Below are 108,800 nucleotides of genomic sequence, written 5' to 3' on the forward strand. Positions count from 1 at the left end.
ACGCCGCCATCAGCGACGCCATCGGCGCCGGCCTCTGCGGCCTCTCCGCCGCCCTGCCGGCCGCCGAGCCGGCCCACCGCCCCGCCGTCATCCTGCAGGCCGCCGAAGGCGCCCACACCGGCCGGGAGCGCGAGTTGGCGGCGCTGGGCTGGCGCACCGGCGCCGCCACCCTGGCCCTGACCGCCGAGGACGCCGCCGCCCTGTCGGCCCGCGCCGCCGGCCCCGTCGCCGCCCTCGACCTCATCGCCTTCCAGGACGGCCGCGCCTTCGACATGCCGGGCTTCGAGGCCGCCGCCCGCCTGCTGGCTGCCGCCGTCCGCCTCGACGCCGGCCCGGACGCACCGGCCACCGTCACCCTGGCCAACACCGCCGCCCTGATCGTCGCCCGGGGCCTGGCCTACGACAGCGACGAGGCCCGCGACCTCACCGCCGACCTCTGGAGCCGCGCCGCCTCCGCCGCCCGCGGCCTGGCCGACGTCGCCCCGTTGGAAGACGCCGCCCTGCAGCTGCGCCTGGGCGCCGCCGCCATGGCCGCCGCCCCCTGGTCCGGCCCGCTGACCCTGGCCGAGACGCAGGACGGCGAGACCGTCCGTGTCATCGCCGAACCGGCCCTCGACGCCCTGGCCTACCTGGGCGAAGACCCTGACGCCCTGCGCCTGGCCCTGCTCGGCCATCGCGACTTCGCCGAGGCGCCGCACATCAACACCGCCTCGCTGGCCGCCCTCGGCTTCACGGTGCTGGAGACCGAGTCCGTCCAGGCCGTCCTGCCGCTGGTCAGCGACCTGCGCGACGCCTTCAGCCCCCTGGTCGTCGGCGAAGGCTTCCTGCGCGACATCCTCGGCGCCGATCCCGAGGCCCTCAGCCAGTCCGGCTTCGACACCCTGGGCCTGGCCGGTTTCACCGACCGCCAGATCGCCGAGGCCAACGCCTATGTCCTCGGCTCAGCCAGCCTCGACCAAGCCACCGACCTCTCCCCCGCCGCCCGGGCCATCCTCGACCCCGACCAGCCCTTCGCCGCCCGCCTGGCCCTGCACGCCGCCATTGAGGACGCCTGCGGCCACGCCGGCCCGCTGCGCCTGCCGCTCAGCTTCACCGCCCTGCCGTCCGAGGCCGCCCTGCTGCAGGCCCAGGCCCTGGCCGCCGGCGTCCGCGCCCTGCGCCTGGACCGCGCATCAGCCCCGCTGGCCTTCCATCTCGCCATCCCCGAGGAAGCCGCCCCCGAAGCGCCCCGCGCCGCCCCGGCCCAGGAACGCATCATCGAGCGGGTCGTCGAGCGCGACCGCACCCGCCGCAAGCTGCCCGACCGCCGCAAGGGCTATATCCAGAAGGCGGCCGTCGGCGGCCACAAGGTCTACCTCCACACCGGCGAGTACGACGACGGCGAACTCGGTGAGATCTTCATCGACATGCACAAGGAGGGCGCCGCCTTCCGCAGTGTGATGAACAACTTCGCCATCGCCATCTCCATCGGCCTGCAATACGGCGTGCCGCTCGAGGAGTTCGTCGACGCCTTCGTCTTCACCCGCTTCGAGCCCGCCGGCCCGGTGACCGGCAACGACACCATCCGCAGCGCCACCTCCATCCTCGACTACGTCTTCCGCGAACTGGGCGTCAGCTACCTCGGCCGAAACGACCTCTCCAACGCCGATGGCGAGGAACTCAACGCCGACGGCCTGGGCCGCGGCAAGGCCGACGACGCGCTCGCCTATGAAGCCGAACCGCAACCGGCCAGCCGCTTCATCTCCAAGGGCTTCAGTCGCGGGGCCGCCCCCGACAACCTGGTCTTCCTGCCCTTCGGCAAACGCCCCGGCGAGCTGATGATCGACAACCCCCGCGCCGCCAGCGTCTGTCCCAGCTGCGGCGACCAGTCGGTGTTCAGCGGCGTCTGCGACACCTGCGGCGTGGTCGTCGAGCAGAACGCCTCGTCCTGAACAATTCTACCCAGGGAAAATTCCGACGGCTTTCGAGACCCTCGCGGCCCCGACGGCGGGCGGCGACGACTCACCCTGCTCCATCACCCATGCTTCCCCCATGGTTTCCCCATCCGACCACAACACTTCCATAACGCCATCCCGACCTTTTCCCGCCGCCACCACCACGTCTTTCCAATTGAATATATTGACGTTTTTCGCCTACCCAAACCTCGAAATGCTATAATGAACGTCCGCTTCGATAAGCCTTCCGCGCATTAACCGAACAAAGACCCCTGCCATGCCAGGTTTGCGGCCCATGAAACGCCTCGCCCTGCTCATCCTCGCGGCCGCCGCCCTCGCCGGCCCCGCGACCGCCCAGAACGCCGGCCAGATCGCGCGGGTGCGCGGCGGGGCCAGCTGCCCCGGCTGCAACCTGTTCCAGGCCGACCTGATGGGCATGGAGCGACCCGGCCTCAACTTCCGCAAGGCCCGCCTGCGCCAGGCCACCCTGACCGCCGTGGTCATGAACCGGGCCAGCTTCGCCGGGGCCGACCTGCGCGACGTCGACGCCTCGGCCGCCGTGTTCGGCGGGGCCAGCTTCGCCGGCGCCAACCTGACCAACGCCAACTTCGTCGGCAGCTACCTGCAGGGCGCCAACTTCAGCGGCGCCACCCTGACCGGGGCGGTGTTCTCCGGCGCCGAGATGGACCGTGCCGTCGGCTTGACCCAGCGTCAGCTCGATGGGGCCTGCGGCGATGAGGCAACCCAGCTCCCCAGGGGCCTGCGCATCCCCCGCTGCTGACCCAGAACGGGCAAAAGCCCAATCCTTACCGCGAATTAAGTGGCGCTGTTGCCGGGCGTGGGTCACACACTGACCCTCGATGAACAAGCTCGCAGTCGCCCTTTCCGCCTTCACCCTCATGGCCGCCGCCGCTGGCGTGGCCGAGGCCCGGGTCATTCCGGACGAGAAGGACATCCCCCGTCAGCTGTCGTTCGGCGGCGCCTGCCGCAACTGCGACCTGTCCGGCAAGAAGCTGGTCAACGCCCGCTTCACCGGCGCCGATTTCGGCGGCGCGGTGCTGATCCGGGCCGACATGCGCGGGGCCAGCTTCATCGGCTCCAACTTCCAGGGCGCCCACCTCGCCGATGCCGACCTGAGCGGCGCCGAGATGATGGGCTCCAACTTCTCCTACGCCGATTTCACCGGCGCCGAGCTCGACGGCGTCGAAGGCGCCGGGGCGGTGTTCCACAAGGCCAACTTCAACCGGGCCAGCCTCGAAGGGGCCGAGCTGCCGGGCGTCAACTTCACCGGCGCCAAGCTGGTGAACGCCAACTTCCGGGGCGCCGAGCTGCCCCACGCCATGCTGACCAAGGTCGACGCCAGCAACGCCAGCTTCCGCGACGCCGAAATGAATGGCGCCAGCCTGATCGGCAGCAATTTCAGCGGCGCCAACTTCCGGGACGCCGAGCTCAACGGCGCGGTGCTGACCCGGGCCACGTTCAACAACGCCGACTTCCGCGACGCCGACCTTCGAGGCGCGGTGCTCTACGGCGCCGACCTTTCCCGGGCCCGCAACCTGACCCAGCGCCAGGTCAGCGAAGCCTGCGGCGACAGCTCCACCCGCCTGCCCAGCGGCCTGACGCCGCGCCTCTGCAAGGGCCGCCGCATGATCGTGATCAACAACGCGGCCAGCCCGCCCAAGCCGCCGGCCCCGCCCGTCGAGCCCAAGCCGCCGCGTCGCTAGCGCCGCCTTTCCGCCCCGAACCACCGACGGCATGACCGGCTGAAGCTGGTCGGGTCGGCATAGCCCAGCGCTTCGGCGATGTCGGCCTGGGTCATGGTGCTGCGGCCGTCGATGACGGCTTGCCGCCTCCAGGTGCTCCTCCGCCCGCCATGGGTCCTCCGGTCCGCGCGGTGCGCGGCCGAAGGATGACGGGTGGTGAGGACTACGCCTTGAGCGGCGGGGCCAGGCGGATGTGCAGTTCTTTCAATTGCTTATCCGACACTTCCGACGGCGCGCTCATCAACAGATCCTGCCCCTGCTGGTTCAGCGGGAAGGCGATGACTTCGCGGATGGCCGTCTGGCCGGCCAGCAGCATGACGATCCGGTCGATGCCCGGCGCCAGGCCGCCGTGCGGCGGGGCCCCGTAGCGGAAGGCGTTCAGCATGCCGCCGAACTGCTCCTCGACCACCTCGGCGCCATAGCCGGCGATCTCGAAGGCCTTGAGCATGATCTCCGGCTTGTGGTTCCGGATCGCGCCCGAGCACAGCTCGTAGCCGTTGCAGACGATGTCGTACTGGTAGGCCAGGATGTCGAGCGGGCTCTTGGTCTCCAGCGCCTCCAGCTCGCCCTGCGGCATCGAGAAGGGGTTGTGGCTGAAGTCGACCTTCTTTTCCTCGTCCGACCATTCGAACATCGGGAAGTCGACGATCCAGCAGAACTCGAACCGGCCCTCGTCGATCAGCTTCAGCTCCGTGCCCACCCGCGTGCGGGCCGAGCCGGCGAACTTGTAGAAGACGCCCGGATCGCCGGCCACGAAGAAGGCCGCGTCGCCTTCACCGAGGCCAAGGCTGGTCATCAGCGCCTGGGTCTTGTCCTCGCCGAGGTTCTTGGCGATCGGCCCGCCCCAGGCGTTCTGGTCGGCGCTCCAGAAGATGTAGCCCAGGCCCGGCTGGCCTTCGCCCTGCGCCCAGCTGTTCATGCGGTCGCAGAAGGCTCTGGAGCCGCCGCCCGGCGCCGGCACGGCCCAGACGGCGTTCTTCTCGGTCTCCAGGATGCGGGCGAACAGGCCAAAGCCGCCGCCGCGGAAGCTTTCCGAGACGTCCGACATCTTGATCGGGTTGCGGGTGTCGGGCTTGTCGCTGCCATACCAGGCGATGGAGTCACGGTAGGGGATGCGCGGGAACGGGTAAGGCGTCACCGACTTGCCGTCGGCGAACTCCTCGAACACGCCGTGCATCACCGGCTCGATGGCCGCGAAGACGTCTTCCTGCGTCACGAAGCTCATCTCGACGTCGAGCTGGTAGAATTCCAGCGAGCGGTCGGCGCGCAGGTCCTCGTCGCGGAAGCAGGGCGCGATCTGGAAGTAGCGGTCGAAGCCCGAGACCATCAGCAGCTGCTTGAACTGCTGCGGCGCCTGCGGCAGCGCGTAGAACTTGCTGGGGTGCAGCCGCGAGGGCACCAGAAAGTCGCGCGCGCCTTCCGGCGACGAGGCGGTAAGGATCGGCGTCTGGTACTCCAGGAAGCCCTGGCCGACCATCCGCTTGCGGATGCTGTCGATGACCTTCGAGCGCAGGATGATGTTCTTGTGCAGCGTCTCGCGGCGCAGGTCGAGGTAGCGGTGCTTGAGGCGGATTTCCTCGGGATAGTCGGGCTCGCCGAACACCGGCAGCGGCAGTTCGGCCGCTTCCGACAGCACCTCGACGGCGGAGACCCGCACTTCCACTTCACCGGTGGCCAGGCCGGGGTTTACCGTCTCGGGCGAGCGGGCGACGACTTCGCCGTCGACCCGGATGACGCTCTCGGCTCGCAGCCGCTCGACCACGTCGAAACCGGGCGTGCCCGGGTGCAGGACCAGCTGGGTCAGGCCGTAATGGTCGCGCAGGTCGATGAACAGCAGGCCGCCATGGTCGCGCTTGCGATGGATCCAGCCAGACAGGCGCACCGCGGCGCCGGTGTCGGTGGCGCGCAGGGCGCCGCAGGTATGGGTGCGATAGGCGTGCATGAATCTTGGCTTTGGAGTCGGAATTTCGAGAGGCGCGGAAGGGCGCATGTGGGCCTGTGAAAGTCAAGGCAAACGGCGTCTCAGTCGAGGGTTTCGACCAGCGCCCAGACGATGTGCGGGACCGCGAAAGAGACCCCTTCCCCTCGGTTCCAGTGGGCCTCCGGGTTCCACACGAAGCACCCCCCGGCCTCAACCCAGTCGTCCGCCAACCGGCTCATGACCGCCTGAAGATCGATCTCGCTGAAGGAGGGGGTGACCTCGATCCAGCCCTCTTCCTTGTAGTAGGGCTCGACCTTCACCCTCTGCACGGTCGCCGCGGGCCCGATCACCGCCAGCAGTGCCCGCGCGACCGCCAGCGCCTCGTCCATCGTGGCGACTTTGGCGAAAGTGCGAAGGAATCCGGCCGGCATTCCGACTCTTGTGCCGTCCCGCCATGCCCGTTGTCCACAGCCCGCCGCCGGTTCTCCCCGCCCCTCCTGCGGCCCGGCCGTGACCATCCCCTCGCCGGTTGCTAGAACCCTTCAGTGACCGCCGCCCAGTTCCGTCTGCCGTTCGAGCCCGCGACCAGCTGGACGCGCGACGCCTTCGTGCTGTCCGACGCCAACCGTTCGGCGGTGCTGGCGCTCGACGACTGGGCGAGCCTGCCGCGCGGCGCCCTGGCCCTGATCGGGCCGGCCGGCAGCGGCAAGACCCACCTGGCCCAGGCCTGGGCCGACGCCGCCGGCGCCCAGCTGGTGTTCCCCGGCCGCGTCCCCAGCCTCGACGGCACGGGGCCGGTGCTGGTCGAGGACGCTGACCTGCTGGGCCAGGACGAGGCGCTGTTCCACCTCCTCAACCAGGCCCAGGCCGGGCGGGCGGTGCTGCTGACCGGGCGCGAGCGGCCCCTGGCCTGGCCGGCCGGCCTGCCGGACCTGCGCTCGCGGCTGAACGCCCTGGCCGTGGCCGAGATCGACCCGCCGGACGACGCCCAGCTGCGGGCGGTGCTGGAGGCCCTGTTCAAGGCCCGCCACATCAAGCCCGACGATGACCTCTATCCCTACCTGCTGACCCGCATGGAGCGGTCCGTGACGGCGGCCCGCATCCTGGCGGCCAGGATGGACGAGGCGGCGGCCTCGCGCGGCCGGGCCATCAACCGGGCGCTGGCGCGGGAGCTGCTGGAGGAAACCAGCGACCTGTTCGAGGAGGTCTAGGTTCAGCCGCTCAGCATGGCCACGCAGGCCTGACGCCCCGCCGGGGACATCCCGCGGGTCAGCGCGAACCGCTGGAACCGCACCTCACCCTCGCCGACCGGCAGATAGGTCACGGTCCGAAGCGTCGTCTTCGCATCGTCCACCACGCGATAGGTCAGCGGCGTCTGGCTGTCGCGGGAGGGAACCTCGCTGATCCGGATGCGGTCGCCCTCACGCAGGCCGGCCCGCTCGGCTGGGCCACTGGCGACCAGGCCCACGATCCGGCCCTTGTTGCGCAGCGTCCCAATCAGGTCGAAGCCGCGTTCGAAGGCCGGCTGGCGGACCTCGACGATGCGGCCGCAGTCGCCGAACAGATCGGCGGCCAGTTCGATGCGCTCGCCGTTGTCCACGCGCCGGCGGATGTCCGGCTGCAGATCGATGCCCGTCACTTGCTGGGCCGCCCACGGAAACAGCTCGTTGGCCGGAACGGTGTGGTCGCCGCCCTCATCGGCGGCGGCGAGACGGCGTTGCTCGGCGAGGACGGCATCGAGTCCCATCCTGCCATTCGTCGCCTTGCGGAACTGGCGGTCCCAGAGGATGGCCAGCAGGCGGCCGCGGTCGTAGGGCATCTTGCCCACGTCGAAGTCGCTGAACCGCTCGTCGGCCAGCCGCCGGTTGCTGGCCTCGACCGCCGGCGACAGGCCATAGCGCAGCAGGGATTCGTTGAGATCAGCCTCGAAGTCCTCCAGCGACCAGAGGCCCGAGCGCAGCAGGGCGCGGGCCGCCACCGCCTCGGTGAACCCCTCGTTGAACCAGGCCGAGAGATTGTCATCCTGCATCGGGAAGCCGCCGACCTGGCGGGAGATCCAGCTGTGGGTATGCTCATGGGCCACGATCCGGCGCAGGGTGCGCAGGTCGGCGTCCGGGCCCGCGAACAGGGAGAAGCCGCCGGCCAGTCCGCGCCCGCCGAAATCGCCGCCGGACACCTGGATGACGGGCACGGTCATATCGCGCGGCCGGTCGCCCCAATAGTCGAAGTCGGCCTTCAGAGTGGAGGCCAGCATGTCGGTCGCCAAGGCCGGCGAGACCTGCCAGCCCGCCTCGCGGAAATAGAGTGAGAGCCGGGCCGAGCCCATCGGCCGGGTCTCGCGCCGCCAGCCGGCGCCGCCAAAGAGCATGCTGTCGGCCACGGTGTCCGCCGTATCGACCGGTCTCAGGGTCGACCGGGCCAGCCATCCCTTGGGCATGCCGGACCAGGTCAGGCGGACGGGGGTGTCCGGACGTTCGCGGATGAGGACGAAGGCCGCCTCGCCATGGACGACAAACCAGTCGGGCCTGACGACCGGGCGGAACGGCTGGCCGGGCGGATCGCCGTCATAGCCGGTCATGAGACGGTAGCGGACCGTCAGCCGGGCCCCCGGCTCATGGGTGACGACCAGGACCGAGGCGCCGTGCGGACGGGCCTCGCCGCCGGTGACCTGCACCACGCCAAGGTAGGGCGCCGGCTCGCCGTCGGCGACTCCGCTGGAGGGCAGGATCAGCCGCGTCTCGCCGTCCTCGTCCCCGTCCGCCTCCATGACGACCGACAGGGCGGTCAGGCGGCCGCCCTCAAGCACCGGCGAGATCGTGTATCCAATGGGCGGGATAGCCGGGGCGGCGCCCAGACAGGCGATCACGGCAAGCATCAGCACGGCTCTGAAAAACACGTCAGTCCCCGGATCATTCATCGCGCGCGCACCGTTAAGCCGGCGATCACCGCCCCCGCCTATACCCGTTGAATCTGTCACGGGCATGCGCCAAAGGTGGCGCAGCCTTCTCACAGAGTCCCGATGCCCAAGTCCGCGACCGCCCGCTCTTCGCACCGAAGTCCGACGGCCCTTCGGGACCTCAGCCTCGACGAGACCCTGCTGGCCTCGCCGGAGCGGTTCTTCAACCGCGAACTCTCCTGGCTGGCCTTCAACAGGCGGGTGCTGGAAGAGGCCGAGAACCCCCGCCACCCACTGCTCGAGCGCCTGCGATTCCTGTCGATCAGCGCCAACAACCTCGACGAATTCTACATGGTCCGCGTCGCCGGCCTCAAAGGTCAGGTGCGCGAGGGCGTGCGCAAGGTCAGTCTGGATGGCCTAAACCCCCTCGAACAGCTGGACCGGCTGAACGCGGCCACTGCCGAGCTGATGAACGACCAGCAGCGCATCTGGCGGTCCCTGCGGGCCGAGCTGGGTCACGAGGGCCTGCGCCTGCTGGACGCCCGCGACGTGACCGCCGTCGACCGGCCGGGCTGCGAGGAGATTTTCCAGAACAAGCTGTTCCCGGTGCTCACCCCCCTGGCCATCGACCCGGCCCACCCCTTTCCCTTCATCCCCAACCTCGGCTTCTGCCTGGGGCTGAAGATGCGGCGGGCAGACGGCAAGCCGCTGTTCGCCCTGGTGCCGGTGCCCCAGCAGGTCAAGCGGTTCTGGGAGCTGCCGAGCCCGGCGCGGCGCAAGGAGCGCCGGTTCATCGCCCTGGAAAGCCTGATCATCCTGTTTCTCGACCAGCTGTTCCCCGGCTACACGGTCGAGGGCCGGGGCCTTTTCCGGGTGATCCGTGACAGCGACATCGAGATCGAGGAAGAGGCCGAGGACCTGGTCCTGGAGTTCGAGACCCAGCTGAAGCGCCGCCGCATGGGCGAGGTGGTGCGGGTCAAGGTCCAGACCACCATGCCCGACGACCTGCGCGAGTTCATCCTCGACGGCCTGGACGCGCGGCCCGACGACGTGGTGCTGATCGACGGCAAGCTGGGCCTGGCCGCCATGTCGGAGCTGATCCCCAAGGACCGCGCCGACCTGAAGTTCCCGCCCTTCGTCGCCCGCTTCCCCGAACGCATCCGCGACCACGCCGGCGACTGTTTCGCGGCCATCCGCGAGAAGGACATCCTGGTCCACCACCCGTTCGAGAGCTTCGACGTGGTCGTCCAGTTCCTCCGCCAGGCGGCCCGCGATCCGCAGGTGCTGGCCATCAAGCAGACCCTGTACCGCACCAGCCAGGACAGCCCGATCATCGCCGCCCTGATCGAGGCGGCCGAGAACGGCAAGAACGTCACCGCCCTGGTCGAGATCAAGGCCCGGTTCGACGAGGAGAACAACCTGCGCTGGGCCAAGGACCTGGAGAAGGTCGGGGTCCACGTCGTGTTCGGCTTCGTGGAGTACAAGACCCACGCCAAGCTCAGCCTGGTGGTGCGCCGCGAAGGCGAGACCCTGCGCACCTACTGCCACTTCGGGACCGGCAACTACCACCCGGTGACGGCCAAGGTTTACACCGACCTGTCGCTGTTCACGACCGACCCGGCGCTCGGCCGCGACAGCGCCCGGCTGTTCAACTACATCACCGGCTACGCCCGGCCCGAGCGGCTGGAGAAGCTGAGCTTCTCGCCCGAGACCATGAAGCCGGACCTGCTGGGCATGATTTCCGCCGAGGCCGACAACGCCCGGGCCGGCAAACCCTGCGGCATCTGGGCCAAACTGAATGCGCTCGTCGATCCGGAACTCATCGACGCCCTCTATCGGGCCAGCCAGGCCGGCGTGCCGATCGACCTGGTGATCCGCGGCATCTGCTGCCTGAAGCCGGGGGTGGCCGGGCTGTCGGAGAACATCCGCGTCAAGTCGATCGTCGGGCGGTTCCTGGAGCATTCGCGCATCGCCGCCTTCGCCAACGGCGAGGTGCTGCCCAGCAAGAAGGCGCGGGTGTTCATCTCTTCCGCCGACTGGATGCCCCGCAACCTCGACCGGCGCGTTGAAGCCCTGACGCCGGTCGATAATCCGACCGTGCACGAACAGGTGCTGAGCCAGATCATGGTCGCCAACCTCAACGACGAGGCCCAGAGCTGGGTCCTGGACAGCCAGGGCGGCTACGCCCGCGATCCGGCCTGGAACAAGCGCATGGCCTTCTCGGCCCACGACTATTTCATGACCAACCCCAGCCTGTCGGGCCGGGGCCACAACGTTCGCGACCTGCCCGGCGCCCTGGACCTCGACAATGAACGCTAGCCACGACGCGGCCGTCGTCGACGTCGGGTCCAACTCGGTGCGCCTGGTGCTGTACCGGGTCGAGGGCCGTTCGATGTGGACGGTGTTCAACGAAAAGGTGCTGGCCGGCCTCGGCCGCGATCTCAAGAAGACCGGCCGGCTCAGTGAAGACGGCGCGGCCAGCGCCCTCAGCGCCCTCAAGCGGTTCCGCATGGTCATCGAGCGGCTGCCGCCCGAGCGGGTGTTCACCGCCGCCACCGCCGCCATTCGCGAGGCCGCCGACGGGCCGACCTTCGCCGAGCGTGTGCAGGCCGAGACCGGCCTGACCCTGCGGGTGCTGAGCGGCGCCGAGGAGGCGCGCTACGCGGCGCTGGGCGTGCTGGCCGGCGCCCCGGCCGGCGACGGCGTGGTCGGCGACCTGGGCGGCGCCAGCCTGGAACTGACGCAGATCGGGCCGAAGGGAGCCGGCGAAGGGGTCACCCTGCCACTGGGCCCGTTTTCGTTTGGCGCCTTCCCCGACGATGATGCGGAAATCCGCCGGCGCGAGGTCGACGAGCGTATCGGCGGCCTGGAGCGGTTCCACACCACCACCTTCCACGCGGTCGGCGGGGCCTGGCGCAACCTGGCCCTCATCCACATGCATATGACCGGCTATCCGCTGCGGGTGGTGCATCAGTACGAGCTGAGCCGGGCCGAGGCGCTGAACGCCTGCCGCTTCGTCGCCAGCCAGTCGCGGCGCTCGCTGGAAGCTGTCGAAGGGGTCTCCAAGAAGCGGGCCGAGACCCTGCCCCACGCCGCCGTGGTGCTGGAACGGCTGATCCTGGCGTTGGACATCCAGACGGTGGTCCTGTCGGCCTACGGGGTTCGCGAGGGCATGCTGTTCGAGGCGATGGACGCCCCGACCCGGGCCCTCGACCCCCTGGTCGAGGGCTGCGCCGCCCTGTCGGTGCGCACCGGCGCCGACGCCACCCTGGGGCCGACCCTGGAGGCCTGGCTGGCCCCGGTGTTCGACGCCCTGGCGCCGATCTTCCCGGGCCGCGACGGTGTCCTGCTGTCGGCCGCCTGCCGGCTGGCCGATCTCGGCGCCCAGCTCCACCCCGACCACCGCGCCGACCTGGTCTTCGAGCAGGTGCTGCGCGCGCCCGTCGCCGGCCAGAACCACGCCGAGCGGGCCTTTCTGGCCATGGCCGCCTTCAGCCGCCACACCAGCTCCAACAACACCCCCGAGCAGGCAACCATCGCCCGCCTGCTGCCTGACGAGGCCCGCAAGCGCGCCCGGGCCCTGGGGGCGGCGATCCGGCTGGGCTGCGACCTGACGGCCCGGGACTCGGTGCTCCTGGCCCACACCCGCCTCAGCCTGAAGGGCGAACGCCTGCTGCTGACCACCGACGCCGAACGCGCCGACCTGCTGCTCGGCGAACAGACCGGCCGCCGGGCGGCGACCCTGGCCGGGCACCTGGATGCGAAGGTGGAGATCCGGGCGAACTAGTCGGCCGGCATCGTCCCCTCATGGATGGCGATGCGGCCGAGGATGCCCTTGACGATCAGGTCCAGCGCGCTGCCGTCGGTGTAGTTGGCGGCGGCGACGAAGTTGACCCGGTCCTCGGCGATCAGCCGGTGCAGCTTGGTCTGGTCGTTCGGCTCGGTGCGCGGGTCGTAGACGGCGATCGAGTGGCCGCCCTTGGTGTGCATCATCTTCATGGTCGGCACGTCGGTGTCGCCGTCGCCGACGAAGATCATCCGCTCGAACGGAACGGGGCGGTCCTCGTCGGGCATGAAGCGGTTGATCTTCTCGTGCTCCCAGTTGTTGTGCACGCCCTTGTTGATGCGGAACAGGTACTGGGTCTTGGTGGTGTAGTTGATGCCCACCGCCGGCCACTCGGCCTCGCCCTCGTCGTTGTAGACGTAGTGGCTGGCGAAGACGTGCTCGAAGGCCGGATAGATCGGGCAGCCCTCGACCATCTCCTGCAGGCCCGACGAGAGGATGTAGTGCTTGATGTCGAGGCCGTAGTTGGCCCCGAAGGCATTGATCCGCTCGAACCAGCTGTTGTCGCGCAGGCCATCGAACAGCAGGACGCCCTTACCGTGTTCCTGCAGCATCTCGCGGGTGACGGTCAGCCCGGCCTTGCGGGCCGTCTGCAGCATCAGCTGCATGTACATCAGGATGTCGTCGCCGTCGGACTTGATGGTCTGTGGCCGGACGGTGTCGTTCCAGAATTCCTTGGGCGTCATCCCCAGCGCCGGGATGAAACTGGTCTCCTGCATGTTGCCCCGGGCCAGGGTGCCGTCGAAGTCGTAGATGATGGCGGTCGTGCGGGGCTTGGACATGAAGCGCTCAAAAGGCGGTTGCTTGGAGGGACTGTGAATCACCTTTCCGGGGCGATTGGCAAGGTTTGCGGGAAATCGGGATCGGGATTAGGCTTCGCACATGGTCGACGGCGAACTGACACTGAAGCTGAGCGAGGACCTGGAACGGCGTCTGCGCGATATGGCCGCCGATGAGGGCGTGACACTCGAGGAACTTGCCGTGCGGATCATCGCTGAGCAACTTGCCAAGCGTCTTTCCGGCTTCTCTGAGGACATCACCACGGGCTGGATTGGTCCTGACCTGGAGGCGGATCGCGCAGCGCTCGATGAGTTCCAACGAACACGTATGGGCGTGCCGTGGGAAGAGGTCGAGGCGTGGATGATGTCTTGGGGAACCGAAAGCCCACTCCCGAGACCGCAGGTCCGAAAGCTTTGAGGATAGTCGTCACGCCTGAAGCGGCGGACGACATCGACAGGCTCGAAGCATGGCTTTTTGAGAAGAACCCTGACGCAGGTCACCGCGCCGTTGTAGCCATTGTCGGCGCGATCCGATCACTGGATCAGTTTCCGCACCGAGGCTACTTGGCCGGCCTCGGGATGAGGCATCTCCATGTCGCCTTCGGCAAACGCGGCTACGTCATCCGCTACGAAGTGAAAGAAGCGGATGTTCGGATCGTCCGCATCCTCCACGGCCTCGAAGACCGCTGAGACGGCAGACTACTCCGCCGCCGCCTGCTTCGGCGCCCTGCGCACCTCGACCACCCGCACCCGCGTGCCGTCCAGCACCAGGGCCAGCTCGCCGCGCTTGAGCTTCAGGGCGTCCGCCCCGAAGGCGTCCTTGCGCCAGCCGGTCAGGGCGCCGACGTCGGCCTTGTCGTCGTTGGCGATCTTCTCCAGATCGGAGACGGTGGCGATCAGCTTCGAGGCCACGCCGGCGTCCTCGGCCCGCGCCTTGAGCAGCACCTTCAGGAGCTCGACCACGGCGCCGGCGGCCGGGTTGTGGCTGGCCTTCTCCCGCTCGACGACCGGGGCGTAGGCTTCCGGATCGCGCAGAGCTTCCTTGATGGCGGCCATCAGGTCAGGGCCGAATTTCGACCCCGAGAAGCCCTTGGGCACACCGCGCAGCCGGTCCATTGCCGCCGCGTCGGTCGGGGCCTGGGCGGCCAGTTCGTCCATGGCGTCATCCTTGAGGATCCGGCCACGCGGCTGGTCGCGGCTCTGGGCCGTGCGTTCGCGCCAGGCGGCCACGGCCTTGAAGACGGCCATGTACTTGGCCGAGTGCTTGCGCGGGCGCAGGCGCTTCCAGGCGTTCTCGGGATTGACGTCATAGAGCTCCGGATCGGTCAGAGCCTCCATCTCCTCCTCGACCCAGGCCAGGCGGCCGGCCTTCTCCAGGCTGCCGCGCAGCATCGGATAGAGGCGCGCCAGATGGGTGACGTCGGCGATGGCGTAGGTCAGCTGGTTGTCGCTCAGCGGCCGGCGGCTCCAGTCGGTGAAGCGGCTCGACTTGTCGAGGTCGATCTTCAGCATCTGGCGGACCAGGGCGTCATAGGCGATCTGCTCGCCGAAGCCCGCGGCCATGCCGGCGATCTGGGTGTCGAACAACGGCCTCGGCATGGCGCCCAGGTTGTTGAAGATTTCCACGTCCTGGCGGGCGGCATGGAACACCTTCTGGATCGAGGTGTCGCGCAGCACGTCCAGGAAGGGGCTCAGGTCGATGCCCTCGGCCAGCGGATCGATGCAGGCTTCGGCCCCGTTGGGCGCGGCGGCCTGGATCAGGCACAACATCGGCCAGTAGGTCGTTTCGCGCATGAACTCGGTGTCCACGGCGACGAAAGGCTGGCCCTTGAGTTGATTGCAGAACGCCGCCAGGTCGGCGGTGGTTGTAATAGGCGTCATGCGGCAGCTATAGCCCCGCGCGCGGGCGAGTCTGCAAGTTTTTGAGCGCCCACCGTTTCGATTCTCGTTTTCTCGTGACCTGGATGGCGCCATGACCGACCGCAAGAACGGGCTGACCTATGCGCAGGCAGGGGTCGACATCGATGCCGGCGCCGCCCTGGTGGAAGCCATCAAGCCTTTGGCGAAAGCCACCAACCGCCCCGGCGTGTCCGGCGGCCTGGGCGGTTTCGGCGCTCTGTTCGACCTCAAGGCGGCCGGCTACGACGATCCGCTGCTGGTCAGCACCACCGACGGCGTCGGCACCAAGCTGAAGATCGCCATCGACACCGGCCTGCACGGCCAGGTCGGCATCGACCTGGTGGCCATGTGCGTCAACGACCTCTTGGCCCAGGGCGCCGAGCCCCTGCTGTTCCTCGACTACTACGCCACCGGCAAACTGGACGTGGCGACGGCGACCAGCGTGGTGGCCGGCATCGCCGAGGGCTGCAAGCTGGCCGGCTGCGCCCTGGTCGGCGGCGAGACGGCCGAGATGCCGGGCATGTACAGCGAGGGCGACTATGACCTGGCCGGGTTCACGGTCGGGGCCGTGAACCGCGACGGCGTCCTGCCGCGTCTCGACGAGCAACGGCCCGGCGACGTGCTGATCGGCCTCGGCTCCAGCGGCCCGCACAGCAATGGCTATTCGCTGGTGCGCAAGGTGGTCGAGCGTTCTGGCCTGTCGTGGGACGCGCCCTGCCCGTTTGGCGACGGCACCCTGGCCGAGGCCCTGATGGCCCCGACCCGCATCTATGTGAAGAGCGTCCACCCGCTGCTCAAGGCCGGCAAGGTCAAGGGCGTCGCCCACATCACCGGCGGTGGCCTGATCGAAAACCCGCCCCGCGCCATCGCCGAGGGTCTCGAAGCCAGGTTCGACTGGAACGCCTGGCCCCTGCCGCCGGTGTTCGACTGGCTGCAGCGCGAGGGCGGCATCGACGACCACGAACTGCGCCGCACCTTCAATTGCGGCATCGGCCTGCTGCTGATCGTCGCCAAGGACCAGGCGCCGGAGGTGCTGATGGCCCTGCTCGACGCCGGCGAGGACGCCTTCGTCTGCGGCGAGCTCGCCAAGGCATGACCAAAGCCCGTGTTGGCATCCTGATCTCCGGAACAGGCTCCAACATGGAAGCCCTGATCCAGGCGGCGCGGGCGCCGGGCTGCCCCTATGAGGTGGCGGTGGTGATTTCGAACAGGCCGCGGGCGGCAGGATTGGCCCGGGCGGAGGCGCTCGGGGTTCCCGTCGTGGCCGTCGATCAAACACCGTTCGGCAAGGACCGCGAGGCGCACGAGCATGCCCTCGACGCGGCGCTGCGCCGATTCGACTGCCAGTACGTGGCGCTGGCCGGCTACATGCGGATCATGACGCCGTTTCTGGTCGGGGCGTGGGAGGGCCGGATGCTGAACATCCACCCCTCACTGCTGCCGAAGTATCCGGGGCTGGACACCCACCGCCGGGCCATCGAAGCGGGCGACGCCGAAGCCGGCTGTTCAGTACATCTGGTCACGACCGGCGTCGACGAGGGACCTGTCCTCGCCCAGGCCAGCGTCCGCATCCTGCCGGCCGAAGATCCCGCCTCCCTGGCCGCTCGCGTTCTGGCCGAAGAGCACCGCCTCTACCCAGCGGCGCTCAGCGCCTTTATCGCGCGCCCCAAGCCCGAGCTTCGTGTCGGCCAAGGACCCCGTTCCGCGCCAGGGTGATCCGCGCCGCGCGCATGCGCGGCTGGTACTCGGCGCCGTACTGGGCCTGCAAGGCGACGGCCCAGGCCTCGCTCTCGGCCTGCATCACCTTGGCGACGCTCATCGCCGTCATGATGTCGCGCACGAGTTTGACGTTGCTCTGCTCGCTCTTGCAGACACGGATCGTCGCCGGGACCTCGCTCTCGGCAATGCCGCCCTTGCCGAGGCGCGTGAGATAGACATAGCGCGCCTCGGGCGACATCGAGACGACGGTCGGGTGATTGATGCGTTTGATGATGAAGGCCACCGCTGCCGCCTTCGAAGCTTTAATGCCCTGGTCGGTGCAGGGATCGTCGCCACCTTCCGCCGCCAGCTCCAGATCGGCCTGGGCTTCCGTGGACGCGGTCAGAGCGTTCAGCGCGGCGACGTCGCCCTGGCGATAGGCGGTGACCGCCAAGCGCAGATCGTCGGGCTTCCTGGCCAACTCGGCCATCTCGCAGCCCGCCAACGCCGCGGCCGCCAAGAAAATCGCTATCCAGCGCATGCCCGCCTCCGCCTGTCTTGAGCCGGCACACAACCACAGGGACTTTAGCGTCCGACTAACGCGCAAAGAAAAAGCCGGTGGGTCGCCCCACCGGCTCCATCCCTTGAACCGTCGACTGGCTTACCCGACGATCTCGTCGTCGGTGAAGAACTGCGCGATCTCGATCTTGGCGTTGTCCAGGCTGTCCGAACCATGCACCGAGTTCTCGCCGACGCTGTCGGCGTAGAGCTTGCGGATGGTGCCTTCGGCGGCCTGGGCCGGGTTGGTGGCACCCATGACTTCGCGGTAGCGGGCCACGGCGTTGTCACCTTCCAGGACCTGCACGACCACCGGGCCGCGGGTCATGAACTCGACCAGCTCGCCGAAGAACGGGCGTTCCTTGTGGATCTCGTAGAACTTTTCGGCCTGGGCCTGGCTCAGCTTGATGCGCTTCTGGGCGACGATGCGCAGGCCGGCGGCCTCGATGACGGCGTTCACGGCGCCGGTCAGGTTCTTCTCGGTCGCGTCCGGCTTGATGATGGAAAAGGTGCGTTCGGTCATGGCCTAGTTTTCTTTCAGCCTACAAAGAGGTGGGATTTGGGAGGTCGCGGGCTTATAGCGGCGACCCTCCCCTACGCCAACACCCCCAAAGCGTTTCATGCTCCAGATCAACGAACTCACATTCAACGCCTGGGGCAGACGCTTCTTCGACAAGGCGAGCGTCACCTTGCCGACCGGAGGGAAGATCGGTCTGGTCGGCCGCAACGGCATCGGCAAGTCGACCCTGTTCAAGCTGATCCTCGGCGAGCTGCACGGCGGCGAGGACGAGATCAAGATCCCCAAGCACGCCCGGATCGGCACCGTGGCCCAGGAACATCCGGCGACCCCGGTCTCCCTGCTCGATACGGTTCTGGAGGCCGACGAGGAACGCCACAGCCTGATGACCCGGCTGGAAACCGCCGATCCCGAGGAGATGGGCGACATCTGGACCCGGCTGATCGAGATCGACGCCGACTCCGCCCCCTCGCGCGCCTCGGAAATCCTGTCGGGCCTGGGCTTCAGCAACGAAGACCTGGCCCGCCCGATGGCCGAGTTTTCCGGCGGCTGGCGGATGCGCGTCGCCCTGGCCGCCGCCCTGTTCAGCCAGCCCGACTTGCTCCTCCTCGACGAACCGACCAACTACCTCGACCTGGAAGGCGCCCTGTGGCTCGAGGCGCGGCTGAAGAAGTATCCGCACACCGCCCTGATCATCAGCCACGACCGGGAATTGCTCAATAATTCCGTCGGTTACATCCTGCATGTTCGCGAGGGAAAGCTCGACCTTTATACGGGCGGGTACGACAGTTTCGAGGAACAGCGCGCCGAGAAGGCCCGCCTGGCCGAGGCCATGCGCGGCAAGATCGAAGCCAAGCGCGCCCATATGCAGGCCTTCGTCGACCGCTTCCGCGCCAAGGCCTCGAAGGCGACGCAGGCCCAGTCGCGCCTGAAGATGCTGCAGAAGCTGCCGCCGGTGACCATGACCCTGGAGGAGCGCACCGCCCCCTTCACCATCCCCTCCCCGACCCGGCCCCTGGCCCCGCCGCTGGTGCGGCTGGACAACGCCACCGTCGGCTACGGCGGCCCGCCGATCCTCAGGAACCTCAACCTGCGGATGGACGTCGACGACCGCATCGGCCTGCTCGGCGTCAATGGGGCCGGCAAGTCGACCTTCGCCAAGATGATCGCCGGCGCCCTGCCCATCCAGTCGGGCGACCTGCACCGCGACCGCCGCATCAAGGTCGGCTGGTTCCACCAGCACCAGATCGAGGCCCTCGACCCGGTCGACACCCCGATGGACATCATCCGCCGCGCCCTGCCCGAGAGCGGCGAGTCGCAGCGGCGCTCGAAACTGGCCCAGTGGGGCATCGGCTACGAAAAGGCCGAAACCACCGTCGCCAACCTGTCCGGCGGCGAGCGCGCCCGCCTGCTGCTCAACATGGTGGCGATGGAAGCGCCGCACCTGTTGATCCTCGACGAACCGACCAACCACCTCGACATCGACAGCCGCCGGGCCCTGCTCGACGCCCTCAACGACTACGAGGGCGCCGTCATCCTGATCACCCACGACCGCTCCTTGATGGAACTGGTCGCCGACCGGCTGTGGCTGGCCGCCGACGGCGGGGTGAAGCCCTTCGACGGCGACATGGACGACTATGCCAAGTTCGTCCTCGACCGCGCCCGTGTGGCCGCCCGCAGCCCGACGCAGGTGAAGGGCGAGGCGCCCAAGCCGGCGGTCAACAACAAGGGCCCGGTCTCGTCCAACCGTGACCCGGGCGCAGCCGCCGGCCCGCTGAAGCGCAAGCTGACGGCGGCGGAGGAAACCCTGGCGCGGGTGACCAAGCAGCTGGCGGAGATCGACGAGAAGCTGGGCGATCCCAACATCTACGTCCGCGATCCCACCGCTGCCGCCGACCTCGGCAAGCGCCGCGTGAAGATCCAGGCGCAGGTCGATGAAGCCGAAGCCACCTGGATGGCCGCCGCGGAAGCGCTCGAAGCGGTGAGCTAACCTCCCTCCCCGAATGGGGAGGGCAGGCGCGCGTTGCGCGCCGGGTGGGGAAGTCGGCCACAGACCGCGGCGGCAAGGCGTTAGGGGGCGGAGGCGGCGGTTGCCCACTGCCCCACCCGGCCTTCGGCCTGCCCTCCCCATTCGGGGAGGGACGGAGCTAGCCGCACTTCACTTCCTTGATGATGCCCGTGTCCACGTCGAAGACGATGTTCAGGCGCTCGGGGCTGTAATCCATCGTCACCGCGCAGGTCGTGCAGGTGACGCGGCGCTTAGTCGGGTCGACCGGCACCGGAATCTCGCTCTTCGGCTTGCCGACCAGGTATTGCAGCGGTTTGGCCCCGCAGCTGTCCTTCGGCTCCTCGGCCGGCATCGTCGGCGGCGCCTCGACCTTCGGGGCGGGCGGCGGCGGCGCGGGGGCCGGCTCCGGCTCCGGCGTGGCGCAGGCGAACAGGGCCATCAGGCCGAGAACCGAGACTGTTACGCGCAACGTCTTCATGCCTGCTTTTCCCAACCTTTGCGTTCGCCCTGGCGCCAGTACGAAGCCGGCAACCCCTGCGCCTTCACAGACTTCCACAGCCCCCGCGCCCCGGCCAGCGCTTCCTCGTCGCGACCGTCGAACAGGACGATACAGCGCTCATAAGGGGCAAGATCGCCCGGCTGGGCGCCGTCGATGAGGAACAACGCCTGGGCGCCGTTCGGGTTGTCCTCGCCGGTGGTCAGCAGCACCGGCTGATGATCCGCGAACGGCTCATTGCTCACGCCATGCGGCAGGAAGCCATCCTCCTGGAAGGTCCAGAGGAAGGTATCCATCTGATCCAGCCGCTCGGACTCGGTGCTGCGCACCAGCGCCCGCCAGCCGCGCTGCAGGGTCTTGGCCAACAGTTCAGGCAGCACCTGATCGAGCGTCGAACGCTCCAGGTGGTAGAACCAGACCTCGCAGGCGGTGGCGGTCAGCGGTCTAGCCCTCGTAGTTGTCGGCAATCATCTGGTTCAGCAGGCGCACGCCGAAACCCGTGGCGCCGTCCGGAATGGTCGGGTCCGTCGACGGCTTCTTCCAGGCGGTCCCGGCGATATCCAGGTGCGCCCAGGGCGTCTTGTTGACGAAGCGCTGCAGGAACAGGCCGGCGGTGATCGACCCGCCCGCGCGGCCGCCGGTGTTCTTCACGTCGGCGATCATGCTGTCGATCTGCTTTTCGTAGGCCGGCGGCAGCGGCATCCGCCACAGTTGCTCGCCCGTGGCCTTGGACGCGGCCAGCAGGTTCTCCGACAGCGCGTCGTTGTTGCTGAACAGGCCGCTGACGTCGTTGCCCAGCGAGATGATGATCGCCCCGGTCAGCGTGGCCAGGTCGACCATGAACTGCGGCTTGAAGCGGTCCTGGCAGTACCAGAGGGCGTCGGCCAGCACGAGGCGGCCTTCGGCGTCGGTGTTGATGATCTCGATGGTCTGACCCGACATCGAGGTGACCACGTCGCCCGGACGCTGGGCGTTGCCGTCGGGCATGTTCTCGACCAGGCCGAGGATACCGACGACGTTGGCCTTGGCCTTGCGGCCGGCGACGGCGTGCATCAGGCCGGCCACGGCGGCCGAGCCGCCCATGTCCCACTTCATGTCTTCCATGCCGTCGGCCGGCTTGATCGAGATGCCGCCGGTGTCGAAGGTCACGCCCTTGCCGACGAAGGCGATGGGCTGGGCGTCGCCGCCGCCCCTCCATTGGATGACGACCAGCTGGCTGTCGCGGATCGAGCCCTGGCCGACCCCGAGCAGGGAGCCCATGCCCAGCTTGGCCATCTCGGCCTCGCCGAGGATCTCGACCTCCAGGCCCATCGATTCCAGCGCCTTGATCCGCTGGGCGTAGCTTTCCGGGTGCAGCACGTTCGGTGGCTCGGAAACAAGATCCCGGCTGAAGAAGATGGCCTCGGCCAGGGTCTTCAGCTCACCCCAGGTGGCCTGCGCGGCGGCCGGATCGTCGACGGCGACCTTGACGGTCTCGATCGACGGCTTCTTGTCGGCCTTCTCGGTGGTCCGGTACTTGTCGAAGCGGTAGCTGGCCAGGGTGGCGCCGAAGGCGGCGCGAGCCCCCTCCTCGCCGCTGGCTTCCGGCAGCAGCAGGGTCAGGGTCGCGGCGCCGCTGGTTTTGACCGCGGCATAGGCCGAGGCGCCGAAGGTCTCGGCCGACTCGGCGTTCCATTGACCGTCGCCGACGCCCAGCAGGGTGATGCGGGCGTTCTCGCGGCCGGTCGGGGCAATCAGCTCCAGGCTAGCGCCCTTGGCGCCCTTGAAGCGGCCGGCGGCGACCGCGCGGGCCAGGGCCCCGCTGGTGGCCTTGTCCAGGTCGCCTGCCCCGGCCGACAGCTTGCCGCCGTCGATGATGGCGGTGGCGACGGCCCCTTCGGCCGGCGGATTGGCGCGGTCGACGGCAACGAACTCGATACGCATGAAGCGCTCCTCAAAATGTCTTGGGGGGCGAGATAGGCTTTTCCGTGCCATTGGGGAAGCAGGGAGGATTTCGCCCGTCAGGCCAAGGAATCGCGTTCGGCCGGGTTCCGTTCGGGGCCAACGCGCACTACTAACAACCCTCCGGCGGCCCGACAGAGGCCGAGTTCCAAAGTCCGCATGCGCCTGATCGAACGCTACCTCTTTGGCCAGCTGCTATGGCCCACGCTGCTGGCGACGGCGGCGCTCGCGGCCGTGGGCCTGCTCAGCCAGAGCCTGGGCCAGCTGGACATCATCATCGAGCAGCGCCAGAGCGCCTGGATCTATCTGCAGATCATCGTGCTGGCCATGCCGCAACTGGCCAACCTGATCATCCCGATCGCCGTGCTGGTCGCCGCCTTCGTGGCGTTGAACAAGCTGCAGGGCGACCAGGAGCTGATCGTCGCCTACGCCGGCGGCATGAGCCGCTGGCGGGTGATCAGCCCGGCGGTCAAGCTGGCGGTGCTGGCCACCCTGACCTGCCTGGTCATCAACCTGTGGGTCCAGCCGGCCGCCTATCGCGAGTACCGCAAGCTGATCTTCCAGGCCAAGACCGACCTGGCGGCCATGCTGGTGGTCGAGGGCCAGTTCACCGACCCGGCCCCGCGCCTGACCGTCTATGGCCAGACCGTCGACAGCAACGGCGCCATCCACAACCTCTTCATCCACCAGATGACCGAGGAGGGCCAGGCGACCACCTACACGGCCAAGGAAGGCCAGGTGCTGTTCAAGAACGGCGCGCCGCTGCTGCTCATGCGCCACGGCTCGACCCAGGAGTTTTCCGAGCGCGGCGTGCTCAACTACCTGACCTTCGACGAATACGCCCTGGACCTGAGACCCTACCTCAACAGCCGCGAATCGATCCGCTTCAAGGCCTCGGACCGCTACCTGCATGAGCTCTTCTATCCGGACCTCAGCCAGGACTACGAGAAGAAGAACCGCAAGCGGATGCTGGCCGAGGGCAACTCGCGGCTGGCCTCGCCGCTGTATGCCCTGGCCTTCATGGCCATGGCGCTGGCCGCCGTGGTCGGGGCCGGGTTCAACCGCATGGGCTATGGCAAGCGCATCGCCATGATCGGCGCCGCCGCCGCCCTGGTGCGGATCATCGGTTTCGCGGTGCAGGCCGCCTGCGAGGACAATGTGGCCTTCAACGTGCTGCAGTATTCGATCCCGATCGGGGCGATGATCTGGGGCTTCGACCAGGTGTTCCGCCCGGTCGAGAGCCGCCACGGCTGGCAGGCCTGGATCCCCTTCATGCGCATGCCCAGACCGCCGATTGGAGCCGCCGCATGAGACTGATGCCCGGCCGTCTCGAACGCTATGTGCTGAACCGCACCCTGACCTCGGTGGCCGGCGCCCTGGCGATCATCGCCGCGGTCATCCTGCTGATCGACTTCGTGGACGTGTCGCGCAACGTCGGCGGTCGGGCCGACGCCGGCTTTGTCGTCTTGCTGTGGCTGACCCTGCTGAAAGCGCCTTCGACCATCCTGACCCTGCTGCCGTTCGCCTTCCTGTTCGGCACCCTGGCGGCGTTCGTCGGCCTCAACCGGCGCAGCGAGCTGATCGCCATGCGCGCCGCCGGCGTCTCGGCCTGGCGCTTCATCCTGCCGGCCGCCGCCGCCGCCTTCGTGGTCGGGGCCCTGACCGTCGCCGTGCTCAACCCGATGGCCGCCTGGATGAACGTCAAGTTCGAGCAGGCCCGCACCTCGGTGATGGACGACTATCTGGCCAACGCCCCCAAGGAAACCTGGCTGCGCCAGACCGACGACAAGAGCCAGGTTGTCATCCGCGCCCGCAGCCACGACGAGGTCAATGGCGTGGTGCGGCTGAAGGTCGTGTCGATGTTTATCTACCGCATCGAGCCCGACGGCGGTCTGGCCTTCGCCCGCCGGGTGGAAGCGGCCGAGGCCCAGCTGATGCCCGGATACTGGCGGCTGACCGACGTGCGCGAGGCGACGCCGGGCGCCGGCTCAGTGCGCTCCGAAAGCCTGACCATCCCCTCGACCCTTGACGACCAGGCGGCCATCGAGCGGTTCACCACCCCCGAGGCCATCGCCTTCTGGCGCCTGCCGGCCACCATCGTCGGCACCGAGAAATCCGGCTTCTCGGCCCTGGCCTACCGGCTGCGGCTGCAGCAGCTGCTCGCCACGCCGATCCTGTTCTCGGCCATGTCGGTGCTCGCCGCCGCCTTTTCATTGCGGCTGATGCGCCTCGGCGGCCTGCCGGCGTTGGCCGGATCGGGGGTGGTCCTTGGTTTCGCCTTCTTCTTCTTCAACCAAATGTGCATAGCGCTCGGCAGGGCGGAGATCATACCGGCCATGCTGGCGGCCTGGGCGCCGCCGCTGCTGGCGCTTTTGTCGGGGCTGACCCTGCTTTGCTATACGGAAGACGGGTGACTCGCGGCCTGAGTAAGTCAGCGAGAGGGAACAGGGGTTTCATGAGGCTGGACAGCACCGATCCGCGCAACACTCGCGCCCGCCTGCTGGCCGGCGCGACGGCGCTCGTGTTCACGGCCCTCGCCCTGCCCGCCTTCGCGGACGAGGATGCGGCCATCACCACCGCCCTGCCGGCCATGGCGGCCGCGCCGGAGGCCGCGGCGCCGCGGCCTGACGACGGCCTGGGTGATCAGGGCTACTACCTGGAAGCCGACACCGTCATCCAGGACGACAAGGCCGGCACGGTCACCGCCGAGGGCCAGGTTCAGATCCGCAACCAGGGCCGCACCCTGCGGGCCGAGCGGGTGGTCTACAATCGCACGACCGGCGTGGTGGTCGCCACCGGCGAGGTGGTCATCGTCGAGCGCGACGGCACGACCGCCTTCGCCGACGAGGTGGTGCTGGACGACCAACTTAGGGCCGGCGTCGCCAAGGGCTTCTCCGCCCGGCTGCAGGACAACATCAAGATCGCCGGCGACACCCTGGTCCGCCGCGACGACAACACCGCCGAACTCAACAAGGGCATCTACACCCCCTGCGAGCTGTGCGCCGAGGACAAGACCAAGGACCCGACCTGGTCGATCCGCGCCGACAAGGTGGTGCAGGACGGCGAGAACAGCCTGATCTACTACAAGAACGCCGTGATCGAAATGTTCGGTGTTCCAGTGTTTTACGCGCCGATCTTCTGGCATGCCGACCCCGGCGCCGACCGCATGTCGGGCCTGCTGCCGCCGACCATCGTCGCCTCCGCGCGGCGCGGCCTCTCCTACGAGCAGCCCTATCTCTGGGTCATCAACCCCTACTCCGACCTGACGATCAGCCCGCAGCTGAACACCAAGGTCAATCCGTTCGTGAACCTCGACTACCGCCAGCGTTTCTACAGCGGCCAGATCGAGGCCCGCTTCGGCTACACCTACGAGAAGGACCTCGACAGCAACGGCAGCCGGATCGGCGACAACACCCACCGCTCCTACGTGCTGGCCAACGGCCTGTTCGACATCGACAAGAACTGGAAGTGGGGCTTCGCGGCCGAGCGGGCCAGCGACGACCTGATCTTCGACAAGTACGACATCAGCGACGTCTCCCGCCAGCGCGGCCTGGCCGCCAGCGACAACCGCCGCCTGACCAGCCAGCTGTTCGCCACCCGGCAGGACAACCTGTCCTGGTTCTCGGTCAACGCCATCAGCGTCCAGGGCCTGCGCCCGACCGACAACGACCGCACCTTCCCGATGATCGCCCCGCTGATCGAGGGCCGCTTCGAGCTGCCGATGCCGGTGCTGGGCGGCCGTTTCCGCATGCAGGGCTCGGGCGTCGTCCTGACCCGCGAGCAGTCGCAGTTCGTGGCCAGCGATCCGGGCGCCGATTCGCGCCGCGCCACCTTCCAGGCCGACTGGCGGACCAACTTCACCTTTACCAGCGGCCTGCGCGCCTCGCCCTTCCTGGAAGCCCGCGCCGACTACTATTCGATCGCCGACTATCCGGCCGCCGGCGACAGCTCCAGCTTCGGCCGCGCCCTGGGCGTGGTCGGGGTCGACCTGACCTATCCGCTGTTCCGCCGCGACGGCGACCGCACCATCGTCATCGAGCCCATCGCCCAGATCGCCCTGTCGCCCGACAGCGACCTGGACGCCCGCATCCCCAACGAGGACTCCGTCGTCCTGGAGTTCGACGAGACCAACCTGTTCCGGGCCAACAAGTCGCCGGGCTTCGACCTCTATGAGGGCGGCCTGCGGCTTAACGTCGGGGGCCGGGCGACGGTCTCCTTCGACGACGGCCGCTCCTTCAGCCTGCTGGTCGGCCGCAGCTTCCGAGACAACGACGACACTACGCTGCCCGCTCGCAGCGGCCTGCAGCGCAAGGCCAGCGACTGGATCGTGGCCGGCGACGCCAAGCCCTTCCAGCAGCTGACGATGTACGGCCGGGCCCGCTTCGATTCGGAGACGCTGGACCTGCGGCGCGTCGAGATCGGCGTCAACGCCAGCTTCGAGCGGGCCAACGGCTACGTCCGCTACCTGCACGACAACCAGGACATCACCGGCGTCGAACGCCAGGACGTCGACTTCGCCGCCGACGTCATGGTCACCAAGACCTTCGGCGTCACCGCCGCCGCCATCTGGGATATCGAGAACGACGTCTGGCGCCGCCAGGAACTGGGCGTCTTCTATCGCGACGACTGCCTCGACCTGGGGGTCGTCTGGATCCACGAGGAGACCTTCAACCGCTCCCTGGGACCATCCGACGCGGTGGTTCTGCGCCTAACGCTCGCCACATTGGGCGATAAAGGCTACAGGCGGTGACCTTCCCCGCCGAGCGCGCCAATGCGCCGGCGGACTTGCACTATGGGAACGACGAATTTGCATCCGACGCTTAAGGTAACGGGCAGGATCCTGGCCACGGTATCGGTCATCGCCCTGGTCACGGCCGGCATGACTCCGGCCGCCTTGGCGCAGGAGGCTCCGGTTCAGGAGGCGCCCCCGGCTCCGGCTCAGCCGGAGATCGCCGAGGGCGTCACCGCCATCGTCAACGACGACATCATCTCCAGCTACGACCTGGTCCAGCGGATGAAGCTGGTCATGCTGACCACCGGCTTCCAGCCCACCCAGGAAACCCTGCCCCAGCTGCAGGCCGAGGCCCAGCGCCAGCTCATCGAAGAGCGGCTGAAGCGGCAGGAGCTGCGCCGGGTCGAGAAGGAAAACAAGACCACCATCCTCGCCACCGACCAGGAGATCGACGAGGTCATCGCCGAGACCATCCAGGGCGAGTACAAGGTCACCCCCGAACAGTTCTACGCCCAGCTGGCGCAGCAGGGCATCGGCCGCGACACCTATCGCGAGCAGGCCCGCATCGAATTCAGCTGGCAGCAGTACATGCGCGGCCGCTATGGCAGCCGCCTGCGCGTCGGCCAGGATCAGATCAAGGCCGTCCAGAAGCGTCTGGCCGAAGCCGCCAGCAAGCCGCAATACCAGGTCAGTGAGATCTTCATCGACAACGCCCGGGTCGGCGGCCCGGACGTGGCCTTCAACGGCGCCCAGTCGCTGATCACCCAGATCCAGCAGGGCGCGCCCTTCCCGCAGGTGGCCCGCCAGTTCTCCTCCTCGCCCACCGCCGCCTCGGGCGGCGACGCGGGCTGGATCTCGCCTGGTGAGATGCCGCCCGAGGTCGACGCCGTGATCGCCGACGTTCGCCCCGGCCAGCTGTCGCCGCCGATTCCCACCCAGGACGGCGTCTACATCATCCTGGTGCGGGATAAGCGCGCCGGGGCCGAGTCCAACCTGGTCACCCTCAAGCAGGCCGCCGTCGCCCTCGACCCGGGCGCCGACCAGGCGGCCGTCGACACCGCCTCTCAGGCGCTGCTGAAGCTTCGCGGTCTGAACCCGACCTGCGCCGATCTCGAAGCCAAGGCCGGCCAGGCGCCCCCAGTCGTCGCCGGCGACATGGGCGAGATGGAACTGTCCAGCCTGACGGGCGGCTTCGCCGAGGCCGCCGCCAGCACCCCGGAAAACCAGCTGTCGGCGACGCCGATCCGCAGCGACGCCGGCCTCCACCTGGTCATGGTCTGCGGCAAGCGCTCGGCCGCCGGCGGCCTGCCGACCGCCGACCAGATCGAACGGCGGCTGTTCAGCCAGCAGCTGGATCTCGTCTCCAAGCGCGTGATGCGTGACCTGAAGATGCAGGCCACGATCGAAAACCGGTGACCGGCCGGCCTCTCGCCGTCACGCTGGGCGATCCGGCCGGCGTCGGCGCGGAGATCATCGTCAAGGCCTGGAACGCCCTGCGCGCCGAGGGCCAGCCCTTCCTGGTGGTCGGCGACGCCGGCTGCCTGCGCTCGGCCCCCGGCGGGCTCGGCACGCCGGTGCAGGCCATCTCCAGCCCGGCCGAGGCGGCCAGGGTGTTCACCACCGCCATCCCCGTGCTGCACCAGCCGATGTCGGCCCCGGTGGTCGCCGGCCAGCCTTCCCCCGGCCACGCCAAGGCGATCATCGGCTGGATCGAGACCGCCGTCGGCCTGGCCCTGACCGGCGCGGTCAGCGGCATCGTCACCGCCCCGATCGCCAAGGCCCCGCTGTACGCCGCCGGCTTCGGCTTTCCGGGCCACACCGAATTCCTCGCCGAACTGACCGCCGCCCGGAGCCAGGAGGGCCCGCGCGGCCCGGTGATGATGCTGGCGGCGCCGGATCATGGCCCCACGTCCGGCTCAGGGGGCGGCTTGCGCGTCTGCCTGGCCACCATCCACACGCCGCTGGCCCAGGTGGCCGGCAGCCTGACCATCGAGGGCCTGGTCAACGCCGGCCTGGTTACCGCCCAGGCCCTGCGCCAGGACTTCGGCATCGCCCAGCCCCGGCTGGCCGTGGCCGGCCTCAACCCGCATGCCGGCGAGGATGGCGGCATCGGCCGCGAGGAGATCGACATCATCGGTCCGGCGGTGCGGTCCCTGCGCGACCTCGGCGTCGAGGCGACCGGCCCCTCCCCGGCCGACACCCTGTTCCACCCGGAGGCCCGGCGGCGCTATGACGCGGTGCTCTGCATGTACCATGATCAGGGCCTCATCCCTTTGAAGATGCTGGATTTCTGGGGCGGCGTTAATGTGACGCTCGGCCTCTCCATCGTGCGCACCTCGCCTGACCACGGGACGGGCTTCGACATCGCCGGCCGCGGCCTGGCCCGGGCCGACAGCCTGATCAACGCCATCAAGCTGGCCGGCCAGATCGCCGGCCGCCGGGCCCTGGCCGCCGCATGAGTATCCCCCTGTCTTTGGGCGACCTCCCGCCCCTGCGCGAAAGCCTGGAACAGCACGACCTGCTGGCCAAGAAGGCCTTCGGCCAGCATTTCCTGCTCGACCTCAACATCACCCGCAAGATCGCCCGCCTGGCCGGCCCGCTGGAGGGCAAGACCGTCATCGAGGTCGGCCCCGGCCCCGGCGGCCTGACCCGCGCCCTGCTGGAAGCCGGCGCGAGGGTGGTGGCGGTCGAGAAGGACCCCCGCTTCGTCCCCCTGCTCACCGAACTGTCGGAAGCCTCCGGCGGCGTCCTGACCATCGTCCAGGCCGACGCCCTCAAGGTCGATGAGGCGGCCCTGGCCAAATCTTTTGGAGGGGCCGGTGAAGGCCTGGTCGTCGCCAACCTGCCCTACAACGTCGGCACCCCCCTGCTGATCAAATGGCTGACCGGGCCGTGGCGGCCTGTCTCGATGAGCCTGATGTTCCAGAAGGAGGTCGCCGACCGCATCGCCGCGCCGGTCGGCGCCGACGCCTACGGCCGGCTGGGCGTCATCAGCCAGGCCATCTGCCGCTGCCGGGTGGTCATGGACCTTCCGGCCAAAGCCTTCACCCCGCCGCCGAAGGTGGCCTCGGCCGTGGTCCGGCTCGATCCGCTGGAGAACGCGCCGTCGGCGCAGGTGATCGCCGCCCTGGAAAAGGTCACCGCCGCCGCCTTCGGCCAACGCCGCAAGATGCTGCGTTCCAGCCTGAAACAGCTGGGCGGCGCGGCGCTGTGCGAGAAAGCCGGCATCGACCCCGACGCCCGCGCCGAGACCATCGATGTCGCGGGGTTCCTGAGGCTGGCGGAGGCGCTGTAGGCGCTACGAGGTCAGCGAGATACGGGGAGGTGTTAGACCTATCTCGGGCAACCGGCGGTGACAAGTTTCGGGGACACTATACTTAATTCCGGCCCGGCTGGTGGCCGCCTCAAGGACGGGGAAGGGAATTAAGTATAGTGTCCCCGAAACTCGCCAACGGTCTCGGCTCCGAGATAGGTCTAACACCTCCCCGTATCTCCCGGCGCTAAACGTCCTCGTTCAGCAGCTCGTCCACGAACGGCGCGATCCACAGGTTCCGCCCGCGCTTCATCCGTTCGGCATGGTAGATGTGCGCCAAGTCCGAATAGGCCTTGTCGAAGTCCTCGTTGAGCAGGACGTAGTCGAACGTCTTCCACTGCTCGACCTCGTCCTTCGACCGGGCGATGCGCTGGGCGATCACCGCCTCACTGTCCTGCGAGCGCGCATGCAGCCGGCGGCTCATCTCGGCCAGCGACGGCGGCAGGATGTAGACCAGCACCGAATCCTCCGGCGCCTGGTCATGGATCGACATAGCCCCCTGGTAGTCGATGTCGAACAGCACGCTCTCGCCACGCTCCAGCGCCGCCATGATCGGTTTGCGCGGGCTGCCGTAGCGGTTGCCGTAGACCTCGGCCCATTCGAGGAACTCATTGCCGGCGATCATGGTGTCGAACTCGGCCCGATCGACGAAGTGGTAGTCGCGGCCCTCATGCTCGCCCGGCCGCGGGTCGCGCGTCGTCGCCGAGATGCTCAGCAGCAGGTCCGAATGGTCCGCCACCAGCCGGCGGGTCAGGGAGGTCTTGCCGACGCCGGACGGCGCCACGACCATCATCAACAGGCCGCGCGTCCGGGGCTTCTCACTCGACATTCTGCACCTGCTCGCGGAACTGCTCGATGGTGGCTTTCAACTCCAGGCCGGTCGCCGTCAAGGCGGGCGTGGCCGATTTCGAGCAAAGCGTGTTGGCCTCGCGCATGAATTCCTGCGTCAGGAAGTCCAGCCGCCGCCCGGCCGGCCCCTCGCCGGTCAGCAGCAGCCGGGCGGCGGTCACATGGCCACCCAGCCGGTCCAGCTCCTCGCGCACATCGGCCTTCACCGCCATGGCGGCGGCCTCCTGCAGGATGCGCTCCTCGCTGGCCGCCTCGCCGGCCAGTTCGGTCAGCCGCTTGCGGAAGCGGTCGCGAATCACCGGCGGCTGCTCGGCCGCCTGCGACGCAGCGCTGCTCGTCAGCGCCTCGATCCGGTCGACCAGGCCCGACAGCACCGGCAGCAGGGCCGCGCCCTCCTCCAGCCGCGCGGCTTTAAGGCCGTCCAGGGCCAGGGCCACCGAGGCCGCCATCGCCGCCTCCAGCGCGCCCCGGTCCTCTTCGCCGGTCTCCTCGGCGTCGGCCGTCTCGATCACTCCGCGAAGGCCCAGCAGGCCGTCGGCGCTCGGGGCGGTCGCCTGGCCGGACGCCACATAAGGCGCCACCGCCGCCAGGTAGCGCTCCAGCTGGGCGAGATTGACGCTGACCGCGCCAACGCCGGCCTCGCCCTTCTTGGCCTGCAGGGTCAGCGACACCTGGCCGCGCTGGAACCGCGCCTGCCCGGCCTCGCGCGCCCCGCGTTCCAGGGCATCGAAGCCCGGCGGTCCCTTGAAGCGGATCTCCAGATTGCGGCCGTTGACGCTCCGCGCCTCGACCGCCCAGCTCCAGGCTCCCTGCGCGCTCTCGGCCCGCCCGAAACCCGTCATGCCGGAAAGCGCCATCAGTTCCCCTTGGCTTTCGCAGCCGCCTTCTGCTGCTCGATCATACGCCAGTGCTCGACGTTACGGGCGTGCTCTTCCAAGGTCGAGGCGAAGGCGTGGCCGCCGCTGCCGTCGGCGACGAAGTAGAGCTCGTTGGTGTCCGGCGGATCGAGCACGGCGGCCAGGCTGGCCCGGCCGGGATTGGCGATCGGCCCCGGCGGCAGGCCGTCGATCTGGTAGGTGTTGTAGGGGTTGGGCGCGTCCAGCTCCGAGCGGCGGATGCCGCGGCCCAGCGGCCGGCCCTTGTTCAGGCCATAGATGATGGTCGGATCGCTCTGCAGCCGGATGCCCTGGTTCAGGCGGTTCATGAACACCGCCGCCACCCGCGGCCGCTCCGAGGCGACGCCGGTCTCCTTCTCGACGATGGAGGCCAGGGTGACGGCCTCCTCCGGCGTGCGGATCGGCAGGCCGCCCTTGCGCTTGTCCCACAGGGCGGCGAGCAGCCGGTCGCGGTCGTCCATCATCCGCTGCAGGACGGCGGCGCGTTCCTCGCCGCGTTCGTAGTCATAGGTTTCCGGCAGGATGGTCCCCTCGGCCGGTGTCGCCACCTCGCCGGTCAGGGCCGTCTCCTTCATCAGCGCCTCGACGACCATGTCGGAGGTCCAGCCCTCGGGAATGGTCACCTGATGGCGCACCACCTTGCCCTTGCGGATGTAGTCGAGCACCAGGCTCATCGGGGCCTTGGACGGAAACTCGTATTCCCCCGCCTTCAGCTCGCGGGCCGCGCCGGTGATCTGGGCCGCGGCCAGGAAGACCGGGGCCGAACGCACCGCCCCCGCCTTCTCCAGCGAGGCGGCGATCTCGTTGAGGCCCGCCCCCCGGCGCAGCATCACCACATGCACCGGACCACCCTTGGCGACCGGTCCCGGCCCCTGATAGGTCCACAGCGCCCAGATGCCGCCAAGCGCCGCCACCAGGGCCAGCGTCAGCAGGCCGCTGATGAGCATGATCATCAATCTACGCAAAGCTGGAAGGCCCCCGCCCCGACGCTCCGCCCGAGCCATTAGATCCGGCGGAAAATGACAGCGGCGTTGGTGCCGCCAAAGCCGAAGCTATTGCTCATTGCGATGTCGATCTTCATCGGCTTCGCCTTGTTGGCGACCAGATCGAGCGCGGTTTCCTGCTCCTGGTTGTCCAGGTTGATGGTCGGCGGCGCGATATTGTCGCGAATGGCCAGGATCGAGAAGATCGCCTCGATGGCCCCGGCCGCGCCCAAGAGGTGCCCGGTCATCGACTTGGTCGAGCTCATCGCCTTGCCCTTGGCGCGATCGCCCATCAGCCGTTCGACCGCCCCCAGCTCCAGGTAGTCGGCCATGGTCGAGGTGCCGTGGGCGTTGATGTAGTCGATGTCGCCCGCGTCGATGCCGGCGTCCTTCACGGCCGCCTTCATGGCGCGATAGCCGCCGTCGCCGTCCTCGGCCGGGGCGGTGATGTGGTAGGCGTCCCCGGCCAGGCCATAGCCGATCACCTCGGCATAGATCTTGGCGCCGCGCGCCTTGGCGTGCTCGTACTCCTCCAGCATCACCATGCCGGCGCCTTCGCCCATGATGAAGCCGGCGCGGTCCTTGTCGTAGGGCCGCGAGGCGGCAGTCGGATTGTCGTTGTAGTCGGTGTTCATGGCCCGGCAGGCCACGAAGCCGGCGATGCCGATCGGGCAGACGCTGGCTTCCGCCCCGCCCGCCAGCATGACGTCGGCGTCGCCGTACTTGATCAGCCGGCAGGCGTCGCCGATGGCGTGGGCGCCGGTGGCGCAGGCGGTGACCACGGCGTGGTTGGGGCCTTTGAAGCCGTAGCGGATCGACACCTGGCCCGAGACCAGGTTGATCAGGGCCGAGGTGATGAAGAAGGGGCTGACCCGGCGGGGGCCCTTTTCGGCCATCTCCAGCGAGGTCTTCTCGATGGTCGCCAGGCCGCCGATGCCGGAGCCGATGATCACACCGGTGCGTTCCTTCTCCTCATCGGTCTCCGGGACCCAGCCCGAATCACGCACGGCCTCGTCGGCCGCGGCCATGCCGTAGAGGATGAAGTCGTCGACCTTACGCTGTTCCTTGGGCGCCATGGTGCCCAGGGGGTCGAAGCTGCCGGGCACGTCCGGCCCGCCGCCGCCGCGTCCATCGACGCGCGGCACCTCGAAGGCGATCTCGCAGCCGAAGCCGGTCGGATCGAAGGTGGTGATCTTGCCGGCGCCGGACTTGCCGGCCTTGATGGCTTCCCAGCTGAGCTCCGCGCCCTGACCGAGCGGGGTGAGCAGGCCGATACCGGTGACAACAACACGACGCATTTCAAGAAAGCTCCGTAAAGCCCAGAAACTTTTAGATAAAAAGCCTAGCAGAAACGAAGACCGCCGCGCGCATCAGGTTTAAGCCCATGCGGCGCGGCGGCCAACGTAACAGAAACTGCCTGGGCGGAATTACCCGCCGGTCTTCTCCGAGATGAATTTCACGGCGTCGCCGACCGTCTGGATATGTTCGGCGGCGTCATCCGGGATTTCGATATCGAACTCTTCCTCAAACGCCATCACCAGCTCGACGTTGTCGAGGCTGTCGGCGCCCAGGTCGTCGATGAAGCTCGCCTTCTCGGTGACCTTCTCGGGATCGGCATCGAGATGTTCGATGACGATCTTACGCACACGCTCGAGAATGTCGGACATTCGCTATGGTCCCTCTTGGTCTTTTCAAAGGTCCGCGCCAACGCTGGCGGCGGAAATCGGGTGTCTCGCTAGCAGGTTTTATTCAGGCTTGCCAGCACGAGAAGGTTTCTCTCATACGCTAACATTTGCGTGTTCAGATCATCGCCATGCCGCCGTTCACATGCAAGGTCTGGCCGGTGACATAGGCCGCCTCCTGACTGGCCAGATAGACGCAGGCCGCCGCGACGTCCTCGCCGGCCCCCAGGCGACCGGCCGGAATCTTCACCATAAGCGCCGCCTTCTGGACCTCGTTCAGCTCGTCCGTCATCGGACTGGTGATGAAGCCGGGGGCGACGCAGTTGACCGTCACGTTGCGGCTGGCGACCTCCTGGGCGAGGGCCTTGGAGAAGCCGATCATGCCGGCCTTGGAGGCGGCGTAGTTGGCCTGGCCCGGGTTGCCGGTAACGCCGACGATGGAGGTGATGCCGATGATCCGGCCCCAGCGGCGCTTCATCATCCCCCGCAGAGCGGCGCGCGACAGCCGGAAGTAGGATTCCAGGTTCACCCGAATCACCTGCTCCCAGTCGTCGTCCTTCATCCGCAGCATCAGCCCGTCGCGGGTGATGCCGGCGTTGGCGACCAGGATGTCCAGCTCCTGGCCAGCGGCGGCCTCGGCGGCGGCGACCAGGCCATCGACGCTGGCCGGGTCGGACAGGTTGGCGGCGGCCACCGACACGCGCTCGCCAAAGCCGGCGGCCAGCTCGTCCAGCACCGCCTGGCGGGTGCCCGACAGCACCACATGGGCGCCGGCGTTGTGCAGGGCCTTGGCGATCTCGCCGCCGATGCCGCCGGTGGCGCCCGTGATGAGCGCGGTCTTGCCGGTGAGGTCGAACATTCAGGACTTCCCGTAGTTGGCGGAGCCTATCAGGCTCAGTTTATTGACGGCCTCATCGGCCAATGGTTCCGAAAGCACCAGTTCGATGGGCTCGCCAAAGAGGTCCGCCGCGCCTGATAGCGTGAATACCAGCGAGTCCTTGCCGACCTCCAGCCTCTTGATGCCGCCGTACTGCCCGTAGCGCTGATCGTTCACCTCAACGTAGTGATCCGCGTCGAACCAGTCCCCCTCGTCGCCTTCTCCCGGCAACTGCACCAGAAGATAGCCTGAGCCATCGGAGAACTCCGCTCCGACGATAACGAGACCCGGTATCGACTCATCGACCGTAAGCGGGCGACACCCGATCCGCATCACAACGACTTCGCAAACCCTTCCAGATCTGCCGGCGAATTCAACGGCGTCGCCGTCGCGTCCGGCACGCTGCGCTTGATCATCCCTGACAGCACCTTGCCGGCCCCGGCCTCGGCGAAGCGGGTCACCCCGCCCTCCCCGGCCAGCCAGTCCATGGTCTCGCGCCAGCGCACCCGGCCGGTGACCTGCTCGACCAGCTGGCGGCGGATGACCTCCGGGTCGTGCACCGGCCGCGCCGTCACATTGGCCACCAGCGGCGCGCGCGGCGCCAGAATGGTCGCGCCGGCCAGCGCCGCCGCCATCTCGTCAGCCGCCGGCTGCATCAGCGGGCAGTGGAACGGCGCCGAAACGTTCAGGCGGATGGCCCGGGCGCCCAGCTCCTCGGCCTTCTCGATGGCCCGCTCGACGGCCGCCTTGGCGCCGGAGATGACCACGTTGCCGGTGTTGTTGTCGTTGGCCACCACGCAGACCCCGACCTCGGCCCCCGCCGCCGCGGCCGCCTCGGCCAGCGCCACGTCGGTCTGCTTGCCGATCAAGGACGCCATCGAGCCCTCGCCCACCGGCACGGCCCGCTGCATCGCCTGGCCGCGCAGCTTCAGGAGCTTGGCGGTCTCGCCCAGCGCGATCGAGCCCGCCGCCGCCAGAGCGCTGTATTCGCCCAGGCTGTGGCCGGCCACGAAGGCGGCGCGATCGACGCCGACGCCGAACTCCTTCTCCAGGGTGCGCGTCACCGCCAGGCTGACGGCCATCAGCGCCGGCTGGGCGTTCTCGGTCAGGGTCAGCTCGTCCTCGGGCCCCTCCCACATCAGCTTGCTGAGCTTCTGGTTCAGGGCGTCGTCGACCTCCTGGAACACCTCACGCGCCGCCGCGAAGGCCTGCGCCAGATCGGCGCCCATGCCGACGGCCTGGCTGCCCTGGCCGGGGAAGACGAAGGCGAGAGACATGGTTGGGCTCCTTGAATTTGGGCGGGCAGGGTTAGGCCAATCGCCAAAAAGGGGCAAGCCACCCCCCAAACAGGCCGTGCGCGCGCCGGCCGGCCATGGCTAGATCGGCGCCAGATTGGGAGTTCCTCGATGCGCCTGCCGTTGATCGCCGCCCTGGCCCTGTTGCCCGCCTGCGCCGCCACGGCGGCGGCGCCGCCGGCCGCCATCGTCGAGGAGGCGCGCCGGGAGATCTACGCCAACGTCACCGAGGGCTCGACGCCGGAGGAGATCAAGGAACTCCCCGCCTGGATGCTGAAGACCGACCCCAAGATGTTCAGCAAGGTCGACATCAACGGCGACAAGCTGGCCGACTGGCGGGTCAACTACGAGTTCGCCCCCAACGCCTCCTACTTCTGCGGCACCGGCGGCTGCCGCAACGTCCTCTATGTCGGCGAGGCCGGTGGCGGGGTCCGCAAGGTCTATGTGAAGAGCGGCGGCGACTATCGCTTCACCGGCCCCAGCAGCGCCCGCAAGCTGGAGGTCAACCTGCACGGCAGCGCCTGCGGCAGCTTCGGGGCCGACGAATGCCTGCGGGCCTGGCGCTGGGACAGCGGCTCGAACGCCTATGTCGAGACCCCCAACAGCAAGGGCCTGGCCCTCCTCGTCGCCGGCTCCATCCCCGCCCTCGACCCGGAACTGAAGGACGCGCCCCCTGCGGTAAAGGCCGAGGTCGCCGCCCGCGAGGCCGCCTGCAAGGCGCTCGGGGCCGAGGACATCGACGCCATCGCCATCAGTACGATTCCCGACGTGAACGGCGACGGCCGGCGCGACTGGACCGTGGGCTCGCCCTACACCGACTGCGGCTACCAGCTCGAGAAGACGCCGCCCGGCAGGCTGGCCTTCTTCGTCTCCGACGGCGCCGGTTTCGTGAAGGCCTTCGAGCAGGAGGACGTCGCCTGGAACCTCGACATCGGCTCGGCCCCGGCGACGATCCAGCTGGTCCTCGCCAGCGAGGATTGCGGCCCCGGCGAAAAGCCCTGCCCCACCCGCCCGCTGGCCTGGGACCCGGCCAGCAAGCGGCTCAAATAATTTTACCCAGGCGAAATTCCGAACGCCCCGGCGGGGTCTTTCGCCGCCGCCAGTCCCGCGCCGGCGCCCCGACCCTACCTCCGTGCGACCCCCACACTTTACCTACGGCGCCCCCACGCCACCACCATGCTGGACCGACACAATCCGCACGCCATCCCGCTGATTTATCAAGACAATCACCAAGTCTCCGGGATTGCCGCCGCCAAAACCGCTATAATGGTCTCGCCGCTTCGATAGCCCGCTCTTGCCACAGCCCCGGCTGGCGCTAGCTTGCGCAGCCAGTCTGGAGCCTCGCCATGAACCGCCGCCTGCTGCTTTCCGCCATCGCCGCCCTGTCCGTCGCCGCAGTCGGGCTTCCCGCCTTCGCCGCGCTCAAGGTCGGAACCAAGGCCCCCGACTTCACCCTGCCCGGCTTCCAGGGCGGCAAGGCCCTGACCTACAGCCTGGCCGAGGCCCGCAAGAAGGGCCCAGTGGTGGTCTACTTCTTCCCGGCCGCCTTCACCGGCGGCTGCGACCTGGAGGCCCACCTGTTCGCCGAGGCCGCCGACGACTACGCCAAGGCCGGCGCCAGCATCATCGGCGTCACCGCCGGTTCGATCGAGCGGCTACAGGAGTTCTCCAGCGACAACGCCCGCTGCTCCGGCAAATTCCCGGTCGCCGCCGACAAGGGCGCCAAGGTGGCCAAGGCGTGGGACTCGACCCTGCCCGTCGGCATCTCCAACCGCACCAGCTACGTCATCGCCCCGGACGGCAAGGTGCTGTTCGTGCACAGCGAAATGAGCGCCCAGCACCACGTTTCGCTCACGCTGGAAGCGGTGAAGAAGTGGAAGGCCGGCAAGAAGGGCTAGGACTGGTCCTGATCCGCGAGGGCGGCGAAGCCTTCCTCGTCTTCGCAGCCCATCTGCTGGCAGTAGCGGTCCATGGCGTCGTCCATGATCCCCGGCAGCAGATCCTTCATCGCCTGGCTGCTGATGCCGCCGACATCGCGGGACTTGGCGACCACCGATTGGCCGACCGGGCTCTCGTAGAAGGCCACCAGCGCCGCCAGTTCCTCCTCGCTGTAGGCCGAGGCCAGCAGCGGGGTCATCTTCTCGATGTACTGCGGCATGGCGGCGTCCAGCGCCTGTTTGGTCGCCGAGCGCATGGCCTCGGCCTGCTCGGGATCTCCCTCGCCGCCGCCGGTCAGCAGGGCCGGGTCCAGGGTGTCGAGCGCCTTGCCCAGCGTCTCGTCCAGCCGCATGGCCTTGAAGTAGCGCTTGGACAGCTCCATCGCCTTGGCCGACGGCGACGCCGTGGCGACCTTCTGAGGCGCAATTGGGGCCTGGGCGAAGCCCGAGCCGGCGGACAACATCAGGGCGGCCGTCAGGCCGACGGTAAGGGCAAGGCGACGCAAGGTGGGGCTCCCCCGAAACGCGGTACGATTCGAGGCTCTCACAGGTCGGACTCGCCGACAATTGGACAGCGAGTCGCGGGGGCTGGGACTATGACGCCTGTTTGCGGAGCTTGCTCTCCAGCTCGTCCGAGCAGGCCGCCTTGGCGCAATAGCGGTCAAGAACGTCGGTCATGTAGCCGGGCATCAGCGACAGCATCAGCTTGGACGTCGGCTCCATCATCTGCGGCGATTTCTTGATCACGGACTGGCCAACCGGGCTTTCGTAGAAGGCCACCAGCGCCTCGAGTTCTTCCTCGGTGAACAGCTCCGCGACGATCGGAGTCATGCCCTCGATCAGCTTCGGCGTCAGGGCGACCATCGCATCGCGGGAGGCTTCGCGCATGGCCTGGCCATCCGCCCGTTCGGCCTCATCCTTGAACTCCTCGCCCAAGGCCATGAGCGGATCCATGCCCTCCAGCATTCCGGCCATGACCTCGTCGAAGTGCAGGGCTGTGAAATAGCGCCGCGACAGCTCCAGTTTGCGGGCTGACGCCGACTTGGCCTCCGCCACGGGCTTGGTTGCCGGCTGCGCCAGGCTGGCGACCGGCGAAAGCAACAGGCCCACCGACAGGCCGGCGGAAAGGATCAGGCGACGCATTCGGACTTGCCCCCCAAGGCAAAAGCTTGAACAGGGCCGAGCCTTCCCATGCCGGGCCGCTTCGATCAATCCGCCGGCCGGCGAAAAACCCCGCCGCGCTTGCGTTTCAGGCGCCTTGCCTGTATTAGCGCGCCCTCTCTTGGAAGGCGGTTCTGCGCGGACCCCTTTAATGATGGGGGGATACCTCCCCTGTCGACGCGCAGAATCCATCGGGACCGCCGGGCTTGCGCCGTCGCTTCCGCCGCCTTCCACATCGCAAGAAGGAAACCATGGCGCTTTACGAGCATGTGGTCATTGCGCGGCAGGATATCAGCCCGCAACAGGCCGAACAGATGAACGAGGACATGAAGGCCCTTATCGAAGGTCAAGGCGGTCACATCGCCAAGATCGAGTACTGGGGCCTCCGCAACCTCACCTTCCGCATCAAGAAGAACCGCAAGGGTCACTACTCCCTGCTGGCCATCGACGCCCCGGCGCCGGCCGTCAAGGAAATGGAACGCCAGCTGTCTCTCAACGAAGACGTGCTGCGTTACATGACCATCCGCGTCGAGGAACTCGACCTGGAACTCAGCCCGGTTCTCGCCCGTCGCGATCGTGATCGCGAACGTCGCGACGACTTCGGCGGCGACCGCCCCGATCGTGGCGACCGTCCCGACCGCGGCGACCGCCCGGATCGTGGCGACCGTCCGGAACGCGCCGAGCGCACCGGTGAGGAGGCTTAAGAATGACTGACGCTACCGAAACCAGCCCGGCCGCCTCGGCCGGCGCCGGCGCCCGCCGCCCGTTCTTCCGCCGCCGCAAGGTGTGCCCGTTCTCCGGCGCCAACGCTCCGAAGATCGACTACAAGGACGTCAAGCTCCTGCAACGCTACATCTCTGAGCGTGGCAAGATCGTTCCGAGCCGCATCACGGCCGTCTCGGCCAAGAAGCAGCGTGAACTGGCCCGCGCCATCAAGCGCGCCCGCTTCCTCGCCCTGCTCCCCTACGTCGTGAAGTAGGAGACAGCACGATGAAAGTCATTCTGCTCGAACGTGTCGAAGGCTGGGGCATCCTCGGCGACGTGGTCAACGTGAAGGACGGGTTCGCCCGCAACTTCCTGCTGCCGCGTTCCAAGGCCCTGCGCGCCACCGCCTCGAACCTGAAGACCTTTGAAGGTCAACGGGCCGAGATCGAAGCCCGCAACGCCAAGACCCGTGAACAGGCTGGAGCCGCCGGCGAGAAGCTGGACGGCACGAGCTACATCATGATCCGCCAGGCCGGTGAATCCGGTCAGCTGTACGGCTCGGTCTCCGGCCGCGACGTCGCTGACATGGTCAACGCCGAAGGCGGCAAGATCGACCGGTCGATGGTCATCCTCGACAAGCCGATCAAGACCCTGGGCGTCCACCCCGTGAAGGTGAAGCTGCATGCTGAAGTGACCATCACGGTCAACATCAACATCGCCCGCAGCCAGGACGAAGCCGAGCGCCAGGCGCGCGGCGAAGACGTCGTGGCCAGCCGCTTCGAGGAAGAGGCCCGCCTCGACGCCGAAGCGGCCGCCGACCTTCTCGAAGGCGGCGCCGGCCAGCAGGAGCGCTTTGGCGAAGAAGCCTAAAGCCTTCTACTGATTGACAAAATCGAGCGGCGCGGGGGCTTCCTTCGCGCCGCTCTTTTTTTGTCCGGGCACGATCTAAAAAGGACGGTCTCGGACATCCACAGGCGAGGTGATTCGATTCACAGCCAATCGCTCGCTCCGGCGTTAACACCCCTGACCGTTAGTCTATCGGTAACCCATGGCCATCGTCCCCGCCCTAGATCTCCGTCCGGTCCCTTCCGACCCGGCGCCGCAGCATCTGCCCGCCAACATCGAGGCCGAACAGGCGCTGCTCGGGGTCCTGCTGTACGACAACGCCGCCTACGAGCGGCTCAGCGACAAGCTGGGCGGCAGCCACTTCTTCGAACCCTTCCATCAGCGCCTGTTCAGCGCGATGGAGAACCACATCCGCAAGGGTCAGCTGGCCGAGCCGATCCTGCTGGCCGACGAGTTCCGCAACGACCCGGCCTTCCAGGAGCTGGGCGGCCTGCGCTACCTGGCCGACCTCGTCGACCGCGCCCCGCCGGCCGCCAACGTCGCCGACTACGCCCGGGTGGTCTACGAACTGGCCATCCGTCGCGAGCTCATAAGGATCGGCGGCGAGATCGCCGTCGACGCCGGCACGCCCGACGCCGAGCGCGACAGCCGCGACCAGATCGAGCTGGCCGAACAGAAGCTCTACAACCTGGCCGAATCCGGCACCGCCTCGACCGGCTTCATCGGCTTCGCCGACGCCCTGCGCGGCGCCGTCGAGATGGCCGCCGAGGCCTACAGCCGCGACGGCGGCCTGGCCGGCACCTCGACCGGCCTGATGGACCTCGACCAGAAGATGGGCGGCCTGCACCCCTCCGACCTTCTGATCCTCGCCGGAAGACCCTCGATGGGGAAGACCGCGCTCGCCACCAACATCGCCTTCAACGTGGCCAAGGCCTACGCCTGGGAGCCGCAGCCGGACGGCAGCAAGAAGACCGTCAGCGGCGGCGTCGTCGCCTTCTTCTCCCTGGAAATGAGCGCCGAACAGCTGGCCCTGCGTCTGCTGGCCGACGCCTCGGGCGTCTCCGGCGACCGTCTCCGCAAGGGCGAGATCGACGCCAGCGAGTTCGGCCGGGTCCGCGACGCGGCCATGGAGATCCAGGAGGCCCCCCTCTACATCGACGCCACCGGCGGCCTGGCCATCGCCAAGCTGGTGGCCCGCTCGCGCCGCCTCAAGCGCTCGGTCGGCCTCGACCTGATCGTCGTCGACTACCTGCAGCTGCTGACCGGCGGCGAGGGCAAGAGCGACAACCGGGTGCAGGAGGTCTCGATGATCACCCAAGGCCTGAAAGCCCTGGCCAAGGAACTCAGCGTCCCGGTCCTGGCCCTGTCGCAGCTCAGCCGTCAGGTCGAGAACCGCGAGGACAAGCGGCCGCAGCTGTCCGACCTTCGCGAGTCCGGCTCGATCGAGCAGGACGCCGACATGGTCATGTTCGTCTACCGGGAAAGCTACTACCTGGGCCGCGCCGAGCCGGACACCGCCGACAGCGCCAAGCACCTGGAGTGGCAGGAAAAGATGGACCGCGTCGCCGGCATGGCCGAGGTCATCATCGGCAAGCAGCGTCACGGCCCGATCGGTACGGTGAAGCTGCACTTCAACGAAGACCTGACCAAGTTCGGCAACCTTGCCCGCGAAGGCCGCTTCGAAGTCAGATAGACCCCGACTGGGCCGCCATTTCGCTTGACCCATATCGTGGACGCAGGCGACATCCTGTCGCACCCAAGTCCAGGCGTTCCTCTTGCAGTCTTACCAGTCCCTCGCTCCCGCCCTGCGCCAGGCCATCGGCCCCAGTGTGCGCAGCCGGCTGGTTCTGATGGCGCTCAGCCTGATCGTGCCGGCGGTGATCCTGATGGTCATCCTGACCGTCAACACCTACCGCGAGAGCCAGGCCCGCTACGAACAGCAGCTGATCGCCACCACCCGCGCCCTGGCCGTCGCCACCGACCGCCAGATCGCCCAGAGCCTGGCCACCCTCGAGACCCTGGCCCTGTCGCCGGACCTGCTGGCCGGCGACTTCGCCGCCTTCGAAACCCAGGCCCGCGAGACGCTGCAGGGGCGGCCGGAGTGGATCGTGCTGACCGACCCGGAGCGCCAGCGCATCAACACCCGCGCCCCGCCCGGCGCCCCCCTGCCCCTCCAGCGCCGCCCGGCCTCGGCGTGGAAGGCCCTGCGCGAGGGCCGCACGACCGTCTCCAACCTTGGGACCGGCCAGGTGGTCCCCCGGCCGATCATTGCCATCGACATGCCGGTCATCATCGGCGGCAAGCTCTACAGCCTCTCCCACATCCAGGAACCCAAGGCCTTCGAGAGCATCTTCCGCTCGCAAAACCTGCCGAAGACCTGGACGGGCAGCATCATCGACCGGCAGGCCAAGGTGATCGCCCGTTCCCGCGACGGCGACCGCATGCGCGGCCGCACGGCCAGCAAGGACATGCGGGCGGCCATGGCCAAGGCCGGCGAGGGCGTGGTGCTGACCCACACCCTGGACGGCGTGCCCACCCTGTCGGCCTTCAGCCGCTCGCCCAACTATGGCTGGACCTTCATCGTCGGCGTGCCGCGGAGGGAGGTCTATGCCTCGATCACCCAGTCGGTCATCGGCCTGTCGGCGGCGACGGGTCTGCTGCTGGTCCTCGGCCTGCTGCTGGCCACCGGCTTCTCGGTACAGATCTCACGGCAGGTGCGCAGTCTGGCCGCCGACGCCACCCTGATCGCCGAGAACCGCATCGTCGAGACCCGGCCCGACGACCTGACCGAGACCGCCCAGGTGCGCGAGGCGCTGCACCAGGCCTCGCTGGCCCTGCGGGTGCGGGAGGAGGAGCAGACCGCCGCCGCCACCCGCCAGGAGGCCATGATCAACGAGCTGAACCACCGGGTGAAGAACACGCTGGCGATGATCCAGTCCCTGGCCCGCCAGAGCTTCAGCACCGCCAACCCGGCCGCCCTGGAGACCTTCACCGAACGTCTGGTCGCCCTGTCGCGGGCCCATGACCTGCTGACCGAACGGACCTGGCTCAACGCCGACCTGGCCGAGATCGTCGACCGCACCTTGAGCCCCTACGGCGAACGGGCCCGGTCCAGCGGCCCGCCGCTCAGCCTGGCCCCCAATTCGGCGGTGACCATGAGCATGGTGCTGCATGAGCTGGCCACCAACGCCGTGAAGTACGGCGCCCTGCTGACGCCGGAGGGGGTGGTCGAGGTGATCTGGACCCTCGACGGCGACCACAGCCTGACCCTGATCTGGCGCGAGCGCGGCGGCCCCGAGGTCGGCCAGCCCGCGCGCGACGGCTTCGGCTCCCGCCTGATCGCCGCCAGCGTGCAGCACGAGTTCGGCGGCCAGGTGCAGATGGAGCACCTGCCGCAGGGGCTGGTCTGCACCATCGTCATCCCGCTGAGCGCCCGGCTGACGGGTTGACGCGCTCCCTCCCCTTTATGGGGAGGGTGTCGCGCGCAGCGCGACGGGTGGGGTAGTCGGATGCAGCGCGCCCTGTCCCTCGGGTTCCCCACCCTGCGAGGCTTCGCCTCGCTGTCCCTCCCCATAAAGGGGAGGGATTAAAGCGGATGGATCCTCCCCCGCCACCGCCCGCGCCACGCTGGCCATGAACCGCTGCCGCTCCGGCAGCGGCCGGCGGGTCGCCGCGACCATCACCGCCACCGCATAGACCCGCCCGTCGGGCGCGGTGATCAGGCCGACGTCGTTGTACCCCGTCGCCAGCGACCCCATCACCTGCCCAGTGCCGGTCTTATGAGCGATCTTCCAGCCGGCCGGCAGGCCGGCCCGCAGCCGGCCCCCGCCGGTCAGACTGCCGCCCATCTCGCCGAGCATCAGGGCCGTCGACTCCGGCGACAGCAGCTCGCCCCGCTGCAGCCGACTGAGCGCCTCGACCACGCCCAGCGGCGTGGCGGCGTCCGGCGGATCGGCCAGGTAGGCGTCCAGCGCCGCCTTGCGTTTCGCGGCGGGCAACGCCTCGCGCTCCTCCCAGAAGGTGCGCTCGAAACTGTATTCCGGCTTCCAGCTCAGGCCCGCCGCCGCCGTCTGCATCTCCCGTTCGCCAGGCCCGTAGCGGATGCCGTCGAGGTTGCGGCCGACGATGGCCACCTGCACGGCGAAGGCGCCGCCCAGGCGCCGCACCAGGGCGTCGTTGGCGGCGTTGTCGCTCTGCTGCAGCGCCCCTTCCATCAGGCTGCGCAGCGAGGCGCTGTAGCCGGCCTCGCCGACATACTTGCGGATCGGCTGGTGGAAGATGCTGAGGTCGTCCTTGCGGATCGTCACCCGCTCGTCGAGCGACAGCTCGCCCCGGTCGGCCGCCGCCAGGATGGCCATCGACACCCACAGCTTGCTGACGCTCTGCTGCGGCATCGGCCGGTCGCCATTGACGCTGACCGTCCAGCCGGCGTCGAGCCGCCGCACGGCGATGCCGACATCGCCCGGAAAGGCGATCGCCAGCGCTTTCAGCCGCTGTTCGAGGATGTCCTGCTCGGTCGGCGGCCGGACCGGCGGCCGCCGCACCGACGGCGGCGGCAGGATGACCCGTCCTTCGGTGATCGGCAGCGCCCAGGCGCCGGTGAGCAGCGCCGCCCCCAGCGCCAACCGTCCCGCCCATCCTGACCCGCGCCGCGCCATGGGACCTATATGACGCCAGTCCGGCTAACGGACCACTGCGATCAACCGCCGCGAAACCTGGCCGGTCAGGCGGCTGTCCTCATGCTCCGGGACGACGCACCCGCGCCAGCGGACCGATCTTCGACCTTGAAGCGGCCGACCAGCTCGGTGAGCTGGTTGGCCTCGCCGCGCAGGGTGTGGGTGGCCGCCGTCGATTCTTCGACCATGGCGGCGTTCTGCTGCACCACCTGGTCCATCTGGTTGACGGCCGTGTTGACCTGTTGAAGCCCGGTGGCCTGCTCCTGGGCCGAGGCGTTGATGCCGCTCACCTCACTGTCGATCGAGGTCACCTGCGCGGCGATGCGCTGCAGGGCGGCGCCGGTCTGGGCGACCAGATTGACGCCCCGGCCGACATGCTCGGCCGAGGTGTTGATCAGCGCCTTGATCTCCTTGGCGGCATTGGCCGAGCGTTCGGCCAGGCTGCGCACCTCGGTGGCGACCACCGCGAAGCCGCGGCCGGACTCACCGGCCCGGGCGGCCTCGACGCCGGCGTTGAGCGCCAGCAGGTTGGTCTGGAAGGCGATTTCGTCGATCACGCCGATGATCTCGCCGATCTGCACCGAGGAGGCGGCGATGGCGTCCATGGCGGTCACGGTCTGGGCGACGATCTCGGTGGAGGAGGCGGCGTCGTTGCGGGCTGTCGCCACCACCTTGGCCATGTCCGAGGCTCCCGTGGCCGTGCGGCGGACGGTCGCCGTGATCTGGTCGAGCGCCGCCGCCGTTTCTTCGAGGCTCGCGGCCTGATGTTCGGTGCGCCGCGACAGGTCGTCGGCCGCCGCCGCGATCTGCTGCGTTCCGGCCCCGATGCCCGAGGCCGAATGGCCGATGGTCAGGATCGCCTGCTCCAGGCTGGACACCGCGCCGTTGAAGTCGCGTTTGAGGGCCGCGTAATCGGCCGCCACCTCGGCGTTGAGCCGCACGGTCAGGTCGCCGGCCGCCAGGGCCGAAAGCTGGGTGGCCATGGCCTCGACGAGCTTGCTCTGTTCGCGGCCCGCCGCCTCGAACGCTGCTTCGGTCTCCTTGAGCTTGGCGTCGAGGTGCTGCTGGAACACGGCCGCCTCGGCCTCCAGCTTGGCTCGCTCGATGCCGTTCTCGCGGAACACCTCGGCCGACCGGGCGATGTCGCCGATCTCGTCAGGCCGCCCGGTTCCGAACACCTGGATGTCGAAGCGGCCGTGGGCCATCTGCAGCAGCACGGCGTTCAGGCGGGTCAGCGGCTGGACGATGGCGCGGGTGGTCAGCCAGGCCACGACGCAGGCCAGCACCACCAGGCCGGCGAGGCTGAGCATGATCTGCAGCTCGCTGGCCTTCATATGACCAAGGGTCGCCTCCATGTCGCTGGTCAGAAGGGCGCTCTGGCGTCCGGCCAGCCCACTGTTGCCGTCTTTCCCGACCAGCAGGGCCTGCGACTGGTTGAACAGGGGCAGGACCCGCGCCTTCAGAGTTTCGGCCGCGGCGGCCTTGTCGCCGCTGTCCGCAACGTCCAGCGCCGCCGCCTGGGCGGCCTTCAGCTGCGGAAGGGTCTGGGTCAGGTCGGCCCAGGCCTGCCGGTTCTCGGCGCTGGTGAACTTCGGCGCCAGGCCGTTCATCACCACCGTCAGTTCATTGACGCGTGTCCATTGCTGCGACCAGACGGTGCGCAGGGCCGGATCGCCGGTGATGATGTAGCCGCGCAGGGCGTTGGCCGAGCTGACGGTGGCGATGGACAGCTTGAGGCTGGTCATCGCCGCCGGGCCGCGCACATCCTCCGCCAGGTTCACCCGGCGGACGGAATCCTGGATCTGGGGAATGACCGTTCCAAGCGTGATCACCATGACGACGATGATCGCCAGGAACCCGAGGGCCATGCGGCCACCCGTCTTCAGCTTGAACTTCATAGCGTTTCCCCAATCCGCGTTCGGATTTGGACCCAGTTCGCGCAATTAGGATTAATTAAGGATGATGATGAGGAACCGGGTTCACCGAATAGGGTAGCGTATATTGTCGCACCCCCGCTGTAATCGCGAAGTATTCGGCCAATCAACGTCAAGTTGGGGGAATTGGAGCGGCCGGGGGGAATCGAACCCCCGACATTCAGCTTGGGAAGCTGACGTTCTACCTCTGAACTACGGCCGCGTCCTCGGCATCGCCGGGGCGCGCAACATAGCCAATTCGCCCTGCGCCGCAAGGGACCCGCAGTCCCAAAGTTGACGCCCGCCCTCCCCTCACGCACCATGGGTCAAACGAGCGTTTGGAGGCGCGACCATGGCTGACGGCGAACACGGGCACGAGGCGCGGGCCAAGTTCCACGCCATGACCGAGGGCACCCAGGAGGACTGGCTGGCCATCGCCCAGGCCTCGGCCGAGTTCGGGCGCGGTCTGCCGGACCGGCTGATCGCCCATATGAAGCTGCTGGAAGGCGACTGCGGCGGCTTCGCCGTCGATCGGCTGGAGCACAGCCTGCAGACCGCCACCCGCGCCCACCAGGCCGGCATGGACGAGGAATATGTCGTCTGCGCCCTGCTGCACGACATCGGCGACACCCTTGGCCCGCGCAATCACGCCGACGTCGCCGCCGCCATCGTCCAGCCCTTCGTCTCGGAGCGGAACCACTGGATGGTCGCCAACCACGCCATCTTCCAGGGCTACTACTTCTTCCACCACCTGGGCCTGGACCGGAACATGCGTGACCAGTATCGCGGCCATCCGGACTTCGAATACACCGCCCAGTTCTGCCATCTGTTCGACCAGGAAGCGTTTGATCCAAGTTTCAAGTCGATGCCGCTGGAAGCCTTCGAGCCGATGCTGCAGCGCGTGATGATCACGCCGAAGCGCTCGATCTACCTGCGCGAAAAGGTGGCCTGACCTCACATACCCATGTTAGGCATGCCCCGAGGGACGTGTCGGGGAAAGTTTGCGTCGTGTTCGATAGCGTAGAGACCACGCCCGGGCTGCTGGACCGGCTCGCCACGGGCGATGTCAGCATGGCGACCATCGACAGCTGGCAACTGCTGCACACCACGGCCGACCGCGACCCGGAAGCCCTGGCCGAGGCCCTGCAGATGGCAGCGGTGATCAACGCCTCGGCCTTCACCAGCCTGGCTCCGCGGGCCGGCTTCGGCCTCGCGGTGGTCGGGCTGGACCATCGCTGCCACTACGCCGACAGCCGCTTCCGCGCCTGGTTCGGCAATCCCGGCGACAGCCCCGCCCTGCGCCGCCTGACCCAGCAGGCCGCCCGTCAGGGCCAGGCCTCGGGCCTCGTCGACGACCTGCGGGGGGCGGCCATGGCCGCCTGCGCCGCCGGTCCGCAGGCCAGCGAAAACTGGCCGCTGCCGCAGGAGGTGCGCGACATCGCCGCCGCCGGATCGCGGCGCATCGTGCTGATCTGCTTCGCCCCCTCGCGCGACAAGTCGCTAGCCCTGGAAGCAGCCGGCATGCTGGGCCTGACCCCGCTGGAATCGCGGCTGGCCGAGGCCATGCTGGACGCGCCGACCGTGCAGGTCGCCGCCGAGCGCATCGGGGTCGGCTACGAAACCGCCCGCGAGGCGCTGGGCAAGATCAAGAAGCGGCTTGGGGTCAAGCGGACCAGCGATATCGTCCGCCGGCTGATGACCCTGATGTGCGGCGACATCTTCCTGGAACCCGACCTCAAGCCGCTGATGAGCAAGGTGCTGGGCGCCACGCCGGCCGAGGCCCGGGTCGGGGCCCTGACCGCCGAGGGGCTGAGCGCGCCGGAGATCGCGACCCGGCTGGGGGTGCGCGAGGCGACCATCCGCGGCCAGCTGAAGGCCCTGTACGCCAAGGCCGGCGTCGGCCGGGCCCGCGACCTGGTGCGCATCGTCACAGAGGCCGGCGCCCTGGTGACCATGACCCATGGGGCCGAGACCGCCCTGCAGCCCGAAAGCCTGTCGGGCCGGCTGCGGGTCATCCAGACCAAGGACGGCCGCCAGGCCGCCTTCTGGGACTATGGCCCGCGCGGCTCGCGGCCGATCCTGATCCTGCACGGCTCGATCACCGGCCGCACCCTGCCGCCCGCCTTCGTGGCCCTGATGCACGCCAAGGGCTGGCGGCCGATCGTGCCGCAGCGGCCGGGGTTCGGGCTGACCGACGAGCACAGCGGCGACTACCTGACAGCCTGCGCCGAGGACATGGCCGCCGTCCTCGATGCCCTGCGGCTGAGCCAGGTGCGGATCGCCGCCCGAGACGACGGCGTCGGCCCTGCCCTGGCCTTCGCGTCCCGCTATCCGGACCGGGTCACCGACGGCGTCCTGCTGCGGCCCAACGCCTCGGGCACGGACCGGGTGCGGGCGGCCAATACCGTGACCGGGGCGGTCAAGCGCCTGTTCTTCACCCAGCCGGACCTGATCAACCTGATCACCGAACTGATGCGCCGCCAGAACAGCACCAACCTGCTGCGCGAGACCATCCTGCGTTCGGCCCATCACATCGCCGCGGACCGGCGCATCGTCGAGGAGCCCACCGTCCTGACCAGCCTGATCCGCGACTGCCAGGCGATGTCGGCCCGCAGCGCCCGCGGCTTCGCGGTCGAGCAGGCGCTCTATGCCCGCGGCTGGACGGCGCCGACGGCGGTCGGCGGCGCCAGCTGGCGGGTGATCGAGTTTCCGGAAATGCCGATGCCGGGCATCGAGGCGGTGTTCGACTACCTGCCCGGCGTCAGCTTCGGGGAACTGCCCGAGGCCGGCCTGTTCCCCTACTACTCCCATCCCGAGCAGGTGGCGGGCCTGCTGACGCTCTAGTAGCGGGTGGCCTTGATGCCCTTCCTGGCCAGGAAGCTCTGCACGCTGTCGTCACCGACCAGATGGGCCGAGCCGACCGCGACGAAGCTGACGCCCTTGCCTTCCAGACGCTTGGCCAGGACGTCCGCCCAGGCGGTGTTCCGGTCGACCATCAGCACCTTGTAGAGCTCCGGGTATTTGTCCTTCATCTCGGCGACCAGTTCGGTCTCCAACCCCTTGGTGTCGCCGACGGCCCAGAAGTCGACCAGGGCGTCGAGCATCTTGGCGCTCTCGTCCAGCTCATCGACGCTGCTCATCAGCAACTCGACCTGGATCTCGTTCGGCAGGCTGTCGAAGAAGCGCAGCTGCTGTTCGGCGCTCTCGAAGGCGCGGATCGGCTTGGCGGCGTCCTTGCCGCTGGCCTTGATGATGCTGTCGACGCCGGCGTTGGGATCGTAGCCGGCCTTCATCATCGGCACGAAGGACAGGGTGATGGCCGCCATCCAGGGCTTCATCGGGTCGAGAGCCTGGGCCGGCAGGCCGGATTTGTCGGCCGCCGCCTTGAAGCGGGCGTACTCGTCGGTGGTCAGGCGCTTGGACAGCGGGTTGGCGGCGTCCATGCCGAGCTGCATGACCAGGGCCTGCATGGCGGCCGGATCCTCACCCTCGTTGATCTCAAGCCAAACCTCCTCGGCCGAGTTGAAGGCGGCGTCGAACTTCGGCGTGCGCCATTGCCGGCCGGGCTTCATCAGGTGGACGGTGCCGAACAGGTAGATGGTCGAGTCGTGGTCCTTGATGACCCACATGGCCGGAGCCGGCGCCTCGGCGGCGGCGGCGGCGACGGGCGGCGCAGAGCTCGGGTTGGCGCAGGCGGCGCCGAGCAGGGCGACCGTGCTGACGGCGAGAACAGCGAAGGTCCGCAGGGACTTGAACATGAAACGCTCCACTCAGGGGCTTTGAGGTTATTTCAGGAAGGTTTCGACTTCGCGGAGGAAAACCGCCGGCTGGTCGAGCATGATGAAGTGCAGGGAATTGTCGACCAGGATGACCTTGGCGCCGGGAAGGCTGGCGTAGTTGTCCTTGTACAGACCGCCGACGAAGTTGCCGAGGAAGCCCATGGCGGCGTCCTTGGCGTAAAGGACGGTGACCGGCGTCCTGATGGCGGACAGTTCGCCGCGCAGGTCGGAAGTCATGATCTCATAGGTCACCTGGCCCACCACCTGGCGGTCGCTGGCCATCGACCAGGCGACGGCGTCCTTGCGGCCCTGCTCGTCCTTGACCAGGTTCTTCATCGTCCGGGTCTGCACCGACAACATGTCGGCGTCGCTCATGGTGGCGAAGTTCTTGCGGATCTCGGCCGCCGTCGGCTCGGCCGCCTTGGCGTCCGCCGCATTGATCAGCACACTGAAGAACGGCAGGGCGTCGACGACCATCAACCGCCCGACGCTCTCGGGATGGCGCCGCGCCAGGGCCAGGCCGGTGAAGCCGCCCATCGAATGGCCGATGACGGCCGGATGGTCCAGCTTGCGGTCGGCGACATAGGCGGCCAGTTCCTCGACGAGGCCGTCGACGACCGGGCCCTGGGCGTTGGCCCCGGCCGGGGCGCCGGCGAAGCCGTTCACCTGCACGATGTGGAGCCGGTAGCGGCCCTCAAGGGCCCTGGCGGTCGGTTCCCAGACGGCGCGGCTGGAGGCCAGGCCGGGGATGAGGATGACATCGGGCCCCTGCCCCCGCACCTCGACAGTGAAGCGACTCGGCTCGGCGGCGTGCGCCAGCGTGGGGGCCAGGAAGCCCAGGATGAGGGCGAGGAGACGCATGAACTTCGGAAGCATCTTGGGGTCGTATCCTTGTAACAGCCCGGGCGCCACGGTCAGGTGACGGTCCCATCGTCGAAGATGGTTTCGATCGGTTGCCCGAACAGGCGGCCGATCTTGAAGGCCAGGGGCAGGCTGGGGTCGTATTTGCCTGTCTCGATGGCGTTGACGGTCTGGCGCGAGACCTCCAGCCGGTCGGCGAGATCGGCCTGGCTCCAGTCGCGCTCGGCGCGCAGGACCTTCAGGCGGTTCTTCACCGGTACCGCCTCCAGATGAAGGGCTGGGCCAGGCCCATGGCGGCGCAGAAGATCGGGAAGATCAGGAAGCTGGAGACGTGCGGCACCAGGTCGGCGTTCTCCAGGAAGCCCCAGACGGTGGCCGCCGCCAGGGTGATGCCGATGCCCCAGAGCATGGCCTGGACCGCCATCATCCGCAGGAATTCGTCGGTCTCCTCGACCACATAGCGGCCCATCACGGCGATCACCGCCAGGATCGGCAGCGCCGGCGCCACGGCCAGGACCCAGAGCAGCGGCCCTTCCGGATGCAGCCGCTTGATGGCCAGGATGGAGCCCATCAGCACAGCCACATAGAGCAGCATGCTGGGGATGAAGCGCTTCATGTAGCGCTTCACGGCGGGGCTCATCGGGGTTTTGCCGGTCATGGACGCCTCCCTCTAGCGATTGCGCAGCCACCAGACCGCCCAGGCGACCGTGTATCCGGCGAAGGCCAGCACGATCGCGATCAGCAGGCCCGTGGCCACCAAGCCGGCCTCTCCGGGGAACACCGCGAACTGGCGGAGCGAGACGTCCGTGTCCAGGGAGAACAACACGGCCACCAAGCCGCCGGCCACGGACAGTCCGGCCCCGCCGCCCCAGTACCAGCCGCTCTTGTGGGCTTCCTTGACCGCCTCGTCGGCGGCCTTCCACCAACGCAGGCTGGCCTGCAGGGAGACCATCGCGAGGAGGACCCCAGAGACGGCGAGGGCCAGGGTCAGCAGCGATGACTCCATCCGGATGGACACCAGCGCCAGCGCCAGCCCGGCGGCGGCGCCAAACAGCGCCAACATCACCAGGAGCCGGCTGCGGTCGGCGCGCGCCTTGCCGTCGAAAGCCTTGATCATGATTGTCTCCAGTCCGGATGGAATTTCGCGGATCAGCGGCCGCGCCACAGCCACAGGGCCGCCCAGGCGATCCCGTAGCCGACGAGTTGAGCGAACATCACCAGGAGCAGGCCGGTCAGGATCAGTCCGGCGTCGCCCGGGATCGTGGCCGCCACGCTGAGGTCCTCTTCCGGACCGACAGTATACAGCGCCACCACCAGGGCGAGGATGGCCAGAAGGCCGGCGGTACTGCCCCAGAACCAGCTGGTCTTGTGGACGTCGCGGACGGCCTCGTCGACGGTGCGCCACCAGGCCATGCCCGCCCAGAGCGCGCCCGCCACGCCCAGGACGCCGATCGCCCCGATCACGGTCGCCACGATGGGGGCAGGAAGCTTGGTCCCAATCACCGCCGCCGCGCCCAGCATGCCGCCCGCCACCACGGAGCCGCCCACCGCCAGGAGCAGGAGCCGTCGAATTCGGCGCTCCCGGCTGGTCGCGGGTTCAAGAGTCATGTCGCTGTTCCTTGTCGTTGTGACAAGGGTGCTTGTCTCATCGCGCCAAACGCGTGTCAAGTGTCCTAGACATTAAGTCCAGCTCACCCGACTAAGCGCTACTTCCAGACCTTGAAGTGCTTCGACAGCTTCAGCCCCTGGCGCAGGTAGTGCGAGCCGTCCTCGCCGTAGAGGCGGGTCGGGCGGGCGGTGAGCGGCTCGTAGACCAGCCGGGCGACGGTCTGGCCGTCCTCCAGCAGGAAGGGGGTCTCGTGGCTGCGCACTTCCAGCACGCCCTTGGAGCCGACCGAGTCGGTCTCGGCCGTGCCGAAGCCGGGGTCGAAGAAGCCCGCGTAGTGGACGCGGAACTCGCCGACGGCCGGGTCGATGGGGGTCATCTCGGCCGCCTGCAGGACGGGGATCTCGATGTCGTCCTTGGAGGCCAGGATGTAGAACTCGTTGGGGTCGAGCAGCAGCTCGCCCTTGCGCGGCTCCAGCGGCTCCCAGAAGTCGCGCGGGTCGTGGCCGTCCTCGTGGTCCAGGTCGATGACCCCGGCGTGCCGGCGGCCTCGGAAGCCGGCCATGCCGGCCGACAGGTCGACGCCGACGCTGCGGGTCTCCAGGATCTGCGGCTTGCCGCGCTTGAGACGCAGCTGGTTGAGGCGGGTGCCCGGCCGGACCAGCACCGAAAAGGTCTGCGGCGCGATCTCCAGGTAGAGCGGGCCATGATAACCCTCGACCACGTCGTCGAAGGCGTGGCCGTGGTCGGTCAGCAGGCGGACGAAGACGTCGACCCGACCGGACGAGCTCTTGGGATTGCCGCGCGCCGAAATGCCCGGCGGCAGCGCCAGCCGCTCCTGGATCTCGGCGATGTAGACGCAGCCGCGCTCGAGCACGGCGCCGCCGCGCGTCAGGTCCAGCTCGTGCATGGCCACGTCCGGCAACCGGTCGGACACCTTGCGGCGACCCGGCAGGAAGGAGGCGCGCACCCGCCAGACCCGAAGGCCCAGGCGCAGGTCGAGACTGGCCGGCTGGACCTGGTCGTCGTCGAAGGCGGTAAGCGAGGTGATGGCGCCTTGCGCGACCAGATCCTCGATGGATTGGCAGGGAAGAATCCCCGCGGACGGTGTTTCTGTCATCGTCGAACCACATTCGCCGCGCGCAGGCCCGCTGGCAAGGAAATCTTGGAAGGCCCGCTTTGCGACGAGCAGCCCGGGGGCCGCGGCGTCCATTGCCTTGCCGCGCTCCCCGCCTATCGAAGCGGCGCAACCATTATACCGCCCGCGACCCGACCAACGGAAATTGTCGGCGTCGCTCGAATGCGGCGAGAAACCCGGTCCCAGCCCAGCATCCGTTGGCTTTGGCGTGGGCCCGGGCCGCGAGACGGTAGCCTGAGGCGTAGGTCGGTGCGTTGGTCGGGGCGCGGGGTCGGTTGGTCGAAATCGCGCCGCCGCGACCAACGCCTCCCTCGGCCCCCTCCGAACGGGCTGAAAACGGCGATGAATATGTCTAGACATATTGCCGAAAGCCCCGCCGGGCGGGGTTTTCAGCGTCCCGGATGGCCACCGCGCGGGCCTAGTGGTGGGATTTATGCCCTCCGCCCCCCTGTCCCAGGACCCAGACGCCGGCGCCGACGCCGAACAGCAGGATGGCGTCGGTCAGGCTGGTGGTGGCGCCGATGCTGATCGGCGAAAACCGCCCGATCGGGTCGGCCAGCACCAGCAGGACGAAGTTGAGGATTCCAAACAGGGCCAGAATGGCGGCGAACACACGGAAGATCGTCGTCAGGGGCAAGGCGTCATGTCTCCGGCAAGGGGGAATGGCATACGCTACGTTAACCTCAACGCAGCCTCGCCGAACAGGGTTCCTTGTGAAATGTCGGGCGGCCGACCAAGCCGGCCGCCCGACCGCCTCACTCCGCCGCCAGCAGCGCGGCGCGGGCCGCGGCCTGCTCACGGGCGTTGGCCCGCTCGGCCAGCAAGGCCGTCTCCAGCGCGGCGTCACCGCCGCGCCGGGCCGCCTCGATCAGGGTCAGGTCGATGAGGTCGCGCTGGGCGTGGCTGCCGCCGAAGCGGGCCGAACCGCTGCGCACGCCCCGCAGCAGGTCGGCGCAGTCGCGGTACTTGCCGTCGCCGAAGGCGACGATGGCCCGCGCCACCGGCAGCCCGACCTCACGCACGAACATGGCGTTGTCGCCAGGGCCAGCGAGCGCCGCATGCTGGGCGGCAATCACGGCGTCGGCCTGGCCTCGCCGGCAGGCGCCGGTGAAGGCCAGCATGGCGTGGGTGTCATCGAAGGCGTACTGGCCATGCGGCTGGGTCTCGTAGAGGTCGGCGACGGCGGCCCAGCGGGCTCCGACGTCAATGCCCATCAGTTCCAGCCGCCACAGCATCGCCGCCGCGTCGACCATGTCGAGCGCCAGGTTCGACCGGCTGCTGAAGATCGGCCCGTCGAACAGGTCCAGCACCGTATCGACCTCGCCCAGGCCCAGGTGGAAAAGGCCCAGGTGCCACCAGTTGTGGATGGCGAAGAAGCTGTTCTCGGTCCAGTTCGGGATATCGCCCCGCATGAAGGCGACGCCCTCGGCCCGGCGATCCTGCATCTCCAGCACGTGGGCGACGGCGTGCTTGGCCCAGCCGTTGCGCGGCTCCAGGTCGAGCGCCAGCCGGCCGGCGGCCTCGGCGCGGTCATAGAGGCCGGTCTCCTCAAGCCCGAAGGCCAGGCAGCCCTGCACCGCATGATACCCCGGCATCTCGGCCGACCAGGCCGGCAGGGCCCGGCCGATGCGGTCGCGCAGCATGCGGGAGTCGCCGAGCAGGAAGTCGATCGTCTGGCCCACCTGCAGGGCCAGGACATCGCGCGGGTGGGCGATGCTGACGTCCTCCAGGAAGCGCTGGGCGGCCCGCAGCTCGCCGGCGATCAGGCTGCCGACGGCGGCCACGTGGCCCCGCTCGCGATCGGTGGCCGGCAGGTGGCGCACGGTCTCGAAGGCCTGGACGCCCACCGCAAAGGCCTCGGCGTTGGAGCCGATCAGATGCAGGTAGGCCTTCAGCACATGGGCCATGACGAAGGCCGGGCTGTCGGCGATGGCGGTTTCCAGCGGCGTGACCGGGTCGCCGGCATAGCACTGGTAGGCGGCGACGGACTGTTCGTAGAGGTCGGCCGTCGTCCGGCTGGCGCCGGTCAGGATCAGGCCGTGGGTGTCGGTGGTGGACATGGGGTACTCCTCGTTTCGGGGCGAAGAGGGGTAGGGTTTTGGCCGTTCAGCCTCTAGCGGCTGCGTGGTTGGTTTTGCGCACGGACTGATTGCGCTGTGTTATCATGGACTTGAGCGACAGGATCAGGGCTGGCGGGGACAATGGCAAGCGGCGAGGCGGCGAAAACCGTACCGGAGGTACAGTCCCCTGCCCTCACCAAGGGCGCGCGGACCCGCGAACGGCTGCTCGACCTCACCTATGAGGCGGTGATCCGCAAGGGCTTCGCCGCCACCTCGATCGAGGAGCTGGTCGAGGCCGCGGGCATCACCAAGAGCGGTTTCTTCTATCACTTCAAGGACAAGGTCGACCTGGCCCGCCAGGTCGTCGATCGCTACCGGGCCGAGAACCAGTCCTTCCTGGACAGCATGCGTGACCGCGCCCGCGAGCTGAGCGACGATCCGCTGCACAGCTTCCTGATCTTCCTGAAATTCTACGCCGAGGCCATGGAAGCTGGCCTCGACAACCACCCGGGCTGCTTTGTCGCCTCGGTCACCTTCCAGGACCTGGCCTTCGACCGGGAAACCCGCAGGCTGAACAGCGAGAACGTCAGGGCCTGGCGGGACTTCTTCATCGGCTGGCTGGGAGAAATCGCGGCCGTCTATCCCCCGCGCGGCAAGGCCTCCATCGAGGACCTGGCTGACTCCATCCTGGCCTTTACCTATGGCGGCATGACCATCGCCAAGGCGCTGAATGACGACCAGGCGATCAGTCGTCAGGCCCTGATCTTCCGCGAGACGGTGCGGCTCCATTTCCAGCCCGGCTGACAAGACCCTCAACAGAAGTTTGGCCCCCACAGGGTTGCCCCTCCGCCCTTGATGCGGTTCAAGCGCCGCAGCACGAAGGAGCCCCCATGGCCGAAGATCCCAAATCCTGGCAGCCGGCCACCAAGCTGATCCGTGGCGGCCTGAACCGCAGCCCGTTCGGCGAGACCTCCGAGCCCATCTACCTGACCCAGAGCTTCGTCTATGAAAGCGCCGGCGCCGCCGACGCCCGCTTCGCCGGCGACGATCCGGGCTTCGTCTACAGCCGCTACGCCAACCCCACGACCCAGATGTTCGAGGAGCGGCTGGCCCTGCTGGAGGGCGCCGAATTCTGCCGCGCCGTGGCCAGCGGCATGGCCGCCGTCCATGTGGCCCTCACCGGGCTGTTGAAGGCCGGCGACCACCTGGTGGCGGGCCGGGCGCTGTTTGGCAGCTGCAACTGGATCGTCAGCCAGTGGCTGCCGCGCTTCGGGGTCGAGACCACCTTCGTCGACGCCACCGACCTTGCGGCCTGGGAAGCGGCCATGCGGCCCAACACCAAGTGCGTGCTGGTCGAGAGCCCGGCCAACCCGCTGCTGGAAATCACCGACATCGCCGCGGTCTGCAGAATCGCCCACGCGGCCGGCGCCAAGGTGGTGGTCGACAACGTCTTCGCCACCCCGATCTTCCAGCAGCCGCTGCAGCTGGGCGCCGACATCGTCGTCTACTCCGCCACCAAACATATCGACGGCCAGGGCCGGGTGCTGGGCGGGGCCATCCTCGGCGACTTCGCCCTGATGGACGAAAGCTACCGCGACATCCTGCGCCACACCGGCCCGGCGATCAGCCCGTTCAACGCCTGGGTGCTGCTCAAGGGCCTGGAAACCCTGGATCTGCGCGTGCGCCGTCAGACCGAGACCGCCGCCGTGCTGGCCGACGTCATCGGCGACCACCGCGCCACGAAGTCTGTGCGCTATCCGGGCCGAGCTGATCATCCTCAATCTGAGGTTGCCAGAAGTCAGATGAGCGGCTTTGGCAACCTGCTGGCCTTCGACCTGGGTTCGCGTGAGGCGGCATGGCGATTCCTCGACCGGTTGAACCTGGTCGACATCAGCAACAATCTGGGCGACGCCAAGTCCATGGCGACGCATCCCTCCACCACCACCCACCGCGCCATGCCCGAGGAAAAGCGGCTCGAAATCGGGCTGACCGAAGGTTTCGTGCGGATGAGCGTGGGCCTGGAGGATGTCGTCGACCTGACGAGGGACGTGGTTCAGGCGTTGGATGCTGCATGAGACCCATACGGAAACGCGGAACGACCGACAGCCCTGTGTACGAAGCCCGCACCCGCGACGTCGTCGTCCGGGTGAAGGCCTCGTATGAGCCGGCCCATTCCGACCCGATCGAGAACAAATACTTCTGGAACTACACCGTCGAGATCGAGAATCACGGCCAGGAGACGGTGCAGCTGGTTTCCCGCCGCTGGGTGATCACCGACGCCCGCAACCGGCAGGAAGAGGTGCGCGGCCGCGGCGTGGTCGGCGAGCAGCCGATCCTCAAAGGCCGCGAGGCGTTCCGCTATGTCTCCGGTTGCCCGCTGGATACGCCGTCGGGCCTGATGAGCGGCGCCTACCAGATGGTCACCGACGACGGCGAAGCCTTCGAGGCGGCGATCCCGGAGTTCTCGCTGCACCTGCCGGGGGCTTCGAGGAAGCTGAACTGAAGCCGCTGGCGACTATTCGGGCCCGACGTTCCACAGGTCAAAAAAAGCCCGCGTAGAAGGCCCCATTAGGCTGCGGCTTGCATGGCCTGATGGCTCCGAAGCGATGTTCTCCAGAAAGCAGGTGCAAACTGCGTTCACGAGCGGATCGCGATCATTCGGATCCGACACAACGAAGACCTCGATTAGATCGAACAGCGCGATAACTTCCGGCGACCCGAAATCTACGACGTGCTCGCGGTAAAAGCCTGTGAACTCGAGCCACAGTCCATGGGCCGTGAACTCTCCGCCATCGTCCGAGTAGAGCGAGCCGGGGAGTTCGTGAGCAAAGGCTGGAAAGAGCGCCAACAGCCGGGCGCGCAGTTCGTCCGGGCTTGTCGGCGCGACTGGCATGTCGGGAGGGCCTAACTTTCTACTGTCGCTGGATCGATCGCATAGACCCGGCTGCAGTATTCGCAGGTCACCCGGATCTTGCCGTCGTCCTCGATCATCTCGGCCTTCTCCTCGGGCGTGAAGCTCTCGATCACCGTGGCGATCCGCGCCTCCGAGCAGCGGCAGAAGGCCTTCAGGGCCATCGGTTCGAACACCCGCACGCCGTCCTCGTTGAACAGCCGCCACAGCAGGGTCTCGGAGGGCAGGGTCGGGTCGACCAGTTCGTCCTCGCCGGTGGTCTGGAACAGGGCCTCGGCCCGGGTCCAGACGTCCTCGGTCGAGCCGCGGGCGTCGTCGGAGGCGATGTTCTGGATCATCAGCCCGCCGGCCCGCCAGGTCGGCCCATCCCCGGTGTCGACCTGGCCGACGGCCAGGCGGATGCGGGTCGGAACCTGTTCGGACTGGGCGAAATACTGCTCGGCGCAGAGGGCCAGGGTCTCGCCCTCGATCTGGGTGATGCCCTGGTAGCGCTCCATGTCCTCGCCCTGGTCCACCGTCATGATGAACAGGCCATCGCCCAGCAGGGTGCGGGCCCCGGGGCGGATGAAGCCCTTGCTGACCTCGGCCACGCGATCGGCGTCGAAGCGGCAGTAGCCCCGGAACTGTCCGGTGGTGTCGTAGTCGCAAACCACGTAGGACACCGGCCCGTCGCCCTGGGCCTGGACGATCAGCCGGCCGTCGAACTTCAGGCTGGAGCCGACCAGGGCGGCCAGGGCGCAGGCCTCTCCGAGCAGGTTGGCCACCGGCTCGGGATAGTCATGGCGGGTCAGCACCTCGTGGACCGTGGCGCCCAGACGGGTGATGCGGCCGCGGACCGGCCAGCCTTCGATCTGGAACGAGGCGACGAGGTCGTCGGAAAGGGGAGATTGGGTCATGAGCGCGCTTAAATAGGCGACGCGCCGAAAATTGCGACCCCTGCCCTACCCTAACGCCCCTTCCACTGCGGCGGCCGCTTCTGGGCGAAGGCCATCGGCCCCTCGACGAAGTCCTCGGACTTGAACAGCGCCGCCACGGCCGGGTGCTTGAACTGTTCCTTGATCGCCGCTTCCAGCGACGGCGCGTCCAGCCCCTGCATCACCGTCTCCTTGGAGGCGCGGATCGACATCGGGCTGCACTCGGCGATCAATCCGGCCCATTTCAGGGCCTCGGCCATCAGCTCATGAGGCGGCACGACGGCGTTGACGAAGCCCAGCTGCAGACCCTCGGCGGCCGGCACGCGGCGGGCGGTGAGGATCATGCCCATGGCCCGCTTCAGCCCGATCTGGCGCGGCAGGCGGTGCAGGCCGCCGGCCAGGGCGGCCAGGCCGACCTTCGGCTCCGGCAGGGCGAAGACGGCGGTGTCGGCGGCCAGGATGATGTCGCAGGCCAGGGCGATCTCGAAGCCGCCGCCCATGGCGACGCCGTTGACCGCGGCGATCAGCGGCTTGTTGAGGTCGAAGCGGGCGGTGATGCCGCCAAAGCCAGACGGCGGGTTGCCCATCTTGCCGCCGCCCGCCTGGTGCTTCAGGTCATTGCCGGCCGAGAAGGCCCGCTCGCCGGCCCCGGTGACGATGCCCACCCACTGCTCCGGATCGGCGGCGAAGGCGTCGAAGGCCTCATGCAGCTCGAAATGCATCGGCGAATGGAGGGCGTTCATCACCTCCGGCCGGTTGAGCGTGATGATGGTGACCGGCCCCTCGCGGTCGACCTTGATGAACTCGTAGGCCATGGCGTGCTCCCTTGTTGGGACCAGAGAGCCGACCTTCCGTGACGTCCGTCAATCGATGACGGCCAGCTCGCGGACGTAGCGCTTCCAGTTCTCGACATAATGCAGGGCCGATGCCTCGAGGATGCGGGCGCGGTCGGCGTCGATCTCGCGGATCACCTTGCCGGGGGCGCCGACCACCATGCTGTTGTCCGGGATCTCCTTGCCCTCGGTGATCAGGCAATTGGCGCCGATCAGGCAGTTGCGACCGATCTTCGCGCCATTGAGGATGATCGAGCCGATGCCGACCAATGTGCCGTCGCCGATCGTGCAGCCGTGCAGCATCACCATATGGCCGACGGTAACGTTGGCCCCGATGTTCAGCGGCACGCCGAAGTCGGCATGAAGAACAGAGCCGTCCTGGATGTTCGAATTCTCACCGATGGTGATGGTGTCGGTGTCGCCCCGGCACGTGGCGCCCCACCAGACGCTGGCGTTCTTCTTGAGCACCACCTCGCCCATCACCGAAGCACTTGGGGCGATCCAGTATTCGCCGTTGGCGGGCAGAGTCGGACGTCGATCGCCCAAAGCATAAACAGTCATCCGTCCACCCCGTATATTGCGCGAAGGCGCTTGCTTAACGGCTCATAAACCAAGTTACCCTCATTCTAGTCGGGCGATTCGAGGGGACCAACCATCTCCTCGAACCTGTCGCGGTCGGCTCTTCGGCCGCGTGCTCCTGACGACGGAGACCTGGGTGTCGTGTTATGAGTTCCGGCGGTTTCCACCGCCCACGCACAGCAGCGAAAGCGGCCCACCCGGCCGTGGACGTGTCTCCTTCATCACCATCCCGACCCGAGGGCGCGCCGTTGTGGCGACGCCCTTTTTTCTTGCCCCTGTGGAGGCCTGATTCATGACCAAGCGAGCCCTCAAGCGTGTTGCCCGCGAAGGCGCCTTTGATGCCGGTCAGTTCGGAGAGGACAGCAAGATTCGCCGTCTTCCCGTCGGCGCCGGCTGGTCGCCGCTGGGAGGACATGGCCAGGAGGACCGGGATCAGGGGTACCTCAAGACAATAAAACCCAAATCCGAAGGCCAGAAGGCCCTGATGGAGGCCATCGACAACAAGAACCTGGTGATGGCGCTGGGCCCGGCCGGCACCGGCAAGACCTATCTGGCCATCGCCAAGGCCGTCGAGGCGCTGGAGGCCGGCAAGGTCGGCCGCATCGTGCTCAGCCGCCCGGCGGTCGAGGCCGGCGAATCCATCGGCTACCTACCCGGCGACATGGAGGACAAGCTCGCCCCCTACCTGCGGCCGCTGTACGACGCCCTGTCGGACCGCCTGTCCATGAAGCGGGTCAAGGCGCTGATCGCCGAGGGCCTGATCGAGATCGCGCCGGTCGGCTACATGCGCGGCCGCACGCTCAACAACGCCTTCGTGGTCATCGACGAGGCCCAGAACTGCACCTACGGCCAGCTGAAGATGCTGCTGACGCGGCTGGGCTGGCACTCGACCATGGTGGTCACCGGCGACCCCAACCAGTCGGACCTGCTGCCGACCCTCTCGGGCCTGGCCGACATTTCCGAAAAGCTGGAGGCGGTCGGCAACATCTCGGTCATCCGCCTTGAGGACCGCGACATCGTCCGTCACCCGCTGGTGGCGGAAATGCTGAGCGTGATCTGACGCGGCACCCGGCCGCCTTGCAGGGCGGCCGGCAGAAATCGTAAGCATCCCTCCGGGCCCTTTGGAGTCGGCCCGGGGGGATTTTTCATGCGTACCGCTCTTGCCGCCGCCTGCGCCATCGGCGCGCTCGTTCTCGCGCCCGCCGTCCAGGCCAAGCCTAAACCGCTGGACGCCAAGGCGATCGCCGCCATGAGCGGCCAGACCATCGCGGCGACGGAGCGTCCGTTGCCGGACTTCGCGGCCATGACCGCCACCAAGGCGGGGCTGGGCATGGCGGGCGCCTTCATGATGATCGGCTACGGCAACGCCGTGGTGCGCGACAACCACATCGAGGATCCGGCGGTCGCCATGGGCGCCGATCTCGTCGCCTCACTTGCGACGGCGCGCGGGGCCACGGCCATCGAATCCCGGGTGGCCGTGAAGGGCCATTCGGCCGGCGAGATCGCCGGCGCGGCCGGTGATGCGCGCTACGTCGTCGACGTGTCCACGACCTACTGGGGCTACATGTACAAGTCGGCCGACTGGGGCCACTACTATGTGCTGTACATGGTCCGGCTGCAGGTGATCGATACCGCGACCAAGAAGGTGGTCGCCGAAGGCAAGTGCAAGTGGAAGCCCGCCAAGGACGCCAAACTTCCCAATGGCGAGGAAATCCTCGCCAACCAAGCCGCCGAGGTGAAGGCCCAGCTGAACCAGGCGCGGGAGGCCTGCACGGCGGAGTTCAAGCGGGACGTGCTCGGCGGCATCTGAGGCGTTGTTTTCAAAAGCAACCCGCCCCATCTAGTCGCCAGCGCGACAGGGCCGTCGCCTTCTCATCGACGCGACAGGTCCCGCCATGAAACGCCCCTTCGGCCAGCGTTACGCCTTCGTCGCCCTCGGCGTCGTCTTCCTCTCGCTGATGGCCGCCGCCGGCCTGCGCTCGGCGCCGGGGGTGCTGATCCAGCCGTTGGAGCAGGCCTTCGGCTGGAACCGCGGGATCATCTCTCTGGGCGCCGCCGTCGGCATCTTCCTCTATGGCCTGACCGGGCCGTTCGCGGCGGCCCTGATGCAGTCGTTTGGTGTCCGGCGCACCCTGACCCTGGCCCTGCTGCTGATGAGCGGCTCGGTGGCCCTCAGCCTGCTGATGACCGAGCCCTGGCAGTTCATCGCCACCTGGGGCGTCATGGCGGGTCTGGGCAGCGGGGCGGTGGCCATGGTGCTGGGGGCGACGGTGGTGAACCGCTGGTTCGTCAGCCATCGCGGCCTGATGATGGGCCTGCTCAGCGCCTCGGCGGCGACCGGCAGCCTGGTGTTCCTGCCGGCCATGGCGGCCCTGGCCCAGACCGGCGGCTGGCAGCCGGTGGCCATCGTCATCGCCCTGGCCACGGGCGCGCTTGCCCCGGTCGCCTGGCTGCTGCTGCCCGAGCGCCCCTCTGACATTGGCCAGGCCCGCTACGGGGCCGGCCCCGACGACGCGCCGCCCCAGAACCTGCCCGCCCGCCAGGCCCTGACCGGCGCCTTCACGGCGCTCGGCCGGGCGGCGAAGACCCAGACCTTCTGGCTGCTGTTCGGCTCCTTCTTCGTCTGCGGCCTGACCACCAACGGCCTGGTCGGGGTGCATATGATCTCGCTGTGCCTCGACAACGGCATGCCGGAGGTGCGCGCCGCCGGGCTGCTGGCGCTGATGGGCATCTTCGACCTGGTAGGGACCACCGCCTCGGGCTGGCTGACCGACCGCTACGATCCGCGCAAGCTGCTCTTCGTCTACTACGGCCTGCGCGGGCTCTCGCTGATGGCCCTGCCCTTCCTGCAGTTCGATCTGTTCAGCCTGACCCTGTTCGCCGTCTTCTACGGCCTCGACTGGATCGCCACCGTGCCGCCGACGGTGAAACTGGCCAACGAGGCCTTCGGCGACCAGGACGGGCCTATCGTCTTCGGCTGGATCGCCGCCGGCCACCAGCTGGGCGCAGCCAGCGCCGCTTTCGGGGCTGGGGCCTGGCGGGCGGCGCAGGGGCGCTACCTCGAGGCCTTCGTCATCGCCGGCGTCGCCGCCCTGACGGCGGCCGCCGCCTCGCTGCTGGTCAAGCGGATGCAGGCCAGGCCTTTGCAGGCTTGAGGTAGCGGACGTTAACGGCCACTCTCCGCGCCCAAAGCAGTGGGGATCAAGCCTGTGACCGACCAGACCGCCGCCGTTGATCACCGGATCGAACTGACGATCCGGGGCCTGATCCTCGGCGTCCTCATCACCCTCGTGTTCACGGCGGCCAACGTCTACCTGGGCCTGAGGGTCGGCCTGACCTTCGCCTCCTCGATCCCGGCGGCGGTGATTTCGATGGCGGTGCTGCGGGACTTCAAGTCGGCGACCATCTGGGAAAACAACATCGTCCAGACGGTGGCCAGCTCGGCCGGCACCCTGTCTTCGATCATCTTCGTCCTGCCCGGACTGGTGATGATCGGCTGGTGGAGCGGCTTTCCGTTCTGGACCTCGTTCGCGGTCTGCGCCATCGGCGGCGTCCTGGGGGTGATGTATTCCATCCCGCTGCGCCGGGCCCTGGTGACCACCTCCGACCTGCCCTACCCCGAAGGCGTCGCCGCAGCTGAGGTGCTCAAAGTCGGCTCTGGCTCACGCGGCTCTGAAAAGGCCGCCGCCGCCGAGGGCAAGGCCGGGCTGATGGTGGTCATCGTCTCCTCCATCGTCTCGGCCGCCTTCGCCGCCCTGACCGCCACGCAGCTGGCGGCGACCGAGTTCACCAAGTTCTTCAAGGTCGGCGCCGGGGCCGGCGCGGCCGGAACCTCCTTCTCCCTGGCCCTGTTCGGGGCCGGCCATCTGGTCGGCATCTCCGTCGGCCTGGCCATGTTCGCCGGGCTGGTCATCGCCTGGGGCGTCGCCACGCCGATCATGACCGCCGGCCTGGTCGGCACGGGCGACATCGCCGAGATCGCCACCACCGTCTGGCGCACCAAGGTCCGTTTCATGGGAGCCGGCGCCATCGGCGTCGCCGCCCTCTGGACCCTGGGCCGGCTGGCCGCGCCGCTGTGGACCGGCCTGATGAGCGCCCTGGCGGCGCAGGCCAAGCGCAGCGCCGGCCAGGCCGCCAGCCTCGACATCACCGAGCGCGACATCCCCATCGGCATCGTCGCCACGGTCAGCGTCCTGGCGCTCGTCCCCCTCGCCTGGCTGCTGTGGACCTTCCTCCATGCCGGCGGCATCGGCGGCATCGGGGCTGTCGGCCTGATCGCCGGCTCGCTGGTCTACATCGTCGTCGTCGGCTTTCTGGTTGCGGCCATCTGCGGCTACATGGCCGGGCTGATCGGCAGCTCCAACAGCCCGCTGTCGGGCATCGGCATCCTGGCGGTGCTGGGCGCGGCCCTGCTGCTGGTGCTGGCCCGAACGACCCTGGCGCCCGACGCCGGGCCGGTGCTGGTCGCCTTCGCCCTGTTCGCCACGGCCGTGGTCTTCGCCGTCGCCACCATCGCCAACGACAACCTGCAGGACCTCAAGACCGGCCAGCTGGTCGGCGCCACGCCCTGGAAGCAGCAGGTGGCGCTGGTGGTCGGCGTCATCGCCGGGGCCCTGGTCATTCCGCCAATCCTCGACCTGTTGAACCACGCCTACGGCTTCGCCGGCGCGGCCAACGCCACGCCCGACGCCCTGCCCGCGCCGCAGGCGACGCTGATCTCGGCTCTGGCCAAGGGGGTGCTGGAAGGCGGCCTCGATTGGGGGCTGATCGGTATCGGCGGCCTAGTCGGTCTTGGCATCGTGGCAGTCGACGAGGTGCTGCGGATGACCGGCCGCTTCCGCCTGCCGCCGCTGGCCGTCGGCATCGGCATCTACCTGCCGATGACCACCACGGCGGCGGTCGTGCTGGGCGCCGTCAGCGGCTGGGCCTTCGACCGCTGGGCCGACGGCAAGCCGGCCGGCGAGGCGATCAAGCGGATGGGCGTGCTGCTGGCCTCGGGCCTGATCGTCGGCGAGAGCCTGTTCGGCGTGGCCCTGGCCGGCCTCATCGTCGCCACCGGCAACCAGAACCCGCTGGCCCTGGCCGGCGAGGCCTTCGAAGGCCCCGGCATCCTGATCGGCTTCGGCGGGTTCGTGGCCGTGCTGGCCCTGCTCTATGCCTACAGCGCCGGACAGGGGAAGAAGGGGGCGGCTTAGGCGTCCCAGGGATTCAGGACTTCACCGTTCCAACCGGCGAAGTCCCTGACGTTGCGGGTGACCAAGGTCAGACCGTGCGCCTCGGCCGTCGCGGCCAGGAACAGATCCATGGCCGGCATGGTCCGACGGGCGACCTCGGATTGGCGGCGTAACCGGCCCCAGGTTTCCGAGATTTCCCGGTCGATATGGAGCGTACGCCCCTCGAAGCTCCCAACGACCCCAGGATACCAGGCTTCGAGCCGGCGACGGTATGCGCTCTCGGGTAGAGCCTCTATGCCGTAGCGAATCTCCGCCAGGCTGACGACACTGAGAAACAGCCCATCCGAGAGGTGCGCGTCGATCCAGGCGGTGACGTTCGGATTTGGCGCCGCCTTGATGCCCTCGGACACGACGTTGGTGTCCAGCAGGAACATCAGAGATCGACCGGCCGCGGCAGTTCCTTGCTTCGACCGAAGGCCTGTTCGTGCTCTTCTTCGCTCATGCCTCGGATGGCCGGATCGAAGAGAACCTCGGTCAGGCTCTTGCCCTGCCAGCCGACCGGGCGACCGCTGAGTTCCTGGTAGGCCTCCGCCGACAGGACGACGACCGCCTCGCGGCCGTTGCGGGTAACGCGCTGCGGGCCATCCGAGCGCGCCCGGTCGATCACCTCACCGAAGCGCGCCTTGGCGTCGGCCGCTGTCCAGGTTCCATCAGCCATGGGCCTGCCTCCAGTGAACAGATTACCCATTTTGTCCAATTTGGACAAGCCAGCCGCGATAGAGCACGATCGGCCCGGTTAGCGGGTGCGAGATGTCGACGTGGAAGCGGAAGCGGCCGGCTTCGTCGGCTTCCCAGGCCTCGATGCGCGGGAACAGCCAGGCCGGCAGGCCGAGGCCGAAGAGCATCCAGCGACGGGGGATGAGCAGCAGGCGGTCGCCGTCCAGCACCGGGGCCATGCCGCAGCCCATGGGACCGAAGGCCTCGACCGCCAGCATCGCCGCACGGCCCTGACCGGCGAACTGGCGGCTGGTGAAGCTCTGGTTGCCGAAGGTGCGGGTCCAGGTCTCGACGCCAGCCTTGCGCTCGAAGTCGACGCGGACGTGGCCGTCCTTCTGGGCGCCGGGGAAGCCGATGATGGCCGCCGCCAGCTGGGCCAGCGGGCTCCTGCCCCGGTCGACGTCGACCCGGCCCTCGGCGGTCATCCGGCCGCCCTCCGGCAGGTCGTGCATCGCGCGGACAGCCGGCGGTAGGTCCGGCCAGGCGTTGGCGGTGACCTGCTGGTAGACGGGGGCGGAGGTGGGCAGCTCGTCGCGGACGCCGGTGACGATGCGGCGGGCGGCGAACAGGGGCTGGTAGTCGGCCAGGGTGACGGAGCCGGCGGCCGTGCGGGCGCCGCTGCGCGGGCGGCGGCCGTCCAGCAGGTTCAGGACGATGGCAGCGGCGGCCATGGCCGGGATGAAGGGGCCGTCGTCGCCCTCGGCGATCAGGTTCCAGGAACGGGCGGCCGGCCTGCCCTCGCCGTCCAGGCCGGCGACGCGGACGAACATGCCGCCGCGGTCCTCGCCCCACTTCAGCCGGGTCTTGGCGGCGTGGAACAGGCCCGACAGCTTCACCAGCGGCAGCGGGACGCCAAGGCTGACGATCCGCGCCAGGGCGTTCAGCATCCGGTGCAGCAGCTCAGGGCGCGGGCCGGCGCCGAGCCAGATGTCGCGGACGCTGGGCCAGAGCTTGGGCAGGGCCGTCAGATCGGGCACGTCGACCAGGGAGAAACGGGTGCTGAACAGCGGCAGCCGGCCCGGCGGGGCGATGGTGACGTTGCGGGCCTCGACCAGGCCCAGGCCGGTGGCCGGCCGGGCATTGCGCAGCAACGGCACGGGCTTGCCGGCGTAGCTGGTGATGGCCTGCAGGACGCTGACGCCGACGTCGGCATGGGGCGACGGGGCGATGCCGGCGCTGATGTCGTGGACGGCAGCCCAGCTGTCGGTCAGCTCGCCGATGGCGGCGGCGGTCAGGGCCGGACAGGTGCTGGTCCCGCTGATGGCGAAGGCGCCCTTGTCCTTGGCGAGGGCGTCGAAGCGCTCGACGCCGAGCACGAAGTCGCTGGCGTCGGCCAGGTCGAGGTAGTCGCAGCCGCGCGCCAGACAGGCCTCGACCAGGCGGAACGGGGCCTCGCCGTAGGCCTGAAAGGGCCCGCTGCCGTCGACCACGAGGTCGGGGGTGAGGGTCGCCAGCTGTTGGACCACGTCGCCGTTCCGGTCAAACAGGGTCGGCTCGAGGATGGCGCCGCCGGACTGGGCCCAGCGGGCGCAGAAGGCGCCGGCCTTGTCGGCCGAGCGGCCTGCGATCAGCAGGCGCAGGCGCGGCTCGTGGGCCAGCAGGCGGGCGAGCCGCGCCCCGAACACGCCGTAGCCGCCGACGATGAGGACGGTGAGGCTCACCCCAGCACCCGGTCGGCATAGGCGGGATCGGGGCGGTAGCAGACGGGGCTGCGGCCGAAGATCTTCATGCGGTTACGGGCCACCAGCTCGTAGAGGGCGTCGGCCCAGCGGCGGGGCAGCAGGCGACCCAGGCAGGCCAGCTTCCATGGCCAGCCGAGGCGTTCGGCCATCCGCATGGCGCCGTCGGCCTTGAAACGGGCGACGCCATCCTCGATCAGGATGTTGCTCTCATAGTCGTTCGGATCGAGGCCATAGTGCTTGTAGAGCGCCTCGCCGAGCGGGGTCTGGGCCGGCAGCAGGCGGAACTGGCCCGCCTTGTCCAGCGCCAGGATGGCGCGCATGCCGCGGCTGCAGAAGACGCAATGGCCATCGAAGACGATGATCGGCCTGTCGTCCGGAAACGACGGCACGGAGGGGTCCCGGCGATAGCTGTATGTATCGCGCGGGTCCAAGCGGAGGATTACTCCAGGTCTTCCGCCAGGATGGCCATCTCGAACATGTAGGAGCCGGCCTCATCCTCGTCTTCGTAGATGACGCCGATGAACTCGCCCTTCAGCTCGACCTCGGCCGAATCCTTCTGCTTGCGGGCCTTCACCGCCACGTGCGGGTTGCCGAAGGTCCGCTTGAGGTGGGCTTCGACTTTCTTGATGGCGACGTCGTCCACGGGCGGGCTCCGATGCAGAGGTACTGATTTCGCGCGGAAACTAGCCACGAACGGGCCGGGCGCAAGCCCAAACTCAGATCACGTAGTCGTAGACGATGTCGGCGAGGGTGTGGTCCATGGTCCGGGCCGGCTCCTCGCAGGTCGGGCAGTTGACCAGGCGGGCCGGCACGCCGGCGGCGGTGCAGCCGGCCGGCACCGGCTTCAGCACCACCGAACCGGAGGCCACCTTGGCGTAGTCGCCGATCTTGATGTTGCCCAGCACCTTGGCCCCGGCGCCCAACAGGACGCCCTTGCCGATCTTGGGGTGGCGGTCGCCGCGTTCGGCCCCGGTGCCGCCCAGCGTCACGCCATGCAGCATGGAGACGTCGTCGCCGATGACGGCGGTCTCGCCGATGACGATGCCGGTGCCGTGGTCGAGGAAGATGCCGGAGCCGACCTTGGCGGCCGGATGGATGTCGACCTGGAAGATCTCGCTGGCCCGGCTCTGCAGGTAGTGGGCGAGCGTCTCGCGCCCATGGGTCCACATCCAGTGGGAGACGCGATGGGTCTGCAGGGCCATGAAGCCCTTGAAGAACAGGAACGGCTGCACGTAACCCTTGCAGGCCGGATCGCGCTCGAAGACGGCGCGCAGGTCGGCCTCGGCGGCGGCGATGATGCCGGGGTCAGCCTCATAGGCTTCCTGGGCGAACTCGCGGGCGCTCATGGCCCGCAGCTCCTGGTCGGCGATCTTGCGGGCCAGCTGGAAGCTCAGCGCGTCGGCCAGGCGGTCGTGCGCCAGGATGACGGAATTCAGGAGGCTGGCCAGGGCCGGCTCGTCCCTTGAGGCGCGCTCGGCCTCGTTGCGCAACGAGGCCCAGACCGGCGGCGCGACGGCCGGCTCGACCACTTCAAGATGCTTGGCCATGCGCGGCCTCCCTCAAACCTGGCGCCAATCCTAGCACGAAACGCGCAAGATCACCCGCCAGCCTGCCCTTTAGGGGCATATGGTAAGCCATCTCGCCCGTCGCCACTGTTAACGCGACATCTCAGCCCAACAGGTTTTCCCCGGGGGCGTTGCGTCAGCGGGGTGGCGGCCTTATCCCTTGTCGGTCGCGATGGGAAGAACCCTGCTCATGAAGACCATCCTGCTGACGCTGGCGGCGCTTGCCAGCCTGTCGATCGCGCCCGCCGCCCTGGCCGGTGAGGCGCCGCTGGACCGCGAGGCCCTGCGCGGCTTGGCCCAGAGCGGCAATCCGCTGTGCGGCGGCTGGCGCGACCGCGACGACAGCTGCGAAGACGTCGGCTTCATGGAACTGCTGCCGCAGGACCAGGTGCTGCACACCTACCGCTTCCGCATCAGCTTCGAACCCGACTACGAGGTGGTCATGCAGGAGACGGCCACCATCGAGGACGGCGCCCTGTGCAGCACCTATTCGACGGCCAGCCTGACGCTTCGGGTGCTGGCCGACGGCGAGCCCGCCCCGATGGAACAGGCGCTGTCGATCAGCGCCCTGTTCCAGGAGTCGCTGTCGGAATACGAGGGCAAGCGGGTCTGCGAGTCCTTTTTCCGCGACGCCGGCACCGGCGAGCTGACGACCGTGGTGACCATCGACGGCGAGCGCAGCCCGGACCTGGAATCGAAGTACCGGGTGCTGGCGCCGCAGGAACGCATCCACCTGCGGCAGCTGGACGAATCCATCGACCCCAAGCGGCAGGACGTCTGATCCCCCCTGTGCCAACAGTTCCCCCCTCCCCCGCGTTCGGCGAAAGCCTGCCCCAATCCACTTCCCAGCCCGTACTGGACTTCCTGGCCCGCCGCCGCTCGGCCTCGGCCCTGACCCTGGCGGCGCCGGGTCCGAGCGAGACCCAGCTGGCTGACCTGCTGCGGCTGGCCGCCCGGGTTCCCGACCATGGCAAGCTGGCCCCCTGGCGGTTCATCGTCCTGACCGGCGAGGGCAAGGCCGCCTTCGCCGCCGGCCTGGAGGCCATCGCCGCCAAGCGGAATGACGCGGCCAAGCTGCTGGCCAAGCTCGGCAAGCTGAAGGCCCCGCCAATGGGCGTCGCCGTGGTCTCCAGCCCCAAGGCGGGCGACATCCCGGAGTGGGAACAGCTGCTGTCGGCCGGGGCCGTCTGCGCCAACCTGCTGCAGGCCGCCGCCGCCATGGGCTACGGCGCCAACTGGATCACCGACTGGTACGCCTACGACGACGAGGCCCGGGCCCTGCTGGGTCTGACGGCCGAGGAGCGGGTGGCCGGCTATGTGTGGATCGGCACGCCCTCCGAGGCGCCGGCCGAGCGGGTGCGGCCTGAGGTGGCGGCGCTGACCAGCGTCTGGCGCCAAACGCCCTGATTGGCGCCATGACAGGGGTTTAACTGGCGGGCCCGCCCGGGCCTCGTTAGGTTTCCCCGACTTTTTCGGGATTGGGATTTCGACATGCGCCTCCTCGCCATCGCCGCGCCGCTGACCGCGCTAGCCCTCTGCCTGCCGGCCGCCGCCTCCCAGCCGCTGCCGACCTACGACAAGGTCGGGCTGAAGTGGAAGAACCCGCCGACCGTCGTCGACATGGCCCGCCACTATCCGGTCCGCGCCAAGGCCAAGCAGATCGGCCGCGGCATGGCCGAGGTGGCCTGCTCGGCCCGCAACACCAGCGGCGACCTCAGCTGCAAGGTGGTCTCCGAGTCGCCCGAACGGGCCGGCTTCGGGGCCTCGGCGCTGGCGGTGATGAGCCGCGCCCGGGTCGAGGCCGTCGACGGCGGCGATCCGCGCGGCCGTACCTTCGGCTTCCGCCTCAAGTTCGGGACCTGGGGCGGGGCCGACCTGCCGGCCAGCTTCCAACCGGGTCCGGGCCTGAACTGGTCGCGCTTCCCGACCATGGGCAAGTGGTCGATGAGCGGCCAGGACCGCTACGAAACCTTCAGCGCCAACTTCGACTGCACAGCCCGCGCCAACGGCCGGCTGACCTGCACCTCGACCGGCGGCACGCCCGACGTCCCGCAGTTCCAGGAGGCCGCCAGCGCGGCGATGGCCAAGGCCCGGGTGATGAGCGCCGACGGCGCCCCCGTCGAAGGCGCGCGGTTCAGCTGGACGGTCTCGGTCCAGCGCCAGAACTGGTGCTCGCCGGGCCAGGAGGAGGTCTTCCAGGACTCCGAAACCCCCGGCCAGATCGGTCGCTGCTTCCCCAGCCTGGTGCAGGTGCGGTAGCGGCGCTTATCGAAGCGGCCAACCATTGTAACCTGAGCGCGGGCGGTCGAGGGCGCTGGTTTCAGTTAAGTCATTGAAATAGCGTGCCCGGCGCGTGGATCGGCTGTTGGCGAATGTGGGCCGAGGCGTAGGTCGGTCCGCAGGTCGAGGGTTGCCAGATGTCGCCCGGTTCGTGACCTCGCCAACCTACATATCAGTGGGGCCGGCAATCGGCCCGTCTTGGGCCATTTTGAATATGTCTAGACATATTCATGTTACGAGCTGGGAACCGGTGACGGGGCGTCACAGGGCACGCGAACTTCCCTACCGATCGGCGGGCTTTGGAGAACCCAGGATGTCGGAGGCCATGCGCCGCTTCATCGCGCTCATCTGAACGTGGCCGCGATTGACCTCACGCGGCGCCAGGTAGAGAGCCGTCAGATAGGACCTGTCCCAAGGGGTGAGCTCGAGCACCGGCGGCTTTCCGGCGTCGCGGTCCAGAAACAGGTTCAGGATCGAGGGAACCGGCGAGCCGCTGAATTCCGGATCGACCTGCGCGACGCTGACGTAGGCAATGTAGTCACAGAGAGCGCCAAACTCGATCTTTCCGACCCTTGTCGTATCGACCACGACAATGGCCCTGGAGAAGTCTTCCCGGGTCGTCGGCTTGTTTCGCAACACGCCATCGGCGCTGATGAAGACCGGCGGATTGCCGCCAGGTTCTCGAATGAAAATCTTGCCATCCACGGTCACCCTCGCCGATACGAACCACCAGCGGACCGGCGCCGTGGTCGCATTGAATTTCTTGAACGCCGTCTTTCCCGCCGTCATCTCCAGGTCATTCGTTGAGAAGGCAAAGGCGTCCTTCTTGACCGCGGCCTTCACGAAGGCGTCGGAGTCCGAGGTGAAACTCACATAGAGATTTGCGGAACAACCCGGCGGACCGACGGTCAGGCCCGCCACCCGCGCCGCCTTTTCGATTCTTTCGCGCACCAGACCGCCGTACTCTGGCTTTATGCCGTCGATGAAGGGGCAGATGGACTTGTCCCAGCGGCCAAGTCTTCGGTTGGCGGTATTGACCGACACGCCATCGACATAGGCCTCGATATTCTGCTGGTCGGTTTTGCGTTTCTGCGCCCGGATCTCGACGCCCTCGACCGTCGTCGCCCTCTCCTGAGCGCTCACCGAACAGGCCAGCAGCCCGACACCCATCCACAGCCAGCCCAGGCGTCGAGTCATGAAAACCTCGTTCGCCGAACGATATTTTTCGGTCGAACGCTCGTCAAGCCAAGCCGGCGACGGCCTATCCCCGTCCGCGATACGGGGCCACGCCCTGATCCGGCAGCCAGAGGCCCTCCGGCGGGGCGCCGCTCTGCCAGAAGACATCGATGGGGATGCCGCCGCGGGGGTACCAGTAGCCGCCGATGCGCAGCCACTTCGCCTCCGCCGTCTCGAAGAAGCGGCGGCCGATGGCGACGGTGCAGTCCTCGTGGAAGGCGCCGTGGTTGCGGAAGCTGGCCAGGTAGAGCTTCAGGGACTTGCTCTCGATCAGCCAGTCGCCCGGCACATAGTCGATGACCAGGTGGGCGAAGTCGGGCTGGCCGGTGACCGGGCACAGGGAGGTGAACTCCGGGGCCACGAAGCGGGTCAGATACTGGACCCCGGCCTGGGGATTGGGCACGCGTTCCAGCACCGCGTCCTCGGGACGTTGCGGGGCTTCGACGTGCTGCCCAAGCTGGGTGAGATGGGTCTCTTGCATCGGCGCGATGTAGACCCCGCCTCAGCTAGGGACAAGGGCGGCGGGTCACGCTATCAAACCGTCAAACATCTGTTGGGAGCGAGATCATGGCGGGCAAAGACTTCGACGGCTTCGTGGTGGTGGTGACGGGCGGCTCGACCGGACTGGGCCGGGCCATCGCGGTGGAGGTGGCCCAGCGCGGCGCCCGGGCGGTGATCGTCAACTATGCCTCCAGCAAGGACGAGGCGGCCGAGACGGTGCGGCTGGTCGAGGCCGAAGGCGCGCAAGGCATCCTGGCCCAGGGCGATGTCGCCGACGACGCGGCCTGCAAGGCCATCGTCGCTCTGGCCGAGCCGTTCGGGAAGATCGACGCCCTGTTCAATAACGCCGGCATGACCAAGTTCGCCCCCAACCACAGCGACCTGGACGCCCTGCAGGCGGAAGACTTCACCCGGCTCTATTCGGTCAACGTCGTCGGCGCCTTCCAGATGGTGCGGGCGGCCCGGGCGCTGCTGGAATCGGCGCCGCAGCCCGGCGCGGTGGTCAACACCAGCTCGATCGCGGCGGTGACCGGCATCGGCAGTTCGGTGGCTTATGCCGCCTCCAAGGGAGCGATGACGACCATGACCCTGTCGCTGGCCAGGGCGCTGGCCCCGAAGATTCGCGTCAATGCGGTCTGCCCCGGCTTCATCGACACCCCCTGGTTCGGCAAGTCGATGCCCGACGCGACCGTCGAGCGCCTGCGCGAGGGGGTGATCAAGTCGACGCCGCTGCAGGCCGCCTCGACGGCCGAGGACATCGCCGCCTCGACGGTGTTCCTGGCCTCCCCCGCCTCACGGCATGTGACGGGCGAGACCCTGCTGGTCGACGCCGGCGCGCACCTGGGCTTCGCCTCGCTGTCCATGCGCTAGGGCGGCGGCGTGAGACCGCCCGTCACAGGCCCGCTGCGCCGCGCGATCCCGGCGGACGGCGCGGGTATGCTGACGGGCTTTGGCCTGCTGTTCGCGGGATACCTGTTCGCCTTCACGACGACCCTCGACCAGCCCCTCCCGCGCTCGGTCACCTTCGCGGCGATCAACACCCTGGGGGCCGTCGTCGCCAGCCTCCTCTTCCATCCCCTGGTCACGCGTTTCGTGGTCGGCCGACCCGCGCCCTGGCCGGCGTTGCTGCACCCCGTGCTGGCGGTGGCCTTCGCGGTCGTCTGGTATTTCTGCTCCCTGGCCGGCTTCGCGATCACACCCAACTGGATGAACCAGGGCCTGCGGGTGGCGCCCTTCGGGGCCGTCGCCCTGAGCTGGCAGATGTTCCAGGGCGTCACCGTCTATGCAGTCCTGGCGCTGTTCATCCATTGGCGCCGGGCGCTTGGCGACCTCCAGCGACAGCGACAGTCCCCGCCGGAGGCCGCCGCCAGGCCGCCGGTGACCGCCCGGCCCGAATCGCTGCTGATCCGTTGCGACAAGGAGGTGGTTCCGGTTGCGGCGAGCGACCTGGTCCGCATCGCCGGAGCGGACGGCTATTCGGAGGTGTTCACACGGACCCGCAAGATCCTGTCGACGACCTCGCTGGCGCGGTTCGAGGAAATCCTGCCAAGCGACCAGTTCGTCAGGGCGCACCGCTCGCATATCGTTCGCCTGGCGTCGGTGGAGCATGCCGAGCCGGCCGGAAACGCTCGGCTGCTGCTCCACCTTGAGGACGGCGCCAGGATCATGACCAGCCGGGCCGGCGCCAAACGCCTGCGCGAGCTCACCGTTTAGCCGGCTCGCCATGTCGGTTGGCGCAGGTTTCGCGTCGGTTCACGGGTTTTTTCTCCGACCCGGGTCGCGGTCGCCAGACTGACCAGGACGAACAGCGGCGCGGCCGCCAGGAGGATCTGTGAAGTCGAAATTTCGAAGCGCCATCGGGCGCTTGGCGGCGTGCGGCCTGCTGGTGGTCATCGCCGGGTGCGGCGCGACGTTCAGATCGGCAGACGCCGCCTCGCCGCCGCTTCCGTCCGCCAACACCGAAAGCGCCATCGCCGACGTCCTGACGCGCCACGGCATCGTCACTGCAGGGATCGGCGTCATCCGGAACGGCGAGCTGGTCTGGGATCGCTACTACGGCGAACAGTCTCCCGGCGTTCCGACCACGGCGCAGACCCGCTTCAACGTGGCGTCGATCACCAAGACAGTCACCGCCGAGACCATCCTGCGCCTGGCGGATCAGGGGCGTCTGTCGCTGGACGAACCGATGGCGCCCTATTGGGTCGACCCCGACATCGCCGCCGATCCGCGCCACCTTCTGCTGACTCCGCGCATGGCGCTCAACCACACGACCGGCTTTCCGAACTGGCGGTTCTTCCTGCCCGGCGGCAAGCTGGCCTTCCAGCACCCGCCGGGCGAACGCTTCGGCTATTCGGGCGAGGGCATCGAATACGTCGCCCGGTTCGCGGAGCGAAAGCTGGGCAAGCCCTTTCCAGAGCTCGTCGCCGAAACTGTGTTCCAGCCGGTCCGCATGACGGGCAGCAGCATCGTCGTGCGCCGCGCCGACACGGCGGCCATCGCCCGTCCGGTCGATGAGGCGGGCAAGTTCCACGGCTTCTTCTGCCGTCCAGAAGGCGCCGGCTGGTGCCGTCCCGAGGGCGGGTATTCGGCCGCCGACGACATGGTCACGACGGTTCGCGACTATGCGGCGTTCCTGAAATCAGTGGCCGGCGCGCAGGGTTATGGCCCGGCCATCGCCGCCGACCGGGATCGCGTGCAGACCGACAAGGGCGACCAGCGCGTTGTCGACTGCGGCGCAGTCCCGGCTGTCCCCTGCCCCGACGCCCAGGGCTATGGGCTGGGGTTCAACGTGCTCAAATACGGCGGGACCACCGTGCTGGGCCATGGCGGCGCGGACTGGTCGGAGCAGACGGTCGCCTATGTCGCCAAGCCGTCGGGGTCGGGGGTGGTGCTGTTCCTCAACGCGCCCAACCGGCGCGCGCTCGCCGCTATGCCTGAGCTGCTGGAGCTGGTGGATCCGGCGTCGCCGTTCCTGCAGGAGTATCGCCGGTGGCTGGCGCAGGCGCAGGCCCGCGAGGCGGCGGCGCCCTGAAACCCATCAGCATTCGGCGGCTGTCACGACTCGCCTCCCCGTCGCCGGCGATGCGCCAAAGCCACGCGTTCCGTCTTTATGCGGACCGGCCGCATCGTTAATGGCCTGTCAAAACGAGTCGTGACACAAGCCGCGCTGCCTAAAAGTTAGGCGAAGGGGGTCGAGCATCGCTCAAAAGGGCGACAGGCCGCGACAGTGCGCCTTGTAGCTGCTGCCGAGGTTAGCCGCCCGGGAACCCTTCGCCCATCTTGCGCGGGACTTCCGATCGAAGAGACGGGGGCGACGCATAGGCGCTTCGGCGTTTCTTGCGCCAATCATAAAGGGGATAGCTATGAAATTCTGGAAACTGGCCCTGGTCGGCGCTGCCGCCTCCCTGGCCCTCGGCGGCGCGGCCTTCGCGCAGGACGACGCGGCGGCTGACGAGTTCTCGTTCAGCTACAACGCTGGCATCTCGTCCGATTACATCTTCCGCGGCGTCAGCCAGACGGACGGCCCGCAGGTGTTCGGCGGCGTCGATATCGCCAACGGCCCGCTGTACGCCGGCGCTTGGCTGTCGAACGTCGACTTCGGCGACGACACCGACGCCGAGCTCGACCTCTACGTCGGCGTGAAGCCGGCACTGGGCCCGGTGACCCTGGACCTGGCCGCCATCTACTACGCCTACATCGGCGACTCGAGCGCTTCGGACTACGAGTTCTTCGAAGCCAAGGTCGCGGCCTCGATGCCGGTCGGCCCGGTGACCCTGGGCACCGCCTGGTACTACTCGCCGGAATTCTTCGGCAACACCGGCGAAGCCCTGTACGGCGAAGTCAACGCCGCCTACGCGATCAACGACAAGTGGTCGGTCGGCGGCGCCTTCGGCAGCCAGGACGTCCAGAACGCCGGCAACTACAACACCTGGAACCTCGGTGTTGGCTGGGCCCCGATCGATCATCTGGCGCTCGACCTGCGCTACCACGACAGCGACCTGGACTGCGTCACCTACTGCGGTGAGAAGGTCGTCCTGACGCTGAAGACCACCCTGCCGTAGGGCTTGGGACGGGACGGGCCGGTCCCGTCCTCCCTGGGACCGGTCAGATGAGGCCGTCGCAGCCCTCGCGGGGTGCGGCGGCCTTTTCCTTTCGAGGCGCCCCGGCTATCGAGGGGCATGGACAGTTTCGCCGACCTCCTGGCGCCGATCACGCCGCAGCAGTTCTTCGCCGAGGTCCGGGGCAAGGCCCCGCTGCACATTCCCGCCAGGACCGGCTCGCGCCAGGGTCTTCTGACCTGGGATCGTTGGAACGAGATCCTGTCGGTGTCCAGCAGCTGGACCGAGCCTCGGCTCAAACTCTACATCGAAGGCCGCCGGATTGCCGCCGAGCACTATTGCGACAGCATCAACACCCTGGATGGCCAGCAGCTGCGGGTGAACCCGCGCAAGGTGCGGGTTTTCCTGTCGATGGGCGCCAGCCTGGTGGCCAACGCCGTCGAGACCATGACCCCGGAGCTGCGCGGCGTCGCCCGGACCCTGGAGAAGGCCCTGCTGGGGCTGACCAGCGCCAACGTCTACAGCTCGTTCGGCGGCCGGCGGGCCTTCAACAGCCATTTCGACACCCATGAGGTGTTCGCCTTCCACACCGAGGGCGAGAAGGTCTGGCGCATCTATGAGGGCCGGGCCGACAATCCCGTCGTCGGGCCGCCGGACCACCCGGAGGTGCAGGCCCAGCTGGACCGCCAGAAGGGCCGGCTGCTGCGCGAGGTGACCATGCGGCCGGGGGACCTGCTCTACATCCCGCGCGGCCAATTCCATGACGCCCTGGCCAGTTCCGAGGCCTCGCTGCATGTGACCTTCTCGGTCGAGCCGCGGACGGCGCGGATCCTGTTCCGGGTGCTGGAGCAGGAGGCGATGAAGGACAGCCTGTTCCGCGATTGGCTGCCCTCGCCTGAGCAGGACGGTGGGGCGGCGTTGAAGGCGCGCTTAAGCGAGCTGGCCGACCGGCTGAAGACGATTGCGAGCAGCGACGCGGTGCTGGGCGAGGTCGCCGACCTGCAACGGTCGATCTTCGGAGAGCTGTCGGAATACAGCCTGCCGGCCGTCGGCCCGCTGGAGGCCTATGAGACGGCGCCAAGGCCGGCCGAGGTGCTGCGCACCGCCGAAGGTTGGGTGCTGCGCACCCAGGGACCGCCGATTCCGCTGGAAGGGCTGCACAAGCCGATGACCTGGATCCTGGGCCGGCCGGCGTTCACCGTGCAGGAACTGGCCGCCTGGCACCCGCATGCCGACGAGGCGGCGCTGCGGCGGCTGGTCGAGCGGCTGGCGGCGGCGGGAATGATCCGGCCGCGGCGGTAGCCATTCGTATCTCGGCTTGGCCTATCTCGGCTTGGCGTCGCCGGTCGTCCGGCCGGAGTCCATGATCTGCTGGGCCTGATCCTGGCGTTTCCGCCAGCCGTCCTTGGTGTCGCAGATCTTGGTCTTGCGGCGCGACCCGACGACGGCCTCGCGCTTGCAGGACAGGCGGTCAGGGTCGGCGACGCCGATGGCGCCGACCGGGAAGCTGGCGCGGACCGGCTCGCGCACCTCGATCGGGGCGACGGGGGTGACGGGCGCCGCTTCGGCGGCCATCAGGGCGAGGGCGGAAATCAGGACCAACACGGGGTGCGCCTCATGCTTGCAACGGCCAGGAAGCAACCACCCGACCGTGGCGAGGTCAAGGCGCCTCGATGGGCTTGACCCGCTGCGCCGGCTTGACCACACACAACCCCCAACTGGGCCTCCAACAGGCGCAAGCGCATGCAGATCACCGACAAACTGACCCTCGACGACACCCTCCACGCCTTCGTGGAGACTGAGCTCCTGCCCGGGACAGGCGTGACGCCGGCCGCCTTCTGGGCCGGGCTGGAGCGCATCCTGGCGGACTTCATGCCGCGCAACGCCGCCCTGCTGGCCAGGCGGGACGAGCTGCAGGCGCGGATCGACGGCTGGTGGCGGGAGCATCGCGGCAAGGCCGTCGACGTCGCCGGGCAGCGGGCCTTCCTGACGGACATCGGCTACCTGGCCCCCGAACCGCCGGCCTTCGAGATCACCACCGGCAACGTCGATCCGGAGATCGCCCGGCTGGCCGGGCCGCAGCTGGTGGTTCCGGTGTCCAACGCCCGCTATGCCCTCAACGCCGCCAATGCCCGCTGGGGTAGCCTGTACGACGCCCTGTACGGCACCGACGCCCTGGCCCCGCCGCTGGCGGCCAAAGGCTATGACGCGACGCGCGGCGCGGCGGTGATCGTCTATGCCCGCCAACTGCTGGACCGCACCGCGCCGCTGGCCGAGGGGTCGCACGCGGACGCCGTCGGCTACCGGGTCGAGGATGGCCGGCTGGTGGTGGCGCTGGCCACGGGCGTGACGGGGCTGAAGGACGCGGCGCAGTTCGCCGGCCATCGCGGCGAGGCCGGGGCGCCGGCCGGGGTGCTGCTGATCCACAACGGGCTGCACCTGGAGATCGTCGTCGACCGGGACCACCCGATCGGGCGGGACGACCCGGCCGGGGTGGCGGACCTGGTGCTGGAATCGGCGCTGACCGCCATCCAGGACTGCGAGGACAGCGTCGCGGCCGTCGACGCCGAGGAAAAGGTTCAGGTCTGGCGCAACTGGCTGGGGCTGATGAAGGGCGACCTCACTGCCAGCTTCGCCAAGGGCGGGCGGACCGAGACGCGGGCCCTGGAGGCCGACCGGGTCTTCACCGGGCCGGACGGCGCGGCGCTGACCCTGCGCGGCCGCAGCCTGATGCTGGTGCGCAACGTCGGCCACCATATGACCAGCGACGCAGTCCAGTTCGAAGGCGTGGCGGTCTATGAGACGGTGCTGGACGCGCTGATCACCGTGGCGGCGGCGATGCACGACCTGAACGGTGGCCGGCGCAACAGTCCGGCCGGGTCGGTCTATGTGGTCAAACCCAAGCTGCACGGCCCGGAGGAGACGGCCCTGGCGGTCCGGCTGTTCAATCAGGTCGAAGAGGTGCTGGGGCTGCCCCGCAACACCGTCAAGATCGGGGTGATGGACGAGGAGCGGCGGACCAGCGCAAACCTCGCCGCCTGTATCCACGCCGCCCGCGAGCGGATCGTCTTCATCAACACCGGCTTCCTCGACCGCACCGGCGACGAGATTCACACGGCCATGGAAGCGGGGGCCATGATCCGCAAGGAGGCGATGAAGGGCGAGCCGTGGCTGGCGGCCTATGAAAAGCGCAATGTCGAGATCGGCCTGAGCACCGGTTTCACCGGCCGGGCGCAGATCGGCAAAGGCATGTGGGCGGCGCCCGACATGATGAAGGCCATGCTGGAGGCCAAGGTCGCTCATCCCAAGACCGGGGCCAGCACCGCCTGGGTGCCCTCCCCGACCGCCGCGACGCTGCATGCGCTGCACTACCACGCCGTGGACGTGGCGGCGGTGCGGGCCAGCATGGACGTGTCGTCGCCGACCGGCGCGGACGATCTGCTGACGCCGCCGCTGGCCAAGTCGAACTGGAATGAGGCCGACATCCAGCAGGAGCTGGATAACAACATCCAGGGCCTGCTCGGCTATGTGGTCCGCTGGATCGACCAGGGCGTCGGCTGCTCCAAGGTGCCGGACATCCACGACGTCGGGCTGATGGAGGACCGCGCCACCCTGCGCATCTCCAGCCAGCACCTGGCCAACTGGCTGCATCACGGCGTCTGCGGCGAGGCCCAGGTGCGCGAGACCTTCGCCCGCATGGCCGGGGTGGTCGACGCCCAGAACGCCGGCGATCCGCTGTACGAGCCGATGGCTGGGCACCCAGAGAGCATCGCCTGGCAGGCGGCGCTGGAGCTGGTGTTCGCCGGGCGTGAGCAGCCGAACGGCTATACCGAACACATCCTGCACAGGCGGCGGCGGGAGCGGAAAGCGCGGGGCTAGGCCGCCGAACCGCGACAACGCACCGCACACACCGTGGGGTGTGGTTTCCGGGCTTTAACCCGGTGGCAGTCCGCGAGGCGTAAACCAGCCTCATGCGAAGCGCCATTCCCATCCTCACGGCCCGCGCCCGGACTCCGGGACGTTCGGCGGCGCTGTTGATCGGGCTGGCCCTGTGCACCTGCCTGCTGTCGGTCGCCTGCCTGGCCTTCACCCGCGAGGTCGGGCGGGTCGCCGCCGTCTGGCCCATCAACGCCTTCATCGTCGCGGCGCTGCTGAGCGCCCCGCGACGCGCCTGGCCGGGGCTGATCGGGGCGGGCATCGTGGGCATCATCGTCGGCGACCTGTTGAGCGGCGATCCCTGGTTCGCCGCCATCGCGCTCAGCTCCTGCAACATCGTCGAGGTGGTCATCTGCGCCGGCCTGGTCGGCTGGCGCGCCGAGCGGCCAATCGACCTCAGCGAACGCAAGACCCTGGTCACCTTCCTGCTCGCGGCCGGCGTCCTGGCGCCGCTCGGCAGCGCTGCGTTCGCGGCCAGCTTCCTGGCCGGCATGCGCGGCGCGCCCTTCTTCGAGAGCCTGTTCCGCTGGTACGCCGCCGACGCCCTGGGGCTGTTGACGGTGACGCCGGCGCTGCTGGCCCTGACCTCGGGCGCCATCCTGCGACTGGGCCGGACGCTGCGCCAGGGCAAGGGCTGGCTGTCCATCGCCATCCTGGCGGCCAGCGTCGCCGCGGTATTCGCCCAGAGCAGCTATCCCCTGCTGTTCCTGATCCCGCCTGCCCTGATTCTGATCGCCTTCGAGCTGGAGCTGGCCGGGGCCGCCCTGGCCCTGCTGCTCACCAGCCTCGTCGCCATCGTCGCCACCCTTACCGGCCATGGACCGGCCAACCTGATCCAGGGCGGCATCACCGAGCGGCTGGCCATCCTGCAGCTCTTCCTGACCACCCTGACGATCTCCGTGCTGCCCGTGGCGGTCGCCCTGATCAAGCAACGGCGGCTGCGCGTGCGGTTGACCGAGACTCTCGAGGCGGCGAAGGCGGCCGAACGGCGGGTAAGCGAACTGCACCGCCGCAGCGCCCTGTCCGAACAGATCGCCGGCGTCGGCCACTGGCGGCTGGACCTGACCACCAAGGTCAGCACCTGGTCTGACATTACCTACGACATCCACGGCCTGCCGCGCGACGCCTCGCCCGAGACCGTCAACGCGGCCGTAGAACTCTACCTACCGACCGACCGCGCCCATATCCGGCGGATCGTCCGCGAGGTAGCCGCCACCGGCGCGGACTTCGACCTGGAGGTGCGGCTCAACCCCGCCGATGGCGGCGAGCAGCGCCTGGTCGTCTTCAAGGGCGGGGCCGAGCACGACGCCGACGGGCGGGTGACGGCGGTGTTCGGCGTCATGTGGGACATCACTGAACAGCGGGCTGCGGCGGCGACCATCGCGGCAAGCGAGGCGCGCTATCGCCTGCTGACCGACAACGCCACCGACGTCATCGCCTGCTACACGCTCGATGGCGTCTTGACCTTCCTGTCGCCCTCGCTGCTGGCGGTGACGGGCTACGAGCCCGCCGAGCTGATCGGCAAGCGCTCCAACCACCTCGTCTTTCCCGCCGACCTCAAGCCGACACTGCGCCGGTTCCGCGACTACATCGCCGCCGGCGCCCGCGGCCCGATGCGCTTCGAATACCGCGCCATCCGCAAGGACGGCGCGGTCATCTGGCTGGAAACCCAGGTCAAGGCCATCTTCGCCGCGGACGGCGAGACCATCGTCGAGTTCCAGGACGTCATCCGCGACATCACCGCCCGCAAGGCCATGGAGCTGGCCCTGGAAGCCAGCGAGCTGCGCTACCGGGTGATCGCCCAGAACGCCTCCGACATCGTCTCGCGCACGCGGATCGACGGCGTGGTGCTGGAGCTGTCCGCCTCCATCGAGCCAATCACCGGCTATCCGAAGGACGAGGTGGTCGGCCACAACTGGATGAGCTTCCTGCATCCCGATGACGTAGCGCCGACCCTGGCCGCCTACCGCGAGGTGATCACCGGAGCGCGGACCGGCGTCGAGCCCATCAGTTACCGCGTGCGGGGCCGGGACGGCCACTGGATCTGGATGGAGGGCAACCCAACGCCCGTGCGCGACGGCGACGGCCGGGTGATCGAGTTCATCGACGTCTCCCGCGACGTCAGCGCCCGAATGCGGCTGCAGGCCGACCTGCAGGCGGCCCGCGACAATGCCGAGGCGGCAGCCAGCGCCAAATCGGACTTCATGGCCAACGTCAGTCACGAGATCCGCACGCCGCTGACGGCCATCCTCGGCTTCACCAGCTTGCTGGCCGACGACGAGAGCCTGAACGAGACGGCCAGGGAACGGGTCGGCCGTGTCGGCACGGCCGGCCAGGCGCTGCTCACACTGGTCAACGATGTGCTCGACTTCTCCAAGCTGGAAGCGGGCCAGTTCGACATCATGCCGGCCCCCGCCGACGCCCGCGAGACGCTGTCGGACGCGCTGCTGATGTTCGGCCCGCAGGCGCAGGCCAAGGGGCTGGCGCTGGTCCTCGACATCGATGCGGCGATGCCGGACACGCTCGCCCTGGATCGCCATCGCGTCCAGCAGGTGCTGCACAACCTCATCGGCAACGCGCTCAAGTTCACCGAGTCCGGAGCCGTCACCCTGGTCGCGGCCTATGACGGCGCGGCGGAGCAGCTTCAGATCGAGGTTCGCGACACCGGGGCCGGCATGACCGCCGCCCAGCAGGACAAGCTGTTCCAGCGCTTCTCCCAGGTCGACGCCTCCTTGACCCGGCGCCACGGCGGCACGGGCCTGGGCCTGGCCATCTGCAAGGGCCTGATCGAGGCCATGGGCGGCGAGATCGGCGTGCGCAGCGCGCCGGGCCAGGGGGCGACCTTCCACTTCGCCATTCCGGCGGCGATCGCCCAGGCCCGGGCGCCAGCCGAGGCGGCGGCGGCGGGGGTTTCCCTGCAGGGCGTGCGTATCCTGGTCGCCGACGACAACCCGACCAACCGCGAACTGGCGCGGGCCGTGCTGACCGCGCTCGACGCCGAGGTGACCGACGCCGTCGACGGCGAAACCGCGCTCGAGATCGCCATGGCCTGGCCGTTCGACATCCTGCTGCTGGACGTGCGGATGCCGGGGCTGTCCGGCGATCAGGTGGCCGAGCTGATCCGCGCCAGGCCGGGCCCCAACGCCGGGGTTCCCATCCTGGCCTTCACGGCCGACAGCCCGGCCGACGTTCTGATCCCGGGCACGGCGTTCGACGGCATCGTTCGCAAGCCGATGGCGCCGCTCGACCTGGTCGCCGAACTTATCCGGCAGCTGGGATCGGCGGACGAGCCCCCGACCGTGGCGGCGGCGTCCTGAGCAGCAGCGCTAGGCCCTCGCCACCCAGCGCTTCACCCGCGTCTCCAGCACCGGCAGCGGCAGCGAGCCGGCCGAGATGACCAGGTCGTGGAAAGCGCGCTGGTCGAACTTCGCGCCCATCGCCTTTCGGGCCTCGTCACGGAGGCTGAGAATCCTGACCATGCCGACCTTGTAGGAGGTGGCCTGGCCGGGGCTGACGAAGTAGCGGCGGATTTCGGATTTGATCTTTGCGGCCGGCTGCGGCGAGTTGGCGGTGTAGAAGGCCGTCGCCTGGGCCTCGCTCCAGCCCTTGGCGTGGATGCCGGTGTCGACCACCAGCCGGATGGCCCGCCAGATCTCGCGGCCCAGGCGGCCGAAGTCGCTGTAGGGGTCCTGGTAGAAGTCCATCTCCTTGGCCAGCCGCTCGACGTAGAGGCCCCAGCCCTCGGCATAGGCGCCATAGCCGTACTGGGTGCGGAAGACCGGCAGGCCGGTCAGTTCCTGGGCGATGGAAATCTGCATGTGATGGCCCGGCCAGCCCTCATGATAGGCGGTGCCCTCGATCTCGTAGAGCGGCGTGGCGCGGGTGTCGGCCAGGTGGACATAGAAGACCCCCGGCCGCGCGCCGTCGACGGAACCGGAGTTGTAGTGGGCGGCGCCGCCCGGTTCCTCGCGGTAGGGCTCCACGCGCTTGACCACCAGCGGCGACCTCGGCAGGCGGCCGAACTGCTCGGGCAGCCGGGCCTTCATGCCAGCCAGGTAGTCGTCGGCCAGCTTCAGGTAGCGGGCCCGGCCGGCGTCGTCATTCGACACGTAGAAGCGGTCGTCCGACTTCAGGAAGGCGAAGAAGTCCTCCAGCTTGCCGGTGAAGCCGATCCTGGCCTTCAGCGTCTCCATCTCGGCGCGGATGCGGGCGACCTCGGCCAGGCCCAGGTCATGGATCTCGTCGGCCGTCATGTCGGTGGTCGTCTGCAGGCGCAGCATGGCGTTGTAGTAGGCGGCGCCGTCCGGCAGGGTGCCGGCCCCTTTTGGGTCGGCCGCCGAGTGGTCGCGGTCTTCTGCCAGCCAGGCGCCGAGGCGGTCATAGGCGGGCTTCATCCTTGCGGTCATGGCCTCGGCGACGGCCTGGGTCAGCCGCGCGGCGCCGGCCTCGTCGATGGTTCCCTTGGCCCTCAGCGCAGCGAACTTGCCCTTGGCGTCGGCGAACAGGGCGCAGTCGGGGCCGGAGTCGAACGGCGCGCCGGTCGTCACCCGCTTCACCTCGACGATCGACTGGTCGTAGGAGAAGCGCGGCATCCGCACGCCCTTGGCGGCGGCCCGTCTGGCCTGGTCAAGCTGGATCTCCAGGGTCGGGCCGATGGCGATGACCCGGGCGACGTAGGCGTCGGCGTCAGCGGCGGTGTCGACCGGATGCATGTTGATCATGAAGTTGGGCAGGCTGGTGTGCGCCCCGCCCCTGGCGAAGGTGTAGCCATGATCGCGCCAGCGCCACGACTCCTCGGCGCGGTCGAGCTCCAGCAGCCACATGTCGTAGGAGGTACGGGCGTCCTCGCCCAGTTTCGCCGGGTCGAACTGGCGCTTCATCGCCGCGACGCTGGCCCGGCGCCAGGCGAGACGCTTTTTCTGGGCCGCCTCCGAGCGGTCGGTAAGCTTGTCGTACTGCGCCTTGCGGCCGAGCTGGGCCAGCCACTCGGGATCCATGGCCAGCTCTTCCTCGAAGGCCTTGTCGAGGAAGGCGGTGAGCCGCGCATCGAGGCCGCCGGTGGCCTGGCGGGCCAGCAAGGGGGTGGGGACGAGGGCGGCCACAGCCGCGCCCATGCCGAAATCGCGCCGCGAAAGCCGCATCCGATGTCCTCTTGGAAGAAACGCCATGACGGCCCGGACCCTAGGATGGTTCGGGGCGGGGTGTCAGCCTGTCATGCGAGAGACGGCGCTCCGGGAGGGCCCCGCACGCCAGATCGTAGGGACGGTGGGACTCGAACCCACACGCCTTGCGGCTGCGGCTTTTAAGGCCGCTGCGTCTACCATTCCGCCACGTCCCCGCGAGGCCCCTGTTTAGAGGCCGGGCGGGGGATGGCAAGCGGCCCCGGTGTTACTGCCGTTGGAGCATCGGCGGCTTGATGGCGCCCTGGCCCCAGAGGGTGGTGTCCATCGTGCGCTGGGCGGCGTCCTCGCGCTCGGCCCAGGCGAAGGCCGTCAGGCAGACCTTGCGCGGGCGGATGGCCCCGAGCACCTGCGTCTTGCGGCAGACGATGCGGTCGGCGTCCAGTCGGCCCGGCGCGCCGATCGGCACACTGGCCCTGTCGCCGGTGGACACCCTCATGGAATTGATGTCGCCGGGGGCGCCCAGCATCGCAGCGACCAACGCGGGAACAAGAAGACTCATCGCGGCCTCCCTTTACCTTTGGATCAGGCAAGGGAGCTTACGCCGAACGGCGATCTTTCGAAACCCTTACTGTCGCTCTTGAAGAGCTGCCCCCCGGGCCGTTGGCTAGTTGCCGTTTTCAGCCGCCGAGGCGCGCAGGGTCGCCTCGTCGGCAGCCGTGCGGTTGCCCGGATCGGTCAGGCGATCGGCGTCGTCCTTCAGGCGCTGGCGCTGGGCGACGGTCATGCAAACCTTCTGCGGGCGGTTGGAGCCGACCACGTGTTCACGCTTGCAGACGATGCGGTTGGGATCGTCGATGGGCTTCTTGGCCGGGTCCTGCGGCGAGGCGGCGCCGCCGACTTGGGCCAGGGCCGGGGACGCAAGGAAGACCGCGGTGGCGGCAATGAGCGCGAGGCGCATAAGGTTACTCTCGAGGATGCTTAAAATGTCGGCGGCCAAGGTGCCGGTCAGTCGCCCGTGCTGTCAAGAAACGTAATGTTGCCGATCCCTTCCGCCGTAAGGGCTGCCTGCAGATCGCGCCGCGCCGCCTCGACCTGCGCAAGGTCGCGGCCTCGGATGACAAGTTGGCTGCCGTAGCCGGCCGGCGAGAAGAAGGGATAGCTGCCCAGGGAGAGGTCCGGCCAGGCCTTGGCGACCGCTTCGAGCGGGGCGGCCATGGCCCCCTCCCCCGTGCCCTCGACCCGCAGGGTCTGGGAAATCACCACCGCCCCGACCCGCAGGCGGGGACCGACATCCTCCAGCATGCCGCGCATGATGGCGGGCACCCCGGCCAGCACGAAGACGTTGCCGATCTGGAATCCGGGCGGACCCTGGACGGGATTCTTCACCAGCGTGCCGCCCTCCGGCACGCGGGCCATGCGACGACGCGCCGCGTTCAGCTCACCACCCCAGCGGGCGGTCATCATCTCGATGATCTCGGGATGTTCGTGGAGGGCGACGCCGAAGGCCTTGGCCACGCAGTCGGCGGTGATGTCGTCGTGAGTCGGGCCGATGCCGCCGGTGGTGATCAGGTAGTCGTAGCGCTGGCGGAGGTGATTCACCGCCGCGACGATCTCCTCCTCGATGTCGCCGACCACCCGCGCCTCGGCCAGGTCGACGCCGTACTGGGCGATGTAGCGGGCGATGGCGTTGAGGTTGGTGTCCTGGGTGCGACCCGACAGGATCTCGTCGCCGATGATCAGCACGGCGGCCGTCACCCGTTCCTGGCTCGCCATCGGCCGCGTCCTTCCCTAGATCGTCCTGGTCTCCTCCGATCTAGAGCGCCCATGGACCTGCCTCAACCCTTAAGCCGCGGCCGGCTGGTCAGCCGCTACAAACGCTTCTTCGCCGACGTCATCCTGGACGATGGCAGGGCGGTGACGGCGCACGTGCCAAACCCCGGCGCGATGCTCGGACTGAGGGAGCCCGGGCTGGGCGTCTGGCTGTCCTGGTCAGGCGATCCCAAGCGCAAGCTGCCCTGGACCTTGCAGCTGGTGGAGAGCGACGGTGGGCTGGTCGGGGTCAACACCATGAACCCCAATAGGCTGGTCGCCGAGGCCCTGGCGAAAGGCTTGATCGCCGAGCTGACCGGCTACGCCAGTGTGCGGCCGGAGGTGAAGTATGGAGAGGCCAGCCGGATCGATTTCCTGCTGACGGACCCGGACCGGCCGGCCTGCTGGCTGGAGGTCAAGAACTGCCACTACCGGCGCGAGGGGCCGCTGGCGGAGTTTCCTGACTGTGTGGCGGCCCGCAGCGCCAAGCACCTGCGGGAGCTGGAGGCGATGGTCGCCAAGGGGGACCGGGCGGTGGTGCTGTTCGTGGTCCAGCGCACCGACTGCGACGCCTTCAGCGCCTGCCACGACCTCGACCCGGTGTTCGCCAAGGCGCTGGACCATGCCGCCGACGCCGGGGTCGAGGTCCTGGTCTATGCCTGCGAGATGGGAACCGACCGCATCGAGATCGCCCGCCGGATCGCCTGGCGGCGCTAATCGGCCTTGGCGAAATGGGCCATCTGGTCGTCGTAGGCCTTGCGGAAGGCGGGACGGGCCGTGGCGCGATCCACATAAGCCTTGCAGGCCGGATAGGTCGCCAGGCCCTCCATCCGGTCGACGATGCGCAGCACGTCGGCCATCAGGATGTCGGCGACCGAGAAGCTCCCGGCCAGCCATTCGCGCGACGCCAGCACGGGCTCCAGCCGCTGCAGCCGCGCGTTGGCGAAGCTTTCGATGAAATCCCAGACCGGAGTGTCCTCCTTGCGCCCCATGAGCAGCAGGAGGGTCCAATGCTGGGTCGCCGCCTCGACCGAGTTGAGCGCCGCGAACAGCCATTCCTTGACCTCGCTGCGCCGTTGAGGGTCGGCGGGCATCAGGATGTCGCTCTTCTCGCCCAGGTGCAGCAGCATGGCGCCGCTCTCGAAGATCGACAGTTCGCCGTCGACCAGCCAGGGCGTCTGGCCGAAGGGCTGGTGCGACAGATGCTCAGGCCCGCGATCCTTGAAGGAGGTGCTCTCGACCCGGTAGGGCAGCCCCGCCTCCTCCAGCGCCCAACGGGCCCGGATATCGCGGACATGGCCGCGAGGCAGTTCGGGCACCCAGTCGTAGGTGACCAGGACGATGTCGCTCATGAGGCGTCTCCCAGGAAGGTCGTCAGTTTGCCCAGCCAGCCGAGCCAGCCGTCTTCGTGGCTCCGGCGCGCCGGCTCGTCGGGCAGCTGTTCATGGATCAGGGTCAGTTCGGTTCCGCCGTCGATCGGCGTCAGCCGGAAGGTGACGAGCGACTCGCGCTCCGGATGGCCCGCCCATTCCCAGGTGAAGACCAGCGTCTCGTTCGGAACCACCTCGCGGTAGACCCCCGTCGGGGTGTGATCGTCGCCGTTCAACAGCCGAAAGGTGACGCTGAACCGGCCGCCGGGCCGCACATCGGCCTCGGCGTTGAGCGTCGGCCCGGCGTCGGGACCCCACCACTGCACCATCTGTTCGGGCCGGGTGATCGCCGCCCAGACCCGCGCGGGCGTGGCCTTGATGCGGCGGACGAGGGTCAGGCTCGGGCGGGTCATTGGCCCTCCTCCGCCTCGACGAAAGCCACCAGGCGGTCGAGACTGGCGGTCCAGAAGCGCTCATACTGATTGAGCCAGGCCATGGCCTCCCGCATCGGTTCGGCGGCCAGGGTCACCGACACGGTCCGGCCGGCCTTGCTGCGGGTGATCAGGCCGGCGTCCGACAGCACGTCCAGGTGCTTCATCATCCCGGGCAGCTTCAGCGACACGGGCCGGGCGAGCTCGCTGACCGACAGGCCGGGCTCGTCCTTCAGCCGCTGCAGGACATAGCGCCGCGTCGGATCGGCCAGCGCCGAGAAGGTGCGGTCAATGGCGGAGGTTTGATAGTTCACCATGTAGCGAAGTGTTCGGGGTTTCGGTCGCGGAGTCAACATGGACCGCTACCGCGAACGTCTGGTTCAGCCCGGCCGCGCGGGCGTTCACAGCCCGGCGTGGCTGTGCTATCGACCGCCTCGGTCGGCAGTTCACCAAGGCGTCGCTGTCCCATCCGGGAAGCTAAACCTGCCACTTCGAACTCCTTCGTCACCCGCTTGTCCCGTGCCGAAGTCGTAAGTCAGCGACCACGACCGATCCCTTCGGATCGCCCTCGGCACGACGAGGATGAGTGATGAGAAACGATCCCCTGCCCTTCGCCGCGCCCGACATATCGGCGCTGGCCAAGACCCTGAGCCGCGAGATCCGCGCGCTTGAGACGCCGCCTGGCCATGTCCAGCTGCTGAACATCCTGGCCCGCGCCGCAGGCCATCGGAACTACCAGGCGCTGAAGGCCCAGCATGACGCCGGCGAGCGATTGGCCGCGCCGGCGCTCAGCCCCGAGCCGGTCGACCATCTGATGGTCGAACGGACGGCCCGCTACTTCGACGCCGCCGGCAAGCTGGCCAGTTGGCCGTCGAAGGTCAGCCAGCAACAGCTGTGCCTGTGGGTGCTGTGGTCGCGCCTGCCGGCCGAGGTCGAGCTGAACGAGCGTCAGGTCAGCGAGCGGCTGAAGGCCGAGCACCTGTTCGGCGACCATGCCCTGCTGCGGCGGGACATGGTCGACATGGGCCTGCTCGGCCGCACGCGCGATGGGCAGGTCTATCGCCGCGCCGAGCGTCCGCCACCGGCCGAGGCGTTGGCGCTGATCCGGCGGACCAGCGCCCTAAAGCCCTAGCGGGTCGGGATCGGCAGGCACTCCATCACCTCGACGCCTTCGCCGGGGAAGATGGAGAAGTGCGGGTGGCCTTCGAACAACTTGGCCGCGGCCTCATGGTCAGCAGCCTGGACGACGATGAAGCCGGCGATCAGGTTGCGGATGTCCTGGATGCCGGCCTTTGACACCTTCTTGGTCTTGCCGACCGGGCCGCCCTGGACGACCACGTCGGCGGCGTGGTCTTGCATCCACTTGCCCCAGGCGTCCATGCCACGGCCGATCTCGGCCGGATCCATGTCGCCCGGTCCCATCTGGTTGTCGGGGGAGCCGGTGTAGACGGCGAGGAAGGTTTTCATGGTCTCTCTCCTGTGGCTCAGGCCGGCTCATGCTGGCGGAAGACGGCCATCTGGGCGTCCATCGCCCGCTTGAAGGCCGGTCGGGCGGTGCATCGCGCCAGGTAGGCGTCGAGGTTCGGGAACTTGGACAGCAGCTCGGTGCGGTCGACCTCGCGCAGGACGGTGGCCATCATCAGGTCGCCGGCCGTGAAGCGGCCCTCCAGGTAGTCCTTGTCGCCGAGCCAGACGCTGAGCTGCTGCAGCCGGCTCTTGAGCATCTCGACCACCTGCGGCCGGCGCTCCTTGGTCCAGGCTTCGCCGGCGTGGAAGATGTCGATGGCGCCCAGCTGTCCGGTGTGAATCTCGATGGAATTCAGCGCCGCCAGCACCCAGGTGATGACCCGCGCCCGGCCCGCGTCGTCTCGGGGGGCCAACGCCTCGTACTTCTCGGCCAGGTAGATGACGATAGCGCCGGACTCGAACATCTCGACCTCGCCGTCGCGGTAGGCCGGCACCTGGGAGAAGGGCTGCCAGTGGCTGTAGCTGGCGGCCTTGTCCTGCACGTCGATGAGGCTGGCTTCATAGGGCACGCCGGCCTCCTCCAGGGCCCAGCGCACGCGAAGGTCCCGCACGAAGCCCTGGGCGAAATCGGGCACCCATTTGAAGGCGCTTACCTGGACGGTCATTGGGCCTACTCCTCTTGCTCACAAACGGGCGGGGCCGGCGCCGCCAGGGCGTTCAGCCCCCGGCGCAGCTGAGCGGGTTGGTCGGCCTCGAGCTCGGCTTCGAGGCAGGCGTGCAGGGCGGTCCACAGCGGCAGGGCGGCGACGAGGCGCGCGTGGCCGGCGGGGGTCAGGGCGATGCGGCGGGCGCGCTGGTCTGCCGGGTCGGCCTGGGTGCGGGTCAGGCCTTCGCGCTCCAGGACCTTGAGCGCTGCGGTGAGGGTGGTGCGGTCGGCGCCGAGCAGGCGGGCCACCTCCCCCATCGTCGCCGGGGCCGGCCGGTTCAGGGCGTTGAGCAACGAAAACTGGCTGTTGGTCAGGCCGACCGGCCGCAACGCCTCATCGAACCGCCGGGCCAGGGCCCGCGCCGCACGCTGGGCATGCAGGCACAGGCAGCTGTCGCGGATGTGGTGGGTGTCGGCGAAGGAGATGGCGGCGGCGGTCACGGCCGCTATTTACGTTGATATCAACCTGTCGGTCAAGCCGATGACGCCCTTCTGAACTTTTCGTGCGCGGCCCACTCTTGCTTCAATTTGAAGTTATTGAGGAAATGCGTTGAAACATGACGGCCTGTGCAGCCTGGCGAGTCGCCAGGTCCCAGGTCGCTGATCCGGGTTTCCGGGAGGGGTCCGAGTTGATCGAACTGATGTCGTCGGCCTTGGCCATTTCGCTGCTGCTGAATCTCGCCGGCGGCCAGGAGCCGCCGGTTCCGGCCGTGGCGCCGCCGGCAGCCACCGCGCCGATGCCGGTTCCCTATGTCTCGACCGCCTCCCCGGCCCAGACGCTGTCGTCGGCGTTGGAAGCGGTACGGCGGAGGGACATGAACAGCGCCCGCTCGCTGCAGTCGATGCTGAGCGATTCGGTGGCCCGGCGGATCATCGACTGGGCCATCATCGACATCTACGGCAAGGACCTGGGAGAGGCGGAACTGTCGCGCGCCGTGACCGACTTCGCCGGCTGGCCTCGGCCGGAGGGCCGGCTGGCCGCCTTGCAGGCCGCGCAGACCGCCGCACTGCCCCCGGGGCCTGTGCCCTACAGCGCCGTGGCCGGCGGCGCCGCCGGTGGCGGTGGCGGCTTCACCGGCCTGCGGCTGCGGATGAACGACGCGCTGCGGACGGGCAACACGGCCGCCGCCTATCGGGCGATCAGCAGCCACAGCCTGCGGCCCGGCAGCGTCGACTATGCCGAGGCGGAGTCCTACGCGGGCTGGCTGGCGCTGAACAAGCTGCGCGACGCCAGGCTGGCCGACATGCATTTCGAGCGGCTGGAGCGGGCGGTGAAGAGCCCGGTCAGCAAGGCGCGCGCCGCCTACTGGCGCGGCAGGGCCGCCGAGGCGATGGGCGACAGCGCCCGGGCGCGGGCCTTCTATGAGCAGGGCGCCCAGCACACCACCACCTTCTATGGCCAGCTGTCCGCCGAGAAGGCCGGCCGCAAGACCCTGGTCCTGACCCCCGACCCGCAGCCGACGGCGGCGGACGTGGCCGATTTCGAGACCGGCGAACTGACCCGCGCCCTGCGGCTGCTGGCGGCGGCCGGCGAGCGCAACCTGGTGCGCGTGTTCGGCCTCTACATGGGCGAGACGGTCGAGACGCCGGTGGAACTGGCCGTGCTGGTCGACACCCTGCGGGGTCTCGGCGAGCAGGAGGTGTCGCTGATCGCCTATCGCCGGGGGGCCCAGCGGGGCCTGATCCTGCATGAGCGGGGCTACCCCCTGTTGACCCCGCCCGCCGTCAGCGGCGGCGCCGAAGACGCCTTCGTGCTGGCCATCGTACGCCAGGAAAGCCAGTTCGATCCCCGCGTCCGCAGCCACGCCGACGCCCGCGGCATGATGCAGCTGCTGCCCAGCACCGCCCGCTCCACCGCCAACCTCAGCGGCATCTCCTGGGACCCCAGCCGCCTGTGGGAACCGGACTACAACATGCGCCTGGGCTCGCGGTACCTGGGCCAGCTGACCAACAATCTGGGCGGCAGCTATGTGATGGCGGCGGCCGGCTACAACGCCGGGCCCGGCCGGCCGGTGCAGTGGGTGCAGTTCTGCGGCGACCCGCGCGATCCGAACGGCGACCCGCTGGACTTCCTCGAATGCATCCCGTTCGCCGAGACCCGCAACTACGTGATGAACGTGCTGTCCAACGTCGAGGTCTACCGCGCCCGGCTGAACCACGGCCAGGCGGCGCTGACCCTCTCCAGCGACATCCGGCGCGGGGTGATGCCTTCGCCCCTGCTGCCGGACGGGCCGCAGCCCTACATCTCCGGCGGCCCTCAGCCCTATGTGGCCGATCCCACCGCCAGTCGTTGAACTTCCGTGCTAGGATTGCGACATAGGGCGGAGCGCCCGCCCTTCCTGTCGCCCACGCGGCGGCCCTGGACCTGACTGCAATGACCTATTCCGCCGACGAAGACATCGAATTCGAGACCCGCACGGGCGAGATCAAGATCCACGGAGCCGACGGCTTCGCGGGCATGCGCAAGGCTGGCCTGCTGGCCGCCGAATGCCTGGACATGCTGATCCCGCATGTGAAGCCGGGCGTGCTGACCTCGCACCTGGACGACCTGGCCCGCGAATTCATTCTCGAGCGCGGCGCCCTGCCCGCCTGCCTGTTCTACAAGGGCTATGGCCACACCGTCTGCATCTCGCGCAACCATGTGGTCTGCCACGGCATCCCGGGTGACTGGGCGCTGCGCGACGGCGACATCGTCAACATCGACGTCACCGTCATCGTCGACGGCTGGCATGGCGACACCAGCCGCATGTACGGCGTCGGCAATGTGCCGGCCCGGGCCCGGCGGCTGGTCGACATCACCTACCAGGGGCTGGAACTGGGCCTTGCGGCCATCAAGCCCGGCGCGACGCTCGGCGACGTCGGCCACGCCATCCAGAAGCATGTCGAGGCCCAGCGCTGCTCGGTGGTGCGGGACTTCTGCGGCCATGGCCTGGGCCGGGTGTTCCACGACTCGCCCAACGTCCTGCACTTCGGCCGGCCGGGCACGGGACCGGTGCTGAAGCCCGGCATGTTCTTCACCGTCGAGCCGATGGTGAATCTCGGCAAGCCGCAGGTGAAGGTGCTGAGCGATGGCTGGACGGCGGTAACCCGCGACAAGTCCCTGTCGGCCCAGTGCGAGCACAGCTGCGGTGTCAAGGACGACGGCACGATCGAAATCTTCACCGCCTCGCCGACCGGACAGTTCAAGCCGCCGATCCTGGGCGACTGATCCAACCACACCCAAGGGTTGCCAAGACGGAACAATTGCGGAACATTGTTTCGCATGCGCCAGTCCTTCGACGACATCGCGACCGCGCCGTTGCTGTGGGCCGAGCCGGCCAGACCGCCGGAGCCCAGCCCTAACGCCGGCCACCGCGAACGCCTGCGCGAGCGGGCCCGCCTGGGCGGCCTGACCGCCCTGCCCGACTACGAGCTGCTGGAGCTGTTTCTGTTCCGCTCGATTCCCCAGGGCGACGTCAAGCCGCGCGCCAAGGCGCTGCTGACCCGGTTCGGCAGTCTGGCGGCGGTGCTGGCCGCCTCGGTCGAGGATCTCTGCACGGTCAAGGGCATCGGCGCGGCCGTCGCCCTCGACCTCGCCGCCCTGCATGAGGTTACCCTGCGCGTGCATCGCGAGCCGATGGCCAGGCGGACGGTGATCTCGTCCTGGACGGCGTTGCTGGCCTACGTGAAGCTGGCCCTGGCCCATGAGCCGCGCGAGCAGTTCCGGGTGCTGTTCCTCGACAAGAAGAACCAGCTGATCGCCGACGAGGTGCAGAACCACGGCACCGTCGACCATGCGCCAGTCTACCCCCGCGAGGTCATGCGCCGGGCCCTGGAGCTGTCGGCCAGCAACGTCATCCTGGTCCACAACCACCCGAGCGGCGATCCGACGCCAAGCCACGCCGACATCGACATGACCCGCCAGATTGTCGAGGCGGGGCGGACCTTGCGGGTCGGCGTGCACGATCATCTGGTGGTCGGCCGGGAAGGTGTGGCGAGCTTCCGGTCGCTCGGACTGATGTGAGCCGCTTCACGCCGCCACAGCGGCCATCCCCAGCCAGGTCTCCAGCCGCGTCCTGCCCAGGCGCGCCCCCGGCCCCGGCGTCAGGGCGTGATCGTCGAGCAACGCCCCAAAGAAGGGTGTGCCGGGATCGCCGACCACCCGCCGACCGTCCCCGTGAGCCCGCAGATACAGCTCGGCGAATCGGTCCAGGCCGATGGCTTCGGGCCCGGCCATCTCGATCATCCGGTTGGCCGGCGGGCCCAGGGCGATCTCGACCAGGACGTCGGCCACCTCCTCCGTCGCGACCGGCTGGACCAGGGCCGAGGACAGATGCACCTCGCCGCCGACCGCCCCGGCCTGGATGACGCCGGCGATGAAGGGAAAGAACTGGGTCGAGCGCAGGATGCTGTAGGGCGCGGGCGACGCTTCGATCACCGCTTCCTGCGCCAGCTTGCCCCTGAAATAGCCGCTCGCCTGCAGCCGCTCGGTCCCGACGATGCCCAGGGTGACGTGATGGCCGACCCCGGCTGCCCGCTCTGCGGCCAGGATGTTGCGGCCGGCGGTCTGGAAGAAGTTCAGCGCCGCCTCGTCCTCAAAGGAGGGCGAATTGGACGTATCGATCACGGCCTGGGCCCCGGCCATCGCCGCCGCCAGCCCCTTCCCCGTGAACGTGTCGACCCCGGTGCTGGGCGCTGCGGCCACGGCCTTGTGGCCAAGGCTCCGCAGCCGTTCGACGACCTTGGAGCCGATCAGCCCGGTTCCGCCGATGACAACGACCTTCATACGTCTCTCCATGGGTCCCACCGGCGGCTTCGCGGATCGAAGGGCAAGGCGGGCATTCGATGTAAGGACGAGACGGCGCCGGCCGTTGTGACACCCGAGGCAGCGAAAGGGCCGCCGCGATCGCTCGCGACGGCCCCCTGCCGATCCTCAGGAACGCGAGGATCAGAACTTGAAGTTGACCTCGGCGCCGAAGGTGCGCGGCTCGTTGAAGTTGGCATAGTCGCCGATGGCGTTGGTGCCCGAGCGGTTCTCGGCCGAGCGCCGGTACATGTGCTCTTCGTCGAGCAGGTTGCGCGACCACAGCGACAGGGTGACCTGCTTGCCTTCCTCGACCTGCCAGTCGGCCAGCGCGATGCGGCCGTTGACGATGAAGGAGTCGTCGGTCTTCTGCTCGAACTGCTCGAAGCTCTGGGTGCCCTCGGCGTAGGCGAAGTCGATGTGGAACTTGATGTCGGCGAACGACAGCGGGTGGATGTAGTCCACCGCCAGGCTCGCCGCGTGCGGCGGGGTGTAGATGATGTAGACCGGCTGAACCGTGCCGCAGGCCGGGCAGGCCGGCGAGGCCGGGAAGGGGTTCTGGGCGTCCGGCACGCTGGTGTCGGTGTAGGCGTAGCCCAGGGTCAGACGCAGGTTGTCGGTGACGTCGATGGTGCTTTCGATCTCGAGGCCGCGGATTTCCGTGGTCCCCGGAGCGTTAACGGTCTCGACGGTGTTGCGGTTGTTGCCCGACACCGGGTCCGGGGCCACCAGGGTGAACTCGATCTGGCTGTTGGTCCGGTCCATGCTGAAGGCGGCGACGTTGAGGGTCACCCGGTCGAGGAACCGGGCCTTCATGCCCAGCTCGTAGCTCTTGACCTCTTCCGATTCGAAGGGCGCGAAGGTCAGCGAGCGGGAGTTGGCGCCGCCGGCGCGGTAGCCGGTCGAGTAGGTGGCGTAGAAGTTGATGTCGTCGGTGACGTCATAGGCGACGGTCACGGTCGGATCGAAGCGCTCTTCCTTCAGCTCGAAGGTGAAGTTCCGCGCCTGGTTGCTGACCTTGTAGAGCTTGCCGTCCTTCTCATCCTGGGTGAAGCGGCCGCCCAGGGTGATCTTCAGGTTCTCATCGAGGATCGGCGGGGTCCAGACAGTGTGGACGTACAGGCCCTTGCTCTCGGCGTGGGCGAAGCTGCCGCGGTCGATGGAGCGGAAGCCGCGGGTGATGCCGGCCGTCTTCGGATCCCGCACGACGTAGTCGCCGTTCGAGCCGACATAGGCCAGCGAGCTCGGCGTCGCCGCCTCTTCCCAGGCCTTTTCGTTGAAGTAGTAGAGGCCGACCACATAGTCGAAGGTCTCGCCGATGTTGCCGACCAGCTGGAACTCCTGGCTGCGCTGCAGCTGTTCCATGTCCGACAGGCTGTAGCGCGCGAAATTGCGGCTCGAGCTACCGACCGGGGCGTTCGGCTGGAACACCGGGGCGCGGGCGGGACCGCCGGCGTTGTCGTATTGCTGGACCGCGACCTCGCGGTAGGCGGTGATCGAGCGCAGCAGCAGGTTCTCGGTGATGTCCCAGGTCATGTTGAGCGAGTGACCGGAGATCTCGTCGATGCTCGGCTGCTGCGGCACGCCGAGGTCGGCGCGGTCCTGGCGCTCGGTATGGACCGAAACGCCGGGAGCCAGCGGCGAGATGGTCCCGGCCGGACGCGGGAACAGCGTCGAGACCGGCAGGTTCAGCGGGTTGTAGCTCACCAGTTGGCTGAGGAACGGCGTGGTTTCGCTGTGGCCGGTGTCGTAGCTGTAGGTCGCCTCGAAGACGTCGATCGGGCTCCAGAGCACGGTGGCCTTGAAGCCGTGGCGGTCCAGGTAGTTCCAGCCGGTCTGGCCCGACATCGGGTTTTCGGTGGTGGCGTCGTGGTACTGCAGGGCGGCGTCGAGCTTGACGCTGAAGCCGGCGACTTCCGGGAAGTCCAGGTGGCCCTCGACGTTATAGCCGTTGTAGTTGCTGAGGCCGGCCGTGCCGCGGAAGCCGAACTCGCCCTTCGGCTTGCGGGTGACCATGCTGACCGCGCCGCCCTCGGTGTTGCGGCCGAACAGGGTGCCCTGCGGGCCACGCAGCACTTCGACGCGCTCGAGGTCGAGCATCGAGGCGTTCAGGCCCTGCTGTTTGCCCAGGTAGACGCCGTCGAGGTAGATGCCGACGCCCTGTTCACGGGCCGGCTGGTTGGCGTCGCCGGGGACGATGCCGCGGATGCCGACGGTCAGGGCGCTCTGGCGGGACTCGAAGGTCGAAACGCGCAGGCTCGGGAGCTGGCCGGCGATGTCGAGGAACGAGGTGACGTGGGCGGCTTCCAGCTGCTGCACGCCGACGACCGAGACGGCGATCGGGGTGTCCTGCAGATTGGTTTCGCGCTTGGTGGCGGTGATGATCACCGACTCCACTTCGCCCTCGGCGTTGGCGTCCGCATCGGCGTGAGCGGTCGCGGCCTGGTCCTGAGCGAAGGACGGCGCGCCCAGCACCATCGCGATCGAGAATGCAGCGCCAGCAAGCAGCTGCGTACGGAATTTCGTCATGGCTATCCCCATCTCCCCGGTTTTCGGCGGATGGCAGCCGGTACGTCTGCTTGATGACAGTTTGGCCTGTGACTCGATGACAGTTTTGTCGCAAAGCCCCGATGTCGCCGCGACGTTGCCCCCATGCAGCAACGAGGGCGCAACGCCTGGATGAACGGCCTGTTTTACCCGTCTCGCCAAGCCGGCCGGGCCGTGTGCATGATCGGGAACGACCGCCTGGAGACCGCGAATGATCCTCGCCCTGATCGCCGCCGCCCTGCTGTCCGGCCAGGACGCCGCCGCCGACGCCCCCCTGCCGACGTGCGACGTCAACCTGCAGGTCTGCCCGGTCATCGACCCGAAGACCGGCAAGCCCAAGGTCTGGCCGGTCGACATCCAGGGGTTCCAGGACGACGTCGAGACCTGCGTCCACTTCGCTGGCGAGGAGGCCTACGACGCCGACCGCCGCCGCCAGATCGAGGCGGCGATCCGGCGCCATTGCGACGGCTCGGCCAGGGCCCTGCCCCGCTTGCGCAAGCGCTATGAGAAGGCCCCGGAAGCCCTGGCCCGCATCGAGGCGATCCAGGCCTTCCGCGAGGCCAGCCTCTGAAGAGTTGGCCTCGAACGGGGCCTACTTGGCCGGATTGATCAGGTACTTCTCGCCCGTCGCCCGGCGGCTGTAGGCCTTCAGGGTGTCGGGGTTCAGCGCCTCGGCCAGGGAGATCTCCGCCGTGTAGTGGCTGGCGAAGGTGGTCTTCAGCTCGGCGGCGACGCGGGCGCGCAGGCGGCCCATGACCTCGGGACCGGCCTTCTGCAGGAAGTAGGTCAGCAGATAGCCGCCCAGGCCCCAGGCGAGGCCGACGCTGCGGGGCACCTCGGTCGGGCGCAGGTCCAGGGCGCCATAGACGTAGACCTGCTTGTGGGTGCTGCTGCCATAGCGGCTGTAGGCGCCGGCGGTGCGGTTCAGCGCCACTTCCATCGCCGCCAGGATGTCGCCGGCCAGCGGGCCGCCGCCGATGGCGTCGAAGCCGATCGTGGCGCCGGTCTCGGCCAGGGCGTCGACCAGGTCGGCCTTGAAGCTCGGCGTCGTGCTGTCGAGCACGTACTGGGCGCCCATGTCCTTGAGCAGCTTCACCTGCTCGGCGTTCCGCACGATGTTGACCAGTGGGACGCCGTCGGCCTGGCAGATGCGGACCAGCATCTGGCCGAGGTTGGAGGCGGCGGCGGTGTGCACGATGGCCTTGTGGCCTTCGGCCCGCATGGTCTCGGGGAAGGACAGAGCGGTCAGGGGATTCACGAAGCAGGAGGCGCCGTCGGCCGCCGTGGCGTCGTCGGGCAGCGGCAGGCAGGCGGCGGCCGGCGCGATCTTGTGCGTGGCGTACATCGAACCGCCGAGCGCGGCGACCTTCTTGCCGAGCAGGGCTTCCGCCCCCTCGCCGGCCGCGATGACCGTGCCGGCCCCCTCGTTGCCGACGGCCATCGACTCGTCGAGGCGGGCGGTGACCATCGGCATGCGCTCAGGCGGAATGTTGGCGGTCAGGGTCGGCCGCTCGGCCGTTCCACCGGCCACCAGGGTGGCCAGATCGGCCGGGCCGGTCAGCAGGCCGAGGTCGGAAGGGTTGAGGGGCGAGCCTTCGACCCGAATGACGACCTGACCGGCCGCCGGCGCGGGGACCTGAACCTCTTCCAGCGACAGTTCGAGCTTGCCGCCCGAGGTGATCTTCGAGCGCAGTTCCAGACCGGTGGTCATTCTCGTCTCTCCCGTTTTGTTCTTGTGATCAGGCGCCGGCCAGCCAGGCCAGGTATTCGGGCGTCTGCAGCAGCGCTTCGGAATAGGCCTGGGCCCGGCCGTCGTCGCCGCAGATTTTCAGGTCGACGCCATAGCTTTCGAAACGGCTGGCGACCGGGGTGAAGAAGGCGTCGGCGATGGACCAGCCGCCGAGCAGGAACGGCCCGCCCGAACGGTCCAGCAGGCCCAGCCACAGCTGGACGATGCGGCGCACGTCCTTCTCGACGTCAGCCGACATCGGTTGAACGGTGCGCAGGCCAAGGTCCATCGGGCATTCGCGGCGCAGGGCCCCAAAGCCGCTGTGCATCTCGGCCGCGGCGCTGCGGGCCAGGGCGCGGTCGATCGGATCGGCGGGCCACAGGGAGGGGAATCGCTCGGCCAGGTATTCGCAGATGGCCAGGGAATCGACGATGACCACACCGGCGTCCTTGAGGGCCGGCACCAGGCCGGACGGCGAATGCCGGCGAATCTCGGCGGTGGAGGTCTCGACCTCGCGCAGCTGGATCAGGGTCTCGGTGAACGGCGCGCCGGTATGCTTCAGCGCCAGCCACGGCCGCATCGACCAGGTCGACCACTGCTTGGTTCCGATCACCAGTTCCATCGTTGTCCTCTCACGTTTGGAAAGACGGGTATTGGCGCCGTCCCCTATCCGGGCTCTAGTGCGCTCAACAGTTTAGAACAAGCGTTTGAGGAAACCCAGGATGACCGACGTCCCCGCGGCAGGCGACGCCACGTCGCTGGAGCGTCCCGTGGCCCAGGCCGCGGCCGAAGCCGCCTCGGTGGTGATTCCGCCCGTCTCGGCCGGCTATCGCCGCTACGCCCTGATCCTGCTGCTGGTCATCTACACCCTCAATTTCCTCGACCGTCAGGTGCTCAACATCCTGATGGAGGACATCAAGCTCGAGTTCAAACTGCGCGACTGGCAGTTGGGCCTGCTGGGCGGCCTGGCCTTCGCCTTTCTCTACACCACCATGGGCATTCCGATCGCCCGCCTCGCCGAGCGCAAGAACCGGGCCTACATCATCGCCGGATCGGTCGCCGCCTGGAGCGGCTTCACCGCCCTCTGCGGCCTGGCCGGCAACTTCTGGCAGCTCTTGTTGGCCCGCGTCGGCGTCGGTCTGGGCGAGGCCGGCTGTTCGCCGCCGGCCCATTCCCTGATCACCGACTATGTGCCCAAGCACCTGCGGGCCAGCTCCATCGCCTTCTACTCGATCGGCACGCCGCTGGGCACGGTCATCGGCCTGATCCTGGGCGGCTTCATCGCCGACCACTTCGGCTGGCGCCAGGCCTTCCTGCTGGCCGGCGCCCCGGGCCTGATCGTCGCCATCGTCACCTTCTTCACCCTGGTCGAGCCGCGCAAGAAGCTGGCCGCCGAGATCAAGGCCCGGGCGGCGACCGTCGGCCCATCGTTCATGGACGCCCTGAAGGTCCTGAAGACCAAGAAGACCTTCTGGCTGATCGCCTTCGCCGCCTCCATCAAGGCCTTCGTCGGCTACGGCCACGCCCCCTTCACCGTCTCCTTCTTCCTGCGCGAGCACGGCGAGCAGATCACCCGCCTGGCCGCTGAATACGGCATGGGCGAGCGCACCCTGGTGGGGCTGTCGCTGGGCCTGATGGGCGGCATCACCGGCATCTTCGGGGCCTGGTTCGGCGGCTGGCTGGCCGACCGCTTCGGCGCCAAGGACATCCGGGCCTATGTGATGATCCCCGCCGTCGCCTCGGTGATCTCGATTCCCATCTACATTCTGGGCGTTTCGGTCGACAGCGCTGTCACCGCCGTCATCATCCTGGCCGTGCCGACCCTGCTGGGGACCCTGTGGTACGGGCCGGTCTACGCCTCCGCCCAGAGCCTGGTGCCGCCGCACCATCGGGCCACCGCCGCCGCCGTCATCCTGTTCGTCATCAACCTGGTCGGCCTGGGCCTCGGCCCGCTGGCGGTCGGGGCGATCAGCGACATCGTCGGCGAGGGCTTCGGCCTGGGCCCGGCCCAGGGCATCCGCTGGGCGTTGATCATCTCGACCCTGTTCGGCCTGGTGGCCGCCACCCTGTTCTGGATCGCCCGCAAGACGATCCGGGAAGAATTCGTCAGCTGAGACGCACGGCCGCTTCCCCGACCGCTCGCCTCCTTGAAAATCCCAGACCTGGGGGAAGGAAGACTTGATGACTGAAGCCGTAGAGGGCCCAGCGCCCGCCGCTCCGACCGAGATGTACCAGGGTCAGGGCACGCCCCCTTACCGCGCCTATGTGTTGATGGCGCTGCTGACCGTCTACACCTTCAACTTCATCGACCGGGTGGTGGTGGCCATCCTGCAGGAGGACATCAAGACCGAGTTCGGCCTCAGCGACCTTCAGCTGGGCCTGCTCGGCGGGCCGGCCTTCGCCGTCCTCTACACCTTTCTCGGCATCCCGATCGCGCGGCTGGCCGAGAAGCACAATCGGATGACCATCCTGGCCCTCTGCCTGGCCGTCTGGAGCGGCATGACGGCCCTCTGCGGCGTGGCCACCTCCTATGCCACCCTGTTCGCCGCCCGCATCGGCGTCAGCGTCGGCGAGGCTGGCTGCACCCCGCCGGCCCAATCAGTGATCAGCGACTACTTCCCGGCCGATCGCCGGGCCACCGCCATCTCCATCTACGCCCTGGGCGTGCCGGTCGGCTCGATGCTGGCGGCCATCGGCGGCGGGCTGATGCTGGAATACTTCGGCTGGCGCGAAGCCTTCCTGGTGCTGGGCCTGCCCGGCCTGCTGCTGGCCATCGTCATCAAGCTGACCATCAAGGAGCCGGAACGCGGCGGTGTCGGCGCCGCCAAGGTCGAGACCCCCGGGTTCGTCGCGGCCTTCAAGATCCTGGCCACCAAGCCGACCTTCTGGCACGTGGCCCTGGGCTCGGCCGTCGCCTCCTTCGTCGGCTACGGCGTCGGCCAGTACCTCAACTCATACCTGATCCGGACCCACGAACTCAGCCGCCTGGAAGCCTCGCAGCTGTCGGGCGTGGTGCTCGGCATCGCCGCTGCGTTCGGCACCTTCTTCGCCGGCTGGCTGGCCGATCGGATGATCAAGCGCCATCCCAACGCCCTGGCCTGGCTGCCGGCCCTGGGCTTCCTGATCGCCACCCCCTTCTACCTGGTCGGCTACAGCGTGCCGAACCTGTGGATCGGCGTGCCCTTCCTCGTCATTGGCGCGATCACCCACTACTTCTACCTGGGCTGCATGTACGCCTCGGTGCAGGGCATCGTCGCCCCGCGCATGCGGGCCACCTCCACCGCCGTCCTGCTGTTCATCGTCAACCTGCTGGGCTACGGCCTCGGCCCGCCGGCGATCGGTGCGCTCAGCGACTTCCTGGCCGGGACCAATCTGCAGGCGGCCGGCCTGACCCTGGCCGACTGCGGCAAGACCATGCTGGCAGCGAACAAGGGCGCCTGCGCCGTCGGGTCGGAGTTCGGTCTGCGCTGGTCGATCTTCATCGGCCTGTTCGGCTACCTCTGGGCGGCGGTCCACTTCCTGCTGGCCTGGAAAACCCTGCGGCGCGACTGGGTCGGTTGACACGGGCGATCATGGGAGCCATCAGGCGCCCATGATCCCTCGCTATTCCCGTCCCGAGGCGGCGGCCATCTGGTCGCCGCAGACCCGCTATCGCATCTGGTTCGAGATCGAGGCGCACGCCGCCGACGCCATGGCGCAGCTTGGGGTGATCCCCAAGGAAGCCGCCAAGGCGATCTGGGACGGCGGCCGCGACAAGATCTGGGACGCCGACCGCATCGACGAGATCGAACGCACCACCAAGCACGACGTCATCGCCTTCCTGACCCATGTGGCCGAGGTGGTGGGCCCCGAAGCCCGCTTCCTGCACCAGGGGATGACCAGCAGCGACGTGCTGGACACCTGCCTGTCGGTGCAGATGGCGCAGGCCACCGACCTCTTGCTGGAAGACGTCGACCTGGTGCTGGCCGCCCTCAAGCGACGGGCGCTGGAGCACAAGCTCACCCCCTGCACCGGCCGCAGCCACGGCATCCACGCCGAGCCGACGACCTTCGGCCTCAAGCTCGCCGGCCACTACGCCGAGTTCGTGCGCGCGAAAGAGCGGCTGGCCATGGCCCGCTTCGAGATCGCCACCTGCGCCATCTCCGGCGCGGTCGGCACCTTCGCCAACGTCGATCCGCGCGTCGAGGAACACGTGGCCGAAAAGATGGGCCTGATCGTCGAGCCGGTCTCGACCCAGGTCATCCCCCGCGACCGCCACGCCGCCTGGTTCGCCGCCCTGGCCGTGGTCGCCAGCAGCATCGAACGCCTGGCCGTCGAGATCCGCCACCTGCAGCGCACCGAGGTGCTGGAGGCCGAAGAGCCCTTTGATCCCGGCCAGAAGGGCAGCTCGGCCATGCCCCACAAGCGCAACCCGATCCTGACCGAGAACCTCACGGGCCTGGCCCGGCTGGTCCGTTCGGCCGTGGTGCCGGCGCTGGAGAATGTCGCCCTCTGGCACGAGCGCGACATCAGCCATTCCTCGGTCGAGCGCGGCATCGCCCCGGACGCCTCCATCCACCTCGACTTCGCCCTGCGCCGCCTGGCCAGCGTCGTCGAGCGGCTGGTGATCTACCCGGAGAACATGCTGAAGAACCTCGACCGCCTCGGCGGCCTGGTCCACAGCCAGCGGGTCATGCTGGCCCTGACCCAGAAGGACGTCTCCCGCGAGGAGGCCTATGCGGCGGTGCAGTCGAACGCCATGAAGGTCTGGCGCGGCGAAGGGAAGTTCATCGACTTCCTGAAGGCTGACCCCTTCGTCTCGGCCAACATGACCGGCGCCGAGCTCG

Annotated in this window: 110 protein-coding genes and 2 tRNA genes (1 of these 112 running past the window's edge); 52 read left to right on the forward strand and 60 right to left on the reverse strand. The window is 68.5% G+C overall.

The window, feature by feature from the left end; translation table 11 throughout:
• The 3 genes from AC1RSK_RS15790 to AC1RSK_RS15800 all read left to right on the forward strand — a co-directional run.
• A partial coding sequence (locus AC1RSK_RS15790) for a TSCPD domain-containing protein (RefSeq protein WP_492908537.1) occupies positions 1–1,931 on the forward strand: 1,931 nt, incomplete at its 5' end.
• A gap of 298 nt (positions 1,932–2,229) precedes the next feature.
• Positions 2,230–2,715, forward strand: a complete 486-nt coding sequence (locus AC1RSK_RS15795; RefSeq protein WP_492908538.1) for a pentapeptide repeat-containing protein — start codon at positions 2,230–2,232, stop codon at positions 2,713–2,715.
• A 79-nt stretch (positions 2,716–2,794) separates the two neighbouring features.
• Positions 2,795–3,658 (forward strand): pentapeptide repeat-containing protein, encoded by an 864-nt coding sequence (locus AC1RSK_RS15800; protein WP_492908539.1) that lies wholly within the window; start codon positions 2,795–2,797, stop codon positions 3,656–3,658.
• Between the two features lie 202 nt (positions 3,659–3,860).
• On the opposite strand, the gene aspS is transcribed toward AC1RSK_RS15800, so the two are convergent.
• Both aspS and AC1RSK_RS15810 read right to left on the reverse strand, forming a co-directional pair.
• Positions 3,861–5,639 carry an aspartate--tRNA ligase gene (aspS, locus tag AC1RSK_RS15805; protein ID WP_492908540.1) on the reverse strand — a complete coding sequence of 593 codons (1,779 nt, stop codon included), beginning with the start codon at positions 5,637–5,639 and terminating at the stop codon, positions 3,861–3,863.
• Positions 5,640–5,719: 80 nt separating this feature from the next.
• Positions 5,720–6,049 (reverse strand): hypothetical protein, encoded by a 330-nt coding sequence (locus AC1RSK_RS15810; RefSeq protein ID WP_492908541.1) that lies wholly within the window; start codon positions 6,047–6,049, stop codon positions 5,720–5,722.
• A 114-nt stretch (positions 6,050–6,163) separates the two neighbouring features.
• Here AC1RSK_RS15810 and AC1RSK_RS15815 point away from each other — a divergent pair, with 114 nt between their 5' ends.
• Positions 6,164–6,829 (forward strand): P-loop NTPase family protein, encoded by a 666-nt coding sequence (locus AC1RSK_RS15815; protein WP_492908542.1) that lies wholly within the window; start codon positions 6,164–6,166, stop codon positions 6,827–6,829.
• Between the two features lie 2 nt (positions 6,830–6,831).
• On the opposite strand, the gene AC1RSK_RS15820 is transcribed toward AC1RSK_RS15815, so the two are convergent.
• Positions 6,832–8,514: a M61 family metallopeptidase gene (locus tag AC1RSK_RS15820; RefSeq protein ID WP_492908543.1), complete on the reverse strand. Its 1,683-nt coding sequence runs from the start codon at positions 8,512–8,514 to the stop codon at positions 6,832–6,834.
• A gap of 123 nt (positions 8,515–8,637) precedes the next feature.
• On the opposite strand from AC1RSK_RS15820, the gene AC1RSK_RS15825 reads away from it, so the two are divergent.
• Together AC1RSK_RS15825 and AC1RSK_RS15830 are read left to right on the forward strand one after the other, a co-directional pair.
• On the forward strand, positions 8,638–10,833 hold the full coding sequence (locus AC1RSK_RS15825; RefSeq protein WP_492908544.1) for an RNA degradosome polyphosphate kinase: 2,196 nt from the start codon (positions 8,638–8,640) through the stop codon (positions 10,831–10,833).
• Complete coding sequence (locus AC1RSK_RS15830) at positions 10,823–12,301, forward strand: Ppx/GppA phosphatase family protein (RefSeq protein WP_492908545.1); 1,479 nt, start codon at positions 10,823–10,825, stop codon at positions 12,299–12,301. The genes AC1RSK_RS15825 and AC1RSK_RS15830 overlap by 11 nt, the downstream gene beginning before the upstream one ends.
• Here AC1RSK_RS15830 and AC1RSK_RS15835 read toward each other — a convergent pair.
• Positions 12,298–13,140, reverse strand: a complete 843-nt coding sequence (locus AC1RSK_RS15835) for an HAD family hydrolase (RefSeq protein WP_492908546.1) — start codon at positions 13,138–13,140, stop codon at positions 12,298–12,300. The genes AC1RSK_RS15830 and AC1RSK_RS15835 overlap by 4 nt on opposite strands.
• A gap of 100 nt (positions 13,141–13,240) precedes the next feature.
• Between AC1RSK_RS15835 and AC1RSK_RS15840 the strand changes: the two genes are divergently transcribed.
• Both AC1RSK_RS15840 and AC1RSK_RS15845 read left to right on the forward strand, forming a co-directional pair.
• Positions 13,241–13,555, forward strand: a complete 315-nt coding sequence (locus tag AC1RSK_RS15840) for a hypothetical protein (protein ID WP_492908547.1) — start codon at positions 13,241–13,243, stop codon at positions 13,553–13,555.
• The gene (locus tag AC1RSK_RS15845) at positions 13,495–13,827 is read left to right on the forward strand and encodes a type II toxin-antitoxin system RelE/ParE family toxin (protein WP_492908548.1); all 333 of its coding nucleotides are present in this window, start codon (positions 13,495–13,497) and stop codon (positions 13,825–13,827) included. The genes AC1RSK_RS15840 and AC1RSK_RS15845 overlap by 61 nt, the downstream gene beginning before the upstream one ends.
• A 9-nt stretch (positions 13,828–13,836) precedes the next feature.
• On the opposite strand, the gene rnd is transcribed toward AC1RSK_RS15845, so the two are convergent.
• Positions 13,837–15,018 (reverse strand): ribonuclease D, encoded by a 1,182-nt coding sequence (rnd, locus tag AC1RSK_RS15850; RefSeq protein WP_492908549.1) that lies wholly within the window; start codon positions 15,016–15,018, stop codon positions 13,837–13,839.
• A 91-nt stretch (positions 15,019–15,109) separates the two neighbouring features.
• Between rnd and purM the strand changes: the two genes are divergently transcribed.
• On the forward strand, positions 15,110–16,132 hold the full coding sequence (gene purM, locus AC1RSK_RS15855) for a phosphoribosylformylglycinamidine cyclo-ligase (protein WP_492908550.1): 1,023 nt from the start codon (positions 15,110–15,112) through the stop codon (positions 16,130–16,132).
• The gene (gene purN, locus AC1RSK_RS15860) at positions 16,129–16,752 is read left to right on the forward strand and encodes a phosphoribosylglycinamide formyltransferase (protein WP_492908551.1); all 624 of its coding nucleotides are present in this window, start codon (positions 16,129–16,131) and stop codon (positions 16,750–16,752) included. Before purM ends, purN begins: the two co-directional genes overlap by 4 nt.
• Here purN and AC1RSK_RS15865 read toward each other — a convergent pair.
• Both AC1RSK_RS15865 and ndk read right to left on the reverse strand, forming a co-directional pair.
• Positions 16,691–17,275, reverse strand: coding sequence for a hypothetical protein (locus tag AC1RSK_RS15865; protein WP_492908552.1), 585 nt, complete (start codon positions 17,273–17,275; stop codon positions 16,691–16,693). The two genes, purN and AC1RSK_RS15865, sit on opposite strands and share 62 nt — an antisense overlap.
• 120 nt (positions 17,276–17,395) lie before the next feature.
• Positions 17,396–17,815, reverse strand: a complete 420-nt coding sequence (gene ndk, locus AC1RSK_RS15870; RefSeq protein WP_492908553.1) for a nucleoside-diphosphate kinase — start codon at positions 17,813–17,815, stop codon at positions 17,396–17,398.
• Between the two features lie 97 nt (positions 17,816–17,912).
• On the opposite strand from ndk, the gene AC1RSK_RS15875 reads away from it, so the two are divergent.
• Complete coding sequence (locus AC1RSK_RS15875) at positions 17,913–19,799, forward strand: ABC-F family ATP-binding cassette domain-containing protein (RefSeq protein WP_492908554.1); 1,887 nt, start codon at positions 17,913–17,915, stop codon at positions 19,797–19,799.
• Positions 19,800–19,956: 157 nt separating this feature from the next.
• On the opposite strand, the gene AC1RSK_RS15880 is transcribed toward AC1RSK_RS15875, so the two are convergent.
• Genes AC1RSK_RS15880 through AC1RSK_RS15890 form a run of 3 tightly spaced genes read right to left on the reverse strand, consistent with a single transcriptional unit; the run spans position 19,957 to position 22,236 of the window.
• Positions 19,957–20,295: an I78 family peptidase inhibitor gene (locus AC1RSK_RS15880; RefSeq protein WP_492908555.1), complete on the reverse strand. Its 339-nt coding sequence runs from the start codon at positions 20,293–20,295 to the stop codon at positions 19,957–19,959.
• The gene (locus AC1RSK_RS15885) at positions 20,292–20,753 is read right to left on the reverse strand and encodes a DNA polymerase III subunit chi (RefSeq protein ID WP_492908715.1); all 462 of its coding nucleotides are present in this window, start codon (positions 20,751–20,753) and stop codon (positions 20,292–20,294) included. The genes AC1RSK_RS15880 and AC1RSK_RS15885 overlap by 4 nt, the downstream gene beginning before the upstream one ends.
• Before the next feature lie 4 nt (positions 20,754–20,757).
• Positions 20,758–22,236 carry a leucyl aminopeptidase gene (locus tag AC1RSK_RS15890; protein WP_492908556.1) on the reverse strand — a complete coding sequence of 493 codons (1,479 nt, stop codon included), beginning with the start codon at positions 22,234–22,236 and terminating at the stop codon, positions 20,758–20,760.
• Between the two features lie 177 nt (positions 22,237–22,413).
• Here AC1RSK_RS15890 and AC1RSK_RS15895 point away from each other — a divergent pair, with 177 nt between their 5' ends.
• The 6 genes from AC1RSK_RS15895 to rsmA are packed head-to-tail and all read left to right on the forward strand — an operon-like array spanning position 22,414 to position 30,281.
• Positions 22,414–23,565, forward strand: coding sequence for an LptF/LptG family permease (locus AC1RSK_RS15895; protein WP_492908557.1), 1,152 nt, complete (start codon positions 22,414–22,416; stop codon positions 23,563–23,565).
• Positions 23,562–24,668 carry an LPS export ABC transporter permease LptG gene (gene lptG, locus AC1RSK_RS15900; protein ID WP_492908558.1) on the forward strand — a complete coding sequence of 369 codons (1,107 nt, stop codon included), beginning with the start codon at positions 23,562–23,564 and terminating at the stop codon, positions 24,666–24,668. Before AC1RSK_RS15895 ends, lptG begins: the two co-directional genes overlap by 4 nt.
• Before the next feature lie 41 nt (positions 24,669–24,709).
• Positions 24,710–27,004: an LPS-assembly protein LptD gene (locus AC1RSK_RS15905; protein WP_492908559.1), complete on the forward strand. Its 2,295-nt coding sequence runs from the start codon at positions 24,710–24,712 to the stop codon at positions 27,002–27,004.
• A gap of 57 nt (positions 27,005–27,061) precedes the next feature.
• Positions 27,062–28,402, forward strand: a complete 1,341-nt coding sequence (locus tag AC1RSK_RS15910; protein ID WP_492908561.1) for a peptidylprolyl isomerase — start codon at positions 27,062–27,064, stop codon at positions 28,400–28,402.
• A complete protein-coding gene (gene pdxA / locus AC1RSK_RS15915) occupies positions 28,399–29,445 on the forward strand; it encodes a 4-hydroxythreonine-4-phosphate dehydrogenase PdxA (RefSeq protein WP_492908562.1) in 1,047 nt (348 codons plus the stop codon). The genes AC1RSK_RS15910 and pdxA overlap by 4 nt, the downstream gene beginning before the upstream one ends.
• Positions 29,442–30,281 (forward strand): 16S rRNA (adenine(1518)-N(6)/adenine(1519)-N(6))-dimethyltransferase RsmA, encoded by an 840-nt coding sequence (gene rsmA, locus AC1RSK_RS15920; RefSeq protein ID WP_492908563.1) that lies wholly within the window; start codon positions 29,442–29,444, stop codon positions 30,279–30,281. The genes pdxA and rsmA overlap by 4 nt, the downstream gene beginning before the upstream one ends.
• 205 nt (positions 30,282–30,486) lie before the next feature.
• Here the strand turns inward: rsmA and gmk are convergent, their stop codons facing one another.
• The 8 genes from gmk to fabD all read right to left on the reverse strand — a co-directional run bounded on the left by gmk (position 30,487) and on the right by fabD (position 36,863).
• A complete protein-coding gene (gene gmk, locus AC1RSK_RS15925) occupies positions 30,487–31,128 on the reverse strand; it encodes a guanylate kinase (RefSeq protein WP_492908564.1) in 642 nt (213 codons plus the stop codon).
• Entirely contained in the window at positions 31,118–32,005 is an 888-nt protein-coding gene (locus tag AC1RSK_RS15930; RefSeq protein ID WP_492908565.1) for a YicC/YloC family endoribonuclease, read from the reverse strand. The genes gmk and AC1RSK_RS15930 overlap by 11 nt, the downstream gene beginning before the upstream one ends.
• Positions 32,005–32,997, reverse strand: a complete 993-nt coding sequence (gene mltG / locus AC1RSK_RS15935; protein ID WP_492908566.1) for an endolytic transglycosylase MltG — start codon at positions 32,995–32,997, stop codon at positions 32,005–32,007. Before mltG ends, AC1RSK_RS15930 begins: the two co-directional genes overlap by 1 nt.
• Before the next feature lie 50 nt (positions 32,998–33,047).
• Entirely contained in the window at positions 33,048–34,325 is a 1,278-nt protein-coding gene (gene fabF, locus AC1RSK_RS15940) for a beta-ketoacyl-ACP synthase II (protein ID WP_492908567.1), read from the reverse strand.
• Positions 34,326–34,454: 129 nt separating this feature from the next.
• On the reverse strand, positions 34,455–34,694 hold the full coding sequence (locus AC1RSK_RS15945) for an acyl carrier protein (protein WP_166575946.1): 240 nt from the start codon (positions 34,692–34,694) through the stop codon (positions 34,455–34,457).
• A 133-nt stretch (positions 34,695–34,827) separates the two neighbouring features.
• On the reverse strand, positions 34,828–35,568 hold the full coding sequence (fabG, locus tag AC1RSK_RS15950; RefSeq protein ID WP_492908568.1) for a 3-oxoacyl-[acyl-carrier-protein] reductase: 741 nt from the start codon (positions 35,566–35,568) through the stop codon (positions 34,828–34,830).
• Complete coding sequence (locus tag AC1RSK_RS15955; RefSeq protein WP_492908569.1) at positions 35,569–35,922, reverse strand: hypothetical protein; 354 nt, start codon at positions 35,920–35,922, stop codon at positions 35,569–35,571.
• On the reverse strand, positions 35,919–36,863 hold the full coding sequence (gene fabD / locus AC1RSK_RS15960; RefSeq protein ID WP_492908570.1) for an ACP S-malonyltransferase: 945 nt from the start codon (positions 36,861–36,863) through the stop codon (positions 35,919–35,921). The genes AC1RSK_RS15955 and fabD overlap by 4 nt, the downstream gene beginning before the upstream one ends.
• Before the next feature lie 129 nt (positions 36,864–36,992).
• Between fabD and AC1RSK_RS15965 the strand changes: the two genes are divergently transcribed.
• Entirely contained in the window at positions 36,993–37,931 is a 939-nt protein-coding gene (locus tag AC1RSK_RS15965) for a hypothetical protein (RefSeq protein WP_492908571.1), read from the forward strand.
• A 296-nt stretch (positions 37,932–38,227) separates the two neighbouring features.
• Positions 38,228–38,779: a peroxiredoxin gene (locus AC1RSK_RS15970; protein ID WP_492908572.1), complete on the forward strand. Its 552-nt coding sequence runs from the start codon at positions 38,228–38,230 to the stop codon at positions 38,777–38,779.
• Here the strand turns inward: AC1RSK_RS15970 and AC1RSK_RS15975 are convergent.
• Together AC1RSK_RS15975 and AC1RSK_RS15980 are read right to left on the reverse strand one after the other, a co-directional pair.
• The gene (locus AC1RSK_RS15975; RefSeq protein WP_492908573.1) at positions 38,776–39,324 is read right to left on the reverse strand and encodes a DUF2059 domain-containing protein; all 549 of its coding nucleotides are present in this window, start codon (positions 39,322–39,324) and stop codon (positions 38,776–38,778) included. The genes AC1RSK_RS15970 and AC1RSK_RS15975 overlap by 4 nt on opposite strands.
• An 88-nt stretch (positions 39,325–39,412) precedes the next feature.
• Positions 39,413–39,961, reverse strand: coding sequence for a DUF2059 domain-containing protein (locus tag AC1RSK_RS15980; RefSeq protein ID WP_492908574.1), 549 nt, complete (start codon positions 39,959–39,961; stop codon positions 39,413–39,415).
• Between the two features lie 269 nt (positions 39,962–40,230).
• Here AC1RSK_RS15980 and rpsF point away from each other — a divergent pair, with 269 nt between their 5' ends.
• The 5 genes from rpsF to AC1RSK_RS16005 all read left to right on the forward strand — a co-directional run bounded on the left by rpsF (position 40,231) and on the right by AC1RSK_RS16005 (position 44,979).
• Entirely contained in the window at positions 40,231–40,683 is a 453-nt protein-coding gene (gene rpsF, locus AC1RSK_RS15985) for a 30S ribosomal protein S6 (RefSeq protein ID WP_492908716.1), read from the forward strand.
• Positions 40,684–40,685: 2 nt separating this feature from the next.
• Positions 40,686–40,958, forward strand: coding sequence for a 30S ribosomal protein S18 (rpsR, locus tag AC1RSK_RS15990; RefSeq protein ID WP_492908575.1), 273 nt, complete (start codon positions 40,686–40,688; stop codon positions 40,956–40,958).
• Between the two features lie 11 nt (positions 40,959–40,969).
• A complete protein-coding gene (rplI, locus tag AC1RSK_RS15995; protein WP_492908576.1) occupies positions 40,970–41,554 on the forward strand; it encodes a 50S ribosomal protein L9 in 585 nt (194 codons plus the stop codon).
• Between the two features lie 178 nt (positions 41,555–41,732).
• Entirely contained in the window at positions 41,733–43,223 is a 1,491-nt protein-coding gene (locus tag AC1RSK_RS16000; RefSeq protein WP_492908577.1) for a replicative DNA helicase, read from the forward strand.
• Positions 43,224–43,305: 82 nt separating this feature from the next.
• Positions 43,306–44,979 (forward strand): sensor histidine kinase, encoded by a 1,674-nt coding sequence (locus tag AC1RSK_RS16005; protein ID WP_492908578.1) that lies wholly within the window; start codon positions 43,306–43,308, stop codon positions 44,977–44,979.
• 15 nt (positions 44,980–44,994) lie between these two features.
• On the opposite strand, the gene AC1RSK_RS16010 is transcribed toward AC1RSK_RS16005, so the two are convergent.
• The 3 genes from AC1RSK_RS16010 to AC1RSK_RS16020 all read right to left on the reverse strand — a co-directional run bounded on the left by AC1RSK_RS16010 (position 44,995) and on the right by AC1RSK_RS16020 (position 48,342).
• Positions 44,995–46,188 (reverse strand): serine hydrolase, encoded by a 1,194-nt coding sequence (locus AC1RSK_RS16010; protein ID WP_492908579.1) that lies wholly within the window; start codon positions 46,186–46,188, stop codon positions 44,995–44,997.
• Positions 46,189–46,253: 65 nt separating this feature from the next.
• On the reverse strand, positions 46,254–48,104 hold the full coding sequence (locus AC1RSK_RS16015) for a methyl-accepting chemotaxis protein (protein WP_492908580.1): 1,851 nt from the start codon (positions 48,102–48,104) through the stop codon (positions 46,254–46,256).
• Between the two features lie 163 nt (positions 48,105–48,267).
• A tRNA-Gly gene (locus tag AC1RSK_RS16020) sits at positions 48,268–48,342 on the reverse strand.
• A gap of 129 nt (positions 48,343–48,471) precedes the next feature.
• Between AC1RSK_RS16020 and AC1RSK_RS16025 the strand changes: the two genes are divergently transcribed.
• Complete coding sequence (locus AC1RSK_RS16025; RefSeq protein ID WP_492908581.1) at positions 48,472–49,071, forward strand: HD domain-containing protein; 600 nt, start codon at positions 48,472–48,474, stop codon at positions 49,069–49,071.
• 56 nt (positions 49,072–49,127) lie between these two features.
• Positions 49,128–50,963, forward strand: coding sequence for a bifunctional helix-turn-helix transcriptional regulator/alpha/beta hydrolase (locus tag AC1RSK_RS16030; RefSeq protein ID WP_492908582.1), 1,836 nt, complete (start codon positions 49,128–49,130; stop codon positions 50,961–50,963).
• Here the strand turns inward: AC1RSK_RS16030 and AC1RSK_RS16035 are convergent.
• The 9 genes from AC1RSK_RS16035 to AC1RSK_RS16075 all read right to left on the reverse strand — a co-directional run bounded on the left by AC1RSK_RS16035 (position 50,960) and on the right by AC1RSK_RS16075 (position 57,563).
• Complete coding sequence (locus tag AC1RSK_RS16035) at positions 50,960–51,877, reverse strand: TraB/GumN family protein (RefSeq protein WP_492908583.1); 918 nt, start codon at positions 51,875–51,877, stop codon at positions 50,960–50,962. The genes AC1RSK_RS16030 and AC1RSK_RS16035 overlap by 4 nt on opposite strands.
• Positions 51,878–51,904: 27 nt before the next feature.
• Positions 51,905–52,759: an alpha/beta fold hydrolase gene (locus tag AC1RSK_RS16040; protein ID WP_492908584.1), complete on the reverse strand. Its 855-nt coding sequence runs from the start codon at positions 52,757–52,759 to the stop codon at positions 51,905–51,907.
• A gap of 53 nt (positions 52,760–52,812) precedes the next feature.
• The gene (locus tag AC1RSK_RS16045; RefSeq protein ID WP_492908585.1) at positions 52,813–53,013 is read right to left on the reverse strand and encodes a helix-turn-helix transcriptional regulator; all 201 of its coding nucleotides are present in this window, start codon (positions 53,011–53,013) and stop codon (positions 52,813–52,815) included.
• Entirely contained in the window at positions 53,010–53,417 is a 408-nt protein-coding gene (locus AC1RSK_RS16050) for a hypothetical protein (protein ID WP_492908586.1), read from the reverse strand. The genes AC1RSK_RS16045 and AC1RSK_RS16050 overlap by 4 nt, the downstream gene beginning before the upstream one ends.
• Before the next feature lie 12 nt (positions 53,418–53,429).
• Complete coding sequence (locus AC1RSK_RS16055; protein WP_492908587.1) at positions 53,430–53,876, reverse strand: hypothetical protein; 447 nt, start codon at positions 53,874–53,876, stop codon at positions 53,430–53,432.
• 32 nt (positions 53,877–53,908) lie between these two features.
• Positions 53,909–54,367, reverse strand: a complete 459-nt coding sequence (locus AC1RSK_RS16060) for a hypothetical protein (protein ID WP_492908588.1) — start codon at positions 54,365–54,367, stop codon at positions 53,909–53,911.
• Positions 54,368–54,465: 98 nt separating this feature from the next.
• On the reverse strand, positions 54,466–55,485 hold the full coding sequence (locus tag AC1RSK_RS16065; protein ID WP_492908589.1) for a 2'-deoxycytidine 5'-triphosphate deaminase: 1,020 nt from the start codon (positions 55,483–55,485) through the stop codon (positions 54,466–54,468).
• A 436-nt stretch (positions 55,486–55,921) separates the two neighbouring features.
• Positions 55,922–56,140 (reverse strand): hypothetical protein, encoded by a 219-nt coding sequence (locus AC1RSK_RS16070; RefSeq protein WP_492908590.1) that lies wholly within the window; start codon positions 56,138–56,140, stop codon positions 55,922–55,924.
• A gap of 118 nt (positions 56,141–56,258) precedes the next feature.
• Positions 56,259–57,563, reverse strand: coding sequence for a tetratricopeptide repeat protein (locus tag AC1RSK_RS16075; protein WP_492908591.1), 1,305 nt, complete (start codon positions 57,561–57,563; stop codon positions 56,259–56,261).
• Between the two features lie 141 nt (positions 57,564–57,704).
• Here AC1RSK_RS16075 and AC1RSK_RS16080 point away from each other — a divergent pair, with 141 nt between their 5' ends.
• The 3 genes from AC1RSK_RS16080 (at position 57,705) to apaG (ending at position 60,066) form a co-directional block, all read left to right on the forward strand.
• Positions 57,705–58,367: a TetR/AcrR family transcriptional regulator gene (locus AC1RSK_RS16080; protein ID WP_492908592.1), complete on the forward strand. Its 663-nt coding sequence runs from the start codon at positions 57,705–57,707 to the stop codon at positions 58,365–58,367.
• Between the two features lie 86 nt (positions 58,368–58,453).
• Positions 58,454–59,638 (forward strand): O-succinylhomoserine sulfhydrylase, encoded by a 1,185-nt coding sequence (gene metZ / locus AC1RSK_RS16085; protein ID WP_492908593.1) that lies wholly within the window; start codon positions 58,454–58,456, stop codon positions 59,636–59,638.
• On the forward strand, positions 59,635–60,066 hold the full coding sequence (gene apaG / locus AC1RSK_RS16090) for a Co2+/Mg2+ efflux protein ApaG (RefSeq protein WP_492908594.1): 432 nt from the start codon (positions 59,635–59,637) through the stop codon (positions 60,064–60,066). The genes metZ and apaG overlap by 4 nt, the downstream gene beginning before the upstream one ends.
• Before the next feature lie 12 nt (positions 60,067–60,078).
• On the opposite strand, the gene AC1RSK_RS16095 is transcribed toward apaG, so the two are convergent.
• Genes AC1RSK_RS16095 through AC1RSK_RS16110 form a run of 4 tightly spaced genes read right to left on the reverse strand, consistent with a single transcriptional unit; the run spans position 60,079 to position 62,782 of the window.
• Complete coding sequence (locus AC1RSK_RS16095) at positions 60,079–60,456, reverse strand: hypothetical protein (RefSeq protein WP_492908595.1); 378 nt, start codon at positions 60,454–60,456, stop codon at positions 60,079–60,081.
• An 11-nt stretch (positions 60,457–60,467) separates the two neighbouring features.
• Positions 60,468–61,370: an Hsp33 family molecular chaperone gene (locus tag AC1RSK_RS16100; protein ID WP_492908596.1), complete on the reverse strand. Its 903-nt coding sequence runs from the start codon at positions 61,368–61,370 to the stop codon at positions 60,468–60,470.
• 50 nt (positions 61,371–61,420) lie between these two features.
• A complete protein-coding gene (locus AC1RSK_RS16105) occupies positions 61,421–62,203 on the reverse strand; it encodes an enoyl-CoA hydratase-related protein (protein WP_492908597.1) in 783 nt (260 codons plus the stop codon).
• 48 nt (positions 62,204–62,251) lie between these two features.
• On the reverse strand, positions 62,252–62,782 hold the full coding sequence (locus AC1RSK_RS16110) for a gamma carbonic anhydrase family protein (RefSeq protein ID WP_492908598.1): 531 nt from the start codon (positions 62,780–62,782) through the stop codon (positions 62,252–62,254).
• A gap of 310 nt (positions 62,783–63,092) precedes the next feature.
• Between AC1RSK_RS16110 and AC1RSK_RS16115 the strand changes: the two genes are divergently transcribed.
• From AC1RSK_RS16115 to AC1RSK_RS16130, 4 genes are all read left to right on the forward strand, one after another.
• Complete coding sequence (locus AC1RSK_RS16115; protein ID WP_492908599.1) at positions 63,093–63,860, forward strand: PhoH family protein; 768 nt, start codon at positions 63,093–63,095, stop codon at positions 63,858–63,860.
• 87 nt (positions 63,861–63,947) lie between these two features.
• Positions 63,948–64,610 carry a hypothetical protein gene (locus tag AC1RSK_RS16120; RefSeq protein WP_492908600.1) on the forward strand — a complete coding sequence of 221 codons (663 nt, stop codon included), beginning with the start codon at positions 63,948–63,950 and terminating at the stop codon, positions 64,608–64,610.
• Positions 64,611–64,695: 85 nt separating this feature from the next.
• On the forward strand, positions 64,696–65,955 hold the full coding sequence (locus tag AC1RSK_RS16125; protein WP_492908602.1) for an MFS transporter: 1,260 nt from the start codon (positions 64,696–64,698) through the stop codon (positions 65,953–65,955).
• A 54-nt stretch (positions 65,956–66,009) separates the two neighbouring features.
• Positions 66,010–67,995, forward strand: a complete 1,986-nt coding sequence (locus tag AC1RSK_RS16130; RefSeq protein WP_492908603.1) for an OPT family oligopeptide transporter — start codon at positions 66,010–66,012, stop codon at positions 67,993–67,995.
• On the opposite strand, the gene AC1RSK_RS16135 is transcribed toward AC1RSK_RS16130, so the two are convergent.
• The 6 genes from AC1RSK_RS16135 to cysE all read right to left on the reverse strand — a co-directional run bounded on the left by AC1RSK_RS16135 (position 67,992) and on the right by cysE (position 71,980).
• Positions 67,992–68,408: a type II toxin-antitoxin system VapC family toxin gene (locus AC1RSK_RS16135; RefSeq protein ID WP_492908604.1), complete on the reverse strand. Its 417-nt coding sequence runs from the start codon at positions 68,406–68,408 to the stop codon at positions 67,992–67,994. The two genes, AC1RSK_RS16130 and AC1RSK_RS16135, sit on opposite strands and share 4 nt — an antisense overlap.
• Positions 68,408–68,692 (reverse strand): type II toxin-antitoxin system Phd/YefM family antitoxin, encoded by a 285-nt coding sequence (locus AC1RSK_RS16140; RefSeq protein WP_492908605.1) that lies wholly within the window; start codon positions 68,690–68,692, stop codon positions 68,408–68,410. The genes AC1RSK_RS16135 and AC1RSK_RS16140 overlap by 1 nt, the downstream gene beginning before the upstream one ends.
• Before the next feature lie 22 nt (positions 68,693–68,714).
• Positions 68,715–70,412 carry a saccharopine dehydrogenase family protein gene (locus AC1RSK_RS16145; protein ID WP_492908606.1) on the reverse strand — a complete coding sequence of 566 codons (1,698 nt, stop codon included), beginning with the start codon at positions 70,410–70,412 and terminating at the stop codon, positions 68,715–68,717.
• A complete protein-coding gene (locus tag AC1RSK_RS16150; protein WP_492908607.1) occupies positions 70,409–70,822 on the reverse strand; it encodes a thiol-disulfide oxidoreductase DCC family protein in 414 nt (137 codons plus the stop codon). Before AC1RSK_RS16150 ends, AC1RSK_RS16145 begins: the two co-directional genes overlap by 4 nt.
• A gap of 50 nt (positions 70,823–70,872) precedes the next feature.
• On the reverse strand, positions 70,873–71,076 hold the full coding sequence (locus AC1RSK_RS16155; protein ID WP_166574657.1) for a DUF3126 family protein: 204 nt from the start codon (positions 71,074–71,076) through the stop codon (positions 70,873–70,875).
• 73 nt (positions 71,077–71,149) lie between these two features.
• Positions 71,150–71,980 (reverse strand): serine O-acetyltransferase, encoded by an 831-nt coding sequence (cysE, locus tag AC1RSK_RS16160; RefSeq protein WP_492908608.1) that lies wholly within the window; start codon positions 71,978–71,980, stop codon positions 71,150–71,152.
• Between the two features lie 208 nt (positions 71,981–72,188).
• Between cysE and AC1RSK_RS16165 the strand changes: the two genes are divergently transcribed.
• From AC1RSK_RS16165 to AC1RSK_RS16175, 3 genes are all read left to right on the forward strand, one after another.
• Positions 72,189–72,779, forward strand: a complete 591-nt coding sequence (locus AC1RSK_RS16165; protein WP_492908609.1) for a hypothetical protein — start codon at positions 72,189–72,191, stop codon at positions 72,777–72,779.
• 8 nt (positions 72,780–72,787) lie between these two features.
• Positions 72,788–73,405, forward strand: coding sequence for a nitroreductase family protein (locus tag AC1RSK_RS16170; protein ID WP_492908610.1), 618 nt, complete (start codon positions 72,788–72,790; stop codon positions 73,403–73,405).
• Positions 73,406–73,489: 84 nt separating this feature from the next.
• A complete protein-coding gene (locus tag AC1RSK_RS16175; protein ID WP_492908611.1) occupies positions 73,490–74,257 on the forward strand; it encodes a hypothetical protein in 768 nt (255 codons plus the stop codon).
• Positions 74,258–74,560: 303 nt separating this feature from the next.
• On the opposite strand, the gene AC1RSK_RS16180 is transcribed toward AC1RSK_RS16175, so the two are convergent.
• Positions 74,561–75,475: a hypothetical protein gene (locus AC1RSK_RS16180; protein ID WP_492908612.1), complete on the reverse strand. Its 915-nt coding sequence runs from the start codon at positions 75,473–75,475 to the stop codon at positions 74,561–74,563.
• A 64-nt stretch (positions 75,476–75,539) separates the two neighbouring features.
• Positions 75,540–75,995 (reverse strand): preQ(1) synthase, encoded by a 456-nt coding sequence (gene queF / locus AC1RSK_RS16185; RefSeq protein WP_492908613.1) that lies wholly within the window; start codon positions 75,993–75,995, stop codon positions 75,540–75,542.
• Between the two features lie 86 nt (positions 75,996–76,081).
• On the opposite strand from queF, the gene AC1RSK_RS16190 reads away from it, so the two are divergent.
• The 5 genes from AC1RSK_RS16190 to AC1RSK_RS16210 all read left to right on the forward strand — a co-directional run bounded on the left by AC1RSK_RS16190 (position 76,082) and on the right by AC1RSK_RS16210 (position 81,375).
• Entirely contained in the window at positions 76,082–76,885 is an 804-nt protein-coding gene (locus AC1RSK_RS16190) for an SDR family NAD(P)-dependent oxidoreductase (protein WP_492908614.1), read from the forward strand.
• Positions 76,886–76,951: 66 nt separating this feature from the next.
• Positions 76,952–77,728 carry a LytR/AlgR family response regulator transcription factor gene (locus tag AC1RSK_RS16195; RefSeq protein WP_492908615.1) on the forward strand — a complete coding sequence of 259 codons (777 nt, stop codon included), beginning with the start codon at positions 76,952–76,954 and terminating at the stop codon, positions 77,726–77,728.
• Between the two features lie 118 nt (positions 77,729–77,846).
• Entirely contained in the window at positions 77,847–79,046 is a 1,200-nt protein-coding gene (locus tag AC1RSK_RS16200) for a serine hydrolase domain-containing protein (RefSeq protein WP_492908616.1), read from the forward strand.
• A 331-nt stretch (positions 79,047–79,377) separates the two neighbouring features.
• On the forward strand, positions 79,378–80,076 hold the full coding sequence (locus AC1RSK_RS16205) for a TorF family putative porin (RefSeq protein WP_492908618.1): 699 nt from the start codon (positions 79,378–79,380) through the stop codon (positions 80,074–80,076).
• Between the two features lie 117 nt (positions 80,077–80,193).
• Positions 80,194–81,375 carry a JmjC domain-containing protein gene (locus tag AC1RSK_RS16210; RefSeq protein WP_492908619.1) on the forward strand — a complete coding sequence of 394 codons (1,182 nt, stop codon included), beginning with the start codon at positions 80,194–80,196 and terminating at the stop codon, positions 81,373–81,375.
• Positions 81,376–81,396: 21 nt separating this feature from the next.
• Here AC1RSK_RS16210 and AC1RSK_RS16215 read toward each other — a convergent pair whose 3' ends face one another.
• A complete protein-coding gene (locus AC1RSK_RS16215; RefSeq protein ID WP_492908620.1) occupies positions 81,397–81,678 on the reverse strand; it encodes a hypothetical protein in 282 nt (93 codons plus the stop codon).
• 138 nt (positions 81,679–81,816) lie between these two features.
• On the opposite strand from AC1RSK_RS16215, the gene AC1RSK_RS16220 reads away from it, so the two are divergent.
• Positions 81,817–83,952, forward strand: coding sequence for a malate synthase G (locus AC1RSK_RS16220; protein WP_492908621.1), 2,136 nt, complete (start codon positions 81,817–81,819; stop codon positions 83,950–83,952).
• A gap of 92 nt (positions 83,953–84,044) precedes the next feature.
• Entirely contained in the window at positions 84,045–87,326 is a 3,282-nt protein-coding gene (locus AC1RSK_RS16225) for a PAS domain S-box protein (protein WP_492908622.1), read from the forward strand.
• 9 nt (positions 87,327–87,335) lie between these two features.
• Here the strand turns inward: AC1RSK_RS16225 and AC1RSK_RS16230 are convergent, their stop codons facing one another.
• The 5 genes from AC1RSK_RS16230 to AC1RSK_RS16250 all read right to left on the reverse strand — a co-directional run bounded on the left by AC1RSK_RS16230 (position 87,336) and on the right by AC1RSK_RS16250 (position 90,905).
• The gene (locus AC1RSK_RS16230; protein ID WP_492908623.1) at positions 87,336–89,150 is read right to left on the reverse strand and encodes a DUF885 domain-containing protein; all 1,815 of its coding nucleotides are present in this window, start codon (positions 89,148–89,150) and stop codon (positions 87,336–87,338) included.
• A gap of 116 nt (positions 89,151–89,266) precedes the next feature.
• A tRNA-Leu gene (locus tag AC1RSK_RS16235) sits at positions 89,267–89,347 on the reverse strand.
• 50 nt (positions 89,348–89,397) lie between these two features.
• Entirely contained in the window at positions 89,398–89,691 is a 294-nt protein-coding gene (locus AC1RSK_RS16240) for a hypothetical protein (protein WP_492908624.1), read from the reverse strand.
• A 105-nt stretch (positions 89,692–89,796) separates the two neighbouring features.
• The gene (locus AC1RSK_RS16245; RefSeq protein ID WP_492908625.1) at positions 89,797–90,090 is read right to left on the reverse strand and encodes a hypothetical protein; all 294 of its coding nucleotides are present in this window, start codon (positions 90,088–90,090) and stop codon (positions 89,797–89,799) included.
• Between the two features lie 47 nt (positions 90,091–90,137).
• Complete coding sequence (locus AC1RSK_RS16250) at positions 90,138–90,905, reverse strand: competence/damage-inducible protein A (protein ID WP_492908626.1); 768 nt, start codon at positions 90,903–90,905, stop codon at positions 90,138–90,140.
• 51 nt (positions 90,906–90,956) lie between these two features.
• On the opposite strand from AC1RSK_RS16250, the gene sfsA reads away from it, so the two are divergent.
• The gene (gene sfsA, locus AC1RSK_RS16255) at positions 90,957–91,658 is read left to right on the forward strand and encodes a DNA/RNA nuclease SfsA (RefSeq protein ID WP_492908627.1); all 702 of its coding nucleotides are present in this window, start codon (positions 90,957–90,959) and stop codon (positions 91,656–91,658) included.
• Here sfsA and AC1RSK_RS16260 read toward each other — a convergent pair.
• The 3 genes from AC1RSK_RS16260 to AC1RSK_RS16270 are packed head-to-tail and all read right to left on the reverse strand — an operon-like array spanning position 91,655 to position 93,059.
• A complete protein-coding gene (locus tag AC1RSK_RS16260; protein WP_492908628.1) occupies positions 91,655–92,293 on the reverse strand; it encodes a glutathione S-transferase family protein in 639 nt (212 codons plus the stop codon). The genes sfsA and AC1RSK_RS16260 overlap by 4 nt on opposite strands.
• Positions 92,290–92,724 (reverse strand): SRPBCC family protein, encoded by a 435-nt coding sequence (locus AC1RSK_RS16265; protein WP_492908629.1) that lies wholly within the window; start codon positions 92,722–92,724, stop codon positions 92,290–92,292. Before AC1RSK_RS16265 ends, AC1RSK_RS16260 begins: the two co-directional genes overlap by 4 nt.
• Entirely contained in the window at positions 92,721–93,059 is a 339-nt protein-coding gene (locus AC1RSK_RS16270; RefSeq protein ID WP_492908630.1) for an ArsR/SmtB family transcription factor, read from the reverse strand. The genes AC1RSK_RS16265 and AC1RSK_RS16270 overlap by 4 nt, the downstream gene beginning before the upstream one ends.
• Before the next feature lie 272 nt (positions 93,060–93,331).
• Between AC1RSK_RS16270 and AC1RSK_RS16275 the strand changes: the two genes are divergently transcribed.
• A complete protein-coding gene (locus AC1RSK_RS16275; RefSeq protein ID WP_492908631.1) occupies positions 93,332–93,874 on the forward strand; it encodes a DUF2087 domain-containing protein in 543 nt (180 codons plus the stop codon).
• On the opposite strand, the gene AC1RSK_RS16280 is transcribed toward AC1RSK_RS16275, so the two are convergent.
• From AC1RSK_RS16280 to AC1RSK_RS16290, 3 genes are read right to left on the reverse strand one after another with little or no spacing between them, the layout of a single operon-like run.
• Complete coding sequence (locus AC1RSK_RS16280; RefSeq protein ID WP_492908632.1) at positions 93,871–94,209, reverse strand: YciI family protein; 339 nt, start codon at positions 94,207–94,209, stop codon at positions 93,871–93,873. The genes AC1RSK_RS16275 and AC1RSK_RS16280 overlap by 4 nt on opposite strands.
• A 17-nt stretch (positions 94,210–94,226) precedes the next feature.
• Positions 94,227–94,874, reverse strand: coding sequence for a glutathione S-transferase family protein (locus tag AC1RSK_RS16285; protein WP_492908633.1), 648 nt, complete (start codon positions 94,872–94,874; stop codon positions 94,227–94,229).
• Between the two features lie 5 nt (positions 94,875–94,879).
• Positions 94,880–95,356, reverse strand: coding sequence for a MarR family winged helix-turn-helix transcriptional regulator (locus AC1RSK_RS16290; protein ID WP_492908634.1), 477 nt, complete (start codon positions 95,354–95,356; stop codon positions 94,880–94,882).
• A 188-nt stretch (positions 95,357–95,544) separates the two neighbouring features.
• Between AC1RSK_RS16290 and AC1RSK_RS16295 the strand changes: the two genes are divergently transcribed.
• The 3 genes from AC1RSK_RS16295 to radC all read left to right on the forward strand — a co-directional run bounded on the left by AC1RSK_RS16295 (position 95,545) and on the right by radC (position 98,918).
• Positions 95,545–97,209 (forward strand): lytic transglycosylase domain-containing protein, encoded by a 1,665-nt coding sequence (locus tag AC1RSK_RS16295; protein WP_492908635.1) that lies wholly within the window; start codon positions 95,545–95,547, stop codon positions 97,207–97,209.
• 80 nt (positions 97,210–97,289) lie between these two features.
• Positions 97,290–98,123 (forward strand): type I methionyl aminopeptidase, encoded by an 834-nt coding sequence (gene map, locus AC1RSK_RS16300; RefSeq protein ID WP_492908636.1) that lies wholly within the window; start codon positions 97,290–97,292, stop codon positions 98,121–98,123.
• A 54-nt stretch (positions 98,124–98,177) separates the two neighbouring features.
• Positions 98,178–98,918, forward strand: a complete 741-nt coding sequence (radC, locus tag AC1RSK_RS16305; protein ID WP_492908637.1) for a RadC family protein — start codon at positions 98,178–98,180, stop codon at positions 98,916–98,918.
• Between the two features lie 6 nt (positions 98,919–98,924).
• Here the strand turns inward: radC and AC1RSK_RS16310 are convergent, their stop codons facing one another.
• Positions 98,925–99,680, reverse strand: a complete 756-nt coding sequence (locus tag AC1RSK_RS16310; RefSeq protein ID WP_492908638.1) for an SDR family oxidoreductase — start codon at positions 99,678–99,680, stop codon at positions 98,925–98,927.
• Between the two features lie 162 nt (positions 99,681–99,842).
• Positions 99,843–102,227, reverse strand: coding sequence for a TonB-dependent receptor (locus AC1RSK_RS16315; protein ID WP_492908639.1), 2,385 nt, complete (start codon positions 102,225–102,227; stop codon positions 99,843–99,845).
• 229 nt (positions 102,228–102,456) lie between these two features.
• On the opposite strand from AC1RSK_RS16315, the gene AC1RSK_RS16320 reads away from it, so the two are divergent.
• Entirely contained in the window at positions 102,457–102,816 is a 360-nt protein-coding gene (locus tag AC1RSK_RS16320) for a hypothetical protein (protein WP_492908640.1), read from the forward strand.
• Between the two features lie 21 nt (positions 102,817–102,837).
• On the opposite strand, the gene AC1RSK_RS16325 is transcribed toward AC1RSK_RS16320, so the two are convergent.
• Positions 102,838–103,956 carry a zinc-binding dehydrogenase gene (locus tag AC1RSK_RS16325; RefSeq protein WP_492908641.1) on the reverse strand — a complete coding sequence of 373 codons (1,119 nt, stop codon included), beginning with the start codon at positions 103,954–103,956 and terminating at the stop codon, positions 102,838–102,840.
• A 28-nt stretch (positions 103,957–103,984) separates the two neighbouring features.
• Positions 103,985–104,596, reverse strand: coding sequence for a glutathione S-transferase family protein (locus AC1RSK_RS16330; protein ID WP_492908642.1), 612 nt, complete (start codon positions 104,594–104,596; stop codon positions 103,985–103,987).
• A 100-nt stretch (positions 104,597–104,696) separates the two neighbouring features.
• Between AC1RSK_RS16330 and AC1RSK_RS16335 the strand changes: the two genes are divergently transcribed.
• The 3 genes from AC1RSK_RS16335 to purB all read left to right on the forward strand — a co-directional run.
• Positions 104,697–106,088, forward strand: coding sequence for a spinster family MFS transporter (locus tag AC1RSK_RS16335; RefSeq protein WP_492908643.1), 1,392 nt, complete (start codon positions 104,697–104,699; stop codon positions 106,086–106,088).
• A gap of 67 nt (positions 106,089–106,155) precedes the next feature.
• A complete protein-coding gene (locus tag AC1RSK_RS16340) occupies positions 106,156–107,535 on the forward strand; it encodes a spinster family MFS transporter (protein ID WP_492908644.1) in 1,380 nt (459 codons plus the stop codon).
• A gap of 31 nt (positions 107,536–107,566) precedes the next feature.
• A protein-coding gene (gene purB / locus AC1RSK_RS16345) for an adenylosuccinate lyase (RefSeq protein ID WP_492908645.1) crosses the window boundary here: on the forward strand, positions 107,567–108,800 show its 5' portion. It continues 77 nt past the right edge of the window; the window shows 1,234 of its 1,311 coding nt (coding positions 1–1,234); its start codon is at positions 107,567–107,569; its stop codon lies off the right edge, out of view.

It is taken from the genome of Caulobacter sp. GW821-FHT11A05, from assembly GCF_058809015.1.

What these genes read in the sequence shown, in the direction of transcription:
- AC1RSK_RS15840 (WP_492908547.1), top strand. Translation starts at nt 13,241, where the DNA reads ATGGTCGACGGCGAACTGACACTGAAGCTGAGCGAGGACCTGGAACGG.
- lptG (WP_492908558.1), top strand. Translation starts at nt 23,562, where the DNA reads ATGAGACTGATGCCCGGCCGTCTCGAACGCTATGTGCTGAACCGCACC.
- AC1RSK_RS15905 (WP_492908559.1), top strand. Translation starts at nt 24,710, where the DNA reads ATGAGGCTGGACAGCACCGATCCGCGCAACACTCGCGCCCGCCTGCTG.
- rsmA (WP_492908563.1), top strand. Translation starts at nt 29,442, where the DNA reads ATGAGTATCCCCCTGTCTTTGGGCGACCTCCCGCCCCTGCGCGAAAGC.
- AC1RSK_RS16320 (WP_492908640.1), top strand. Translation starts at nt 102,457, where the DNA reads ATGATCCTCGCCCTGATCGCCGCCGCCCTGCTGTCCGGCCAGGACGCC.
- fabF (WP_492908567.1), bottom strand. Translation starts at nt 34,325, where the DNA reads ATGCGTCGTGTTGTTGTCACCGGTATCGGCCTGCTCACCCCGCTCGGT.
- AC1RSK_RS16080 (WP_492908592.1), top strand. Translation starts at nt 57,705, where the DNA reads ATGGCAAGCGGCGAGGCGGCGAAAACCGTACCGGAGGTACAGTCCCCT.
- AC1RSK_RS16095 (WP_492908595.1), bottom strand. Translation starts at nt 60,456, where the DNA reads ATGCCAGTCGCGCCGACAAGCCCGGACGAACTGCGCGCCCGGCTGTTG.
- AC1RSK_RS16140 (WP_492908605.1), bottom strand. Translation starts at nt 68,692, where the DNA reads ATGGCTGATGGAACCTGGACAGCGGCCGACGCCAAGGCGCGCTTCGGT.
- AC1RSK_RS16015 (WP_492908580.1), bottom strand. Translation starts at nt 48,104, where the DNA reads ATGAAGTTCAAGCTGAAGACGGGTGGCCGCATGGCCCTCGGGTTCCTG.
- AC1RSK_RS16190 (WP_492908614.1), top strand. Translation starts at nt 76,082, where the DNA reads ATGGCGGGCAAAGACTTCGACGGCTTCGTGGTGGTGGTGACGGGCGGC.
- fabG (WP_492908568.1), bottom strand. Translation starts at nt 35,568, where the DNA reads ATGTTCGACCTCACCGGCAAGACCGCGCTCATCACGGGCGCCACCGGC.
- metZ (WP_492908593.1), top strand. Translation starts at nt 58,454, where the DNA reads ATGGCCGAAGATCCCAAATCCTGGCAGCCGGCCACCAAGCTGATCCGT.
- AC1RSK_RS15795 (WP_492908538.1), top strand. Translation starts at nt 2,230, where the DNA reads ATGAAACGCCTCGCCCTGCTCATCCTCGCGGCCGCCGCCCTCGCCGGC.
- cysE (WP_492908608.1), bottom strand. Translation starts at nt 71,980, where the DNA reads ATGGCCAAGCATCTTGAAGTGGTCGAGCCGGCCGTCGCGCCGCCGGTC.
- rnd (WP_492908549.1), bottom strand. Translation starts at nt 15,018, where the DNA reads ATGACGCCTATTACAACCACCGCCGACCTGGCGGCGTTCTGCAATCAA.
- AC1RSK_RS16060 (WP_492908588.1), bottom strand. Translation starts at nt 54,367, where the DNA reads ATGACTCTTGAACCCGCGACCAGCCGGGAGCGCCGAATTCGACGGCTC.
- AC1RSK_RS16165 (WP_492908609.1), top strand. Translation starts at nt 72,189, where the DNA reads ATGAAGACCATCCTGCTGACGCTGGCGGCGCTTGCCAGCCTGTCGATC.
- AC1RSK_RS16110 (WP_492908598.1), bottom strand. Translation starts at nt 62,782, where the DNA reads ATGACTGTTTATGCTTTGGGCGATCGACGTCCGACTCTGCCCGCCAAC.
- AC1RSK_RS15800 (WP_492908539.1), top strand. Translation starts at nt 2,795, where the DNA reads ATGAACAAGCTCGCAGTCGCCCTTTCCGCCTTCACCCTCATGGCCGCC.
- AC1RSK_RS15830 (WP_492908545.1), top strand. Translation starts at nt 10,823, where the DNA reads ATGAACGCTAGCCACGACGCGGCCGTCGTCGACGTCGGGTCCAACTCG.
- AC1RSK_RS16225 (WP_492908622.1), top strand. Translation starts at nt 84,045, where the DNA reads ATGCGAAGCGCCATTCCCATCCTCACGGCCCGCGCCCGGACTCCGGGA.
- AC1RSK_RS16100 (WP_492908596.1), bottom strand. Translation starts at nt 61,370, where the DNA reads ATGACCCAATCTCCCCTTTCCGACGACCTCGTCGCCTCGTTCCAGATC.
- AC1RSK_RS16270 (WP_492908630.1), bottom strand. Translation starts at nt 93,059, where the DNA reads ATGGTGAACTATCAAACCTCCGCCATTGACCGCACCTTCTCGGCGCTG.
- AC1RSK_RS15970 (WP_492908572.1), top strand. Translation starts at nt 38,228, where the DNA reads ATGAACCGCCGCCTGCTGCTTTCCGCCATCGCCGCCCTGTCCGTCGCC.
- AC1RSK_RS15880 (WP_492908555.1), bottom strand. Translation starts at nt 20,295, where the DNA reads ATGAAGACGTTGCGCGTAACAGTCTCGGTTCTCGGCCTGATGGCCCTG.
- AC1RSK_RS16260 (WP_492908628.1), bottom strand. Translation starts at nt 92,293, where the DNA reads ATGAGCGACATCGTCCTGGTCACCTACGACTGGGTGCCCGAACTGCCT.
- AC1RSK_RS16195 (WP_492908615.1), top strand. Translation starts at nt 76,952, where the DNA reads ATGCTGACGGGCTTTGGCCTGCTGTTCGCGGGATACCTGTTCGCCTTC.
- AC1RSK_RS16075 (WP_492908591.1), bottom strand. Translation starts at nt 57,563, where the DNA reads ATGTCCACCACCGACACCCACGGCCTGATCCTGACCGGCGCCAGCCGG.
- AC1RSK_RS16010 (WP_492908579.1), bottom strand. Translation starts at nt 46,188, where the DNA reads ATGGCGCGGCGCGGGTCAGGATGGGCGGGACGGTTGGCGCTGGGGGCG.
- radC (WP_492908637.1), top strand. Translation starts at nt 98,178, where the DNA reads ATGCGCCAGTCCTTCGACGACATCGCGACCGCGCCGTTGCTGTGGGCC.
- AC1RSK_RS16245 (WP_492908625.1), bottom strand. Translation starts at nt 90,090, where the DNA reads ATGCGCCTCGCGCTCATTGCCGCCACCGCGGTCTTCCTTGCGTCCCCG.
- purN (WP_492908551.1), top strand. Translation starts at nt 16,129, where the DNA reads ATGACCAAAGCCCGTGTTGGCATCCTGATCTCCGGAACAGGCTCCAAC.
- AC1RSK_RS15890 (WP_492908556.1), bottom strand. Translation starts at nt 22,236, where the DNA reads ATGCGTATCGAGTTCGTTGCCGTCGACCGCGCCAATCCGCCGGCCGAA.
- AC1RSK_RS16000 (WP_492908577.1), top strand. Translation starts at nt 41,733, where the DNA reads ATGGCCATCGTCCCCGCCCTAGATCTCCGTCCGGTCCCTTCCGACCCG.
- AC1RSK_RS15980 (WP_492908574.1), bottom strand. Translation starts at nt 39,961, where the DNA reads ATGCGTCGCCTGATCCTTTCCGCCGGCCTGTCGGTGGGCCTGTTGCTT.
- mltG (WP_492908566.1), bottom strand. Translation starts at nt 32,997, where the DNA reads ATGATCATGCTCATCAGCGGCCTGCTGACGCTGGCCCTGGTGGCGGCG.
- map (WP_492908636.1), top strand. Translation starts at nt 97,290, where the DNA reads ATGACCTATTCCGCCGACGAAGACATCGAATTCGAGACCCGCACGGGC.
- AC1RSK_RS16055 (WP_492908587.1), bottom strand. Translation starts at nt 53,876, where the DNA reads ATGATCAAGGCTTTCGACGGCAAGGCGCGCGCCGACCGCAGCCGGCTC.
- gmk (WP_492908564.1), bottom strand. Translation starts at nt 31,128, where the DNA reads ATGTCGAGTGAGAAGCCCCGGACGCGCGGCCTGTTGATGATGGTCGTG.
- rplI (WP_492908576.1), top strand. Translation starts at nt 40,970, where the DNA reads ATGAAAGTCATTCTGCTCGAACGTGTCGAAGGCTGGGGCATCCTCGGC.
- AC1RSK_RS16280 (WP_492908632.1), bottom strand. Translation starts at nt 94,209, where the DNA reads ATGAAAACCTTCCTCGCCGTCTACACCGGCTCCCCCGACAACCAGATG.
- queF (WP_492908613.1), bottom strand. Translation starts at nt 75,995, where the DNA reads ATGCAAGAGACCCATCTCACCCAGCTTGGGCAGCACGTCGAAGCCCCG.
- AC1RSK_RS16285 (WP_492908633.1), bottom strand. Translation starts at nt 94,874, where the DNA reads ATGACCGTCCAGGTAAGCGCCTTCAAATGGGTGCCCGATTTCGCCCAG.
- AC1RSK_RS16115 (WP_492908599.1), top strand. Translation starts at nt 63,093, where the DNA reads ATGACCAAGCGAGCCCTCAAGCGTGTTGCCCGCGAAGGCGCCTTTGAT.
- AC1RSK_RS16230 (WP_492908623.1), bottom strand. Translation starts at nt 89,150, where the DNA reads ATGCGGCTTTCGCGGCGCGATTTCGGCATGGGCGCGGCTGTGGCCGCC.
- AC1RSK_RS16210 (WP_492908619.1), top strand. Translation starts at nt 80,194, where the DNA reads ATGGACAGTTTCGCCGACCTCCTGGCGCCGATCACGCCGCAGCAGTTC.
- AC1RSK_RS15965 (WP_492908571.1), top strand. Translation starts at nt 36,993, where the DNA reads ATGCGCCTGCCGTTGATCGCCGCCCTGGCCCTGTTGCCCGCCTGCGCC.
- AC1RSK_RS16310 (WP_492908638.1), bottom strand. Translation starts at nt 99,680, where the DNA reads ATGAAGGTCGTTGTCATCGGCGGAACCGGGCTGATCGGCTCCAAGGTC.
- AC1RSK_RS16335 (WP_492908643.1), top strand. Translation starts at nt 104,697, where the DNA reads ATGACCGACGTCCCCGCGGCAGGCGACGCCACGTCGCTGGAGCGTCCC.
- AC1RSK_RS16025 (WP_492908581.1), top strand. Translation starts at nt 48,472, where the DNA reads ATGGCTGACGGCGAACACGGGCACGAGGCGCGGGCCAAGTTCCACGCC.
- rpsF (WP_492908716.1), top strand. Translation starts at nt 40,231, where the DNA reads ATGGCGCTTTACGAGCATGTGGTCATTGCGCGGCAGGATATCAGCCCG.
- AC1RSK_RS16315 (WP_492908639.1), bottom strand. Translation starts at nt 102,227, where the DNA reads ATGACGAAATTCCGTACGCAGCTGCTTGCTGGCGCTGCATTCTCGATC.
- AC1RSK_RS16040 (WP_492908584.1), bottom strand. Translation starts at nt 52,759, where the DNA reads ATGCGTCTCCTCGCCCTCATCCTGGGCTTCCTGGCCCCCACGCTGGCG.
- AC1RSK_RS16175 (WP_492908611.1), top strand. Translation starts at nt 73,490, where the DNA reads ATGCGCCTCCTCGCCATCGCCGCGCCGCTGACCGCGCTAGCCCTCTGC.
- ndk (WP_492908553.1), bottom strand. Translation starts at nt 17,815, where the DNA reads ATGACCGAACGCACCTTTTCCATCATCAAGCCGGACGCGACCGAGAAG.
- AC1RSK_RS16265 (WP_492908629.1), bottom strand. Translation starts at nt 92,724, where the DNA reads ATGACCCGCCCGAGCCTGACCCTCGTCCGCCGCATCAAGGCCACGCCC.
- rpsR (WP_492908575.1), top strand. Translation starts at nt 40,686, where the DNA reads ATGACTGACGCTACCGAAACCAGCCCGGCCGCCTCGGCCGGCGCCGGC.
- aspS (WP_492908540.1), bottom strand. Translation starts at nt 5,639, where the DNA reads ATGCACGCCTATCGCACCCATACCTGCGGCGCCCTGCGCGCCACCGAC.
- AC1RSK_RS16105 (WP_492908597.1), bottom strand. Translation starts at nt 62,203, where the DNA reads ATGGCCTACGAGTTCATCAAGGTCGACCGCGAGGGGCCGGTCACCATC.
- AC1RSK_RS15930 (WP_492908565.1), bottom strand. Translation starts at nt 32,005, where the DNA reads ATGGCGCTTTCCGGCATGACGGGTTTCGGGCGGGCCGAGAGCGCGCAG.
- AC1RSK_RS15895 (WP_492908557.1), top strand. Translation starts at nt 22,414, where the DNA reads ATGCGCCTGATCGAACGCTACCTCTTTGGCCAGCTGCTATGGCCCACG.
- AC1RSK_RS15825 (WP_492908544.1), top strand. Translation starts at nt 8,638, where the DNA reads ATGCCCAAGTCCGCGACCGCCCGCTCTTCGCACCGAAGTCCGACGGCC.
- AC1RSK_RS16275 (WP_492908631.1), top strand. Translation starts at nt 93,332, where the DNA reads ATGAGAAACGATCCCCTGCCCTTCGCCGCGCCCGACATATCGGCGCTG.
- AC1RSK_RS16135 (WP_492908604.1), bottom strand. Translation starts at nt 68,408, where the DNA reads ATGTTCCTGCTGGACACCAACGTCGTGTCCGAGGGCATCAAGGCGGCG.
- AC1RSK_RS15875 (WP_492908554.1), top strand. Translation starts at nt 17,913, where the DNA reads ATGCTCCAGATCAACGAACTCACATTCAACGCCTGGGGCAGACGCTTC.
- fabD (WP_492908570.1), bottom strand. Translation starts at nt 36,863, where the DNA reads ATGTCTCTCGCCTTCGTCTTCCCCGGCCAGGGCAGCCAGGCCGTCGGC.
- AC1RSK_RS16125 (WP_492908602.1), top strand. Translation starts at nt 64,696, where the DNA reads ATGAAACGCCCCTTCGGCCAGCGTTACGCCTTCGTCGCCCTCGGCGTC.
- AC1RSK_RS16065 (WP_492908589.1), bottom strand. Translation starts at nt 55,485, where the DNA reads ATGACAGAAACACCGTCCGCGGGGATTCTTCCCTGCCAATCCATCGAG.
- apaG (WP_492908594.1), top strand. Translation starts at nt 59,635, where the DNA reads ATGAGACCCATACGGAAACGCGGAACGACCGACAGCCCTGTGTACGAA.
- AC1RSK_RS15945 (WP_166575946.1), bottom strand. Translation starts at nt 34,694, where the DNA reads ATGTCCGACATTCTCGAGCGTGTGCGTAAGATCGTCATCGAACATCTC.
- AC1RSK_RS16220 (WP_492908621.1), top strand. Translation starts at nt 81,817, where the DNA reads ATGCAGATCACCGACAAACTGACCCTCGACGACACCCTCCACGCCTTC.
- AC1RSK_RS16325 (WP_492908641.1), bottom strand. Translation starts at nt 103,956, where the DNA reads ATGACCACCGGTCTGGAACTGCGCTCGAAGATCACCTCGGGCGGCAAG.
- AC1RSK_RS15810 (WP_492908541.1), bottom strand. Translation starts at nt 6,049, where the DNA reads ATGCCGGCCGGATTCCTTCGCACTTTCGCCAAAGTCGCCACGATGGAC.
- AC1RSK_RS16050 (WP_492908586.1), bottom strand. Translation starts at nt 53,417, where the DNA reads ATGACCGGCAAAACCCCGATGAGCCCCGCCGTGAAGCGCTACATGAAG.
- AC1RSK_RS16180 (WP_492908612.1), bottom strand. Translation starts at nt 75,475, where the DNA reads ATGACTCGACGCCTGGGCTGGCTGTGGATGGGTGTCGGGCTGCTGGCC.
- AC1RSK_RS16240 (WP_492908624.1), bottom strand. Translation starts at nt 89,691, where the DNA reads ATGAGTCTTCTTGTTCCCGCGTTGGTCGCTGCGATGCTGGGCGCCCCC.
- AC1RSK_RS16340 (WP_492908644.1), top strand. Translation starts at nt 106,156, where the DNA reads ATGACTGAAGCCGTAGAGGGCCCAGCGCCCGCCGCTCCGACCGAGATG.
- AC1RSK_RS16035 (WP_492908583.1), bottom strand. Translation starts at nt 51,877, where the DNA reads ATGTTCAAGTCCCTGCGGACCTTCGCTGTTCTCGCCGTCAGCACGGTC.
- AC1RSK_RS16205 (WP_492908618.1), top strand. Translation starts at nt 79,378, where the DNA reads ATGAAATTCTGGAAACTGGCCCTGGTCGGCGCTGCCGCCTCCCTGGCC.
- AC1RSK_RS16330 (WP_492908642.1), bottom strand. Translation starts at nt 104,596, where the DNA reads ATGGAACTGGTGATCGGAACCAAGCAGTGGTCGACCTGGTCGATGCGG.
- purM (WP_492908550.1), top strand. Translation starts at nt 15,110, where the DNA reads ATGACCGACCGCAAGAACGGGCTGACCTATGCGCAGGCAGGGGTCGAC.
- sfsA (WP_492908627.1), top strand. Translation starts at nt 90,957, where the DNA reads ATGGACCTGCCTCAACCCTTAAGCCGCGGCCGGCTGGTCAGCCGCTAC.
- AC1RSK_RS16120 (WP_492908600.1), top strand. Translation starts at nt 63,948, where the DNA reads ATGCGTACCGCTCTTGCCGCCGCCTGCGCCATCGGCGCGCTCGTTCTC.
- AC1RSK_RS15865 (WP_492908552.1), bottom strand. Translation starts at nt 17,275, where the DNA reads ATGCGCTGGATAGCGATTTTCTTGGCGGCCGCGGCGTTGGCGGGCTGC.
- AC1RSK_RS16250 (WP_492908626.1), bottom strand. Translation starts at nt 90,905, where the DNA reads ATGGCGAGCCAGGAACGGGTGACGGCCGCCGTGCTGATCATCGGCGAC.
- AC1RSK_RS15835 (WP_492908546.1), bottom strand. Translation starts at nt 13,140, where the DNA reads ATGTCCAAGCCCCGCACGACCGCCATCATCTACGACTTCGACGGCACC.